The 113,836-nt window shown below is 54.5% G+C and carries 109 protein-coding genes and 1 other RNA gene (2 of these 110 only partly in view); 63 read left to right on the forward strand and 47 right to left on the reverse strand.

Annotation, left to right across the window (positions count from 1 at the left end):
- The 11 genes from DFO56_RS15765 to ampH all read right to left on the reverse strand — a co-directional run.
- Positions 1-91 carry the 5' end (the start) of a glycosyltransferase family 8 protein gene (locus DFO56_RS15765; protein ID WP_045509352.1) on the reverse strand. It extends 737 nt beyond the left edge of the window, so 91 of the gene's 828 nt are visible here — the first part of the coding sequence; the start codon lies at positions 89-91; its stop codon lies beyond the left edge, outside the window.
- Entirely contained in the window at positions 88-1,470 is a 1,383-nt protein-coding gene (locus DFO56_RS15770) for a D-arabinono-1,4-lactone oxidase (RefSeq protein WP_045509349.1), read from the reverse strand. The genes DFO56_RS15765 and DFO56_RS15770 overlap by 4 nt, the downstream gene beginning before the upstream one ends.
- A gap of 296 nt (positions 1,471-1,766) precedes the next feature.
- Positions 1,767-2,297, reverse strand: coding sequence for a 2-oxo-tetronate isomerase (locus tag DFO56_RS15775; protein WP_020456704.1), 531 nt, complete (start codon positions 2,295-2,297; stop codon positions 1,767-1,769).
- 58 nt (positions 2,298-2,355) lie between these two features.
- On the reverse strand, positions 2,356-2,805 hold the full coding sequence (locus DFO56_RS15780) for a DUF421 domain-containing protein (protein ID WP_017458803.1): 450 nt from the start codon (positions 2,803-2,805) through the stop codon (positions 2,356-2,358).
- A 10-nt stretch (positions 2,806-2,815) separates the two neighbouring features.
- Complete coding sequence (locus DFO56_RS15785) at positions 2,816-3,331, reverse strand: hypothetical protein (RefSeq protein WP_045509346.1); 516 nt, start codon at positions 3,329-3,331, stop codon at positions 2,816-2,818.
- Positions 3,332-3,423: 92 nt separating this feature from the next.
- Positions 3,424-4,197, reverse strand: a complete 774-nt coding sequence (eutC, locus tag DFO56_RS15790; protein ID WP_045509343.1) for an ethanolamine ammonia-lyase subunit EutC — start codon at positions 4,195-4,197, stop codon at positions 3,424-3,426.
- The gene (locus DFO56_RS15795) at positions 4,194-5,582 is read right to left on the reverse strand and encodes an ethanolamine ammonia-lyase subunit EutB (protein ID WP_045509340.1); all 1,389 of its coding nucleotides are present in this window, start codon (positions 5,580-5,582) and stop codon (positions 4,194-4,196) included. The genes eutC and DFO56_RS15795 overlap by 4 nt, the downstream gene beginning before the upstream one ends.
- A gap of 9 nt (positions 5,583-5,591) precedes the next feature.
- Positions 5,592-6,968, reverse strand: coding sequence for an ethanolamine permease (eat, locus tag DFO56_RS15800; protein WP_020456708.1), 1,377 nt, complete (start codon positions 6,966-6,968; stop codon positions 5,592-5,594).
- 697 nt (positions 6,969-7,665) lie between these two features.
- Entirely contained in the window at positions 7,666-9,390 is a 1,725-nt protein-coding gene (locus DFO56_RS15805; protein ID WP_045509336.1) for a lysophospholipid acyltransferase family protein, read from the reverse strand.
- 142 nt (positions 9,391-9,532) lie between these two features.
- Entirely contained in the window at positions 9,533-10,504 is a 972-nt protein-coding gene (gene hemB, locus DFO56_RS15810) for a porphobilinogen synthase (protein WP_045509333.1), read from the reverse strand.
- 120 nt (positions 10,505-10,624) lie between these two features.
- Positions 10,625-11,782: a D-alanyl-D-alanine-carboxypeptidase/endopeptidase AmpH gene (gene ampH, locus DFO56_RS15815; RefSeq protein ID WP_045509330.1), complete on the reverse strand. Its 1,158-nt coding sequence runs from the start codon at positions 11,780-11,782 to the stop codon at positions 10,625-10,627.
- Between the two features lie 192 nt (positions 11,783-11,974).
- Between ampH and DFO56_RS15820 the strand changes: the two genes are divergently transcribed.
- The 3 genes from DFO56_RS15820 (at position 11,975) to DFO56_RS15830 (ending at position 15,007) form a co-directional block, all read left to right on the forward strand.
- A complete protein-coding gene (locus DFO56_RS15820) occupies positions 11,975-12,508 on the forward strand; it encodes an isochorismatase family protein (RefSeq protein ID WP_045509327.1) in 534 nt (177 codons plus the stop codon).
- 137 nt (positions 12,509-12,645) lie between these two features.
- Positions 12,646-13,866 carry a peptide antibiotic transporter SbmA gene (gene sbmA / locus DFO56_RS15825; protein ID WP_045509324.1) on the forward strand — a complete coding sequence of 407 codons (1,221 nt, stop codon included), beginning with the start codon at positions 12,646-12,648 and terminating at the stop codon, positions 13,864-13,866.
- 13 nt (positions 13,867-13,879) lie between these two features.
- Entirely contained in the window at positions 13,880-15,007 is a 1,128-nt protein-coding gene (locus DFO56_RS15830) for a DUF1615 domain-containing protein (RefSeq protein ID WP_045509322.1), read from the forward strand.
- On the opposite strand, the gene DFO56_RS15835 is transcribed toward DFO56_RS15830, so the two are convergent.
- Positions 15,004-15,312: a DUF2755 family protein gene (locus DFO56_RS15835; RefSeq protein ID WP_017458815.1), complete on the reverse strand. Its 309-nt coding sequence runs from the start codon at positions 15,310-15,312 to the stop codon at positions 15,004-15,006. The genes DFO56_RS15830 and DFO56_RS15835 overlap by 4 nt on opposite strands.
- A gap of 266 nt (positions 15,313-15,578) precedes the next feature.
- On the opposite strand from DFO56_RS15835, the gene DFO56_RS15840 reads away from it, so the two are divergent.
- A complete protein-coding gene (locus DFO56_RS15840; RefSeq protein WP_017458816.1) occupies positions 15,579-15,800 on the forward strand; it encodes a DUF2754 domain-containing protein in 222 nt (73 codons plus the stop codon).
- Here the strand turns inward: DFO56_RS15840 and ddlA are convergent, their stop codons facing one another.
- Entirely contained in the window at positions 15,801-16,901 is a 1,101-nt protein-coding gene (gene ddlA / locus DFO56_RS15845; protein ID WP_020456716.1) for a D-alanine--D-alanine ligase, read from the reverse strand. It lies immediately after the preceding gene.
- A 108-nt stretch (positions 16,902-17,009) separates the two neighbouring features.
- Here ddlA and DFO56_RS15850 point away from each other — a divergent pair, with 108 nt between their 5' ends.
- The 6 genes from DFO56_RS15850 (at position 17,010) to DFO56_RS15875 (ending at position 23,209) form a co-directional block, all read left to right on the forward strand.
- The gene (locus DFO56_RS15850) at positions 17,010-17,693 is read left to right on the forward strand and encodes an extensin family protein (protein ID WP_020456717.1); all 684 of its coding nucleotides are present in this window, start codon (positions 17,010-17,012) and stop codon (positions 17,691-17,693) included.
- Between the two features lie 169 nt (positions 17,694-17,862).
- Entirely contained in the window at positions 17,863-19,053 is a 1,191-nt protein-coding gene (locus DFO56_RS15855) for a multidrug efflux MFS transporter (RefSeq protein ID WP_045509319.1), read from the forward strand.
- A 261-nt stretch (positions 19,054-19,314) separates the two neighbouring features.
- Positions 19,315-19,575, forward strand: a complete 261-nt coding sequence (gene iraP / locus DFO56_RS15860) for an anti-adapter protein IraP (RefSeq protein WP_017458820.1) — start codon at positions 19,315-19,317, stop codon at positions 19,573-19,575.
- A gap of 87 nt (positions 19,576-19,662) precedes the next feature.
- Complete coding sequence (gene phoA, locus DFO56_RS15865) at positions 19,663-21,093, forward strand: alkaline phosphatase (RefSeq protein ID WP_045509317.1); 1,431 nt, start codon at positions 19,663-19,665, stop codon at positions 21,091-21,093.
- A gap of 90 nt (positions 21,094-21,183) precedes the next feature.
- Positions 21,184-21,504 (forward strand): phosphate starvation-inducible protein PsiF, encoded by a 321-nt coding sequence (gene psiF, locus DFO56_RS15870; protein WP_020456720.1) that lies wholly within the window; start codon positions 21,184-21,186, stop codon positions 21,502-21,504.
- Between the two features lie 181 nt (positions 21,505-21,685).
- The gene (locus DFO56_RS15875; protein WP_045509315.1) at positions 21,686-23,209 is read left to right on the forward strand and encodes an FAD-dependent oxidoreductase; all 1,524 of its coding nucleotides are present in this window, start codon (positions 21,686-21,688) and stop codon (positions 23,207-23,209) included.
- A gap of 35 nt (positions 23,210-23,244) precedes the next feature.
- On the opposite strand, the gene proC is transcribed toward DFO56_RS15875, so the two are convergent.
- Positions 23,245-24,051 carry a pyrroline-5-carboxylate reductase gene (proC, locus tag DFO56_RS15880; RefSeq protein ID WP_045509311.1) on the reverse strand — a complete coding sequence of 269 codons (807 nt, stop codon included), beginning with the start codon at positions 24,049-24,051 and terminating at the stop codon, positions 23,245-23,247.
- Positions 24,052-24,184: 133 nt separating this feature from the next.
- Here proC and DFO56_RS15885 point away from each other — a divergent pair, with 133 nt between their 5' ends.
- The 5 genes from DFO56_RS15885 (at position 24,185) to ppnP (ending at position 26,952) form a co-directional block, all read left to right on the forward strand.
- A complete protein-coding gene (locus DFO56_RS15885) occupies positions 24,185-24,646 on the forward strand; it encodes a YaiI/YqxD family protein (RefSeq protein WP_020456723.1) in 462 nt (153 codons plus the stop codon).
- A 271-nt stretch (positions 24,647-24,917) separates the two neighbouring features.
- Positions 24,918-25,442 (forward strand): shikimate kinase AroL, encoded by a 525-nt coding sequence (gene aroL / locus DFO56_RS15890; RefSeq protein ID WP_045509308.1) that lies wholly within the window; start codon positions 24,918-24,920, stop codon positions 25,440-25,442.
- Between the two features lie 50 nt (positions 25,443-25,492).
- Positions 25,493-25,684, forward strand: coding sequence for a protein YaiA (gene yaiA / locus DFO56_RS15895; protein WP_017458827.1), 192 nt, complete (start codon positions 25,493-25,495; stop codon positions 25,682-25,684).
- A gap of 217 nt (positions 25,685-25,901) precedes the next feature.
- Positions 25,902-26,579, forward strand: coding sequence for an AroM family protein (locus DFO56_RS15900; RefSeq protein WP_020456725.1), 678 nt, complete (start codon positions 25,902-25,904; stop codon positions 26,577-26,579).
- Between the two features lie 88 nt (positions 26,580-26,667).
- Positions 26,668-26,952 (forward strand): pyrimidine/purine nucleoside phosphorylase, encoded by a 285-nt coding sequence (gene ppnP, locus DFO56_RS15905; protein ID WP_017458829.1) that lies wholly within the window; start codon positions 26,668-26,670, stop codon positions 26,950-26,952.
- A 45-nt stretch (positions 26,953-26,997) separates the two neighbouring features.
- On the opposite strand, the gene rdgC is transcribed toward ppnP, so the two are convergent.
- Positions 26,998-27,909, reverse strand: a complete 912-nt coding sequence (gene rdgC / locus DFO56_RS15910; protein WP_044489799.1) for a recombination-associated protein RdgC — start codon at positions 27,907-27,909, stop codon at positions 26,998-27,000.
- Between the two features lie 99 nt (positions 27,910-28,008).
- Between rdgC and mak the strand changes: the two genes are divergently transcribed.
- Positions 28,009-28,917 (forward strand): fructokinase, encoded by a 909-nt coding sequence (mak, locus tag DFO56_RS15915; RefSeq protein ID WP_045509305.1) that lies wholly within the window; start codon positions 28,009-28,011, stop codon positions 28,915-28,917.
- 33 nt (positions 28,918-28,950) lie between these two features.
- On the opposite strand, the gene sbcC is transcribed toward mak, so the two are convergent.
- Positions 28,951-32,091, reverse strand: a complete 3,141-nt coding sequence (gene sbcC / locus DFO56_RS15920; RefSeq protein ID WP_045509301.1) for an exonuclease subunit SbcC — start codon at positions 32,089-32,091, stop codon at positions 28,951-28,953.
- Positions 32,088-33,290, reverse strand: a complete 1,203-nt coding sequence (sbcD, locus tag DFO56_RS15925) for an exonuclease subunit SbcD (protein ID WP_045509298.1) — start codon at positions 33,288-33,290, stop codon at positions 32,088-32,090. The genes sbcC and sbcD overlap by 4 nt, the downstream gene beginning before the upstream one ends.
- A 198-nt stretch (positions 33,291-33,488) precedes the next feature.
- On the opposite strand from sbcD, the gene phoB reads away from it, so the two are divergent.
- The 7 genes from phoB to DFO56_RS15960 all read left to right on the forward strand — a co-directional run bounded on the left by phoB (position 33,489) and on the right by DFO56_RS15960 (position 45,047).
- A complete protein-coding gene (gene phoB, locus DFO56_RS15930) occupies positions 33,489-34,178 on the forward strand; it encodes a phosphate response regulator transcription factor PhoB (RefSeq protein ID WP_007373472.1) in 690 nt (229 codons plus the stop codon).
- 21 nt (positions 34,179-34,199) lie between these two features.
- Positions 34,200-35,498, forward strand: coding sequence for a phosphate regulon sensor histidine kinase PhoR (phoR, locus tag DFO56_RS15935; protein ID WP_020456730.1), 1,299 nt, complete (start codon positions 34,200-34,202; stop codon positions 35,496-35,498).
- 406 nt (positions 35,499-35,904) lie between these two features.
- On the forward strand, positions 35,905-37,224 hold the full coding sequence (gene brnQ / locus DFO56_RS15940; RefSeq protein ID WP_044489577.1) for a branched-chain amino acid transporter carrier protein BrnQ: 1,320 nt from the start codon (positions 35,905-35,907) through the stop codon (positions 37,222-37,224).
- A gap of 83 nt (positions 37,225-37,307) precedes the next feature.
- On the forward strand, positions 37,308-38,660 hold the full coding sequence (gene proY / locus DFO56_RS15945) for a proline-specific permease ProY (protein ID WP_045509295.1): 1,353 nt from the start codon (positions 37,308-37,310) through the stop codon (positions 38,658-38,660).
- A 427-nt stretch (positions 38,661-39,087) separates the two neighbouring features.
- Positions 39,088-40,905, forward strand: a complete 1,818-nt coding sequence (gene malZ / locus DFO56_RS15950) for a maltodextrin glucosidase (RefSeq protein WP_045509292.1) — start codon at positions 39,088-39,090, stop codon at positions 40,903-40,905.
- A 57-nt stretch (positions 40,906-40,962) separates the two neighbouring features.
- Positions 40,963-43,668: a DUF2339 domain-containing protein gene (locus DFO56_RS15955; RefSeq protein WP_045509288.1), complete on the forward strand. Its 2,706-nt coding sequence runs from the start codon at positions 40,963-40,965 to the stop codon at positions 43,666-43,668.
- Entirely contained in the window at positions 43,668-45,047 is a 1,380-nt protein-coding gene (locus DFO56_RS15960) for a DUF3999 family protein (RefSeq protein ID WP_045509285.1), read from the forward strand. The genes DFO56_RS15955 and DFO56_RS15960 overlap by 1 nt, the downstream gene beginning before the upstream one ends.
- A 203-nt stretch (positions 45,048-45,250) precedes the next feature.
- Here DFO56_RS15960 and DFO56_RS15965 read toward each other — a convergent pair whose 3' ends face one another.
- Together DFO56_RS15965 and acpH are read right to left on the reverse strand one after the other, a co-directional pair.
- The gene (locus tag DFO56_RS15965; protein WP_017458841.1) at positions 45,251-45,853 is read right to left on the reverse strand and encodes a peroxiredoxin C; all 603 of its coding nucleotides are present in this window, start codon (positions 45,851-45,853) and stop codon (positions 45,251-45,253) included.
- Between the two features lie 168 nt (positions 45,854-46,021).
- Positions 46,022-46,603, reverse strand: a complete 582-nt coding sequence (acpH, locus tag DFO56_RS15970) for an ACP phosphodiesterase (protein WP_045509283.1) — start codon at positions 46,601-46,603, stop codon at positions 46,022-46,024.
- 92 nt (positions 46,604-46,695) lie between these two features.
- On the opposite strand from acpH, the gene queA reads away from it, so the two are divergent.
- The 8 genes from queA (at position 46,696) to DFO56_RS16010 (ending at position 55,850) form a co-directional block, all read left to right on the forward strand.
- Positions 46,696-47,760 (forward strand): tRNA preQ1(34) S-adenosylmethionine ribosyltransferase-isomerase QueA, encoded by a 1,065-nt coding sequence (gene queA, locus DFO56_RS15975; protein WP_045509280.1) that lies wholly within the window; start codon positions 46,696-46,698, stop codon positions 47,758-47,760.
- A 164-nt stretch (positions 47,761-47,924) separates the two neighbouring features.
- A complete protein-coding gene (gene tgt / locus DFO56_RS15980) occupies positions 47,925-49,052 on the forward strand; it encodes a tRNA guanosine(34) transglycosylase Tgt (RefSeq protein WP_045509277.1) in 1,128 nt (375 codons plus the stop codon).
- Between the two features lie 21 nt (positions 49,053-49,073).
- The gene (yajC, locus tag DFO56_RS15985; protein ID WP_020456740.1) at positions 49,074-49,406 is read left to right on the forward strand and encodes a preprotein translocase subunit YajC; all 333 of its coding nucleotides are present in this window, start codon (positions 49,074-49,076) and stop codon (positions 49,404-49,406) included.
- A gap of 27 nt (positions 49,407-49,433) precedes the next feature.
- On the forward strand, positions 49,434-51,281 hold the full coding sequence (gene secD / locus DFO56_RS15990; RefSeq protein ID WP_071925261.1) for a protein translocase subunit SecD: 1,848 nt from the start codon (positions 49,434-49,436) through the stop codon (positions 51,279-51,281).
- 10 nt (positions 51,282-51,291) lie between these two features.
- Positions 51,292-52,263 (forward strand): protein translocase subunit SecF, encoded by a 972-nt coding sequence (gene secF / locus DFO56_RS15995; protein ID WP_020456742.1) that lies wholly within the window; start codon positions 51,292-51,294, stop codon positions 52,261-52,263.
- 232 nt (positions 52,264-52,495) lie between these two features.
- Positions 52,496-53,128: a response regulator gene (locus DFO56_RS16000; protein ID WP_045509274.1), complete on the forward strand. Its 633-nt coding sequence runs from the start codon at positions 52,496-52,498 to the stop codon at positions 53,126-53,128.
- A 16-nt stretch (positions 53,129-53,144) separates the two neighbouring features.
- Positions 53,145-53,870 carry an Hpt domain-containing protein gene (locus DFO56_RS16005; protein WP_045509271.1) on the forward strand — a complete coding sequence of 242 codons (726 nt, stop codon included), beginning with the start codon at positions 53,145-53,147 and terminating at the stop codon, positions 53,868-53,870.
- 81 nt (positions 53,871-53,951) lie between these two features.
- Complete coding sequence (locus DFO56_RS16010) at positions 53,952-55,850, forward strand: ATP-binding protein (RefSeq protein WP_233500407.1); 1,899 nt, start codon at positions 53,952-53,954, stop codon at positions 55,848-55,850.
- Between the two features lie 96 nt (positions 55,851-55,946).
- Here DFO56_RS16010 and DFO56_RS16015 read toward each other — a convergent pair whose 3' ends face one another.
- The 5 genes from DFO56_RS16015 to DFO56_RS16035 form a co-directional block, all read right to left on the reverse strand.
- Positions 55,947-56,630, reverse strand: coding sequence for a response regulator transcription factor (locus DFO56_RS16015; RefSeq protein WP_020456746.1), 684 nt, complete (start codon positions 56,628-56,630; stop codon positions 55,947-55,949).
- A gap of 280 nt (positions 56,631-56,910) precedes the next feature.
- Entirely contained in the window at positions 56,911-58,185 is a 1,275-nt protein-coding gene (locus DFO56_RS16020) for a hypothetical protein (protein ID WP_045509268.1), read from the reverse strand.
- Positions 58,182-58,973: an outer membrane lipoprotein-sorting protein gene (locus tag DFO56_RS16025; protein ID WP_020456748.1), complete on the reverse strand. Its 792-nt coding sequence runs from the start codon at positions 58,971-58,973 to the stop codon at positions 58,182-58,184. The genes DFO56_RS16020 and DFO56_RS16025 overlap by 4 nt, the downstream gene beginning before the upstream one ends.
- Positions 58,974-59,008: 35 nt before the next feature.
- On the reverse strand, positions 59,009-60,406 hold the full coding sequence (locus DFO56_RS16030; RefSeq protein ID WP_045509265.1) for an ABC transporter permease: 1,398 nt from the start codon (positions 60,404-60,406) through the stop codon (positions 59,009-59,011).
- A 12-nt stretch (positions 60,407-60,418) separates the two neighbouring features.
- On the reverse strand, positions 60,419-61,099 hold the full coding sequence (locus DFO56_RS16035) for an ABC transporter ATP-binding protein (protein WP_045509262.1): 681 nt from the start codon (positions 61,097-61,099) through the stop codon (positions 60,419-60,421).
- Between the two features lie 247 nt (positions 61,100-61,346).
- Between DFO56_RS16035 and DFO56_RS16040 the strand changes: the two genes are divergently transcribed.
- Positions 61,347-61,712: a VOC family protein gene (locus DFO56_RS16040; protein ID WP_020456751.1), complete on the forward strand. Its 366-nt coding sequence runs from the start codon at positions 61,347-61,349 to the stop codon at positions 61,710-61,712.
- A 51-nt stretch (positions 61,713-61,763) separates the two neighbouring features.
- On the forward strand, positions 61,764-62,453 hold the full coding sequence (locus DFO56_RS16045; protein WP_045509259.1) for a YafY family protein: 690 nt from the start codon (positions 61,764-61,766) through the stop codon (positions 62,451-62,453).
- 39 nt (positions 62,454-62,492) lie between these two features.
- Here the strand turns inward: DFO56_RS16045 and DFO56_RS16050 are convergent, their stop codons facing one another.
- Positions 62,493-63,362: a nucleoside-specific channel-forming protein Tsx gene (locus DFO56_RS16050; protein WP_045509255.1), complete on the reverse strand. Its 870-nt coding sequence runs from the start codon at positions 63,360-63,362 to the stop codon at positions 62,493-62,495.
- A 294-nt stretch (positions 63,363-63,656) separates the two neighbouring features.
- The gene (locus DFO56_RS16055; protein WP_045509252.1) at positions 63,657-64,199 is read right to left on the reverse strand and encodes a DUF3251 domain-containing protein; all 543 of its coding nucleotides are present in this window, start codon (positions 64,197-64,199) and stop codon (positions 63,657-63,659) included.
- 153 nt (positions 64,200-64,352) lie between these two features.
- Between DFO56_RS16055 and nrdR the strand changes: the two genes are divergently transcribed.
- The 6 genes from nrdR to pgpA all read left to right on the forward strand — a co-directional run bounded on the left by nrdR (position 64,353) and on the right by pgpA (position 68,453).
- Entirely contained in the window at positions 64,353-64,802 is a 450-nt protein-coding gene (nrdR, locus tag DFO56_RS16060) for a transcriptional regulator NrdR (RefSeq protein ID WP_017458860.1), read from the forward strand.
- A gap of 2 nt (positions 64,803-64,804) precedes the next feature.
- A complete protein-coding gene (gene ribD / locus DFO56_RS16065) occupies positions 64,805-65,908 on the forward strand; it encodes a bifunctional diaminohydroxyphosphoribosylaminopyrimidine deaminase/5-amino-6-(5-phosphoribosylamino)uracil reductase RibD (protein WP_045509249.1) in 1,104 nt (367 codons plus the stop codon).
- 89 nt (positions 65,909-65,997) lie between these two features.
- Positions 65,998-66,468: a 6,7-dimethyl-8-ribityllumazine synthase gene (ribE, locus tag DFO56_RS16070; protein ID WP_020456756.1), complete on the forward strand. Its 471-nt coding sequence runs from the start codon at positions 65,998-66,000 to the stop codon at positions 66,466-66,468.
- A gap of 19 nt (positions 66,469-66,487) precedes the next feature.
- Complete coding sequence (gene nusB / locus DFO56_RS16075) at positions 66,488-66,907, forward strand: transcription antitermination factor NusB (RefSeq protein WP_017458863.1); 420 nt, start codon at positions 66,488-66,490, stop codon at positions 66,905-66,907.
- 75 nt (positions 66,908-66,982) lie between these two features.
- Positions 66,983-67,960, forward strand: a complete 978-nt coding sequence (thiL, locus tag DFO56_RS16080) for a thiamine-phosphate kinase (RefSeq protein ID WP_045509246.1) — start codon at positions 66,983-66,985, stop codon at positions 67,958-67,960.
- Positions 67,938-68,453, forward strand: coding sequence for a phosphatidylglycerophosphatase A (gene pgpA, locus DFO56_RS16085; protein WP_045509243.1), 516 nt, complete (start codon positions 67,938-67,940; stop codon positions 68,451-68,453). Before thiL ends, pgpA begins: the two co-directional genes overlap by 23 nt.
- Before the next feature lie 37 nt (positions 68,454-68,490).
- Here the strand turns inward: pgpA and DFO56_RS16090 are convergent, their stop codons facing one another.
- The 4 genes from DFO56_RS16090 to xseB are packed head-to-tail and all read right to left on the reverse strand — an operon-like array spanning position 68,491 to position 72,555.
- The gene (locus DFO56_RS16090) at positions 68,491-69,465 is read right to left on the reverse strand and encodes an aldo/keto reductase (RefSeq protein ID WP_045509241.1); all 975 of its coding nucleotides are present in this window, start codon (positions 69,463-69,465) and stop codon (positions 68,491-68,493) included.
- Between the two features lie 60 nt (positions 69,466-69,525).
- Positions 69,526-71,388 (reverse strand): 1-deoxy-D-xylulose-5-phosphate synthase, encoded by a 1,863-nt coding sequence (gene dxs / locus DFO56_RS16095; protein WP_045509239.1) that lies wholly within the window; start codon positions 71,386-71,388, stop codon positions 69,526-69,528.
- Positions 71,389-71,412: 24 nt separating this feature from the next.
- Positions 71,413-72,312: a (2E,6E)-farnesyl diphosphate synthase gene (ispA, locus tag DFO56_RS16100; RefSeq protein ID WP_045509236.1), complete on the reverse strand. Its 900-nt coding sequence runs from the start codon at positions 72,310-72,312 to the stop codon at positions 71,413-71,415.
- On the reverse strand, positions 72,313-72,555 hold the full coding sequence (xseB, locus tag DFO56_RS16105) for an exodeoxyribonuclease VII small subunit (protein ID WP_017458869.1): 243 nt from the start codon (positions 72,553-72,555) through the stop codon (positions 72,313-72,315).
- 213 nt (positions 72,556-72,768) lie between these two features.
- Between xseB and thiI the strand changes: the two genes are divergently transcribed.
- On the forward strand, positions 72,769-74,217 hold the full coding sequence (gene thiI, locus DFO56_RS16110) for a tRNA uracil 4-sulfurtransferase ThiI (RefSeq protein WP_020456762.1): 1,449 nt from the start codon (positions 72,769-72,771) through the stop codon (positions 74,215-74,217).
- Positions 74,218-74,309: 92 nt separating this feature from the next.
- Here thiI and yajL read toward each other — a convergent pair whose 3' ends face one another.
- Together yajL and panE are read right to left on the reverse strand one after the other, a co-directional pair.
- On the reverse strand, positions 74,310-74,903 hold the full coding sequence (gene yajL, locus DFO56_RS16115) for a protein deglycase YajL (protein ID WP_045509234.1): 594 nt from the start codon (positions 74,901-74,903) through the stop codon (positions 74,310-74,312).
- Entirely contained in the window at positions 74,866-75,777 is a 912-nt protein-coding gene (gene panE / locus DFO56_RS16120) for a 2-dehydropantoate 2-reductase (RefSeq protein ID WP_020456764.1), read from the reverse strand. The genes yajL and panE overlap by 38 nt, the downstream gene beginning before the upstream one ends.
- Before the next feature lie 140 nt (positions 75,778-75,917).
- Here panE and DFO56_RS16125 point away from each other — a divergent pair, with 140 nt between their 5' ends.
- On the forward strand, positions 75,918-76,409 hold the full coding sequence (locus DFO56_RS16125) for a YajQ family cyclic di-GMP-binding protein (protein ID WP_045509232.1): 492 nt from the start codon (positions 75,918-75,920) through the stop codon (positions 76,407-76,409).
- 41 nt (positions 76,410-76,450) lie between these two features.
- Here DFO56_RS16125 and DFO56_RS16130 read toward each other — a convergent pair whose 3' ends face one another.
- From DFO56_RS16130 to DFO56_RS16165, 8 genes are all read right to left on the reverse strand, one after another.
- Entirely contained in the window at positions 76,451-77,812 is a 1,362-nt protein-coding gene (locus DFO56_RS16130; RefSeq protein WP_045509230.1) for an MFS transporter, read from the reverse strand.
- Between the two features lie 147 nt (positions 77,813-77,959).
- Positions 77,960-78,847: a heme o synthase gene (gene cyoE / locus DFO56_RS16135; protein WP_017458875.1), complete on the reverse strand. Its 888-nt coding sequence runs from the start codon at positions 78,845-78,847 to the stop codon at positions 77,960-77,962.
- A 12-nt stretch (positions 78,848-78,859) separates the two neighbouring features.
- A complete protein-coding gene (locus DFO56_RS16140; RefSeq protein ID WP_017458876.1) occupies positions 78,860-79,186 on the reverse strand; it encodes a cytochrome o ubiquinol oxidase subunit IV in 327 nt (108 codons plus the stop codon).
- Entirely contained in the window at positions 79,186-79,800 is a 615-nt protein-coding gene (locus tag DFO56_RS16145; RefSeq protein ID WP_017458877.1) for a cytochrome o ubiquinol oxidase subunit III, read from the reverse strand. The genes DFO56_RS16140 and DFO56_RS16145 overlap by 1 nt, the downstream gene beginning before the upstream one ends.
- Positions 79,790-81,781, reverse strand: coding sequence for a cytochrome o ubiquinol oxidase subunit I (gene cyoB, locus DFO56_RS16150; protein ID WP_020456767.1), 1,992 nt, complete (start codon positions 81,779-81,781; stop codon positions 79,790-79,792). Before cyoB ends, DFO56_RS16145 begins: the two co-directional genes overlap by 11 nt.
- A 19-nt stretch (positions 81,782-81,800) precedes the next feature.
- Positions 81,801-82,748, reverse strand: a complete 948-nt coding sequence (gene cyoA / locus DFO56_RS16155; protein WP_017458879.1) for a cytochrome o ubiquinol oxidase subunit II — start codon at positions 82,746-82,748, stop codon at positions 81,801-81,803.
- A gap of 631 nt (positions 82,749-83,379) precedes the next feature.
- Positions 83,380-84,855, reverse strand: coding sequence for a muropeptide MFS transporter AmpG (ampG, locus tag DFO56_RS16160; protein ID WP_020456769.1), 1,476 nt, complete (start codon positions 84,853-84,855; stop codon positions 83,380-83,382).
- Positions 84,856-84,894: 39 nt separating this feature from the next.
- The gene (locus tag DFO56_RS16165; RefSeq protein WP_017458882.1) at positions 84,895-85,473 is read right to left on the reverse strand and encodes a lipoprotein; all 579 of its coding nucleotides are present in this window, start codon (positions 85,471-85,473) and stop codon (positions 84,895-84,897) included.
- Between the two features lie 298 nt (positions 85,474-85,771).
- On the opposite strand from DFO56_RS16165, the gene bolA reads away from it, so the two are divergent.
- The 9 genes from bolA to DFO56_RS16215 all read left to right on the forward strand — a co-directional run bounded on the left by bolA (position 85,772) and on the right by DFO56_RS16215 (position 96,194).
- Entirely contained in the window at positions 85,772-86,089 is a 318-nt protein-coding gene (gene bolA, locus DFO56_RS16170) for a transcriptional regulator BolA (RefSeq protein WP_017458883.1), read from the forward strand.
- 349 nt (positions 86,090-86,438) lie between these two features.
- Positions 86,439-87,737, forward strand: a complete 1,299-nt coding sequence (gene tig, locus DFO56_RS16180; protein WP_020456770.1) for a trigger factor — start codon at positions 86,439-86,441, stop codon at positions 87,735-87,737.
- A 287-nt stretch (positions 87,738-88,024) separates the two neighbouring features.
- The gene (clpP, locus tag DFO56_RS16185) at positions 88,025-88,648 is read left to right on the forward strand and encodes an ATP-dependent Clp endopeptidase proteolytic subunit ClpP (RefSeq protein WP_017458886.1); all 624 of its coding nucleotides are present in this window, start codon (positions 88,025-88,027) and stop codon (positions 88,646-88,648) included.
- A 125-nt stretch (positions 88,649-88,773) separates the two neighbouring features.
- Positions 88,774-90,048 carry an ATP-dependent protease ATP-binding subunit ClpX gene (gene clpX / locus DFO56_RS16190; RefSeq protein ID WP_017458887.1) on the forward strand — a complete coding sequence of 425 codons (1,275 nt, stop codon included), beginning with the start codon at positions 88,774-88,776 and terminating at the stop codon, positions 90,046-90,048.
- 183 nt (positions 90,049-90,231) lie between these two features.
- On the forward strand, positions 90,232-92,586 hold the full coding sequence (gene lon / locus DFO56_RS16195) for an endopeptidase La (RefSeq protein WP_020456771.1): 2,355 nt from the start codon (positions 90,232-90,234) through the stop codon (positions 92,584-92,586).
- A 210-nt stretch (positions 92,587-92,796) separates the two neighbouring features.
- On the forward strand, positions 92,797-93,069 hold the full coding sequence (gene hupB, locus DFO56_RS16200; protein WP_017458889.1) for a nucleoid-associated protein HU-beta: 273 nt from the start codon (positions 92,797-92,799) through the stop codon (positions 93,067-93,069).
- Positions 93,070-93,278: 209 nt separating this feature from the next.
- Positions 93,279-95,156 (forward strand): peptidylprolyl isomerase, encoded by a 1,878-nt coding sequence (gene ppiD, locus DFO56_RS16205; RefSeq protein ID WP_045509226.1) that lies wholly within the window; start codon positions 93,279-93,281, stop codon positions 95,154-95,156.
- Between the two features lie 151 nt (positions 95,157-95,307).
- A complete protein-coding gene (locus DFO56_RS16210; protein ID WP_045509224.1) occupies positions 95,308-95,691 on the forward strand; it encodes a helix-hairpin-helix domain-containing protein in 384 nt (127 codons plus the stop codon).
- A gap of 95 nt (positions 95,692-95,786) precedes the next feature.
- Positions 95,787-96,194 (forward strand): YbgC/FadM family acyl-CoA thioesterase, encoded by a 408-nt coding sequence (locus tag DFO56_RS16215; RefSeq protein WP_020456774.1) that lies wholly within the window; start codon positions 95,787-95,789, stop codon positions 96,192-96,194.
- A 97-nt stretch (positions 96,195-96,291) separates the two neighbouring features.
- Here the strand turns inward: DFO56_RS16215 and queC are convergent, their stop codons facing one another.
- Both queC and DFO56_RS16225 read right to left on the reverse strand, forming a co-directional pair.
- Positions 96,292-96,987 carry a 7-cyano-7-deazaguanine synthase QueC gene (gene queC, locus DFO56_RS16220; RefSeq protein WP_045509222.1) on the reverse strand — a complete coding sequence of 232 codons (696 nt, stop codon included), beginning with the start codon at positions 96,985-96,987 and terminating at the stop codon, positions 96,292-96,294.
- 66 nt (positions 96,988-97,053) lie between these two features.
- Complete coding sequence (locus DFO56_RS16225; protein WP_045509220.1) at positions 97,054-98,751, reverse strand: SgrR family transcriptional regulator; 1,698 nt, start codon at positions 98,749-98,751, stop codon at positions 97,054-97,056.
- A gap of 110 nt (positions 98,752-98,861) precedes the next feature.
- Between DFO56_RS16225 and cof the strand changes: the two genes are divergently transcribed.
- Positions 98,862-99,680 carry an HMP-PP phosphatase gene (cof, locus tag DFO56_RS16230; RefSeq protein ID WP_045509218.1) on the forward strand — a complete coding sequence of 273 codons (819 nt, stop codon included), beginning with the start codon at positions 98,862-98,864 and terminating at the stop codon, positions 99,678-99,680.
- Positions 99,681-99,722: 42 nt separating this feature from the next.
- Here the strand turns inward: cof and DFO56_RS16235 are convergent, their stop codons facing one another.
- On the reverse strand, positions 99,723-100,769 hold the full coding sequence (locus DFO56_RS16235) for a PLP-dependent cysteine synthase family protein (RefSeq protein ID WP_045509216.1): 1,047 nt from the start codon (positions 100,767-100,769) through the stop codon (positions 99,723-99,725).
- 115 nt (positions 100,770-100,884) lie between these two features.
- Here DFO56_RS16235 and DFO56_RS16240 point away from each other — a divergent pair, with 115 nt between their 5' ends.
- The 5 genes from DFO56_RS16240 (at position 100,885) to amtB (ending at position 106,841) form a co-directional block, all read left to right on the forward strand.
- On the forward strand, positions 100,885-101,343 hold the full coding sequence (locus DFO56_RS16240; protein ID WP_045509214.1) for an Lrp/AsnC family transcriptional regulator: 459 nt from the start codon (positions 100,885-100,887) through the stop codon (positions 101,341-101,343).
- Between the two features lie 51 nt (positions 101,344-101,394).
- On the forward strand, positions 101,395-103,158 hold the full coding sequence (locus DFO56_RS16245; RefSeq protein WP_045509212.1) for a SmdA family multidrug ABC transporter permease/ATP-binding protein: 1,764 nt from the start codon (positions 101,395-101,397) through the stop codon (positions 103,156-103,158).
- Positions 103,151-104,929, forward strand: a complete 1,779-nt coding sequence (locus DFO56_RS16250) for a SmdB family multidrug efflux ABC transporter permease/ATP-binding protein (protein ID WP_045509210.1) — start codon at positions 103,151-103,153, stop codon at positions 104,927-104,929. The genes DFO56_RS16245 and DFO56_RS16250 overlap by 8 nt, the downstream gene beginning before the upstream one ends.
- A gap of 255 nt (positions 104,930-105,184) precedes the next feature.
- The gene (glnK, locus tag DFO56_RS16255) at positions 105,185-105,523 is read left to right on the forward strand and encodes a P-II family nitrogen regulator (protein ID WP_002891893.1); all 339 of its coding nucleotides are present in this window, start codon (positions 105,185-105,187) and stop codon (positions 105,521-105,523) included.
- Positions 105,524-105,554: 31 nt separating this feature from the next.
- A complete protein-coding gene (gene amtB / locus DFO56_RS16260) occupies positions 105,555-106,841 on the forward strand; it encodes an ammonium transporter AmtB (RefSeq protein WP_020456781.1) in 1,287 nt (428 codons plus the stop codon).
- Between the two features lie 84 nt (positions 106,842-106,925).
- Here amtB and tesB read toward each other — a convergent pair whose 3' ends face one another.
- Entirely contained in the window at positions 106,926-107,786 is an 861-nt protein-coding gene (tesB, locus tag DFO56_RS16265) for an acyl-CoA thioesterase II (RefSeq protein ID WP_045509206.1), read from the reverse strand.
- A 215-nt stretch (positions 107,787-108,001) separates the two neighbouring features.
- Between tesB and DFO56_RS16270 the strand changes: the two genes are divergently transcribed.
- The gene (locus DFO56_RS16270) at positions 108,002-108,571 is read left to right on the forward strand and encodes a YbaY family lipoprotein (protein ID WP_020456783.1); all 570 of its coding nucleotides are present in this window, start codon (positions 108,002-108,004) and stop codon (positions 108,569-108,571) included.
- Positions 108,572-108,603: 32 nt separating this feature from the next.
- Here DFO56_RS16270 and DFO56_RS16275 read toward each other — a convergent pair whose 3' ends face one another.
- The gene (locus DFO56_RS16275; protein ID WP_045509204.1) at positions 108,604-108,915 is read right to left on the reverse strand and encodes an MGMT family protein; all 312 of its coding nucleotides are present in this window, start codon (positions 108,913-108,915) and stop codon (positions 108,604-108,606) included.
- A 165-nt stretch (positions 108,916-109,080) separates the two neighbouring features.
- On the opposite strand from DFO56_RS16275, the gene ffs reads away from it, so the two are divergent.
- Positions 109,081-109,177: signal recognition particle sRNA small type (gene ffs, locus DFO56_RS16280), an RNA gene on the forward strand.
- Between the two features lie 31 nt (positions 109,178-109,208).
- On the opposite strand, the gene DFO56_RS16285 is transcribed toward ffs, so the two are convergent.
- Positions 109,209-109,619, reverse strand: a complete 411-nt coding sequence (locus DFO56_RS16285; RefSeq protein WP_045509202.1) for a GFA family protein — start codon at positions 109,617-109,619, stop codon at positions 109,209-109,211.
- Positions 109,620-109,774: 155 nt separating this feature from the next.
- On the opposite strand from DFO56_RS16285, the gene DFO56_RS16290 reads away from it, so the two are divergent.
- A complete protein-coding gene (locus tag DFO56_RS16290; RefSeq protein ID WP_045509200.1) occupies positions 109,775-110,368 on the forward strand; it encodes a hypothetical protein in 594 nt (197 codons plus the stop codon).
- Positions 110,369-110,371: 3 nt separating this feature from the next.
- Here DFO56_RS16290 and DFO56_RS16295 read toward each other — a convergent pair whose 3' ends face one another.
- Positions 110,372-111,793: a PLP-dependent aminotransferase family protein gene (locus DFO56_RS16295; protein ID WP_045509198.1), complete on the reverse strand. Its 1,422-nt coding sequence runs from the start codon at positions 111,791-111,793 to the stop codon at positions 110,372-110,374.
- A gap of 84 nt (positions 111,794-111,877) precedes the next feature.
- Between DFO56_RS16295 and DFO56_RS16300 the strand changes: the two genes are divergently transcribed.
- From DFO56_RS16300 to DFO56_RS16315, 4 genes are all read left to right on the forward strand, one after another.
- Positions 111,878-112,489, forward strand: a complete 612-nt coding sequence (locus tag DFO56_RS16300) for a YitT family protein (protein ID WP_045509196.1) — start codon at positions 111,878-111,880, stop codon at positions 112,487-112,489.
- Positions 112,490-112,623: 134 nt separating this feature from the next.
- Complete coding sequence (locus DFO56_RS16305) at positions 112,624-113,169, forward strand: GNAT family N-acetyltransferase (protein WP_045509194.1); 546 nt, start codon at positions 112,624-112,626, stop codon at positions 113,167-113,169.
- A 233-nt stretch (positions 113,170-113,402) separates the two neighbouring features.
- On the forward strand, positions 113,403-113,654 hold the full coding sequence (locus tag DFO56_RS16310; RefSeq protein WP_017459970.1) for a hypothetical protein: 252 nt from the start codon (positions 113,403-113,405) through the stop codon (positions 113,652-113,654).
- Positions 113,651-113,836, forward strand: the 5' portion of a protein-coding gene (locus tag DFO56_RS16315) for a hypothetical protein (protein WP_020456790.1). The gene runs 33 nt beyond the window's last position; 186 of the gene's 219 nt are visible here — the first part of the coding sequence; the start codon lies at positions 113,651-113,653; its stop codon lies off the right edge, out of view. Before DFO56_RS16310 ends, DFO56_RS16315 begins: the two co-directional genes overlap by 4 nt.

Genomic DNA, 113,836 nt, shown 5'->3' on the forward strand with positions numbered 1-113,836 from the left:
CGCTGGCGCGCAACGAACGGTGCAGTGTTTCTACACCCGGCAGGTAATCCGGCTGCGTCAGGAGAGTTACCCAGGCGAATGCGGCGCTCATGACAACAGCTCCGTCATAAAGGTGTTGAGAAATTTGCCCTGCGGATCAAAACGCTGGCGTATAGCCTGAAACGCTGTCCATTGCGGGTAGAGCGCGGGCCAGTCGTATAACGTCGGATCGAAGTATTTCCCCCAGTGCGGCTTCCCGCCTTCTTCTGCCAGCAACTGTTCGGCGGCGCGCAGAAACGCCAGCCCTTCTTCAGAGAGCGAGCCGTCTTCGGCGTAATAGACCACAAAGCCAAAAAAACAGGTCGCTTGCTGCCAGGCCGGGCTTAGCCATGCTCCGGAAGGCCCGGTACAGCGCAAAATAATCGGATAGTGCATATGCGGGTGCGATTGCTGATGCCACGCTTTAATGCGCGCAATCACCGCCGGGGCACGCGCCAGTGGAATACCGATCTCAATATTGATTTGCGGCGTGGCGATACCCCGGCAGAACACCTGGTAGATATCACCAATCACATCTGAAAAGTCTTTAAAGCGCGTTACGGTGCGAAACGGCTTGCCGTTTTCATCAACAATATTGGTGTCGTCATGCATCTGCTCCAGCGTTTTTTCCACCGTGTCGTTCATCTGCGTGTCGGTCTCTTCCCGTTCCACCAGATCACCATGATTATCGCGCCATAGCGCCATTTCATCGGCGGTGGATTCGCGCGCGTTCCAGGTATGAACTTTGTTTTCATCCGGGAACCACCACGTTTTGCTGAACGCCCACTGCTGGTTCCAGCTAAGCAAGTCTTGCGCAAGATTCCCGGCGCTGCTGGCGCTTTTAAAGCAGGTATACAGCGTTGCCGGGCGCGTGCGCAGGGTGACGGCGGTAATCGCCCCCAGCGTGCCGAGCGCCAGTTGCGCGGCGGCAAACGCGGGTTGCTGGCGGTCAAGCTCGTGGATCTGCCCGGCAGCATCCACCAGCCGGATACGCAGCGCTTCATCCGCCAGCGAGCTTTGTTGCATGCCCTGGCCGTGGGTCCCCGTTGAAATGGCACCTGCCAGCGTTTGTGAATCGATCACTCCCGGCGACGCGTACAGCATGCGGTTCATGACGGTGAGGAGTTCAAACACTTCGTGCAGCTGCGTCCCGGCGCCAAACGTTACGCTGTCGTCATCCACCGCCAGCACACCGCGCAGCGCAGAGATATCAATTAGCGTATCGCCCGGCTGGCTCAGTTTCAGCATGCGCCCAGGCGACATGCGACTGCCCATCACCCGCACGCGCCCGGCAGCGGCGGCAATAACTTGCTGCAACTGCGCTTCATTTTCCACATGGATGACGGCGTTTTTGCTGGCCAGTAACGCGTTTTTCGCCCAGTTGAAAAGGTGCGTATCTTGCGGGTCTGCATGCGGCTGTCGGCGTGGAAAAAGGGTCTGCGTGTCGTTCATGGGCGGCTCCTCGCTCAGATTTTTATTTATTAACCAAGCGTAGCGCATCACAGAAACGTGTGAGTGTTGGCGCGGCTTTTCAAGGCGCTTCGGCGTGGCGCAACAGAGGATGGGGGACTGTTAGCCTGGCGTAACACCAGGCAGGTGGAATACCAAATTAAGCTCCCTGCTTGCCACGGTATCGCGGACGTAACGCTGATAATCAGGCCATTTGTGGCCAGATGAGTGAGGATTTGCTACGTGGTGGTCGAGAAATGGGCCCGCGCGACATAACGACGCGCGGCGGAGTGAAAAGGTTAGCGGTTTAATAACGTTATTAATGTTGCCAGCGCATATTTTACCGACTGCTCAATCACGCTTTCGCAATCCCCGGCAAAGTGGCGCAGCGCCGTGATCGGCGCTTGTCCCGGTAGCGCCCAGGCAAACCACACGGTTCCGGCCGGCGTGCCATCTTCGCCGCCATCCGGGCCGGCATAACCAGTGACTGCAATCCCGACCGGTTCATGGCTGACCGCGCAAGCGCCTTGCACCATCTCGCTGGCCGTCTGCTCGCTCACCGCCGTCCAGCGCGCCAGCGTTTCTCGTTTGACATGCAACAGGGTACTTTTCGCTTCATCGGTAAACGAAACAAACCCGCAGCCAAAGAAGGCTGGCGTATCGCCTGCGGCGCACAGTGCGGTGGCGATTTGTCCGCCGGTACAGGATTCCGCCGTGGTAACGCGTAGCTGTTTTTGGGTAAGCAACTCACCCAGTTGCGCTGCCAGCATTGGGATAGGCAGGCAGAGCAGCGCATTCATGTTGTTCGTTAAGGTAATATCTTCATTCATAAGCTATTTTTCGTAAAGTCGGTTGTGACTCGGTAAGCAAAGTATAGCGAGCGAAAAGTCATGATGAGTTTTTGGGAATAATCGAGATATGGCCGTTGCGCTCAAGAATGGCGAATTTAATCTCCGCCAGATCGGCAATGCCCTGGTTATTTCGTGCTGACACCATAATGTCGTCGCGCGTGATATCGGCTTCGCGCATTTTGTTTTCCAGCATTTGACCATTCTCCACTAACACCACCGGCGTGCCGTCGATCAGGTTTTCCGCCCCTTTGACATACTTCTTCAGCGTGCCAAATAAGATATCCACCACCACCAGCGTGATAATGGTCAGCGCCGCGCCGGTCACGGAGAAGTCATTACCGAGTAGCGCTTGTTGCGTGGCTTCACTGATGATCAGCAGCAAAATCAGATCAAAAGAGGTCATCTGTAGCAGCGCCCGGCGCCCGGCGATTTTGAATACCACCATCAGTACCAGATAGATAGCTATCGCGCGTAATACCATGTCCATCGCGTTCTCCTCAGGGCCAGATAAACTGCGTCAGGGTGAGCGGGGGGGCATTATTCACTGCAATCCGCTGCGTGCTGTTACCGACGCCGAGCGGTGTCAGCCCCAGCCATACGGTCAGCGGTTTATCGGCGGCGGGACGGGCATATTCCAGCACCAGTTCGCCGCTGCGGCTGAACATGTTGAGCGGTTGTGGTTGCAGGGTGCGGATCTCAAAATCGTGCATGAAATCGCCGCCCAGGGTGAAAGTGATGTGGTTGTCGGCCGTAGCACTGGCGGTTATCTGCATATCCAGATCGCTTTGTAGCCGACCAAAGCGGTCGTACTCGACGGTGAGACGGTGATCGGCGCTGGTCGCCGTTTTTTTGCTCAGCCAGCCTTGTGAAAAGAGCCCGCACAGCCCGGCAATCACAATGGCGATAAGCGCTATCGCCCCCCATTTTTGCACCTGCATTTCAACATGCAGCCAGAAGGGGTTATCTTTCACGGGCCATGTTCGCTCTGCGTCAGCGCTGCTTTTTTTCTCCATACGCCCTCCACGGGTTCGCTGTAAATAACGTAAAGAGTGTAGATGACGGGGGGAGAAAGAGCGCTTCGTCACGCCAGCGCTCTGTGTTGAGGTCAGCTCGTAATACGGGGAGTCACGCGCCCGTGCAGCGCCGGGTTGTCGCTTTCGTCTTTCAGTTGCACACCGGTGAGACGGCGCAGAAATGCCTGTTCCAGCAACCAGGCGAGCTTAAACGCGGCGGCCTCGTAATTGAGCCCTTCCGGGCGAATGTTAGAGATGCAGTTGCGTTCGGATTCAATGCGCTGGCGCGCGGGTTTCCAGGTGAGGTAGACGCCGAGGCTATCCGGCGAGGATAACCCCGGACGCTCGCCAATCAGTATCGCCACCGCTTTACTGCCCAGCGTTTCGCCAATGTCATCGCCAAGCGCCACGCGCGACTGGTGCGCCAGCACGATGGGGCCGAGAGAAATGCCCAGCGTGTCCAGATAGGGCAGCAGGGCGGTGATAAGCCCGACAGACTGACGGTGTACGGCGTGGGAAGAGAGCCCGTCGCCAATCACCAGCAGCAGATCGTGCGCGGGCGGGCGGTGTGCGGCAAGGGTTTCGCGGCTCTCATCACTCAATCGGCGGCCCAGATCCGGGCGGTTCAGATAGATATGCCGGTCGGCAGCGGCACTGTGCGCATCCAGCGTTTTTAAGCCAAGCGCATGGAGTTGTTGCGCCAGGCTTTCGCTGTCGAACGGCTGATGAATGGCATCACGCGCCTGGGCGTGCGCGAGGCCAAAGTTGAGCACCTCCCGCGTCGGCAGGCTTGCGCCGCTGCGCCCTAGCGCAATGCGGGCATCGGTAAACTCACGCAGCAGTGTCCAGGCATCAGGTCCATTCATGCGTGCGCTCCTTGTGGCATAACGGTCAGCAGCGGGTGGTTAGCGCCGGTCAGGCGCAACTGGCCGTGGGTGTCGATAATTTGCATCTTCGTTAGCCACTCGGCGAACTCCGGCGCATGTTTCAGCCCCAGCAGGCGGCGGGCGTAGAGCGCATCGTGGAACGAGGTGCTCTGGTAATTGAGCATGATGTCATCCGCGCCCGGTACGCCAATCAGGAAGGTCAGCCCGGCGGTACACAGCAGCGTCAGCAGCGTGTCCATATCGTCCTGATCCGCTTCAGCGTGGTTGGTGTAGCAGACGTCGCAGCCAATCGGCAGTCCCATTAGTTTGCCGCAGAAGTGATCTTCCAGACCGGCGCGGATGATCTGCTTGCCATCGTAGAGGTATTCCGGGCCGATAAAACCAACCACGGTGTTGACCAACAGCGGGTTAAAATGTCGTGCCACCGCGTAAGCGCGCGCTTCGCAGGTTTGCTGATCGACGCCGTGATGCGCGTTAGCTGAGAGGCAACTGCCCTGGCCGGTTTCAAAATACATTACGTTGTTGCCCAGCGTGCCGCGCTTCAGGCTCAGCGCCGCTTCATGTGCCTCCTGCAATAGCGCCAGGTTGATGCCAAAGCCGCTGTTAGCGGCTTCCGTCCCCGCCACCGACTGGAACACTAAATCAACCGGCGCACCGCGTTCAATCAACTGGATGGTATTGGTGACATGCGTCAGCACGCAGGACTGGGTAGGGATGTCAAAACGCTCAATGATGTCTGCCATCATGTGGTTGAGCTTTTGCAGTACCGGCAGGCTGTCGCTGGCCGGGTTGATGCCTACCACCGCGTCGCCCGCACCATACAGCAGGCCATCGAGCATACTGGCGGCAATGCCTTTCAGATCGTCGGTCGGGTGATTGGGCTGCAAACGCACACTGAGATGGTCGGGCAGGCCAATGGTGTTGCGAAAACGGGTGATCACGCTGCATTTGCTGGCGGCGAGGATCAAATCCTGGTTACGCATAAGTTTACTGACGGCGGCGGCCATTTCCGGGGTGATCGCCGGGGCAACATGGCTAAGCGTGGCGGTATCGGTGCTGTCGGCCAGCAGCCAGTCGCGGAATTCGCCCACCGTCAGATGGGCAATCAGGGCAAACGCGCGGCTATCGTGGGTATCAATGATTAACCGCGTCACTTCATCATCTTCATACGGGATGAGCGGAGAGGCGAGGATCTCGCGCAGCGGCACATCCGCAAGGGCGATTTTCGCCGCCATCCGCTCTTCTGCCGACTGCGCCGCCACCCCGGCCAGCACATCCCCGGATCGCGCCGGGGAGGCTTTCGCCATCAACGTTTTCAGGCTGTCGAACTGATAAGTACGGTGAGCCAGCGTGGTTTTATACATTCAGTCTCCTCAGGAGAGCGCCCGCAGTTGCGGATCCATCTCGGCACGTTCACGCGCGTGCGCCGTTTTACGAAACCACATATAGCCGCCCAGCATCATCAGCGCGAAGATCAGTGCCAGCAGCGTGTTGTACCAGACCATCGCCACCAGGCAGAGCACCGCCATGCCCAGCGCAAACGCGGGGGCGTACGGGAACAGGGGCGCTTTAAACGGGCGCTCAAGTTCCGGTTCGCTGCGGCGCAGCTTAAACAGCGCGGCCATTGAGGTGATATACATAACGATAGCCCCGAAAACGGACATCGTCACAATACAGGCAGTGAGCGGCATGCCGCTGATGGTGACCAGCGAGTCGGAGAAAATCGCCGCAATCCCGACCACGCCCCCGGCGAGGATCGCCAGATGCGGCGTGCGGGTTTTGCGGTTGAGGTTTGCCAGGCTTGCCGGCAGATAGCCCGCGCGCGCCAGCGAATAGATCTGGCGTGAATAACCCATAATGATGCCGTGGAACGATGCCACCAGGCCAAACAAGCCGAGCCACACCAGCATATGCAGCCAGCCGCTGCTGTTGCCGACCACCACTTTCATCGCCTGCGGCAGCGGATCGTTAATATTCGACAGCGTGCGCCAGTCGCCAACGCCACCGGCAAAAATCATCACGCCAACCGCCAGCACGGTGAGGGTCAGAATACCGCCGCCGAGTGCACGCGGAATGGTGCGTTTCGGATCTTTGGCTTCTTCCGCTGCCATAGAAGCGCCTTCAATGGCGAGGAAGAACCAGATGGCGAAGGGGATCGCGGCGAACATGCCCGGCAGCGCCAGGCTGCTGAAGCTCTCGGCGCCTGCCCAGCCGTTGGCGGTAAAGTTGCCCCAGGAGAAGCCCGGTGCCACCACGCCCATAAACACCAGCAGTTCGAAAATTGCCAGCAGGGTGACAATCAGCTCAAACGTCGCGGCAATGCCGACGCCGAGAATGTTCAGCGCCATAAAGATCAGGTATGCGCCGCACGCCACCCATTTCGCATCCAGCGACGGGAACTGCACGTTCAGGTACGCGCCAATCGCCATTGCGATAGCCGGAGGTGCGAAAACAAACTCGATTAAGGTGGCAAAACCGGCAATAAACCCGCCCGTTGGCCCAAATGCGCGGTACGCGTAAGCGAAAGGGCCACCGGCATGAGGAATGGCAGTGGTTAGCTCGGTAAAACTAAAGATAAAGGCGCAATACATCGCGGCAATTAACAGTGCGACAATCAAGAAGCCGAGCGTGCCGGCCTGTGACCAGCCATAGCTCCAGCCAAAATACTCCCCTGAAATCACCAGCCCGACGGCAATGCCCCACAGACGGAAGCTGCCCAGTGTTCTTTTTAGTGTTGTTTGTGTGCTCATGCTTTACTGCCTCGCCATTGAATACAGTTAGCAGTAAAGGTGCAAAGGCGGTGCCAAAAGATATATTCCTTTATTAATTAATTGGTTAAATAATTATGGCTTTGAAATGATGCATGGCTTGCACCGTGGCAGATCGGATTCTGGTGCAGGCTGCCCTGCAATGGTGAAACTGGCGAATATGCTGCTTAAGGTGAAATTAATTGCCGACGGATTAATAAAAAAAGGCGATAGCCCGGTTTCTGGAAATGTTATAGGGAATAACTGGAAATTTAAATCCGACTATTCTTAACCCTTTTTTGTCATATCAGGCTTTAATTAAAGTGATGATATGTTATTTAAATGGCGTAATTCACAATAACTTAACATGTTGATTTTACAGTGTGATTTATTTCTTTTTTTGTGAGGTGCAACACATATCATTAGCGTAATAACCTGATGTTAAATCTAATCCGGAATAATGGGTTGACCTGAATTGTCTGGCACTTTAGTTTGACACAATAATTTTCAGCCAAACCCAGGATGATATTTAGCAAAGGAGGACGTCATGGCCTGGCGACCCATTTTATATGTCATTTTTACCGACAACCCTCGTTTAAATAGCCGACGAGCACAGTTGCGGCTGGTGCATGGCTGACAGGATCCGTTAAAAAGCCGTCACGCATAACGCGACGGCTTTTGTATTTTGTGCTGGTTTACGTCATGCCGTTTCTGTTTCCGGCTGCGGCAGATGCGCAGCAATATAACGCTCGTAGCGGTTTGCTTTCAGGTGCGTTAAATCCACCAGCACCAGGCCATCCACGCAGTTGTTGAAATCCGGGTCGCAGCCGAAATCAATAAATTGCACGCCGCCTGGCTCACACAGTTCGGAATATTGTTTATACAGGGGCGGAATGCCGCAGCCCAGGTTTCCCAGCAGCGATTTCAGCCGCGTCAGATCTTCGGTGTAGTCATCGCCGGTAAACTGCGCCAGCACTTCCGGCATGCTGGCAGGCCACGGGCGGCGCGATGACGCCAGCGGCCAGGTTGCCGGGAACCACAGGCGGTAGAACGCCACCAGCAGATCGCGCGCCGCGGGCGGCATGCCACCGGAAATAGAGACCGGGCCAAACAGGTAGCGATACTGCGGATAACGCGCCAGATAGGCACCAATACCCGACCACAGATAATCCAGCCCGCGACGTCCCCAGTAGCGCGGCTGAATAAAGCTGCGCCCCAGTTCGATGCCGTGGCGCAGCACATCTGCCATGCGATCGTCGTAATGGAACAGGCTGTAGCTGTATAACCCTTCGACGCCGCGCGCCGCCATTTGCTGCGCGGTTGGCATAAAACGGTAAGCGCCGACAATTTCCAGATCGGCCTCATCCCACAAAATCAGATGCAGGTAATCGTCGTCATATTTATCCGTATCACGACGTTTACCGCTGCCTTCGCCCACCGCGCGGAAGGCGATTTCACGCAGTCGCCCCAGTTCGCGCAGCAGCGGCGCATCTTCCTGCCCTTTACGCTGCCACAGATAGATGACCTTGCCATCAGCGGTGCGGCCGAGGCATTCGGCGTTGTTAAGCTCCCGGCGCAGCGTAATGCGCTCTTCCGGACGTGCGATGGCACACTCGGTTTTGAAGGGGCCGGGCAATCCCTTGCCAAGACGCAGGACATGTTTGCGACACTTATCGGCCAGCTCGCGCGGCGCGAGCTGCGGCGTGTGCCAGCTATCCCAGGGAATACGTTCACCGATTTTGATCGGCAGCGCGCTGTCGCGCCGGCGAAACATCTGCTGCATAAGCAGTAAAAAGGGCAGCGTTTCAGAGACCATCGCGCTGGCGTAGAACAGGGCGCTGTTGCGCGCGTCAATCCATACCGGCAGCAGCGGGGTGCGGAATTTGCTGGCCAGTTTAATAAACCCGGCGTGCCAGCCTTTGTCGCGAATGCCTTTGCGCGTCAGGCGCGAAACTTCCCCGGCCGGGAAGAAGATCAACACGCCGCCGCCTTGCAGATGGTTTTCCATTTGCTGCAATGAGGATTTACGCGTACGTCCACCCATGTTATCCACCGGAATAAACAGCGAGCTGAGCGGCTCAAGGTGCGACAGCATGCGGTTGGTGACCACTTTCACATCGCGGCGAACACGGGAAACCGCGTACATCAGCGCCAGCCCGTCGAGCGTGCCTGTCGGATGGTTGGAAATGATGACCAGCGGGCCATGTTCAGGGATTTGTTCGAGGCAGTGAGCGGGAACGGTGCAGCGGATTTGTAGATGTTCGAGTACTTGTTCCACCATATCCAGCCCTTTCAGGTGGGGGTGGCGCGCGGCGAACTGCTGAAACTCTTGCTCATAGAGCAGGCGTCTGAGCAGATTTTTTTGCCAGGGTGCTGGCCTGGCCTGTGGCCAGAGATCCTCAAGTACATTGTCGAGACTAAACATGGTGATTCCTCCTCCCGTCTTGCCGATGACAGTAAAGGGCGAAGATGACGCTTACATTTCATTACAATGAATAAATGACACTTTAAAGACGCGAGGAGAATCAGAAGCAAAGGCAAAAAAAAGCGGGCCAGGCCCGCTTCGTTCAGAGGATGCCGCGTTCGGCGAGATCGAGGGCGAAATAGCTGAAAATCAAATCCGCGCCGGCGCGTTTAATCGCACCCAGGCTTTCCAGTACCACTTTGTCTTCATCAATCGCGCCTGCCTGAGCGGCAAACTTGATCATCGCGTATTCCCCACTCACCTGATAAGCGCCCAGCGGCAGCTCGGTGCGCTCGCGGATATCACGCAGGATATCAAGATAAGCGCCAGCCGGTTTCACCATCAGGCAATCTGCGCCTTCGGCCTGATCGATTAGCGACTCGCGAATCGCTTCGCGGCGGTTCATTGGGTGCATCTGATAGGTTTTACGATCGCCTTTCAGCGCCGTGCCCGCTGCTTCGCGGAACGGGCCGTAGAAGGATGAGGCGAATTTAGTCGAATAGGACATGATCGCGGTATCGGTAAAGCCCGCCGCGTCCAGCGCCTGACGGATCGCCTGCACCTGGCCGTCCATCGCCGCCGATGGCGCGATGAAATCAGCGCCTGCCGCGGCGGCAATCACCGCTTGTTTACCGAGGTTAATCAGGGTGGCGTCGTTATCCACGCCGTGATCGCACAACACGCCGCAGTGACCGTGCGAGGTGTATTCGCAAAAACAGGTGTCGGACATCACCACCATTTCCGGCACTGTCTCTTTGCAGATGCGCGACATCCGCGCCACCAGGCCGTTTTCCTGCCAGGTATCGCTGCCGGTCGCATCGGTGTGATGCGAAATACCAAAGGTCATCACTGAGCGGATCCCGGCGTTGGCGATGCGTTCGATTTCGCGCGCCAGATACTTTTCCGGAATGCGCATCACGCCTGGCATAGCGGCGATGGCTTTGTAATCGTCGAGCTCTTCTTCAACAAAGATCGGCAACACCAGGTCGTTTTTGCTCAGTGTTGTCTCTTCAAACATGGCGCGCAGCGCAGGCGATTTGCGCAGGCGGCGGGGGCGAGTAATTAAATCGGTCATGGTATGCCTGATGTTTGTGGAACAGATGGCGGCATTGTAGCCGAAAAGGCGGCGGGCTGTTTTACCAAAATCGCTGTTAAAAGGGGAAGGCAGGCGGCAAACCGCCTGCCTTTTGCCGCATCAGGAGGCCGGAACCACCTGCGGCTTATTGTTGCTCAGCTCGCTGACCAGGTCGTTCGCGCCGTCGCTCATGCTGGTAAAGCGCGTCAGCGGTGAACGGGTCATCACCACAAAGACGCCGACGTTATGCTGCGGCACCATCGCTATATAGGTGATGAAACCGCCACCGCCGCCGGTTTTCTGGATGATGCCTGGGTGGCCGTCTTTCGGTGCCATATAGACCCAGCCAAGACCCAGCGCGTCGGCTTTGCCAGGAACATCCATGCCAATCACTTTGGTGAGCTGATTACGCGGATAGATCAGCGTTTGCATCCGATCGGCCTGGCTGTTGCGGGTATAGAAATCGGACGAGAGGAACTGCTGCATCCAGCGCATCATATCGCCCGGCGTGGAGTAAACGCCGCCGCTGCCAATCGCTGCCAGCGTGTTATCGCACGGGCTGGCGCCTTTTTCTGCCACCATCAGACGCTTGCACTGATCCGGCGACGGCGTAAAGGTGGTGTCTTTCATCCCCAGCGGGCGGGTTATCTGCTCTTCAAAGAGCTGCGGATAGGGTTTTCCGGCCGCCTGAGAAAGCGCATCGGCCAGCAGGTCAAAGGCCAGGTTGGAGTAAGACGCCTGCGCGCCCGGCGCGGTTTTTAACTTCGCGGTGGAGAGCCAGCTCCAGCGCTGTTCGCGCGTTGGCCAGACAAATACCGAGCGGTGCGCCGCGCCGCCAGGCTGCTCACGCGGCAGGGCGCTGGTATGGGTCGCGAGGTTAACCAGCTTGATCGGCGTGCCTTCGTAGGTCGGTACGCGCGCGCCAGGTGGCGCATATTTGCTTAATGGATCGTCAAGACGCACCCGGCCCTGATCGAGCAGTTTCACCAGCATTTCGCTGGTCATCAGCTTGGAGAGCGAAGCAATACGGATAACCGAATCCAGCTGTGGGCGCACATTATTGCCCGGACGGGTTTCACCAAAACTTCTGAACACGCGCTGGTTACCGTCGATGACCACCATTGCCATCCCGGTCGCACCGCTACCGTAATAGATGTGGTTGGCGTAACGATCGACAATGTCAGAGGCAAATACCGGATCGGGAGATTGTTGCGCCGCACGGGCGCTGGTCATACTCAGCGTGCAGAGCAACGCGGAGAAAAGCAGACAACGTTTCAACGAAGGGGATCCATATAAGAATGGGAACGATAGAGGATATTTATACTACCCGGCGATTCGATGCAAAGCACCAATAAGCGTGTTATTTCGCCCTAATACGTAACGATGGGTAAATATGAAATTTTTTCCCTATGACTCTGGTGTAAGGCGGCTGTGATAACCTCTTTCTTTCCCACACTCAGGAGTCAGGTAATGGCAAGTCAACGGGTAGTGATGGTGGTGGATATGCAAAACGGCGTGTTTGCCACAGAGCGTATTCAGCGCGAGCACTGCGTGGCGCGTATTAATCAACTGACCGCGGCAGCGGATACGGTGATTTTTATTCAACATGCCGAGGCTGGTGGGCTGGAAGAGGGTAGCGACGGGTTTGCGCTTCTGCCGGAGCTGACGCAACCGGCGAACGCGATGTATGTCACCAAAATCGCCTGCGACGCGTTTTATCACACCACACTCGAAAGCGTGCTGCATGAGCATGACATTCGCGCTTTTGTGATATGCGGGTGCGCCACCGATTACTGCGTGGATACCACGCTGAAAAACGGCGCCAGCCGTGGCTACGCCATTACCGTCGCGCAAGATGCGCACACCACGGCGAATCGCCCGGCGGCGCAGGCCACGGTGTTAATCGATCACTATAACGAGGTGTGGCGCACGTTAACGGTGCCGGGCAACCCGGTGTTAGTGAAACCCGTCGAAACAATTCTTCACGAATGGCAAACGAACTAAGGCGTTAAGCTCAGGTCAGATTTAACCAGACGGCGCCGCACTTCGCGGCGCTTTTTTTGTCGCGGCCCATTCAGGGGCTTACACACAGTGATGCACAGCATTTGTCGTAAATAATAAGAAGTGAGCAGGAGAGCATTATGTTTAAGTCCTTCTTTCCGAAACCGGCGTTGTTCTTTTTGTCGGTGTTCATCTGGACCGCGATTACCGTGGTTTTCTGGCAGGCCGGTGGTGAAGCGTGGTTGATGCGTCTCACCGGTGCGTCTGCGGATGTGCCGATTAGCGCCGCGCGTTTCTGGAGCCCTGGCTATCTGCTGTTTTATGCCTACTATCTGCTTTGTGTCGGCGTGTTTGCGCTGTTCTGGTTTACCCTCTCGCCGCATCGCTGGCAGCGCTGGTCGATTCTCGGCACCGCGTTAATTATCTTTGTGACCTGGTTTTTGGTGGAGGTGAATGTCGCCATTAACGCCTGGTATCAGCCGTTTTACGATCTTATCCAGACCGCACTCAGCGCGCCGAACAAAGTCAGCATTCATCAGTTGTACAGCGAGATTGGCGTGTTTTTGTGGATCGCACTGATTGCCGTAACGGTGGCGGTGCTCAATAACTTTTTCGTCAGCCACTATGTGTTCCGCTGGCGCACGGCGATGAACGAATACTATATGGCGCACTGGGAGCGTTTGCGCCATATCGAAGGCGCAGCGCAGCGCGTGCAGGAAGACACCATGCGTTTCGCCTCGACGCTTGAAGATATGGGCACCAGTTTTATTAACGCTATCATGACGTTGATCGCTTTTTTGCCGGTGCTGGTGGCGTTATCGCCGCATGTACAAGAGATACCGGTGGTCGGGCACATCGCTTATGGTCTGGTGATTGCCGCCGTGAGCTGGGCATTGCTCGGCACCGTGTTGCTGGCGTTTGTGGGCATCAAACTGCCGGGTCTGGCGTTTAAAAACCAGCGCGTGGAAGCGGCTTACCGTAAAGAGCTGGTCTACGGTGAAGATGATGCCGGTCGCGCCAGGCCGCATACCGTTGCAGAGCTGTTCGCCGCCGTGCGCCGTAACTATTTCCGGCTCTATTTCCACTATATGTATTTCAATATCGCCCGTATCCTGTACATGCAGGTTGATGTGGTGGTTGGCCTGATTGTGCTGTTCCCGACGATTGCCGCCGGGGCTATCACTTTCGGTCTGATGCGCCAGATAACCAACGTGTTCGAGCAGGTGCGCAGTTCGTTCCAGTATTTGATCTCTTCCTGGACGACGCTGGTGGAGCTGATGTCTATCTATAAACGTTTACGCAGTTTTGAGCGTGCGTTGGATGGGCAGGAGATCCAGCCTGTGCCCCATACTTTTGGTTAACACAAGGAACGTTATGGTTTACGTCCCCCGTTTTGGCTGGTTACTGGCGACGTTGATTCTCGCCGGGTGTAGTACGCAGGGCACGCTTTCGCAAAAAGAAGCCGAAGCTGAAAAAGAAAAAGCGCTGGAACAACAGCAGAACAAGCCGATGGATGTCGCAAGCGTGGTGCGGCGAACCATTCCCGCCAGCGTGAAAGATCGCGAAGGCTGGGCGCAGGATCTGGCGACAACCTTTAGCAGCCAGAAGCTGTCGCCGACGCTGGAGAACATCTGTTCGGTGCTGGCGGTGGCGCAGCAGGAATCCAATTACCAGTCTGATCCGGTGGTGCCGGGGCTGAATAAAATTGCCTGGAAAGAGATCGATAAGCGCGCCGAGCGGATGCACATCCCAACGATGCTGGTGCATACCGCGCTGAAAATCCCGTCGCCGAACGGTAAAAGCTACAGCGAACGGTTGGACAAAGTGCGCACGGAAAAAGAGCTCAGCGCCATTTTTGATGACTTCATTGGCATGGTGCCGATGGGGCAGAAACTGTTTGGTTCGCTCAACCCGGTGCGCACCGGCGGGCCGATGCAGATTAGCGTCGCCTTTGCCGAGCAACATACGGATGGTTATCCGTGGAAAATGGAAGGCACCGTGCGGCAGGAGGTCTTCAGCCGCCGCGGAGGATTATGGTTTGGCACCTATCATCTGCTCAATTACCCGGCCAGTTACACCGCACCCATCTACCGTTTCGCCGATTTCAACGCCGGGCTGTATGCCAGCCGTAACGCGGCGTTTCAGAACGCCATCAGCAAAGCGACCGGTGTGAAACTGGCGCTCGACGGCGATTTGATTTTGTACGGCAGCAGCGATGCGGGTAGCACGGAATTAGCCGTGCGCAAACTGGGCGCTTCGCTGGGCATGAGCGATCGTGATATCCGTCGGCAACTGGAGCGCGGAGACAGCGACAAGCTGGAAGAGACCAAACTCTATCGCGAAGTTTATCGGCTGGCCGAGAAGAAAAGCGGCAAACCATTGCCGAGAGAGGTACTGCCGGGGATCAAGCTGGAAAGCCCGAAGATCACGCGCAACCTGACAACAGCATGGTTTGCGAAGCGCGTCGACGATCGTCGGGCCGCCTGCATGGCGCAGAACTAGCGCGAATGGTGGTGTCGCCAGCGTAAGATAAGGAAGATGACGCCGAGCAGGGCGCTTCCCGCGAGGAAAGGCACAAGACCGAAAATCGTGCCGACGCCCATTCCCATTTCTACGTGCGGGCGGGTGGTGTCCTGCACTTGCATCAGATGCTCGAACACGCCCGGTGCATGCACCAGCAGGTTCAGCAGCTGCGCACCCGCCCAGAAGCAGAGTAGTACGAATACGGCGTAAGCAATATTACCCGGTCTGGAGGTGTCACGTTGTTTTGCGCCCTTAAAGGGTTTTGACATAGTAAAGTCAGCCATAAGACCTCCGGTACTCTTTACTTTTTAACGCTCGATGTAGTTGGCGTGTGGCCTCAACTGACGGTAATTTTGGCAGTTGTACCGCTTTGTCAACATCAGAATGGTGATAATTTCGCCCCGGGAATGATTCCAGTTGGATGATTTTTGCCGATGCTCACATTTCTGTAACGTTTTAATTACCTTGGTAACATTTCAGAATTTCCGCATACGCCACAGACGGTAAGCGGCGGTTGTGCGATGATGCCGTTTTGACTGCCGGAGTTGTCATGAAGCTGCCTGTAAAAATCCGCCGTGACTGGCACTATTACGCGTTTGCGATTGGGTTGATATTTATTCTGAATGGCGTGGTCGGGCTGCTGGGGTTTGAAGCCAAAGGCTGGCAAACCTACGCGGTGGGGCTGGTAACCTGGGTGATTGGTTTCTGGCTGGCCGGGTTAATTATCCGCCGCCGCCCGGAGGACGAGGAGACGGCGGATAAACCGCAGTGATTAGTTATTAACGGTAATTTTCAGCGCGCTGTTAGCCTGATGGCGCGCAATAGCCAGCTCAATCAGGCGCGTGATTAACTCGCTATAACCAATACCGCTCGCCTGCCACAGTTTCGGGTACATGCTGATATTGGTGAACCCTGGCAGCGTGTTGATTTCGTTGATGATTACGTCGTTTTCCGGCGTCAGGAACACATCCACGCGCGCCATCCCTTCACAACCCAGCGCCTGATAAGCCTGCACGGCAATGCCGCGGATTTTATCGTTGATTGCCGGATCAATGTCGGCGGGCACAACCACCTGAGCCCCGTTTTCATCGATGTATTTGGTGTCGTAGGCGTAAAACTCGCTATTAAGCACGATTTCGCCACAGGTACTGGCCTGCGGTGAGTCATTACCCAGCACGGCGCATTCAATCTCACGGCCTTTGATGCCGGTTTCAACAACCACTTTTTTATCGAATTCAAACGCCAGGTTGACCGCCGCCTGGTACTGCGCTTCATTCGTCACTTTGCTGACGCCCACGGAGGAACCCTGGTTGGCGGGTTTAACAAACAGCGGCAAACCGAGCCTGGCTTGCACATCGCTGAAGCTAATTTGCCCGCGATTGGCGCGAGTTAGCGTAATAAACGGGGCGATGGAAAGCCCGGCGTCGCGTAACAGGCGCTTGGTAACGTCTTTATCCATGCAGGCTGCAGAGGCGAGCACGTCGGAGCCGACAAACGGCAAGTTTGCCAGACGCAGCATGCCCTGTAATGAACCATCTTCGCCCAGCGTGCCGTGAACAATCGGGAAGATCACATCGACATTCGGAAGTGGTGTGCTGTTTTCTGCCTGGATCAGTTGTTGCTGTTGGATCCCCGGCACCAGCGCCACGCTATTTTCCGAGGGGTTTAAGGCGATACGCGCCGGATCGTTGGCGTTTAGCAGGTAATTATTCGCATCGCTGACATGCCACTGCCCCTGTTTATCGATCCCCAGCAGCACCACGTCAAAGCGTGATTTATCCATGGCGTCGACGATATTTTTCGCCGACTGTAACGACACTTCATGTTCCGCTGATTTGCCGCCAAAGACGACCCCTACCCGCAGTTTTGCCATTTCTCCGTTCACTCACACTGAATTCACAAAGCACATACCATAGCACGTCAAAACGCACGATTCGCGGCCTTCTGCCATAATGTTTTCTGGAAACCAGAAGGAGGCGACGTGAGCGGGAAAGGGCTGATTGTTTTGTGCATCCTTCTGGCGGTGATTTGGGTTGGCTACCGCGCGTTGCCGTCTTACTACAACCCGTTTGCGCCGTTGCAGCTTAGCGACCCGCCCGGGCGCATTACGCAGTTCAAACTGCGCCGCTTGCCGCCGCAAGCCTGTGCGGAATTATTGTCGCAGGCGAACCAGCAACGCCTGATCTCGTCGGCTCCGGTTGCCGACAGTGCCGGAGATTGCCCGTTAACCAATGTCGTACGGGTACGCGACTTTGGCGCGGTTAAACTGAGCAGCAGTTTTCTCGCCAGTTGCCCGCTGGCGCTCAGTTCCGCGCTGTTTGTCGAGCAACAGGCGCGGCCACTCACCGAACGCTTTATGGGCAGCCAGCTTACGCGTATCGATCATCTTGGCAGCTATGCGTGTCGCAATATCTACAACCGCGCCGATGCGCGACGTAGCGAGCATGCCAGCGCCGAAGCGCTTGATCTCAGCGGTTTTCGACTGGCGAATGGTCAGTCCGTGACGGTACTGAAGGGCTGGCGGCAGGCGCGAACGCAGCCGTGGCTGCGGGCAATGTTAAGCGCCAGTTGCGGCTATTACGGTAACGGCCTTGGGCCGGAGTACAACGCGGCTCACGCTAACCATTTTCATCTTGGCATGCGCGGCTTTGGCCTCTGTCGCTAAGCATAATCCACTGTCAATAATGGGGTTTCTCCTCCGGGCGGCGGCATGAAACGCAAGCTGACAGATAAAATACCGAAATCGCCGTCACCGCATCTCTGGTGACTCATTGCTGGCGCATTCTTGTTAACCTGTGCGCTGTTTGTCAAAATCTCAACAATTACGCGTACTTATGGAATCCTGGAAGGTCAATCTTATCTCGGTCTGGTTCGGTTGTTTTTTCACCGGTCTTGCCATCAGCCAAATTCTGCCGTTCTTGCCGTTATATGTTGCGCAACTGGGCGTGACGTCCCATGAAGCGCTGTCGATGTGGTCAGGCTTAACGTTCAGTATCACCTTTCTGGTTTCGGCGATTGTTTCGCCCATGTGGGGCAGCCTGGCGGACCGGAAAGGGCGCAAACTGATGCTATTGCGCGCCTCGTTAGGGATGGCGATCGCGATTCTGTTACAGGCGTTTGCCACCAATGTCTGGCAGTTGTTGATCCTGCGCGGTGTGATGGGGCTGACGTCTGGCTATATTCCCAATGCGATGGCGCTGGTGGCTTCGCAGGTGCCGCGCGAGCGCAGCGGCTGGGCGCTAAGTACGCTCTCCACGGCGCAGATAAGCGGCGTGATTGGCGGGCCGCTGATGGGTGGTTTTCTCGCCGACCATGTGGGGCTGCGCATGGTGTTCCTTATCACGGCGATATTGCTGATCGTGAGTTTCCTCGTCACGCTGTTTTTAATTAAAGAGGGCGTCAGACCAACGGTGAAAAAGGGCGATCGCCTGAGCGGCAAGGCGGTGTTCTCTACCTTGCCGTACCCGGCGCTGGTCATCAGTTTGTTTATCACCACCATGGTGATTCAGCTGTGCAACGGCTCTATCGGCCCGATCCTGGCGCTGTTTATTCAATCTTTGTCACCGCATACCACTAACATTGCTTTTCTCAGCGGGCTTATCGCCGCTGTGCCCGGTGTCTCGGCGCTGATTTCCGCCCCGCGCCTCGGCAAATTGGGGGATCGCATTGGTACATCGCGCATTTTAATGGCGACGATGGCGGTGGCCGTGGTGCTGTTTTTCGCCATGTCGTTTGTCACGTCGCCGCTCCAGCTTGGGATCTTGCGCTTTATGTTGGGTTTTGCCGATGGCGCCATGCTGCCCGCCGTGCAGACGTTGCTACTGAAATACTCCAGCGATCAGGTCACCGGGCGTATTTTCGGGTACAACCAATCGTTTATGTATCTGGGAAATGTTGCCGGGCCGCTGATGGGAGCCACCGTATCCGCGATGGCGGGTTTCCGTTGGGTATTTGCCGCCACGGCCGTGGTGGTGTTTATTAATCTCTGGCAATTACTGCTGGCGTTTCGCCGGGTAAAACGCTAACGCAACAGGGCCGAAATAATATAAGTCTGCTTCGGCCTTACTATCGTTTTTTCTTATGCAAATAAGCCAGGCGCTTTTTTTTATTTATCGCTAAGCCACTCAAAGGATTTGCCATCGAAGCGGGAGAAACGTTTCGTTACCCCTGTTTTTTAAATGACTATTAAGCCTTGTGAGAAAATCCGCAAAAATAATACATGTATCTACTTTGCAACATCAAAACTCAATGCTAACGTCTTTGAAATCTCGTAAGGAAATAGCGCTATGAAAAATCTCATTGCAGAGTTATTGGTCAAGCTGGCAGAAAAAGAAGAAGAGTCGAAAGAACTGGTCGCTCAGGTTGAAGCGCTGGAAATCGTGGTGACCGCGCTGCTGCGCCAGATGGCGACGACGGAACAACAGGCGTTAATTCAGAGTATTGAAGGCGCGCTGGAAGAAGCCCGGCCGGGAACGCACGTTACCCATCAGGACGCGGAGTTGCTGCAACAGTACGTAAAAAAGCTTTTAAGGCACCCGCGCAGCTAAACCTCTGACGCGCTGCCTGCACTGTCATATCACTGTCATCTGCGCTACCTATAGTCGCTCTGTTTTATTTTCTTTAAGTATTTGTACATGGAGAATATTAAAGTGAAACAGAGCGCATTATTTCTTGCATTATTACCTCTGATGTTTACCCCTGCTATTTATGCCGAAACGACCTCGGCACCGGTTCTTGATAATCGTACTGCTCACGGCGATATTTCCACGCCTGGCGGTGCGCGCCGTTTAAGTGGTGACCAAACCGCTGCTCTGCGTGATTCCCTCATGGATAAGCCCGCCAAAAATATTATTTTGCTGATTGGCGATGGCATGGGGGATTCCGAAATTACCGCCGCGCGAAATTACGCCGAAGGGGCCGGTGGATTTTTTAAAGGTATTGACGCACTGCCGCTGACCGGCCAGTACACACACTATTCGCTGGACAAAAAAACCGGCAAGCCGGATTACGTCACCGATTCCGCCGCATCCGCCACGGCCTGGAGCACCGGCGTGAAAACCTATAACGGTGCGCTCGGCGTCGACATTCACGATAAAGATCACACCACCATTCTGGAGATGGCCAAAGCCGCTGGTCTGGCGACGGGCAACGTTTCCACTGCGGAACTGCAAGACGCTACGCCCGCCGCGCTGGTTTCTCACGTTATCTCACGCCGCTGCTACGGCCCGACGGTGACCAGTGAGAAGTGTGCGCTTAACGCGCTGGAGAAAGGCGGGAAAGGGTCGATTACCGAACAACTGCTGAACGCCCGCGCGGATGTCACTTTGGGCGGCGGCGCGAAAACCTTTAGCGAAACCGCGACCGCTGGTGAGTGGAAAGGGAAAACGCTGCGTGAACAGGCGCAGGCTCGCGGCTACCAGCTGGTCGGTGATGCCTCTTCGCTGGCGGCGATCAGCGAAGCTAACCAGGATAAACCGCTGCTGGGGCTGTTCTCTGACGGCAACATGCCGGTGCGCTGGGAAGGGCCAAAAGCCTCGCTGCACGGCAATATTGATAAACCTGCCGTGACCTGTACGCCCAACGCGAAACGCACCGACAGCATACCAACACTGGCGGCGATGACGGAAAAAGCTATTGATTTGCTCAGCAAAAATGAGAAAGGCTTCTTCCTGCAAGTGGAAGGCGCGTCGATCGATAAACAGGATCACGCGGCGAACCCGTGCGGTCAGATCGGCGAAACGGTTGATCTCGACGAAGCTGTGCAGAAAGCGCTGGAATTTGCCAAAAAAGATGGCAATACGCTGGTGATTGTGACGGCGGATCATGCCCACGCCAGCCAGATCATTCCGGCAGATACCAAAGCGCCAGGCTTAAGCCAGGCACTGAACACCAAAGACGGCGCGGTAATGGCCATCACTTACGGCAACTCGGAAGAGGAGTCGATGGAACATACCGGAACGCAGGTTCGCATCGCGGCTTACGGCCCGCATGCGGGCAACGTGGTGGGGCTGACAGATCAGACCGATCTGTTCTACACCATGAAAGCAGCGCTGAATCTGAAGTAACAGCCTCCCGGCGGTAAATCTTTGCTGCCGGGTGGTTTTTTCACCAATTAGTACCATCCTTAAAAGGCACATTAAGAGAAGGATGGTGCTATGAAAATAACATTACTGGTTACCCTCGTTTTCGGTCTGCTGTTTGTCACGGCGTTAAGCGCCGCCGAAAAAACACTGACCCCGCAACAACAACGTATGACCCTCTGCAATCAACAGGCGACGGCGCAAACCCTGGCGGGAGACGCCCGTAAGAAATACATGAGTGATTGCCTGAAAAACACCAAAACTGAGCCCGGACAAAAAAGCCTGACGCCGCAGCAGCAGCGGATGCGCGAATGTAATGCCCAGGCGACGCAACAATCCCTGAAAGGCGAAGATCGCAGTAAATTTATGAGCGGTTGCCTGAAAAAACCGCAATAACGCATCGGGTGAGCATCGCGTTTTGCTCACCCTCTTTTCGGAATTTGCCCCGTCTTTTTGCCCGCCCGCTAATCTCTGCCAGGCTTACTTTGTGAGCTTCGTTTTATTTTCCCTTTTCCTCGTGGTTGTGCGCTGTCTGGCGTTACGCCCGTTTTCGCAACACTGACACGGGAGCAAAGTGATGAACTATCAATACGTTACTGAACTGAATGCCTTGCCGGAAAGCCAACCGGTCAAAGTGGATGTCGCGGGCACCTCAATGATCCTTATCCGCACCGGGGCGAAAGTTCGCGCCTTTCAGAGTAAATGCCCGCACGCAGGCGGGCCGCTGGAGAAGGGCGCCGTGTGCGATGGCAAACTGGTCTGCCCCTGGCATAAAGCCGCGTTTGATATCACCAATGGCGAATGGCGTGAACCGCTGGCGCTGCAAAACCTCAAGCAGTATCCGGTGATGCTTGAGCAAAATCGTGTACTGGTGAACCCGCGTCCACTTTCTCCCGCCAGCCATTCGCTTATCCGTGGCGAGCGCCCGCAAACCGCCGTGATCCTGGGAACAGGTGCCGCTGGCAGTGCGGCGGCGATAACGCTGCGTGACGCCGGGTTTAACGGTCACCTGGTGTTGATCGATAAAGAAGATGATGCGCCCTACGATCGCACTGCGCTGAGCAAATTCGTTCCGGCGGGAAAAATGAAAATTAGTGACGTTCCCCACTTGCTGGACAGCGCCTTTTACAGCCAGCCCGGCGTCGAAAGCCTGCGTGAAGAGGTGGCGAATATTGATTGCTACGCTCACCAGCTTACGCTTGCCGGTGGCCGACAGATCGCTTTCGACAAACTACTGCTGGCCACCGGTGGCCAGCCAGTATGGCCAGATATTCCCGGCAACCACCTGGCGGGTGTGCATGTGCTGCGTGGTATCCACCAGGCTGAGCGTCTGCTCAATGAAGTCGAACAGGAGCAGCAACTGGTAGTGATCGGTAATAGTTTTATCGCCATGGAACTGGCGGCGGCGCTGCGTAATCAGGATATCGACGTGACGGTGTTATCGCGCCATGCGCTGCCGTTTGTACCGCAGTTCGGTGAAGAGGTGGGGCGGTATTTTATGGATCTGCATAAACAGAACGGCGTGAAGTTTGTTACCGGCGAACCGGCGGCGCTGGAGGGGAACGGCCATGTGCAGAGCGTAACGTTAAAAGATGGCCGTTCCGTACCAGCACACGTAGTGGTATTTGCCACGGGTGTGCAGCCGGTGACCGATATGGCACACGATCTGCCTCATGAAAAAGATGGCAGCCTGACGGTGGATGAAACCTTGAGCGCGGCACCGGATGTCTGGGCGGTAGGGGATATCGCCAGCTACCCGGCCCCGGAAGGGCGTCGTCGCATTGAACACTGGCGTGTGGCGCAGCAGCAGGGACGCCTCGCCGCGCTGAATATGCTGGGTGAACGGCACACCTTTGATCGGGTGCCCTTTTTCTGGACGACCCACTTTGGTAACCGCTTTGAATATCTCGGTTACACCCGTGAGTGGGACAGTATGAAAATGCTGGGATCGTTTGATAATAAACGTTTTGCCGTGCTCTACGGCGAAGAAGGCGTACTGAAAGCGGTGCTGAGCTGCGGCGAGTACAGTGAAACGGCGGGCTTACTGCTGAAAATGCAGCAACCGATTAGCATGCATGCCGCCAGCGAAATGCTGGCCTGAGAAATCGCGCCACGCGACATCGCGTGGCGCATTAGTTAGCTACTCATTTTGTCAGACTTCGCCATACACGCGGCAATCGCTTCGATCACCGCAGAGCGGAATCCTTTCTCTTCCAGCACTTTTACCGCTTCAATGGTGGTGCCGCCAGGCGAACAGACCATATCTTTAAGCTCGCCCGGATGCTTGCCACTTTCCAGCACCATTTTTGCCGAGCCCATCACCGCCTGTGCGGCAAATTTATAGGCCTGCGCGCGCGGCATCCCGCCCAGCACAGCGGCATCGGCCATCGCTTCGATAAACATAAACACATATGCCGGTGCGGAGCCGCTGACGCCAACCACCGGGTGGATCATCGGTTCGGCAATCACTTCCGCTTCACCAAAGCAGCGGAAGATATTCAGCACATCGGCGGTATCTTCCGGCGTGACCAGCGCGTTAGGCGTCACAGAGGTCATGCCCGCATTCACCAGCGACGGGGTGTTGGGCATGGCGCGGACGATTTTTCGGTCGTGGCCGAGCGCGCGCGCTAACTGATCAAGCGTAACGCCGGCGGCGATGGAGACCACCAGCGTCTCTTTGTTCAGGCTGGAGGCGATATCGTTAAGCACTTTAGCCATAATGTTCGGTTTGACAGCGCCAAAGACGATATCGGCAATCTGCGCCACTTCCTGCGCGCTTTGCGCGGCGTTCACGCCAAACTGGTCATGCAGGGCAGCCACTTTCTCCGGCGACGGGGTATACACCCAGATTTGCCCCGGCAGCACCTGACCGCTGGCAAGCAGGCCGCCAACAATCGCTTTTCCCATGTTACCGCAGCCGATAAAACCGATTTTCTTCTCCATCACATCCGTCTCTCTGCTTGTAAATGTTTGTGCGATATAGCTTAACGTGGATTGGCGGCGAGGGCGAAAGGATCTCTCCTTTCCCCGACAGGAAATTAAAGCGACAATGCGCCAAAACCAGAAAGGAGTAACGATGGCGATTTGGGTTGATGCGGACGCCTGTCCGAACGTAATCAAAGAGATTTTATTCCGTGCCGCCGAGCGCACACAGACGCCGTTAACGCTGGTGGCGAACCAAAACCTGCGTGTGCCGCCGTCGCGGGTGATCCGCTCCATCAGAGTGCCTGCCGGTTTTGATGTCGCCGATAATGAAATTGTCCGGCTGTGCGAAGCCGGTGATTTGGTGATAACGGCGGATATTCCGCTGGCGGCGGAAGTGCTGGCAAAAGGCGCGGCGGCGCTGAACCCGCGCGGTGAACGCTATAGCGAGGCAACCATTCGCGAAAAGCTGACGATGCGCGATTTTATGGATACCCTGCGCAGCAGCGGTATTCAAACCGGTGGCCCGGACAGCCTGTCACAGCGGGATCGCCAGCAGTTCGCCGCCGAGCTGGATAAGTGGTTGCTGGCCGACAAGCGCCGCCAGAGCGAGTAAATTCTGCACATCCCCGTTTGATATGTTACTGTTTGCCGCCTTGCGGGCTTGCCAGCCTGTGTTACATTCAGTAAGGTTGCCGCGACACGTGATGCCATAGAATCTTTACAGATGAAACCCAGATTAACTCTGGTTTCGCTTGAAGTTTTTATCGGCGCGGACATAAAAGTGTAACGTTAATTTTACGATGAATTTCGTACTAGTTTGGTGATATCATCGCTGTCTTATTTTCCGTCCTGCACTGTGCAGGACCCGGAGGGAACACCTGCTCATGACGCTCCCCATTTTTCTTATCGGCGCACGTGGTTGCGGTAAAACGACAGTTGGTCGGACGCTGGCGCTGGCGCAGGGATGCCAGTTTATCGATACCGATTACTGGTTGCAGGAAAATGCCCAACAGACCATCGCAGCGATTGTTGAACAGGAAGGGTGGGACGGATTTCGCGCACGGGAAACCGCAGCGCTGGAAGCGGTTAGCGCGCCATCACGCGTGGTGGCGACCGGCGGCGGGATTATTCTTCGCGAATACAACCGCCGTTTTATGCGTGAACACGGCGTGGTGATTTATCTCTGCGCGCCGGTCGATGTGCTGGCTGACCGGCTGGAGGCTTTTCCCCAGGAGGGGCAACGCCCGACGCTAACCGGTAAGCCCATCAGCGAAGAGGTCAGTGAAGTGCTGGCGCAGCGCGATGCGTTGTACCGTGAAGCTGCGCATTATGTAGTGGATGCAGCGCAGTCGCCGGATAAGGTGGTGTCTGATATTGAAGCGGCATTGCAACTGGCGCGCGCCAGTTAGCGAAACGTTTGTCTATACTTATTGCTCGACCCGCAAAATGAGGAAGAGCTATGCCGACCAAACCGCCATATCCGCGTGAAGCCCGTGTTGTCGCCGTTGAAAAAGGTGCGAATGGCCCGACAGTGACCTGGTATGAACTGCGCGCCGACCATCCGAAACCGGATACCTTAATTAGTGAACACCCCACCGAGCAGGAAGCTCTGGACGCCAAACGGCGTTATGAAGATCCGGACAAAAGCTAAGCCGCATCTTGCAGGCTGGATGATTTCCTGAACATTACAAAAAAGGATCTATGTCACGTTTTTAAACTGGCTGAATAATAGCCAGCGGTTACTCTTTTATGGTTACTGGAATTTATATGAACACAGGAGTGGCATGTTCTCTTTACACAACAGCCGTCAAAACGGCGTGATCGAGAGCGAATAAGAACAAGCAGTGATGAAAGGCGGAAAGTAGAAAATGAGCGCGACCTTGGCGATCCTCACCATCGGTGTGGTGCCGGTAAAAGAGATTTTCCCGCTCCTCGCGGAGCACGTTTCAGAAGAGCAGATCACCCATCTCAGCCTGCTGGGTAAAATGGATCCGGATGAGGTGCGACGTGAATACGCCGTTGGTGCCGGGGAGCACGCCATTCCCACTCGATTAAGCGATGACAGCCTCGGGATGGTTTCCCGCGAGAAAGTGGAGCGCGATCTGCAAGGTATCATCGAGGTGCTGGATAACCAGGGTTACGATGTCATTTTGCTGATGAGTACCGCTGATATTCGCGGTTTTGTTGCGCGTAACGCGATTTTGCTTGAGCCGCAGCGCATTATTCCGCCGCTGGTCGCTTCCATTGTCGACGGGCATCAGGTGGGCGTGATGGTGCCCATTCCCGAACTGATGGCGCAGCAAAAGAAAAAATGGCAAGTACTGGAAAATGAACCTTACTACGTGCTGGCCCATCCTTACCTGGCGACAGAACAGGAATTAATTGCCGCGGGTAAAGAGCTTATTGAGCGCGGTGCGGATGTGCTGATGCTGGATTGTCTTGGTTTCCATCAATATCACCGCGATTTGCTGCAAAAAGCGCTGGATGTGCCCGTTTTATTATCGAACGTGCTGGCCGCGCGGCTGGCATCTGAACTGCTGGTTTAGGCCAGCAACCGTGTGAATTTCTCGTGACAGAAGCAAAGCCCGGCCTCTATAGTGTTTTTCCATACATTTTCTTTATAAGGGCCAGTTCATGCTTCAAAGTAACGAATACTTTTCCGGTAAAGTGAAATCCATTGGTTTTACCAGCAGCAGCACTGGCCGTGCCAGCGTTGGGGTCATGGCGGAAGGGGAATACACTTTCAGCACCGCGCAGCCGGAAGAGATGACGGTAGTAAGCGGCGCGCTGAATGTACTGCTGCCGGGCGAAACCGAATGGAAAGCTTACGCCGCGGGTGAAGTGTTCAACGTACCTGGCCATAGCGAATTTCATTTGCAGGTGGCGGAACCGAGTTCTTACCTCTGCCGTTACCTGTAATGCAAAACGCCCGGAAAACCCGGGCGTTTGTCTGTGGGGAAAAGGTTAGCGCTGCGCTTCGCCGCCTAAGCCTTCCACCAGGTTTTGAATCAGCGCCGCCAGCTCGCCGGTCATCAGAATAAAATCGGCATCGAAACGCTGGGCAAAATCTTCGCGATCGATATCTTCGTTCTGATCGCGCAGCTCATCGCAGAATTTCAGGCGTTTTACGGAACCGTCATCGCACATCAGGAACTGGATACGCTGCTGCCAGTCGAGCGCCAGCTTAGTGACCACTTTGCCCGCCTCAATGTGTACGGCGATTTCATCGCTCACCAGATCCTGTTTTTTCGCACGGATCACGCCGCCATCTTCCAGCATCGCTTTCAGCTCTGCTTCATCCAGCAACTGGAAACCCTGCGCTACCGTACCGGAACGCACCCATTCGGTCAGCGTCAGTTCGATAGGATTTTCCATCGCCAGCGGTACGACCGGCAGCGAACCGAGGCTTTTACGCAGCAGCGCCAGCGTGTCTTCCGCTTTTTTGGCGCTGGCGCAGTCGACCATAATCAGACCATTCACGGTGTCGATCCACATCATGGTCTGGCTGAAACGGCTGAACGCACGCGGCAGCAAGGAGTGCAGCACTTCGTCTTTCAGCGAATCTTTTTCGGTTTTTTTCAGCTTGCGACCCTGCTCGGCTTCAAGACGGGAAATTTTTGCTTCCAGCGCTTGTTTGACTACCGGCGTCGGCAGAATTTTTTCTTCTTTACGCGCACAGATAATAATCTGACCGTTGTTGCTATGGGTCAGCGCGTCGCTGTGTGAACCCATCGGTGGAACCCATCCGGTTTTCGCCATATCCTGACTACCGCATGGAGTAAACGATAGTGGGGCAAGCTGTTTTTCCATCTCTTCCGCACGCAGCGCAACATCGCGGCTGAGACGGTATACCATTAAATTTTTGAACCACAGCATGATTTTTTCCACGGCCTTGTCGTTAAATGCAGCGGGCATGATAGCGAATTGTCGCCGCCGTTGCATTGCTAATGCGTGGTCCACTATGAGGAGTTTGATGTGCGTATCGGTATCGACTTAGGTGGTACAAAAACAGAAATCATTGCGCTGGGCGAACAGGGCGAAGAGTTGTTTCGCCACCGCCAGGCCACGCCGCGTGACTATTGGCAAACCATTGAGCTAATCGCTTCGTTGGTGGATCTCACGGAAAAAGAGACCGGGCAGCGCGGCACGGTAGGCATGGGCATTCCCGGTTCGATTTCGCCCTACACCGGTGTGGTGAAAAATGCCAATTCAACCTGGTTGAACGGTAAACCGTTCGATAAGGATTTGAGCCAGCGGTTAAACCGCGAAGTGCGGCTGGCAAACGACGCCAACTGCCTGGCGGTTTCCGAGGCGGTGGACGGCGCGGCAGCCGGTGCGCAAACGGTGTTCGCGGTGATTATCGGCACCGGCTGCGGTTCCGGCGTCGCGCTTAACGGCCACGCACACATTGGCGGTAACGGCACCGCAGGCGAGTGGGGTCACAATCCGCTGCCGTGGATGGATGAGGATGAGCTACGCTACCGCACCGAAGTCCCCTGTTATTGCGGCAAGCAGGGCTGTATTGAAACCTTTATTTCCGGCACCGGCTTTGCCACGGATTATCAGCGGCTTAGCGGCAAGGCGCTCAAAGGTCATGAAATCATGCGGCTGGTAGACGAGCAGGACGCGGTGGCGGAACTGGCGATCGGCCGGTACGAGCTGCGGCTGGCAAAATCACTGGCGCATGTGGTGAACATTCTTGACCCGGATGTGATTGTGCTGGGCGGCGGCATGAGTAATGTCGAGCGGCTTTACCAGACCGTACCGGTTCTGCTGCGCAACTGGGTATTTGGCGGTGAGTGCGAAACGCCGATCCGCAAAGCGCTGCACGGCGATTCCAGCGGTGTACGCGGCGCGGCATGGCTGTGGCCGCAGGGCGAATAAACAACAAGGGCGCGGTTGAACGCGCCCTTGTTTTTAACTCACCGCGAATTTCCCGTCGAGTTTGCTGTAGCCCAGCCCGTTAATTTTCTTCACTTTGATCTGCACCGGGATGCGCTCTTTCATCGCTTCCACATGGCTAATCACGCCGATGGTTTTGCCGCTGGCGTTCAGCGCGTCAAGGGCATCCAGCGCCGTATCCAGCGTTTCACTGTCCAGCGTGCCAAAACCTTCATCGAGGAACAGCGAGTCGATGCGGGTTTTATGGCTCACCAAATCGGAGAGCGCCAGCGCCAGTGCCAGGCTGACCAGGAAGCTCTCGCCGCCGGAAAGGGTGCGCGTATCGCGTACCGCGTCCGCCTGCCAGGTGTCCACCACCTCCAGCTCCAGGGCGTCGCTCTCCTTGCGTTTCAGCAGATAACGACCATGCAGGCGATTAAGCTGGTTGTTCGCCAGCCAGACGAGGTTATCCAGCGTTAAACCTTGGGCGAATTTGCGGAATTTATCCCCCTCTCTGGAGCCGATAAGCGCGTTCAGATGTCCCCAGTCGTCATACAGCACGCTGGCATGCGCCATCTCCTGCAATACGTTTTGCTGGCGCTTGCGGTTATCTTCGTCCTGTTTCAGCTGTTGGCGGAATTCACCCTGACGAGTGGTGTTTTCCCGAAGCTGGCGCGAAATAGCCTCCAGCGCCAGGCCAATGCTTTCAACCGTGGCATCCGGAGCGAGTGCCACAGGCGGCTGTGCCTGGTGCGCATTTAGCGCCTGTTCAGCGCTGTTCGCTAGTGCCTGTTTCTGCTGGCATTCGCTGTCGAGCTTCTGGCGTAACTGCTCAAGGCGCTGGCGTTCAGGCTCGGTGAGCAGGGCGTCGAGAAAGGCCTGATGATCGGCGAAAACGCTTTTCCCCAGCGCATCGGCAAATTGTTGCTCCAGCGCGGCTGCGGTTTGCTCCTCTTGCGCCAGTTGCTGGTGCAGAGTTTGCCACTGGCTTTGCAGCGCAAGACAGGCATCGTGTACTTTCCGCCAGCCTTCCAGCGCTACTGTCTGCCCATCGCAGGCGGTGTCGCTTTCCGGTAGCGTCTCAAGGATCGGCGTGAGCTGCGCCATCTTTTCGTGCAGCGCACTGAGCTGCTGCTGTTGGTGTTGCCATTGTTCGGCTTCCTGCGTGCGCGCCGCCAGCCACGGCTCCTCTTCGCCTTCCGCTGGCAGGGTCAGATCCAGCTGCTGCAGTGTGGTCGCCAGTTTTTCACGGCGGGCAACCACAGCGTGTTGATACTGCTCGCTTTGTTGATGAAGTTCGCGGATTTGCAACTGCAGTGTCTGGCGCTGGTTTAGCAAGTAAAGCTGATGTTCATAAGCATCCTGCGCGCTTTGCCAACTGGTAAGCTCGCGATGCGGCTCCAGCGTGACGCTGAGCGCGGCACAGGCTTTTGCCCACTCCTGCAACCAGTTTTGCTCCTCTTGTTGCAGGTTTTTCACTTCGCGCTCATCTTTTTCGTAGCGTTCAGCCAACCCTTTCAGCCGCTCGCCAAGCGCAACGCCATCCTCTTTGACCTGGCGCACTTCCAGATCCAGCGCGCTGCGCCGTGCCTGATTGACGCCTGGCTCAAGGGTTTGATAATGCGCGATCGCCGGATGTTCGGTTGCGCCACACAGCGGGCAAGGGTGACCCGGTTGCAGACGCGCGCGCTCGCTTTCCAGATCTTTGATGCGGTTTTCCAGCTCGCAAATGGTTGTGACTTCCGTCAGCAGCTGGTTTTTCTCTTTATACAGCTCGCGTTTGCGCGCCAGTTCAGCGCTGATCTTTTCCTGCTCGGCGCGTAAATCAAGCAAGCTCTGCTGGCGCTGCGCCAGCTGTTTGCGCAGCGGAGCAAAACGGGCATGCAGGGCGGTAAGTTGCTGGCGCAGCGGGCGGTTTTGCGCGCACAACGCCATTGCCGCAGCCGTCTCTTCCGCGCTCATTGCCAGTGTCGATTCAGGCAAGGTGCGCAGTTTCGCCTCGTGAGTCTGCACACGCTGTTGCAGTCCGAGCCACTGTTTTTTCTCTTCTTCCAGCTGGTTGAACAACGCGCGCCAGCCGGTTAATTCGTTCTGCCAGCGCTCAAAACGGGCATTCTCAGCAAGCCAGCTTTCCAGCGTTTTCTGCGTTTTCTGCAATGTTGAATGCTGCTGCTGGGCGCTAAAACGAATGCGTGCGCGCTGTAACAGGCTGGCATGTAAGCGAGTATTTACTTCTTCGCTTTGTGCGCGGGTGCGAACCAGCGCTTTACGCTGCTCCTCAAGCCGATCCCATAGCGGGCGCAATTGCAGCGCCGGTTGCGCACGTTCCAGCGCCGCTAATTGCGGCTGGGCACCGGCCAGCGCTTGCTGAGCCTGTACCAGTGCGGCCTGCGCACGTCCGCGCGCGGCGCGTAACTCCGCGTCGCGGTTCAGCCAGTTGGCCTGCGCCTGTATGTCGCGCTGCCCTGCCAGCAAACGTTGCTCTTCGTCAGTAAGCGCCTGCAAACGTTGCGCAAGCTGCTGGCGCTGCTCATCACTAAGCAGTTCCACGCCTTTTGCCTGCGCCTGCAACTGCTCCAGCCGGGTTTTCGCCGCTTTGTGTTTTTCAAACACCATGGCGGAAATCTGGCCGTAAATCTCGGTGCCGGTCAGCTCTTCGAGCAACTCGGCGCGTTCGCGCGGTTTCGCATTGAGGAATGCGGCAAACTGCCCCTGCGACAGCAGCATAGAACGGGTAAAGCGGCCATAATCCAGCCCGGTCAGTGAGGCGGTAAGATCAAGCTTATCTTTCACTTTATCGGCAAGGATTTTGCCATCGGCGCAGGCCGCCAGCTCAACGCGCGGGGCTTGCAGGTTGCCATCCGGCAGCCCGCGGGCGCGGCTCTGGCTCCAGAACGCGCGGTAGGCGACGCCTTTCACTTCAAACTCCACCTCGGCCAGGCAGTCGGCCGTATCGCGGGTCATTAAATCGTTTTGCGATTGCGAAAGGGTGCTCAGGCGCGGTGTTTCGTGGTACAGCGCCAGGCAGATAGCGTCGAGCAGTGTGGTTTTCCCCGCGCCGGTCGCGCCGGTAATGGCGAATAAACCGTTACTGGCAAACGGCTCTTCGGTGAAGTCTATTTTCCATTCACCTTTCAGCGAGTTCAGGTTTTTTAGCCGCAGGCTCAGGATTTTCATGCTTCATTCTCCTCATCCAACGCCTGGCGCGCTTCGCTAAACAACGTGTGTAACCGTGCATTTTGTGTGTCGTCGAGTTCTGCCAGCGCAAGGCGGCGGGCGAACACCTCTTCCACTTTTAATTCGTTTAAGGTTTCGCGTAACTCGCCGGAAAGAATTCGTTCGCGCTGCTCGCGGCTGCGGCGCACCAGCAGCACTTCGACCGGCAAATCTTCGGTTACCAGCTGGATTTTGCGTTGCATATCCGCCAGATATTCATGGCTTTCGATTTCAATATCCAGCCAGACGGGTGGCTCTGCGGGGGCATTGCGCCACTGTTCTAACTGACGGCAGATTTCAGCGAAATCGCCTTTGATCACTGCTAACGGTTGGGTTGCCGGCACCTCCAGCGCCGTGACATCGGCGAGCTTACCTTCGGCGAATGTCACCAGATTGACGCTTTTGCTTTTCCCGGTTTCATCAAAGCTCAACGCAATGGGCGAACCGCAGTAGCGGATGTGCTCAAGGCCGCCAATCTTCTGCGCGCGATGAATATGGCCGAGCGCGAGGTAATCCACAGGGGGAAAATTTTGTGCAGGGAAGGCGTCTAACGTGCCGATATAAATATCACGCACCGCGTCACTTTTACTGGCACCCACCGTGGTTAAATGGCCACTGGCGATAATCGGCAGTGGGTTGTCACCGCGCAGTTCACAGGCCTCAGTAAATTGTTGTTGATAGTAATCGGTGATCGCCGCCAGTAAATGCTGCTGTTTTTGTTGCCCGGAAAGCCCCGCCTGGCTAACGGTAATGTCGCGCGGGCGTAAAAACGGCACCGGGCAAAATACCGCGCCGGGTTTGCCATCGCGGCGTTTTAGCAGGAATGGTCTGGTACCTGCACTGGCCACCACGGTGGTTTTCAGGTAGGCGAGGATCTCTTTTGATTCATTCAGCGTGGCCACGGAATCGTGGTTTCCTGCCAGCACGATAAGCTGGCAGCCCGTCTGCTGGAGTTTGACCACAAAGCGGTTGTAAAGCTCGCGGGCGTAGCTTGGCGGGGAACCGGTATCAAAAATATCGCCTGCGACAATAATGGCATCCACCTGATGCGTTTCGGCGGCGGCGAGCAGCCAGTCGAGAAAAGCGTCATGTTCGGCGGCGCGGTTTTTACTGTAGAAGTTTTGACCCAGATGCCAGTCTGAAGTGTGAATGATGCGCATAGCGGTTCCATGGCGAAAAAGCGTAAAGCAGATTATAAACATTAAGCAGATGAGGGACATAACCGAACGCAAATTTGCGTTGTCACACGGCCACCGGGCGGGTCATATAGCGGTCATCTTATTCATAAATCTGTCATAAAACTGACGCATAATGGCGCCGCTACATATACTGACGACTTAATTAAAACAGGGCGAATTATGGCGAGACGAATTCTGGTCGTAGAAGATGAAGCACCAATCCGTGAAATGGTGTGCTTCGTGCTCGAGCAAAATGGTTTTCAACCGGTGGAAGCTGAAGATTATGACAGCGCGGTGAACCAACTTAACGAACCCTGGCCCGACCTGGTTTTACTGGACTGGATGCTGCCTGGCGGTTCTGGCATTCAGTTTATTAAACATCTTAAACGTGAAGCGATGACCCGTGATATTCCGGTGATGATGCTGACCGCGCGCGGGGAGGAAGAGGATCGCGTTCGCGGTCTGGAAACGGGGGCGGACGATTACATTACCAAGCCATTTTCACCGAAAGAGCTGGTCGCGCGTATTAAAGCCGTGATGCGCCGTATTTCACCGATGGCGGTGGAAGAGGTGATTGAAATGCAGGGGCTGAGCCTCGATCCTTCCTCACACCGCGTGATGACCGGTGAAAATCCGCTGGATATGGGACCGACAGAGTTTAAACTCTTACACTTCTTTATGACTCACCCGGAACGTGTTTATAGCCGCGAACAGCTGCTGAACCACGTATGGGGAACCAACGTTTACGTTGAAGACAGAACCGTGGACGTGCATATTCGCCGTCTGCGCAAAGCGCTGGAACACAGCGGCCACGATCGTATGGTGCAAACAGTGCGCGGCACGGGATATCGTTTTTCGACCCGTTTCTGAAATTTGACAGGAGTGTGACGCGTGCTGGAACGGCTGTCATGGAAAAGGCTGGTGCTGGAGCTCCTCCTTTGTTGTATCCCCGCCTTTATTCTCGGCGCGATTTTCGGTTACCTGCCTTGGTTTTTGTTCGCCGCGGTAACCGGGTTGCTGATCTGGCATTTCTGGAATTTACTGCGTCTTTCCTGGTGGTTATGGGTCGATAAAAGCATGACGCCGCCGCCGGGAACCGGAAGCTGGGAGCCGCTACTTTACGGGCTACACCAGATGCAGATGCGTAACAAAAAGCGCCGCCGCGAACTGGGAAATTTGATCAAACGCTTTCGCAGCGGTGCGGAATCGCTGCCGGATGCGGTGATCCTCACCACGGAAGAAGGGGCGATTTTCTGGTGTAACGGTCTCGCGCAGCAGATGCTGGGGCTGCGCTGGCCGGACGATAATGGCCAGAATATCCTTAACTTGCTGCGCTACCCCGAATTTACGAAATACATCAGGAACCAGGAGTTTGGCCGACCTCTGCACCTGGTACTAAATAATGGGCGGCATCTTGAGATTCGCGTCATGCCCTACAGCGAGCAACAACTGCTGATGGTGGCGCGCGATGTGACGCAAATGCACCAGCTGGAAGGCGCGCGGCGTAACTTTTTCGCTAACGTCAGCCATGAACTGCGCACCCCGTTAACGGTGCTGCAGGGCTACCTGGAAATGATGCAGGAGCAAACGCTGGAAGGGGCGCCGCGCGAAAAAGCGTTGCACACCATGCGTGAACAAACGTCGCGGATGGAAGGGCTGGTGCGTCAGCTACTCACGCTGTCGAAAATCGAAGCCGCACCGACGCTACCCCCTAACGAGACCATTGATGTACCGATGATGCTGCGGGTTGTCGAACGGGAAGCGCAAACTCTCAGCCAGCAAAAACACACGTTCACGTTTGACGTGGATAACACGCTCAAAGTGCTCGGGAACGAGGAGCAGCTGCGTAGCGCAATCTCTAATCTGGTGTATAACGCCGTCAACCACACGCCAGCGGGCACACATGTTATTGTGCGCTGGCAGCATGTACCGCAGGGCGCCGAATTTAGCGTGGAAGATAACGGACCGGGCATTGCCGCAGAACATATTCCGCGCCTGACTGAACGTTTCTACCGGGTGGATAAAGCCCGCTCGCGGCAAACCGGCGGCAGCGGTCTTGGATTGGCGATTGTCAAACACGCGGTAAATCACCACGAAAGCCGCCTTGATATCGTCAGCGAGCCGGGCAAGGGCACTCGCTTTAGCTTTGTCCTGCCGGAACGTCTGGTTGCCAAAAAAGCCGCTTCCTGAAGGCGCTGTCAGCATATCTTTCCAGCGGCCTGCGAAAACAGGCCGCTTTCCCGCGCCGTCTACCACAGCTGAAACGTATTTTGTACGTCTGCTGCTTTTTTGTTCGCATGATCAGCCATGTGTTTTTCCTATAAATGGAGTATTTGACTGCCTGTTTTTTGCAATGCAGCATAACCATCTGGTTTTGCGATCCCACCTTGCCTTTAAACGTTATAAGCGTTTAAATTGCGCCCCATACATTGTCAGACCGACTGTGTTTACGTGGTAAATCGAAAAACTATTCTTCGCCACGTTGTACATAAAGCATTTCCCGCTGATTTTTCACGCAATTGGCGTTTTATTGTTCGGTCGGGAAAGGCCAATAATTCATCACTTTACGACACCACATCCACAGGCAGTAAAACTTATGACCCATCACTTAAAACCACGAGACATAGTCGCTCTGGGCTTTATGACCTTTGCCCTCTTCGTAGGCGCAGGTAACATCATTTTTCCTCCGATGGTCGGCTTACAGGCGGGTGAACACGTCTGGACGGCGGCGTTTGGCTTTCTGATTACCGCTGTGGGTTTGCCGGTGCTCACCGTTGTCGCGCTGGCGAAAGTGGGTGGTGGCGTCGATAGCCTGAGCACGCCGATTGGTAAAGTGGCGGGTGTTCTGCTGGCGACGGTTTGCTATCTGGCAGTTGGGCCACTGTTTGCGACGCCGCGTACGGCAACCGTCTCGTTTGAAGTCGGGATTGCACCGCTGACTGGCGAAGGCGCAATGCCGCTGCTGATTTACAGCGTGGTTTACTTCGCGCTGGTGATCCTGGTGTCGCTCTATCCGGGCAAACTGCTTGATACCGTGGGTAACTTCCTTGCCCCGTTGAAAATCATCGCGCTGACTATCCTCTCGATCGCCGCGATTGTCTGGCCGGCGGGTTCCATCAGCCATGCGCTGGACGCCTACCAGAACGCCTCTTTCTCCAACGGTTTCGTCAACGGCTACCTGACGATGGACACCCTGGGTGCGATGGTTTTCGGCATTGTGATTGTCAACGCGGCGCGTTCGCGCGGCGTGACCGAAGCGCGTCTGCTGACCCGTTACACCGTTTGGGCTGGCCTGATGGCGGGCGTGGGTCTGACGCTGCTTTATCTGGCGCTGTTCCACCTGGGTTCAGACAGCTCTTCGCTGGTTGATCAGTCTGCCAACGGTGCCGCCATTCTGCATGCTTACGTTCAGCACACTTTCGGCGGTGCGGGCAGCTTCCTGCTGGCGGCGCTGATTTTCATCGCCTGCCTGGTGACGGCGGTTGGCCTGACCTGCGCCTGTGCCGAGTTTTTCGCGCAGTATCTGCCGCTCTCTTATCGTGCGCTGGTGTTTATTCTGGGTATCTTCTCGATGGCGGTGTCCAACCTCGGGTTGAGCCACCTGATTCAGATTTCGATTCCGGTGCTGACGATGATCTACCCGCCCTGTATCGTACTGGTGGTGCTGAGTTTTACCCGCTCCTTCTGGAACAGTTCAACACGCGTTATCGCACCGACCATGTTTATCAGCCTGCTTTTTGGTATCCTTGACGGCGTGAAAGCCTCCGCGTTTGCTGAACACCTTCCTGCCTGGACACAGCGCTTGCCGCTGGCGGAGCAGGGACTGGCCTGGTTGATGCCGGGTCTGGTGATGGTGATTCTGGCCGCAATCTGGGATCGCGCCGCCGGACGGCAAGTGACTTCCAGCGCGCATTAACAGCAGCAAACACGGTTTGTTTAACCACGGGGTACGCGCTCCGTGGTTTTTTATTTTTGTGTTGAATAATGGCAGTGGAAACGATGGAAAGTACTAATAAGCTGAAGCGTGGGCTAAGCACCCGCCACATTCGCTTTATGGCGCTGGGTTCAGCGATTGGCACCGGGCTGTTTTACGGCTCCGCAGACGCCATCAAAATGGCCGGGCCAAGCGTGCTGCTGGCTTACATTATTGGCGGTGTCGCCGCGTATATCATTATGCGTGCGCTGGGCGAAATGTCCGTGCATAACCCTTCTGCCAGCTCCTTCTCTCGCTACGCGCAGGAAAACCTCGGCCCGCTGGCTGGTTATATCACCGGCTGGACCTACTGTTTTGAAATCCTGATTGTCGCCATTGCCGATGTGACCGCTTTCGGCATCTATATGGGCGTCTGGTTCCCGACGGTGCCGCACTGGATTTGGGTGTTGAGCGTGGTGCTGATTATCTGCGCCATTAACCTGATGAGCGTGAAGGTGTTCGGCGAACTGGAATTCTGGTTCTCGTTCTTCAAAGTCGCCACGATCATCATCATGATTGTCGCCGGTTTCGGCATCATCATCTGGGGCATTGGCAACGGTGGCGAACCGACCGGCATCAGCAACTTGTGGAGCCAAGGCGGCTTCTTCAGCAATGGCTGGCTCGGCACGGTGATGGCGCTGCAAATGGTGATGTTCGCCTACGGCGGTATTGAAATCATCGGTATCACCGCCGGTGAAGCGAAAGATCCGGAAAAGTCGATCCCGCGCGCCATTAATTCAGTGCCGCTGCGCATACTGGTGTTCTACGTCGGGACGCTGTTCGTGATTATGTCCATTTATCCGTGGAACCAGGTAGGAACAGACGGCAGCCCGTTTGTGCTGACCTTCCAGCATATGGGCATCACCTTTGCCGCCAGCATTCTTAACTTTGTGGTACTGACCGCCTCGCTTTCCGCTATCAACAGCGACGTGTTTGGTGTCGGGCGTATGCTGCACGGCATGGCCGAGCAGGGAAGCGCGCCGAAGATGTTCGCCAAAACCTCGCGCCGCGGTATTCCGTGGGTAACGGTAATGGTGATGACGGTCGCGCTGCTGCTGGCGGTCTATCTGAACTACATCATGCCGGAAAATGTCTTCCTGGTGATTGCTTCGCTGGCGACCTTCGCCACGGTGTGGGTGTGGATCATGATCCTGCTCTCGCAGATTGGTTTCCGTCGCCGCCTCTCCGCTGATGAAGTGAAAGCGCTGAAATTCAAAGTCCCGGGCGGTGTGGCCACTACCGTTGCCGGGCTGATTTTCCTCGTGTTTATTATCGCGCTGATTGGCTGGCACCCGGACACCCGCATCTCGCTGTATGTCGGTTTCGCGTGGATTGTGCTGCTGCTGATTGGCTGGATGTTTAAACGCCGCAAAGCCTGATAACCAACCGTGCCGGATAAGCGGTATGCTTATCCGGCAGCGCTTGTGCCGCTGGTGATGATGTTACTGGCGGCCGTTATTTTTCTCCCTGAAGCAGGATGGTTTGCGCCGGTATCAATGACGCAGCCGCGAATTCATTAGCCTCTCTGCGGTCTCCGCGCTCTTCTTTCAAACGCCATAAAAGGCCTTTCTCTCTCCCGGCTCAGCGTGGCTGTTCAGTTTAACTCACTTATTCATCTATAGTTTTTATCAAGATACAAGCGCGTCTGTCTGCGATTCCGGGCTGCCGCACGGTGAGGGCTGGCGACCCTCTCGCCAAATTCCATCTGCGCCCTCTCTCTCACCCCCGGAAAAAAGCGGAAAGAAGGAGGCAGGGCGAGAATCGCTGTGGAAGAGTGGCGTCATTTTGAGCAAAGGGGATTTTTTGATGTTGAATGCATGGCATTTGCCCGTCGCGCCGTTTGTGAAACAGAACCAGGATCAATTAGTTATTAGCCTTTGGCTAACCGGTACCTCGCTGCCGGAGCGGGTGACGCTGCGGACGGAAATCGATAACGAAGAGACGCCGGTGGTGATGCATCGCGCGCGCAAACCAACAGCCGATGGTGTGACTGTCTGGCGTGCCGCGATTGATGTGACGAGCGGGCAGCCGCGTCGTCGCTACAGCTTTAAGCTGCTATGGGAAAACCGCCAGCTCTGGTTTACCCCGCAGGGCTTTAGCCACTTTCCACCCGCGCGGCTTGAGCTGTTCGCCATTGATGTGCCGGACAGCGGGCCGCAATGGGTGGCGGATCAGGTGTTCTACCAGATTTTCCCGGATCGCTTTGCCCGCAGCCTGCCGCGCGGCGAAGATCAAGACAAAATCTATCATCACGATGCGGCCGGGCAGCCGATCGTCATGCGTGAATGGGACGATCCACTGACTGGCGAAGCGGGCGGTTCGACCTTTTATGGCGGCGATCTTGACGGCATCAGCGAGAAACTACCGTACCTGAAAAAGCTCGGCGTCACCGCGCTGTACCTTAACCCGGTATTTGTCGCCCCCAGCGTACATAAATATGACACCGAAGATTATCGCCATGTTGACCCGCAGTTTGGCGGTGATGAGGCGTTGCTGCGCCTGCGGCACAACACGCGCGAAGCAGGCATGAAGCTGATTCTGGATGGCGTCTTTAATCACACCGGTGATTCCCACGCCTGGTTCGACCGGCACAACCGTGCAACGGGCGGAGCCTGTCACAACCCGGACTCACGCTGGCGTAGCTGGTTCAGTTTTGATGAGAACGGCCACGCCCGCGACTGGCTGGGCTATGCGAGCCTGCCGAAACTCGATTACCAGTCGCCCGCGTTAGTTGATGAAATTTATCAGGGCGAAGAGAGCGTGGTGCGCCACTGGCTGAAAGCGCCGTGGCAGATGGATGGCTGGCGGCTGGATGTGGTGCATATGCTGGGCGAAGATGGCGGGGCGCGTAACAATTTGCGCCATGTCACGGGCATTACACAGGCGGCGAAAGAGACTCAGCAGCAGGCGTATGTCTTTGGCGAACATTTTGGCGATGCACGCCAGTGGTTGCAGGCAGATGCTGAAGACGCGGCAATGAACTATCGCGGTTTTACCCTGCCGGTGTGGGCTTTTCTGGCGAAGACCGATCTCTCTTATGATCCGCAAAAAATCGATGCGCAAACCTGTGCGGCATGGATGGATAACTACCGCGCGGGGCTGTCGCATCAGCAGCAATTACGCATGTTTAACCAGCTCGACAGCCACGATACGCCGCGCTTTAAAACCGTGCTCGGCAATGACATTGCGCGCTTACCGTTGGCGGTGGTCTGGCTGTTTAGCTGGCCGGGTACGCCGTGCATTTATTACGGCGACGAAGTGGGGCTGGATGGCGCTAACGATCCGTTTTGCCGCAAGCCGTTCCCGTGGGACAAAAAGCGCCAGGATGGCAAACTGCTGGCGCTTTATCAGCGTATGGCGAAGTTGCGTTCACGTTCACAAGCGTTGCGCTACGGCGGCTGTCTGGTGATTTACGCGCACGACAATGTGCTGGTATTTTTGCGCGTTTACCGTCAGCAACGGGTTATGGTCGCCATTAACCGCGGAGAAGCCTGTGAAGTTGTGCTGGAGGATTCACCGCTGTTACGGGGGAAAAGCTGGCGGCTTCAGGAAGGTACAGGTACGCTACAGGATGATGTGCTGACGCTTTCAGCCATTAGCGCATCTGTCTGGTCCGCCGCCTGAATCGCCACGCGAAAAGGGGCGGGCATTACGTCTCCCCTTTAGCGAAGGCGATAGTACATGGATGGTCTTTTACTCTTTGGCGTGGTGGTGCTGTTTCTGGCACTGGTGGTGGTGCCCATTGTGGCTATCACCGCCTGGCGGCGCAGCATTGCCACCCAGAATGAACTGCAACAACTGCGTCAGCGGCTGAGCATACTGGAACGGCAGTTTTCGGCGACGCCGGAAAGCCGTGAACCAACGCCAGTGGCGGCGGCTGAAATTGCGCATCCCATTGAACCGGTTGAAATCCCTCAACCCGTTACGCCGGTAGAAAACCCGTGGGGGCGAAAAGTCGAACCGACCGCGCCAGCGGAAAACCCGTGGGGACGCAAAACCGAAACACCTGCGCCGGTTATGTCCGCGCCTGCTATTGACGAACCTGCCGTAACGACAAAAACGCCGGAAACCGCATCGTGGGGAATGGTAACGTCGCTGGTGCGCTGGTTTATGCAGGGCAACCCGCTGGCAAAACTGGGCGTTATCCTGCTGTTTATCGGCCTCTCCTTCCTGCTGCGCTACACCGTGGAATATGCGTTGTTCCCGCTGGAACTGCGGCTGGCCGCTGTCGCGCTGGTGGCGATTGTGCTGCTCGGGCTTGGCTGGCGGCTGCGACATAAACAGACGGTCTTTGCCCTGATACTGCAAGGCGGCGCGGTTGGCGCACTCTATCTCACCGTCTTTGGCGCGTTTCGCTTATGGCAGATGCTGCCGATGACGCTGGCCTTTGTGCTGTTAATTGTTATCTGTACGGCGAGCGTTGGCCTGGCGGTACTGCAAAAAGCGCTGAGCCTGGCGTTGCTGGCAAGCCTTGGCGGCTATCTCGCGCCGATCCTGCTCTCTACCGGCGGCGGCAGCCATGTCGCGTTGTTCTCGTTTTACCTGCTGCTGTCGGTGGGCATTCTCGCCATCAGTATCTGGCAGCACTGGCGCGAATTGAACCTGCTCGGCATGGTCTTCACTTTCGGCGTTGCCGGGCTGTGGGGAATGGATAATTATCGCCCGGAATTCTACCTCAGTTGCCAGCTGTTCCTGATGGCTAACATTCTCATCTTCGGTGTACTCAGCGTGGCGCTTTCGCTGCGCGCACAGCGCCGGGGCGAGCGCATTATTGATGGCGTTTTACTCTTTGCCCCGCCGCTGGCAGGTTTTGGCATGCAGTACGCCATCACGCAACACTGGCATTATGGCCCGGCATTTAGCGCACTGGGCTTTGGTCTTTTCTACCTGGCGCTGGCGGTGCTGGCACTTAAACGCTTCCCGGCGACCGCAAAACCGCTGGTACTGGCGGCGCTGGCGCTCGGCGGCGCGTTTGCCACGCTCGCCATTCCGCTGGCGCTGTCGGCGCGCTGGACGGCGATGGCATGGGCGCTGGAAGGGCTGGGGATTTTGTGGCTCGGCGCGCAGCAAAATCTGCGCCGCATGAGCTACAGCGGCAGCGCCTTACTGCTGCTGGCGTTGTGCAGCGCGCTGTGGGCGGCGGCGGACGGCATTAACGCCGTGTCGACGTTGCTGATCTTCGCCGTGCTCAGCGCATGCTGGCTGGCAGCCTCCTGGTTGTGGCGTGGTCTGCGGCGAGAGGGAAGCTGGCTATTGCTGGTGGGCGGCATCGTGTTTTGGGTCGTTGCGCTCGGCGGGGCGTCTCAGGCTGCGCTGCCAACCTCTGTCGACAACGGGTTTGGCGTGCTGACATTGCTGGCGCTTTCCGTATGGTTATGGCGTGCGGGCAGCTTGCGCTGGTCGTGGCCGGAACTGGGTTACGCCCGCTGGCTGTTATGGCCAGGAATGGCAGTCATGCTGGTCTGGCAGATTATGACCCAAGGGCATCTGCTGGCAGCGGGCTGGCCGAATCTGGCCTGGTGTGTTGCGCTGCCTGCCGCGTTCCTGCTGCTTTATCGCGAGAAAGAAACGATACCCGCGCGGGTGTCGCAGGGGCTGCATATCGCGTTGTTATGGATGTTGCTACTGGCGGCAGGTACTGAGCTGTGGTGGTTCGTCGATGGGCTGGCGTGGGGGAACGAACCCTGGCAGCTCGGGCTGCCCATGGCGGCGGGTGGTGTGGTGATTGCGTTGGCACTGGCGGCTATTCGCCGTCAGTTCTGGCCGTGGCGCGTCTGGCCCGCGCTGTATGGCGCGCTGGGATTATTACCGCTGGTTCCTGTGCTGCTGTGTTTGCTGGTGTATGCCAATCTGAGCGACGGGGTGGTGATGGGCATGACCTATCTGCCAATTATTAACCCGCTGGAAGAGGGAGCGGCGTTTGCACTGCTCGGCGTCTGGCTGTACAGCCGCTTTGCCGAAGCGCACTATCCGGCCATTGCACCGCAACTCTGGCGTGCGCGCCCGTGGGTGCTGGCGGCGCTTGGTTTCTGGTGGCTAAACGGTGTGTTACTGCGCCTGCTGGCTTATTACGGCGACGTGGCTTGGGAGAGTGAAAGCCTGTGGCAGTCGCGATTGATTCAGACCAGCTTTGCGCTGTACTGGATGCTGATCGCGCTGGTGGTGATGATCCGCGCCACCCGTCAGCATACGCGCCAGCAGTGGTTGTGCGGCAGTGTGTTGCTGGGCGTGGTGCTGCTCAAATTAATGCTGGTTGACAGCGCCGGCGGCGGTGGGCTTTCGCGAGCAATTGCCTTTATTGGCGTGGCGGTTCTGGTGCTGATTGTGGGGTATTTTTCACCCCTGCCGCCAAAAGCCGTGCGGGAAGAGGACAAGGGAGAAGAGTAATGAAAAAGTGGCATGGATTACTACTGGCCGCACTGGTGACAACTGCAGGCGCGGCGATAAGCAGTGAAGCTGTTCCGGATTCACCGCAGGATTACGCGTTTGGCGCGACACTCGATCTACCGCAACCGGCATCCTGGTATCGCGTCGATCCGCCGCAGGAAACTTACGCGCAGAGCGTCTGGCCGGATCTGCGTGATGTGCGGGTGTTTAACCACGATGGCGAGCGTGTGCCGTTTACGCTGGAAACACAGCGTGCCACCGCGCGTGCGCCAGAGCCTGTTGCGCTGCGCGTGTTCCCGCTGGATACGTCGCCAGTTGACACTGGCACAGAAGGGCAGAATGTGGTGCGTTTGCACTCCTCCTCCGGCGTCGATATTCGTATTGAAGGCGAGCCCGACGAGGTGGTCGGGCAGAGCTATTTGCTGGCGTTCCCGGAAAATACGCCGGAAAACTTCACTCTCGCGCAACTGAAACTGGCCTGGTCGGAGCCCGTAAAAAACTGGCGTGGCAAAGTGACGCTCTTTTTCAGCAGCGATATGCGCAACTGGACGACATTGCAGCAAGACATACCGGTGATGGAGCTGGCGAGCGGCAGCGATCGGTTGACGCTCGATCAGATTAACCTCGACCAGCCGATGCCTGCCGATGGTGTACGTTATTTGCTGATGGTGTTTGATACTCCGAACCTGCCAGTGACGATTACGCAGGTCACCGCGCGGCCTGGTAGTGAGCCAACACCGCTGGAACAGGTGGAAATGGCAGGCCGCGAACAACGGATTTCCCCAACCGAAGCGCAGTATCAGTGGACGCAACCGCAGCCATTAAGCGCGCTATCGGTGAGGCTTGCTGAAGAGGGCGTGTTGCCGGTGGCGATTGACTGGCGTAGCAGCGCCAATGGCGAGTGGAAACCGTTAAGTAAAACGGTGCTGTGGGCGCTTAATGGGCGTGTTTCCGCGCCGCTCAGCCTGCCAGGAGATGTCGTGCAGGCGGTGCGCATCACCACGCTTGATGCCCGTTTACCCGAAGCATTGCCGCAGGTGACCGGCAGCCGCGACCGACAATCGCTGGTCTTTAATGCGCAGGGCAAGGGCCCGTTTATGCTGGCGTGGGGTAACCGTGCAGCGGCGCCTGCTGCGGTGACAATGGAAGGCCTGATCCCGGAAGCGTTGCGTAAACAGCTCGATCTTACGGCGATACCGGAAGTGCAGGTGCAGGATCGGGTGGCGCTTGGCGGCGAGGAACGGCTAACGGCAACATCACCAGCAGATCGCCAGCAGACGTGGAAAGCTTTGCTGGTGTGGGGTGTCTTACTGTTGGGGGTTGCGGTGCTGGTATGGATGGCTCTGCGTATCTGGCGTGAAGTAAAGACACGCGAATAGCGATCCGCTTGTTAAGGGGGGGTATTGGTTTCGCCCCTGAACGCTGTGCCGGAACTTAACAAGCAGCCGCGGCCCATAGGGCTGGTTTGCTATCCAAAGACAATAAGGCCGACCCAAACTTGTTGACGACGACGCCCACCGGGCGTTGTTTTCAGCTTTCCATAAAAAAGGCCCGCAGTGCGGGCCTTTATCAATGCAGCTAATTACAGGCTGGAGACGTTTTCGCTCAGGTATTTTGCCACGCCGTCCGGAGAGGCGTTCATCCCTTCTTTACCTTTTTCCCACTGAGCCGGGCACACTTCGCCGTGCTCTTCGTGGAACTGCAGCGCGTCAACCATGCGCAGCATTTCATCGATGTTACGGCCCAGCGGCAGGTCATTGACGACCTGGTGGCGCACGATGCCGTTTTTGTCGATCAGGAAAGAACCACGCAGGGCAACGCCCGCGTCCGGATGCTCGATACCGTAAGCCTGCTGAATTTCACGTTTGATGTCAGCGACCATCGCGTATTTCACCGCGCCGATACCGCCTTTCTCAACCGGCGTGTTACGCCATGCGTTGTGAACAAACTCGGAGTCGAAAGAGACACCAACCACTTCCACACCGCGGCTTTTGAACTCTTCGTAACGTTTGTCAAAAGCGATCAGTTCAGACGGGCAAACGAAGGTGAAGTCCATCGGCCAGAAGAACAGCACGGTCGCTTTACCGTTGGTGTGCTGTTTGAAGTTGAAATTTTCAACAATTTCACCGCTGCCCAGAACGGCTGCGGCAGTAAAATCCGGTGCCTGACGAGTAACCAGTACCATATGTACTCCTGTGATTTACAAGGTTAATAGAACGCAACGCGGGCCAGTATAGGGAGAGGGGTAGGGTAGCTCAAAGCGCCACTGACAATCGCTGGTATAGGTTTTATCTATCGATTGCTTCTGCAATAACGCTTTCCAAAATAGCGTAATGCCCACACAGTGCAAGCGTTAAAGCTGTTGATCTTTGGCCTGCGCCATCATGCGCGGATAGAACGCCCAGAATTGCGACTCCAGTGCGGCGTAGTTGGCGTCCAGATCCTGCCAGGAGTCACGCAGTGCGTCCAGCCGCGGGCGACGGTTCGCCATGCCGTTAAGCACATTCTGGATAAAGGCCATCTCGCGGTAGCGCTCCAGCCAGCGCTCTGACCAAAGGTAATTGTTCAAATTAACAAATCGCGGCGGAGAATCAGGCAGGATCGTCGCCACCTGCGCACGGGCGTAGCGAACAAAATCCTCCAGCGGGAAATCCGGCGAGATTTGCGCCCAGTGGCGGGAGAGGAAGTGATCCCACATCACATCCAGCGTGATCGGCGCAACCCGGCGGGTTTCCGGGCGGAACCACTCGCGGGCGGTTTTGACTTCCGGCAGGTTGTCGGTCATGACGTCGATACGGCGATGCATCTGGATCCCGTCAACGATCTCCATCGGGTAGAGGTCTTGTGGGTTGCCGCGAACAAAATCCGCCAGCAGGTTGCCGGGCAGGGAACTGTCGGCAAGATGGGCTAAGTGCAGGTGTGCTAAAAAATTCATGCTTATTGTTTGTCCAAAAGCGGCTAACGGTTGCAGCGAAGGGGCGTGGGCACTAGACTACCCGCCTCTTAAATATGTATCGAGTTAGTGTCATGCGCGTTGCCGATTTTTCCTTTGAATTGCCCGAATCCCTGATTGCCCACTATCCGCAGCCTGAGCGCAGCAGTTGCCGCTTGCTGTCGCTGGATGGCCCAACAGGCGCGCTGACGCACGGTACTTTCACCGATTTGCTCGACAAGCTCAACCCCGGCGATCTGCTGGTGTTTAATAACACCCGCGTAATTCCTGCACGCCTGTTCGGCCGTAAAGCCAGCGGCGGCAAGATTGAGGTACTGGTTGAGCGTATGCTCGACGATAAACGTATTCTGGCACATATTCGCGCATCCAAAGCGCCGAAACCGGGCGCGGAACTGCTGCTGGGTGATGCGGAAGATATTCAGGCGACGATGGTGGCGCGCCATGACGCGCTGTTCGAAGTCGAGTTTCACGACGAACGCCCGGTGCTGGATATCCTTAACGCAATCGGCCATATGCCGCTGCCGCCCTATATTGACCGCCCGGATGAAGACGCGGACCGTGAACTCTACCAGACCGTGTACAGCGAGAAGCCTGGCGCGGTGGCCGCACCGACGGCAGGGTTGCATTTTGATGAACCGCTTCTGGAACGTCTGCGTAATAAAGGCATCGAGATGGCGTTTGTGACGCTGCATGTGGGGGCGGGAACTTTCCAGCCGGTGCGCGTAGACAGCATTGAAGACCACATTATGCATTCCGAATACGCCGAAGTGCCGCAGGAGGTTGTTGATGCGGTGCTGGCGGCAAAAGCGCGCGGTAATCGGGTTGTCGCCGTGGGAACCACGTCCGTGCGTTCGCTGGAAAGCGCCGCGCAGGCAGCAAAAAAAGATCTGATCGAGCCGTTCTTCGGCGATACGCAGATTTTCATTTATCCGGGTTACCAGTACCGGGTGATTGATGCGCTGGTCACCAACTTCCATTTGCCGGAATCGACGCTGATCATGCTGGTTTCCGCCTTCGCCGGGTATCAACACACCATGAATGCGTACCGCGCCGCAGTTGCAGAGAAATATCGCTTTTTTAGTTACGGGGATGCGATGTTTATCACGTACAATCCGCAAGCCATTTTAGAGCGTCCTTAACAACGCGATACGTACTGCGTGTACGCTCCGGTTGCTGCACGCTGTGCGTGTCCAATCTGGCTGCGCCAATACGCCTTGAGTGCGTATTGGTTAATTCGAAGTTGTGGAGTGATTCCGCAACGGGATAGTTATCATCAGACTGTTTCTCTGATGCTGGAGAAGAAATGAAATTTGAACTGGATACCACTGACGGACGCGCCCGCCGCGGTCGTCTGGTGTTTGATCGCGGCGTGGTTGAAACGCCCGCGTTTATGCCTGTAGGCACTTACGGCACCGTAAAAGGGATAACGCCGGAAGAAGTTGAAGCCACCGGCGCGCAGATTATCCTTGGCAACACCTTCCACCTGTGGCTGCGCCCGGGTCAGGAGATCATGAAGCTGCACGGCGATCTGCACGACTTTATGCAGTGGAAAGGCCCAATCCTTACCGATTCCGGCGGTTTCCAGGTGTTCAGCCTTGGCGACATCCGCAAGATCACCGAAGCGGGCGTGCACTTCCGTAACCCGATCAACGGCGATCCTATTTTCCTCGATCCCGAAAAATCGATGGAGATTCAGTACGATCTCGGTTCCGATATCGTGATGATCTTCGACGAATGTACGCCGTATCCGGCGGACTGGGATTACGCGAAACGCTCTATGGAGATGTCCCTGCGCTGGGCGAAACGCAGCCGTGAGCGTTTTGATGGGCTGGGTAACAAAAACGCGCTGTTCGGTATTATTCAGGGCAGCGTTTACGAAGATTTACGCGATATCTCGGTCAAAGGTCTGGTAGAGATTGGCTTTGATGGCTACGCTGTCGGCGGTCTGGCTGTGGGCGAGCCGAAAGAAGATATGCACCGTATTCTGGAGCATGTCTGCCCGCAAATCCCCGCAGACAAACCACGATACCTGATGGGCGTCGGTAAACCAGAAGATTTGGTTGAAGGCGTGCGACGCGGCATTGATATGTTTGACTGCGTGATGCCGACGCGCAACGCCCGTAACGGTCACCTGTTTGTGACCAATGGCGTGGTGAAAATCCGTAACGCGAAATATAAAAGCGATACCGGCCCGCTTGATAGCGAGTGTGATTGCTATACCTGTCGCAATTATTCTCTTGCTTACTTGCATCATCTCGACCGTTGCAACGAAATATTGGGCGCGCGTCTCAATACCATTCATAACCTGCGGTATTATCAGCGTTTAATGGCTGGTTTACGCAAGGCTATCGAAGAGGGTAAATTAGAGAGCTTCGTCGCGGATTTTTACCAGCGTCAGGGGCGGTCTGTACCACCTTTGAACGTTGATTAATTTAATAATGAGGGAATTTGAATGAGCTTTTTTATTTCTGATGCGGTAGCAGCAGCAGGCGCACCGGCAGCCCAAAGCCAGTGGACGTTGATTCCGATGTTGGTGGTGTTCGGTCTGATTTTTTACTTCATGATCCTGCGCCCGCAGCAAAAACGCACGAAAGAGCATAAAAAGCTGATGGACTCCATCGCCAAAGGTGATGAAGTGCTGACCAATGGTGGTCTGATCGGCCGCGTGACCAAAGTAGCAGACACTGGCTACATTGCTATCGCACTGAACGACACCACTGAAGTGGTAATCAAACGTGACTTCGTAGCTGCCGTTCTGCCGAAAGGCACGATGAAGGCGCTGTAATCTATTGTTTTCCCAAAGGGAACTGCCGTGTTAAACCGTTATCCTTTGTGGAAGTACATTATGCTGGTCGTCGTCATTATCGTCGGCCTGCTTTACGCACTTCCCAACCTGTATGGTGAGGATCCGGCTGTTCAGATCACTGGCGTGCGCGGTGTCGCCGCCAGTGAGCAAACGCTGATCCAGGTCCAGAACGATCTACAAAAAGAAAAAATCAACGCGAAGTCTGTGGCACTGGAAGAGGGCGCGATTCTTGCTCGCTTCGATTCTACTGATACGCAGCTGCGCGCCCGTGAAGTGCTGGTCAGCGCATTAGGCGATCAGTATGTTGTCGCGCTTAACCTTGCTCCGGCAACACCACGCTGGTTGACCGCCATTAAAGCCGAACCGATGAAACTCGGTCTCGATCTGCGCGGCGGTGTGCACTTCCTGATGGAAGTGGATATGCAAACAGCGCTCAGTAAACTGCAGGAACAAAACATGGACAGCCTGCGCAGCGATCTGCGCGACAAAGGCATTCCTTACACCACCGTGCGTAAGGAAGATAACTATGGCCTGAGTATTCAGTTCCGCGACAGCGCGGCGCGCGATCAGGCGAATGCTTACCTGACAGCCCGCCACCGCGATCTCGTTATCTCCAATCAGGGCGACAACGTACTGCGCGCCGTGATGAGCGATGCTCGTCTGAGCGAAGCCCGCGAATATGCCGTTCAGCAGAACATCAATATCCTGCGTAACCGTGTAAACCAACTGGGCGTGGCTGAGCCACTGGTACAGCGCCAGGGCGCTGACCGTATCGTGGTTGAGCTGCCGGGGATTCAGGATACCGCGCGTGCGAAAGAGATTCTGGGCGCCACTGCGACGCTGGAATTCCGCCTCGTTAACAGCAGTGTGGATGCTTCCGCCGCCGCCGCTGGCCGCGTACCGGGTGACTCCGAAGTGAAACAGACGCGCGAAGGTCAGCCCGTTGTGCTGTACAAACGCGTGATCCTGACCGGTGACCATATCACCGACTCCACGTCCAGCCAGGATGAGTACAACCAACCGCAGGTTAACATTTCACTGGATAGCGCGGGTGGCAACATCATGTCTAACTTCACTAAGGACAATATCGGTAAACCGATGGCGACCTTGTTTGTGGAGTACAAAGACAGCGGTAAAAAAGATGCCAACGGACGTGCGGTGCTGGTGAAACAGGAAGAGGTGATTAACATCGCCAATATCCAGTCTCGCCTCGGCAACAGCTTCCGTATTACCGGTATCAGCAACCCGAACGAAGCGCGCCAGCTCTCCCTACTGCTGCGTGCCGGTGCGCTGATTGCGCCGATTCAGATTGTTGAAGAACGCACCATTGGCCCAACGCTTGGTTCGCAGAACATCACGCAGGGTCTGGAAGCGTGCCTGGCAGGTCTGGTGGTTTCGATCATCTTTATGATCTTCTTCTATAAGAAGTTTGGTCTGATCGCCACGTCCGCGCTGATTGCCAACCTGGTGTTAATTGTCGGCATTATGTCTCTGTTGCCTGGCGCAACGCTGACGATGCCCGGGATTGCGGGTATCGTGTTAACCCTTGCGGTGGCGGTGGATGCTAACGTCTTGATAAACGAACGTATTAAAGAAGAGCTGAGCAATGGCCGTTCGGTGCAGCAGGCGATTCATGAAGGTTATCAGGGCGCGTTTTCATCCATTTTCGATGCGAACGTCACCACGTTGATCAAAGTGCTTATCCTTTACGCGGTAGGTACTGGTTCAATTAAAGGGTTTGCGATCACTACCGGTATCGGTGTGGCGACCTCAATGTTCACCGCTATTGTCGGTACCCGTGCCATCGTCAACCTGTTGTACGGCGGCAAACGCATTAACAAGCTGTCTATCTGAGGAGTGCGTTGTGGCACAGGATTATACTGTTGAACAATTGAACCACGGCCGTAAAGTCTGGGACTTTATGCGCTGGGACAACTGGGCTTTTATCATTTCCGGCGCGCTGCTGATCCTCTCCATCGTTGTGATGGGCGTTCGCGGCTTTAACTGGGGCCTGGATTTTACCGGTGGTACGGTTATCGAAATCTCGCTGGAAAAACCAGCGGATATGGATTTGATGCGTGACGCGCTGGAGAAAGCGGGCTTCCAGGAGCCGCTGCTGCAAAACTTCGGTAGCAGCCGCGACATCATGGTACGTATGCCGCCTGCTCAGGGCGAAACCGGTGGCCAGGTGCTGGGAAGTAAAGTCGTTAGCGTGATTAACGAAGCGACCAGCCAGAATGCCGCTGTAAAACGTATTGAGTTTGTCGGTCCGAGCGTGGGCGCTGATCTGGCGCAGACCGGTGGGATGGCGCTGCTGGTCGCGTTGATCAGTATTCTGGTTTATGTCGGTTTCCGCTTTGAGTGGCGTCTGGCGGCGGGCGTGGTTATCGCGCTGGCGCACGACGTTATTATCACGATGGGCGTACTCTCGCTGTTCCAGATTGAGATTGACCTGACCATCGTGGCGTCGCTGATGTCGGTAATTGGTTACTCGCTTAACGACAGCATCGTGGTATCTGACCGTATTCGTGAGAACTTCCGCAAGATCCGCCGCGGTACGCCATACGAGATCTTTAACATCTCTCTGACGCAAACATTGCACCGTACGTTGATCACGTCCGGTACGACGTTAGTCGTGATTTTGATGCTTTATCTCTTTGGCGGCGCGATGCTGAAGGGCTTCTCACTGACTATGCTTATCGGTGTTTCCATCGGTACGGCTTCGTCTATCTATGTCGCGTCTGCTCTGGCGCTGAAAATGGGGATGAAGCGCGAGCATTTACTGCAGCAGAAAGTGGAAAAAGAAGGGGCGGATCAGCCGTCTATTCTGCCGTAATCATTCGTTGCACAGAACAAACCGCAGCCATGTGCTGCGGTTTTTTTTATCTGTAGTATTTTTTCTATTTATAATAAAAGAGTGTTTATTTATTAAAGATATTAATCTGCTTTTTTTATTTTTATAAAATGTGAGCGCCTTTCCTTTATTCAATATTCATTCTGCATTGCCATTTTTTTTGTTAAAGTGCGAGAACTCGTAATGCTATGGCTGTGACCAGAGATTTGTAAGCGTGTTGAAACCTAAAAAAGTGTTGATTGCTGATGATCACCCTATTTATTTAATGGGGATGCGAACGTTGCTCGCACCACTTTCCGCGCAATACCTCATTATTGATGAAGCCAGGACCGCCGATGAAGTTGTGGCAAAGCTGGAGCAGCACGCAACCGATATTCTGATAACCGATCTCAGCATGCCCGGAGAACGATACAACGATGGTCTGGCGCTCATTCAATTATTAAAAAGACGCTGGCCAGATTTGCTGATAATTGTCGTTTCGATGATCAATAACCCCGGAATTCAGCACTCGTTACTCCGTCTCGGAGTGCACAGAGTATTAAATAAAGCCAGTTTGTCGACAAAGCTATTACAGACATTGCAAGCGCTCACCTCGCCTGCTATTTCCCCAAAAACGAATACGCCGCAATTGGACGCTGTAGCGCAACTTGAGGTGAGGCTAACGCCAAAAGAGAATGAGGTGCTGCGCCTGTTACTGCGCGGTATGACAGTGAACGATATCAGTACCCGGCTTAACAGGACGAAACAAACCGTCAGCGCACAGAAAAAAAGTGCCATGCGTAAACTGGGTGTCACCTCCGAGTACGAACTCTATCAATACTTACAGCAAATTGGATTAACAAGTTAACAACACGGAGTTTGTTATGCATGGAATGCAGACACTACTTGCGACGTACAGTGCTGAACAGCAGCGCACTCTCGCCCAACAGCTGCGTTTTTGCAGTGATTTAAATATCGCTACTGTGAATATAAGCGATGCGCATGATGCGCTTTCCCGTCACGTCTGGCACGCGCTACTGGTCGATTTAAGCGAGAATGCAAATTCAGGTGTTACGTTAGTTGAGAAGCTACTCGCAGCGGAACTGGCAGGAGAATTAACACTACCTCCGTTATTACTGGCCTGCACAGACGATGAACAGGCGGAAACAGAATCAATGCTGCGTCTGAAAGGTTTCGATCATATTTTGTATTTTCCTTTATCTGAAGCGCGCTTACGCTGCGTATCTCAATCGAGGGATATGGCACAACCGGAACTGCATGAATTACATAAGCTGGCGAATCATCAGCAGACAGTCATTGATGCAATGCTCCCTAAACTTTTGCAAGCGTTGGCCAGTGATATTCAACAACTCGAAATCATCGCGCGGGCTGGAACACTTCTTCAGATCGCCAGGCTTGCCCACCGAATGAAATCTTCCTGGTATCTTTTGGGAATGCGCCGGGCGATACGCTGCTGCATTGTGATGGAACAATTGCCGAAGTTGATTAATGAGGGAGTTATAAATCAAGGGAGTATTTCTAAAATGCGTCAGCGTTTTATTTCGCTCATGTTTAAAGATTATAAGCAACTGGTTTTATTATTTGGTTGATTTACTGTGAGTATGCTCGCGTCGAATTATTAATAGGTTTTACATATTGCATCGACCAGCAATTGCAAACGGGAAAAGCGAATGTCTTCTTTTATTTTTCACCGTATTAAGTGGTGCATCTTTTTATTATCGCTCCTCTTTACTTGCTGCCTCGTAGTTAATGCTCGTCCGACAAATATCGCTTTTTATACAGCCGATATTTCCGGCAGCAGAGCGGCAGAAAAGCAAATAGCTCAAGCAACGCCTCCTGTCGGGTCGGCAGTCGTGAACACGTTTCCGGTGAATAATGCTGGGTTTGCTGCGCAAAAGAGCGTGTTCTGGCAGGGCGGGCGTCGTCATATCAAGGTCATTAGCCTGATGATGTTGGCGATTGTTGTCATCTCGATGCTGTGGATTATTTCGCTCAGACGCCAGGTCAACCAGCGCATACGTATGCAGCAGCGGCTTAAAGAGCAACTCTCCTGCATGAGCAATATGATGTTTTCCGTCCCCTGGCCGGTTGCGGTGCGTAATCTGCGCGGGGAGCTTGTCAGTTGTAATAGCCGCTATCTGGAAGAGATGAACGTCCCGCGCGAAGAGGTGTATGGGAAAACCGTCGATGTTTTGCCTTTGCCGGATTTCATGATCCGCGAGTTTCACCGGGACTATCAACGGGTGATTACCACAGGTGTCCCGCACATGCGTGACAGGTTGCTGATGTTTAACCACTCTGCGCAATCACGCACTGTTTTTTACTGGATCATTCCTTTTCACGGGAGCGATGGCAGAAACAATGGTGTTTTAAGTGGCTGGATAGACATGACCGAGCGGCAGGAATTTATTCAGCAATTGAATGAAGCGAGGGATGAAGCCGTAGCGGCAAACCGGGCGAAGACGAATTTTCTCTCGGTGATGAGTCATGAAATTCGCACGCCGTTAAACGCAATCCTGGGCATTCTGGAACTGCAAATTAAACAGAATGTGCTGGCGCAACAGTCACAGCCCATGCTGGAAGTTGCGCACGATGCCGCAAAAAATTTACTCGCTGTCGTGGGGGATATCCTGGATATTTCACGGATTGAATCGGGCCGTATGGCAATAGCGCCGCGAAAAGAGGAGCTGATTGCGTTGACACGCTCGGTGGCGCTGTTATTCAAAGAGGCGACCGATCAAAAACAGCTAACTATTAATATGCACGTCGAAGGTGGCGATCGGTGTCTGCTAAAAATTGACCCTCATCGTTATAAACAGATCCTTTCTAACTTGCTAAGTAATGCGGTTAAATTTACTCGCAAAGGTTCAATAGAGGTCATTCTAAAACATGAACCGGCTGTTGAGGGGATGATTGCGGTTTCGCTGACCGTTAAAGACACCGGCATCGGGATTACGCCCGAAGACCAAAAAAGACTTTTTAAACCCTTCACCCAGTTGGGTTCCGATAAAGACGCCTCGCGGCTCGGCTCAGGGCTGGGGCTGTTTATCTGCCGTACCCTGTGTGAACTGATGAAAGGCGAATTAACGCTGGAAAGTACTCCTGGCGTAGGTACTGCGGTCCATGTGCGCCTGCGCCTGCCTGCTGTGGCGATAAATCCCGCTGAGCTCGTGTCGATTGCGCCAGTAAGGCGCTCATCTTCTGGCGTTAAACGGGTACTCATTGTTGATGATTATCCGCCGAACCTTATGTTGTTGCGTCATCAACTCGAATTTCTCGGTCATCAGGTCAGCGAAGCAACGAATGGAGAAGAAGCGCTAACCCTTTGGCTGATGACCCGCAATTACGATTACATACTGATTGATTGCAACATGCCGGTGATGGATGGTTTCACGCTTGCAAAGCTGATACGCGCGGAAGAGCTGCGCTCCGCAGAGGCGCGTGCAACCCTGTTGGGGTTTACCGCCATTGCGCAAGCCGAGGTTGTTGAACAGTGCATCGCGGCAGGAATGGATGGCTGTTTGTTCAAGCCTTGCAGTCAGGAAGTTATCAATAAATGGATTAAATAACCGGTGATAATTTTAAAGTTCTACATAAAGGCCTGAGTGGGAATATACAGAGGCCTTTTCATTTACCGGGTAATAGATTAAATGCGGGACGGCGATTTACATGGCGATATCAAACATCCGCGTCTGAAATAATAAGCAGTAAAGCTGGCAATCCGTTCGCACATTTAATTTTCCCATGGCGCGGAGTTTATGTGCGCTGACTGTTTTAATACTGATATTCATGCGTTTGGAAATCGTTGTTAACGAAAGCCCGCGGCATAGTAAGCGTAAAACCTCACTTTCGCGCGTGGATAATTCCTGCGGTGCCAGCGCATCGCGGCGGAAAAGTGAATCCATTAGCCCTCGTTCAATATAGACTTCGTCCATCAGCACGGTAGTAATGGCACGCCAGAGCGTTCGTTCGCTGGTGTTACGGCTGATATAGCCTTTGGCACCCGCCTCCAGCGCAATACGAATAAGATTCGTATTGTTATAAGGGGATAAAACGATGGTTTTTGTATTGGGATAACGGCTTGAAATCCATTTCACCAGCGCAACGCCATCGAGCTCCGACACAGGGTTACCGGTTTTAATGGTGTGCAGGCCATAACCCAGAAAGAGAAGATCCACTTTTTTACTGGCGAGAATATCAAGAAGCTCTGTTTGCTCATTGGTATCACCGATAACGTCGATATCAAGTTTATCGGTATTAAGATTGCTGTTTTTTAGTGAGTTAATCATCGAGGTCATTCCCCGACGTATAATTGCATGCTCATCCACAATTAAAATATTAATGGACATAGATTAACCTCCTAAACCTGCCTGAGGAATGTAAGCGGGATAGAGAAGATACGATGTTCTATTCCTGTTTTCTATCTGACCAGTAAGAAAAATGACCATTATATTTAAGCCTGGTTTGTAAGATGTGATAAATAAACCGTCAACGTTATTTTCAGGGCTGCTCGTTATATTCCTGAAATGGATAGATTCCCATTCAACAATTGTTGAGGTGATGAGTCAGGTTATTCGTATTGTCATTGTGGGTAGGGGATTGATGATGCCCCCGGCAATATCACGCAGTTTAAAAATAGTAATCCACGGAGAGTTGCCAGCGCCTGTCTGGCTGCACGCTATAAGTCTTTTTCACCTCAGCGCGGTAGATTTTTTGCCACTGAAGGGCGATATCCACCGAATTCAGGTGACGCCTTAGCTCCACAAATCCCATATTTTTCTGGCGCTGCAAATCCCGCTGCCAAATCAGATTGAAATCATACTGGTCGGCGATGTCTTTCCAGTATGCCTGAAATAGTGCACCACGGCGTGGTGTCAGCCCGTCTTGTGCTAGCTGCGCTGTGCTGTCTGCGGGAGCGGCGGCACTCTGCGCGGCAATATAAGGGGGCGCGGCACGAAGTGCGGAGATGGCCTTTTTGCTGTCGGCACTGCCGTTATAGTGGCCCTCCAGGCGCAGAGTTAAATGGTTCTCGCCAGTCCAGGTTAAACCAACGGCTGCACGGTTACGCCACGACGTATCCCACTGGCTTTCGGGCAGCGCTTCCTGCCAGTTGAAGGGCTGGCGTCCTCCCGCCCATTCAGCATAGACCAGCGCGGAGCGCGACAGCACCCGCGAAAGATTTACGCCCAACTGTGCAGAGCGGTGTTCTTCCTGCAGCAGCAACAATTGCGGATTAAGGTTTTCGGCAAAACGATAGCTTCCCGCCAGCAAGACGCGTTCCCGGGGATTACTGGCATTCCAGTCCAGGCTGGCGCTGTTCTGCCGCCGGCTGGCACTGATTTTTGGCGACCAGATCACCGTTGCAGCCGCCTTGTCCCAAAACTTTTGCAAACGGATCATCGCATTGCCCAGACGGTTACTGCGCAACGACTCCGGATCGGCCGAAATGGCTGAACGCACCGTACCACGACCAAGAAAGTCGGTAGGGTTATAGCCCAGCGCAACGCCATAACGGGTGTTAATGCGCCCGACATCGATGGAAGCCTGAGAGGTCAGCGCATGGCTAAGCCAGGCTTCACGCAACGTATTGATATTGCGGTTTTGGCGCAAGTGGCTGGAGAAACGGCTGTCGAAGCGGTTCGAAAGTACAACCCGCCAGTTGCGTAACAGGTTTTTGTCCCAGCGCATATCCAGTGACACGCGTTGTTCTTTGGCGCTGTTTTCGTTCAGGCTACCGGCAATTTCGAGTAGTGCACTCAGCGCCTTGTTTTCCACGGCGGTAAACTCGGTTTTATCAGCCAGTTCTAGCGCCGCCATGGTGCTGTCCTGCTGTGCGCTGGCAGAGGCGTTGCACAGCGCGCCGAGTGCGATGAACCAGCTTAAGTGCGCGCGCGTTGCCTTCATTGATCTGTATCCTTAAAGTGCGCCAGATAATCGCGTTGTAGCCACGCTTCCGGAACATCCCGCCAGGCAAAATTCTGCTGGCGCAGAACAGTAACAAGCTGGGCGTTGACGCCATCTATGATCACCGCCTCGGTGGGACGCACACCGCCCAGCGCGGGTTCGTAGCGACGATACCAGGTCGTTTTCAGCAGGTTGCCATTAACGGCGTAAAACTCCGCTTTACGGCTTTTGAAATCGTTTTTATCGACCCAAAGATCCATCGAAGGGTACGGCGCGTCCGGATTGGTGGCGACCAAATGCAAGTGGTAGCAGTCGCGCATTTGCTTTTCACCATCCATGATCTGCTCTTCCGCCAGCAGGCTTGCCTTGTAATCTTCAGCCCAGTTTGCTGTTACGACATCGCCGTTAGACGCTTGCCCCAACAGGCGCTGTTGCGGGGAAATTGGCACACTCGCCTGGCTTGCCGGGTCATAAAGCCAGAGATCGCGACCGCTTTTCAGGGTCAATTTACCCGCATCGCGTTGCGGGCTGATAAAGCGCAGCAGGCTGCGGAATTGGCCGCCATTCGGCGATGCGCGCGAGTAAAGTACCAGTTTGCTGGTGTCGTTCTGCTTGCCGTTTTTATAGCTAATGAGCGTTGTGACCAGGCTAAAGGAGCGATCCGGGTTACGCACCTCGTCGCTTTTTTTCAGAATTTGTTGCGCATCAAGCGCGGCACTTGCTGGCATAGCGGCCAACAGGAGCCACACCAGGCACAATGGTGCCAGTGGTTTCTTTTGCAATTGCATGACGTTCTTCCTTGTTAATAGATGAAGGGCAGGAGTCAGATATGGCGCAGCGCCTCAACGATCGAGACATTCGCCGCGCGGCGTGCAGGCCACCACGATGAAATCACGGTTATTAGCAACAACACACCGACCACGCTGCTAATCATTGTCCACTCTCTCCACACACTGATATGGATCCTGATTGGCACTGTCACGCCAGGAGGCTGCCAGGTAAGCCCGGCGTGATTAATCAGAAACGCCAGCAATAAAGAGACGATGACCCCGATAATCGAGCCAAACATCCCCAGGAGCGAGCCTTCGCTGAGGAACAGGCGCTGGATATCACGCCGTTTCTGCCCGACAGCACGCAGCGTACCAATCTCCACCGTGCGCTCCATTACCGCCATTCCCATGGTGTTAGTTACGGTAAATAATGCGATGGCGAGGATAAGAACCAGCATGAAATTGAGCATATTGGCGAACATTTTCAGCACCTGGTTATACAACGGTTGTAGCTCGGTGAAGTCGTATACTGCCAGTGGGTAATCCGCGAGTTCGCTGGTAAAAAGCTGCTGGAGACGCGCTCGCGCTGCCGCCAGTTGCGAGGTGCTGTGCAGTTGCAGGATGATTGCCGTCACGCCTGGCGTCTCCTGACCAAACAGCAGTTGTTGCGCCTGGTGCAGGTGGATGCCGACGAAGCTATCATCCAGCTCGCGAGCGGGTTGCGGCTGAATCCCTTCCACTTTAACGCGCACAATATTTGGCGCACCGTTACCGGAAGCCGCCAGCAGTTCGATGTAATTATCACTGTCCGCAGCGTGTGCCTGCCGCGCTTGTTGTGACAGTTGCAAAAGATCGCTTGGGAGATCGGCGGCGTGGTTCTCTTTGGCTGGTGGAGCACTGCAAGGCTGGTTTCTGGCGAGGTTGCACAGTTGCAGCAAACGCGCCAGACCTCCGCCAATAAATGCCGAATCCGCTGCGGCACCAGAGTATATCTGGCGGTTTTGCAGGAAATCCCCGAGATGGTATTCGTCCCATTTGTTCAGTTGTACTTTTCCTGCGGCTTCACTGCCGTAAATAAGTGCCGGACGTGACGTCCCGACCGCGTAATGCCCGGCGATGCCTGTCAGCATGAGCACTGGTGTGCTGACGGTGAGCATTGGTTGCAGTACCGGATCGTGGGCAATGATATCCATCACTTTCTGGTAATGGCGGATGCTGTATTGCGCCGGGTTTCCCGTACCGTGCAGTAAATAATCCCGATGCTGGATTTGCAGATGACCGGTGCTACGCACAAAAGTCGTTTGCAAACTGTATTTGATCGAGTGGTTATAACCGCCAAACAGCAGAATACCGACGGCGCCAACCACGATGGCGCAAAGCGTTGATAAGGTACGGCGACGGTTACGCAGAAGGTTGCGCAGCGCGTGTTTCAGCGTTTTTAGTTTCAGCATGTTCTCTCCTTATCAAGCCCCCGGGCCGTTCACACTGCCATCGTGGACGACATACAGGTCATCGGCCTCGGCAATCACCTGCGGATCGTGGGAAGAGAACACCACCGTGACGGCATGCTCCTGCTGCAAACGCCGTAACAGCTGTAAAATGGATTTGCCGGTTTTGCTGTCAAGATTCGCCGTGGGTTCGTCGGCCACCACCAGCGCTGGGCGGTGAATAAGCGCCCGGGCGATGGCGACGCGCTGGCGCTGCCCGCCAGAGAGCTGGTTCGGCAATGAATCGGCTTTATCGCCAAGGCCGACGCTCTCGAGCATGTCGTTGACCGCCTGTTTGCGCCAGGCCGCCGTTCGATGCTGTGCGAGAAGTGGAATTTCGACATTTTCACGTGCGGTCAGCACCGGGATAAGATTGAAGTTCTGAAAGATAAATCCAAGGTTACGGGCGCGAAAAGCGCTGCACTGGTCGTCATTGAGGCTGTTCATTTCGCGATCGGCAATCACCAGACGGCCACTGTCGGGCGTATCGATGCCGCCGATTAAGTTCAGTAGCGTCGTTTTGCCACTGCCGGACTGACCGGATAATACGGTAAACCGTTTTGCTGCAATGTTGAGCGTCACCTCTTTTAATGCATCAACACGAACCTGTCCTAACAAATAACTTTTACTGACGGCCTGCATTTCAACTGCCCACATCGTTCCCTGTTCCTTAGCGTGTAATTCCTGTTTGGGTCGACTACCCATTACGGCAGGGGGCGGAGTTTATAGATATCATTTGGCTTTGAATATATAGCCTGCTCATTAATGCTTTGATTAATTATATTTTTCGGATAATTATCGCGGCGGAACGGAAAATAGTAAGACGATCCCTACTGACAATATGCTGTCAGTAGCCCTCTGGCAGACTCGCTGTGTTGATTTTTTTAACGCAGAGGAACAGAGCATGAACACATTAGTGAATTGGTTTGAATTGCCGGTACAGCAACTGGATCGTGCGGTAGCGTTTTATGAGCATGTATTGGGCGGTCAGTTTCGCCATGAGAGCGTAGCCGGTATCGAAATGGCGGTATTTCCCCATGTCAAACCTGCCACCGGCGGTGCGCTGGTAAAAGGACCAATGTTCCAGCCGGTAAGCGGTGGTACAGTGGTTTACCTGGCGACGGCAAACCTCGCGGCTGCGCTGGAGCGCGTGCGTGAAAAGGGCGGTGAATGCTGTTTTGGCCCGGAAGTATTGCCGCAGGGCATTGGTACTATTGCCCTGATTATTGACAGTGAGGGTAACCGGGTTGGACTGCATCAACCTGCATGAACCACTGATGCCCGCGCTGAAAGTGCGGGCTTTTCCTCAACCGGATAAGTTATGAGCCGCCGTGCTGATCGATTGTTTCAGATAGTTCAGGTTTTGCGTACCCGACGTCGCGTGACCGCGGCGCTACTGGCCGAGCGGCTGGAGGTTTCTGAACGCACCATCTACCGCGACATTCGCGATTTGTCGCTCTCCGGCGTACCGATTCAGGGCGAAGCGGGTAGTGGCTACCGTTTGCTGCCCGGTTTCGATTTGCCGCCGTTAATGTTTACCGGTCTGGAAGTTGAAGCATTAATTGCCGCTATCGGCATGTTACAAACCTGGAGCGGCGATACGCTGGCACAGGCTGCCGGTTCGGCGCAGGAAAAACTTTTGGCAGTGCTACCCTACGACAAGCGCATTACGGCTGAACGCAACCGCATCGTTTCACCCAATTTTGATAAATACCCGCAGGTACGCGTCTGGTTTGATGTGATGCACCAGGCGATGCGGCTGCATCAGGAGCTGCATCTGCATTATGAAGACGACAAAGGAAAAGCCTCGGAGCGGGTGATCCATCCGTTAGGGTTGTCGTTTATGGGAAGCGTGTGGGTACTGGTGTCGTGGTGTACGTTACGCGATGACTATCGTTGTTTTCGTCTCGATCGCTGCACGTCGGTCGCTTTTACAGGCAAGACATTTACGGAACGCGCGGACAGAACGATGCAGGATTTCGTTAACCTGCAGAAAGCGCGCTTTCAATAAAAAAGCCGACCATAGGTCGGCTTTTGCAATGCAGTGGGATTAGAAGTTGTAACCAACAACCAGGTAACCACCCCAACCGGTAGAACGCACATAGCTATCGCCCAAGGCTGCATCATCTTTGAACTGACCGCCATTGTGCCAGTAACGCGCAACCACAGAGTAGTGCCAGTGATCGTAGCCCAGAGAGAGGATATGGCTGGAGGCAATCGAGTTGTTGGTGCGGAACTGTTCGCCGTTAACATAGTAGCGACTGTCACCCAGTTTTGAGCCCCAGTCAAAGTTGGTAAAACCGATATAGCTCAGTTGGCCGCCCCACAGGCTGGTGATCGGCACGAAATATTTCACTTTGAAACGGTAGCCATCCCACTCGTTCTGGTTTGGCGCATCGTAGTTCTGCCACTGGTATTTCGCATAGACGTTCAGGGAGAGGCTCATCGGCAGACCGGTGTCGATGTCGGTACCCAGGCCCATGTACCAGGTGCTCTGGCGACCGGAGGCGTTGCGACCCATGTCGTAAATGTAGTTGTTGGCGAAGTACCACTCTTTGAACGGACCGAAACTCAGGTCGGTTCCAGTCAGCTTATCAATAGAGAAACGCGGCTCGATTTCCATAAACAGCGGCGAACCGTGGTTCCAGATCCCCTTCGCACCGGTGTTACCACCGAAGAAGACCGGCGCATCCAGGTAGCCGTAGAAATCAAACCAATCTTTCTTGGCGAACGCTTCATATTCCAGATAAGTATCGTTACGTGGAACAGGTCCGAAACGGGTGTGGTAGCTGCCCACCACGTTTACGCTCTGGTGCCACCAGCCGGAAACGTATTCAGGTTTGCTGTTTTCCGCTGCGTTAGCAGTAAAAGAAGCGGAAAGCGCCAGAGCAGCACCGGCTGCGAGAATTGTTTTTTTCATCATTACGCCACTGATTGAGATCCCAGACGGGAGTGAAAGAAAGCACGCATGGAGTTTCTAAATGTTTCATATTTCTGCGCGCCTATTATAAGTATCCGCGTTCACAAAAATATGTGTTGTTTCACATTATTGACACACACGTAATCGATTGCGTTCACGTTTGCGTGCAATAAACGACGGCGATTGTACTGGCATTTATCGATATTGCAAATTGGTGAATGTGATGAAGAGATGACAATAAAGAAGAAAATGCATAACAGAGAGTAAGTAAGGGCGACAGCGTCGCCCCGGATGTTACTGCAAATTGGCGGGCTGGATATCGTGAATGCGAACAAAGCCTAACTGTTCTGGCGTGATGCCGTTAAGTTGCAGCGGAATATCAACGTCGCTCGGTGCGAGTGTGCTGGCCGGTGCGTTAATCAGTTGGTTTTGTACATTCACTTCCTGATAGTTTTCGGTGGTACCCTGAATTTGTCCCCACTCAACGGTGCCGCTAAAAGCCGGTAACGGATCGTTGGATTCGCCCTGGATCCGCAACACGACGCGGGTTCCCGCTGCATTCGGCGCGATATTTTGCAACGACATTCGCAGCATACCGATTTGGCTATTCAAGCGGGCGGGCGTGTTCGCACCGGGCAGCAGGTAAACGCCGCTCCCGGATTTGGCATTCAGCGTGTTCTGCTGGGTGATTTTCACCGTCTCTTTGTTCAGCTTGCTCATTTCATTATTTAGCGTACTGACACTTTGATGAAGCTGGCGAACTTCGCTTTGCTGGGCGCAGGCACTGAGGGCAAAAAGGCTTCCCAGTAACATGGTTCTTAGGTAACGTCTTGTCATTGTGTCTGTTTCCTTGGATAGGATCTTCTCTGTAATGGTAGATCGCAACGGCCTCGTTGCCATCGATCCATTGTCTCAAAAACGGTCTGCCTTTGTTGTCATGCCAGTTCAGGGTAAAATAGATTTCAGTTAACTCTAACATCAGGACGCCGTATGCATTGCCCATTCTGTTTCGCCGTGGATACCAAAGTTATCGATTCTCGCCTGGTGGGTGAAGGTTCATCCGTTCGCCGTCGCCGGCAGTGCCTGGTCTGCAATGAGCGTTTCACCACCTTTGAAGTGGCGGAGCTTGTGATGCCGCGTGTCGTGAAAAGCAATGATGTGCGTGAACCTTTCAATGAAGAGAAGCTGCGTCGTGGCATGTTAAAAGCGCTCGAAAAGCGCCCGGTCAGCGCAGATGACGTCGAAATGGCGCTGAATCACATTAAATCGCAACTTCGCGCAACCGGCGAAAGGGAAGTGCCGAGTAAGATGATTGGCAATTTGGTGATGGAGCAGCTGAAAAAGCTCGATAAAGTGGCCTATGTCCGCTTTGCCTCCGTTTACCGTAGCTTTGAAGATATTCGCGAATTTGGCGAAGAGATCGCCCGTCTACAGGACTAATCATGCACGACGAAATGTACATGGCGCGGGCGCTGAAACTGGCGCAGCGCGGGCGTTTTACAACTCACCCGAACCCGCGTGTCGGCTGCGTAATTGTCAACAATGGCGACATTGTCGGCGAAGGTTTTCATTACCGCGCTGGCGAACCGCACGCGGAAGTTCATGCGTTGCGCATGGCGGGCGAACGGGCTCGCGGCGCGACGGCGTACGTCACGCTCGAACCGTGCAGCCATCACGGACGCACACCGCCATGCTGTGAAGCGCTGATTAATGCCGGCGTTGCGCGCGTGGTTGCCGCAATGCAGGATCCGAACCCACAGGTTGCCGGGCGCGGTTTGTATCGCTTGCAGCAGGAGGGCATTGAAGTCAGCCACGGGTTAATGATGAGTGAAGCCGAAGCGCTGAATAAAGGCTTTCTCAAACGCATGCGCACCGGGTTCCCTTACGTGCAACTCAAGCTTGGCGCGTCGCTTGATGGCCGTACCGCGATGGCCAGCGGCGAAAGTCAGTGGATCACCTCAGCGCAGGCGCGCCGTGATGTACAGCTTTTACGCGCGCAAAGCCACGCGATACTGACCAGCAGCGAAACGGTGCTGGCGGACAATCCGGCGCTGACCGTGCGCTGGGCAGAGTTAAATGCGGATACGCAGGCGCTTTACCCGCAGGAAAATTTGCGTCAACCGGTACGCATTGTTGTCGACAGCCAGAACCGGGTGACACCGCAGCATCAGTTAGTCGGCCTGCCGGGAGAAATCTGGTTTGCCCGCACGCGCGCCGATGCGCGCCAGTGGCCTGAAAATGTGCGTGAAATTATTGTGCCGGAACATAATGGCCACGCCGATCTGGTCACGCTGATGATGCTGCTCGGCAAACAGCAGATCAACAGTGTGTGGGTCGAAGCGGGTGCGCACCTTGCCGGCGCGTTACTGCAGGCAGGTCTGGTGGATGAGCTGATTGTCTATCTGGCACCTACACTGTTAGGCAGCGATGGCCGCGGTCTGTGCGTGCTGCCGGGGTTATCGGCGCTTGCGGACGCACCACACTTTAAATTCAATGAGATACGTCAGGTTGGCCCGGATGTCTGCCTGCATCTCACTCATGCGTGATGCCTGCTGTAAAAGGGAAGCAGCGCGTAAAATATTATGCTAAAATCCGCCCCCCTGCGGGGTCCGAACTGAACCTGTGAAGGAAGTGTATGAACATTATTGAAGCCAACGTTGCTGCTCCGGACGCTCGCGTCGCCATCACCATTGCGCGTTTCAACAACTTCATCAACGACAGCCTGCTGGAAGGCGCGGTTGATGCGCTGAAACGCATCGGTCAGGTGAAAGATAACAACATCACCGTTGTGTGGGTGCCTGGCGCTTACGAACTGCCGCTGGCGGCAGGTGCGCTGGCCAAAACCGGTAAATATGACGCGGTGATTGCACTTGGCACCGTGATCCGCGGCGGTACCGCGCACTTCGAATATGTTGCTGGCGGTGCAAGCAATGGCCTGGCGCATGTTGCCCAGGACAGTGAGATCCCGGTGGCTTTCGGCGTGCTGACCACTGAAAGTATTGAACAAGCCATCGAACGCGCTGGCACCAAAGCCGGTAATAAAGGTGCGGAAGCCGCGCTGACCGCGCTTGAAATGATTAATGTATTGAAAGCCATCAAGGCCTGATTTTTGTAAGGGGAATTCCGTGAAACCTGCTGCTCGTCGCCGCGCCCGTGAGTGTGCCGTCCAGGCGCTCTACTCCTGGCAGTTGTCCCAGAACGACATCTCTGATGTTGAATACCAGTTCCTGGCAGAGCAAGACGTGAAAGATGTTGACGTCCTGTATTTCCGCGAGCTGTTGACCGGGGTGGCGACTAATAGCGCATATCTCGATGGCTTAATGAAGCCTTACCTGTCCCGTTTGCTCGAAGAGCTGGGCCAGGTCGAGAAAGCGGTATTGCGTATCGCACTGTTCGAACTGTCCAAACGTGATGATGTGCCGTACAAAGTGGCAATCAACGAGGCTATCGAACTGGCAAAAACCTTCGGCGCTGAAGACAGCCACAAGTTTGTTAACGGCGTGCTGGATAAAGCCGCACCTGCGATCCGTCCCCACAAGAAGTGATCCGCAAGCCGGAAACTGGCGCTGCACGTTGCGCGTCGGTTCCGGCTTTTTCTTTTTTCTACAGAGGCATAACGTATGGCATGCGGCGAATTTTCCCTGATTGCCCGTTATTTTGACCGCGTACGAAATTCCCGTCGCGATGTAGAAACTGGCATCGGCGACGACTGCGCGCTACTCAATGTTCCCGAAAAACAGATGCTGGCGATAAGCGTCGATACGCTGGTGGCGGGCAACCATTTTCTGCCGGATATCGATCCGGCCGATCTGGCGTATAAAGCGATGGCATCGAATCTCAGCGATTTGGCGGCGATGGGTGCCGATCCGGCGTGGTTAACGCTGGCTCTGACGCTGCCCGAGGCGGATGAAGCCTGGCTGCAAGCCTTTAGTGATAGCCTGTTCGAACAGCTCAATTACTACGATATGCAACTGATTGGCGGCGACACCACGCGTGGCCCGCTGTCGATGACGATTGGCATTCATGGTTATGTGCCGGTTGGGCGGGCAATGAAACGTTCTGGTGCAAAGCCGGGTGACTGGATCTACGTCACCGGTACGCCGGGCGACAGCGCTGCCGGGCTGGCGATTTTGCAACAGCGTTTAGCCGTTAACGACAGTGCCGATGCACGGTATTTGCTCAAGCGCCATCTGCGACCAACGCCGCGCGTATTGCAGGGGCAGGCGCTGCGCAATCTCGCAAGTTCGGCGATTGATCTCTCCGATGGCCTGATTTCCGACCTCGCGCATGTGCTGAAAGCCAGCGGCTGCGGCGCGCGTATCGATCTGGATGCGTTGCCATTTTCCAACGCCGTTCGCCGCCATGTCATGCCGGATCAGGCGCTACGCTGGGCGCTTTCCGGCGGGGAAGATTATGAATTGTGCTTTACCGTGCCGGAGCTGAACCGCGGTGCGCTGGATGTCGCGATTGGTCAGTTGGGTGCGCCTTTTACCTGTATCGGGCAGATTAGTGCGGATATTGAAGGGTTGCATTTCACCCGTGACGGCAAAGCCGTGACGCTTGACTGGAAAGGATATGACCACTTTGCCGCGCACTAAAGATGTGGCTAAAAGCCGTCTCAACTTACGCAACCCCTGGCATCTGCTGGCTACCGGCTTTGGTAGCGGTTTAAGCCCCATCGTTCCGGGAACGATGGGATCGCTGGCGTCGATTCCCTTCTGGTGGGCGATGACTTTTTTGCCCTGGCAGCTCTACTCGCTGCTGGTGATGTTTGGGATCTCGCTTGGCGTTTACTTCTGCCACCAGACGGCAAAAGACATGGGTGTGCACGATCACGGTAGTATTGTCTGGGATGAGTTCATCGGTATGTGGATCACGCTGATGGCGCTCCCGACCAATGACTGGCAATGGGTCGCCGTGGGGTTTGTGCTGTTCCGTATTCTGGATATGTGGAAGCCGTGGCCGATCCGCTGGTTTGATCGCAACGTGCATGGCGGAATGGGGATCATGGTCGATGATATTGTCGCCGGGATCATCGCCGCCGGGCTGCTCTATCTGATTGGCCATCACTGGCCGCCTGGCCTTATCTGAGCTTTCCCTCTCCCGGCGGGAGAGGGAGGTTTCGCGTTTACTTAAAGCCCACCACAGGATGCGGTTTATATGGCGTTTCCAGCTCGGCTATCTGCTCCGGTTTCAGCGTTAAATCCACCGCGCCCAGCAAGTCGTCCAGTTGCTCTTCACGCGATGTACCGATAATCGGCGCGGCAACACCGGGTTTACTCAGCAGCCACGCCAGCGCGACCTGCGCGCGCGATGCGCCAATCTCTTCTGCCACACCCGCCAGCCGCTCGGCGATCTGCGCGTCGTTGTCATCCGTTTCGCTGTATAGTGTTTTGCCAAATTCATCCGACACCAGACGCGCAGTGGTTTCCCCCCACGGGCGCGTTAAACGACCGCGTGCCAGCGGGCTCCACGGAATAATCGCCACGCCCTCTTTGTAGCACAGCGGCAGCATCTCGCGCTCTTCTTCGCGGTAGATCAGATTGTAGTGATCCTGCATGGTGACAAAGCGCGCCCAGCCATTTTGCTCCTGCAACGCTAACGCCTGGGCAAACTGGCGGGCGTGCATTGATGATGCGCCGATATAGCGGGCCTTACCGGCTTTAACAACCTCGTCCAGCGCTTCAAGTGTCTCTTCGATAGGCGTGGTGTAATCCCAGCGATGAATTTGCAGTAAATCCACATAGTCCATGCCAAGACGCCGCAGGCTGTCGTCAATGGAGCGCAAAATTTGCGCGCGTGATAGGCCTTCGGGCAGGTCGCCAACCTGGTGATACACTTTGGTCGCGACGACCACATCTTCGCGGCGGGCGAAATCACGCAGCGCCCGGCCAACAATCTCTTCACTGCTGCCGTCTGAGTAGCTGTTTGCGGTATCGAAAAAGTTAATCCCGCCTTCCAGGGCGCGTTTGATGATGGGGCGGCTGCTCTCTTCGGGCAAAGTCCAGGCGTGTTTACCGCGATCCGGTTCGCCAAACGTCATGCAGCCCAGACAAAGGCGGGAAACCTTCAGGTCTGTTTTTCCTAATGTGTTGTATTGCATGGTTCCACTCCTGCTTGTCAAAACGTACGTTTAAGCATAGCAGGAGCGGATGGGGGAGGGTCAGGCAAGCCAGTTTCTGATGCGGGATTCAATGCCTGCGGCATCCAGGCCTATTTCAGCGCGGGCTTCATCCTGCGTGCCCTGCGGGATAAAGAAATCCGGCAGCCCAAGATTCAGCACCGGTACTGGTTTGCGGTGAGCCATCAGCACTTCATTCACGCCGCTACCTGCGCCACCGATAATGGCGTTTTCTTCCAGCGTTACCAGCGATTCATGGTGTGCGGCGGTTTCCAGAATCAGCGCCTCATCCAGCGGTTTGGCAAAACGCATATCGATAAGCGTGGCGTTCAGCGCTTCGGCGGCTTTTTCGGCCTCCGGCAATAGCGTGCCAAAATTAAGAATTGCCACTTTTTCGCCACGGCGTTTCACCACACCTTTGCCGATAGGCATTTTTTCCAGCGGTTGCAGCGGCACACCAACTGCATTACCGCGCGGGTAGCGCACCGCGCTTGGGCCATCTGCGTAGTGATAGCCGGTAAACAGCATCTGGCGACATTCGTTTTCATCGCTCGGTGTCATCACCACCATTCCCGGGATGCAGCGCAGATACGAAATATCAAACGCCCCCTGGTGAGTCTGACCGTCTGCGCCAACGATCCCGGCACGGTCGATAGCGAAGAGCACCGGCAGTTTCTGGATCGCCACATCATGAATAACCTGATCGTAGGCGCGTTGCAGGAAGGTGGAGTAAATCGCCACCACCGGCTTGTAGCCGCCAATCGCAAGACCTGCGGCAAATGTCACCGCGTGCTGTTCGGCAATCGCCACATCAAAGTATTGATCCGGGTATTTGCGTGAGAACTCGACCATGCCGGAACCTTCACGCATCGCCGGTGTGATCGCCATCAGCTTGCTGTCTTTCGCCGCGGTTTCGCACAGCCAGTCGCCGAAAATCTTCGAATAGCTCGGCATGCCGCCGCTGCTTTTTGGCAGCGTTCCGCTGGTCGGATCAAACTTCGGTACGGCGTGGAAAGTGATCGGATCTTTTTCGGCCGGTTCATAACCGCGCCCTTTTTTGGTCATGATATGCAGGAACTGCGGACCTTTCAGATCGCGCATATTGCGCAGCGTCTGCACTAACCCCAGCACATCGTGACCGTCGACCGGGCCGATATAATTAAAGCCCAGCTCTTCAAAGAGCGTACCCGGCACCACCATTCCTTTGATGTGCTCTTCGGTGCGCTTAATCAGCTCTTTAATCGGCGGTACGCCGGAAAGCACTTTTTTGCCACCTTCGCGCAGCGTGGAGTAGAGCTTGCCGGAGAGCAACTGCGCCAGGTGATTATTCAGCGCGCCGACATTCTCAGAAATCGACATCTCGTTGTCGTTTAACACCACCAGCATATCCGGGCGGATATCACCCGCGTGGTTCATGGCTTCAAATGCCATGCCAGCGGTGATCGCGCCATCGCCAATCACGCAGACGGTGCGGCGCTGTTTGCCTTCTTTTGCCGCCGCGACGGCGACACCAATACCGGCGCTAATGGACGTCGATGAATGGCCAACGCTCAGCACGTCGTATTCGCTTTCGCCGCGCCAGGGAAAAGGGTGCAACCCGTTCTTCTGGCGGATGGTGCCGATTTTGTCACGACGTCCGGTCAGAATTTTATGCGGATACGCCTGGTGGCCCACGTCCCAGATCAACTGATCAAACGGCGTGTTGTAGACGTAATGTAGCGCGACGGTCAATTCAACCGTGCCAAGCCCGGAGGCGAAGTGCCCGCTGGAGCGGCTCACGCTGTCGAGCAGATAGCGGCGCAGTTCGTCGCATAGCTTCGGCAGGCTCTCTTTCGGCAGCAGGCGCAACTCTTGCGTGGTATCAACCAGCGCCAGCGTCGGGTATTTGGCTATATCAAAACTCATCAGAGACTCATCGTGGTGTTTTCGTTATTTATCACGCTGGATTATGTAATTCGCCAGTGCTTCCAGTGCCGTCGTATCCAGCGACTGTGCCGCAAGCAGGCTTAAAGCTTGCCGGGCGTCGTCAATCAGGTCGCGGGCTTTTGTCCGGGCTTGCTCAAGGCCCAGTAGTGCGGGATAGGTGCTTTTCCCCAGTTGCTGGTCAGCGCCCTGGCGTTTGCCAAGCGTCGCAGTATCGCCGACAACATCCAGAATGTCATCCTGAACCTGGAACGCCAGACCAACGCATTCGGCATAGCGATCGAGCAATGGCAGGGCTTCGCGGCCTTTATCCCCAGCGCTTAGCGCGCCCATTCGCACCGCTGCGCGAATCAGCGCGCCGGTTTTGTGGCGATGGATCTGCTCCAGTTCAGCCAGCGAAACCCGCTTGCCTTCCGCTGCGAGATCCAGCGCCTGGCCGCCGCACATTCCTGCGACGCCGCTGGCGTGAGCCAGTTCCGAAACCATCGCCAGCCGGTCACGCGCATCGACTTCTGCCATTGGCGCATCTGCAAGAATGGAGAAAGCCAGAGTTTGTAACGCATCACCCGCGAGGATGGCGCTGGCTTCACCAAACTTAATATGGCAAGTCGGTAAACCCCGGCGGAGATCATCATCATCCATGGCGGGCAGATCGTCGTGGATCAGCGAGTAAGCGTGAATACACTCCACCGCCGCTGCAGGCGCATCCAGCGTTTGCTGGCTAACGCCGAACATGTTGCCTGTGGCATAAACCAAAAAAGGACGCAGACGTTTACCGCCTAATAATGCGCCATAGGAAATGGCCTCAACCAGAGGAGTGTTCTGAAAGGGCAGTGGCGCGATAAATCGGCGCAGCGCTTCATTGGCCTGAGAGACACAGGCCTGTAGCTGTTGATCGAAATCCATTTATTCAGCGTCCGGAGCAAAAGGCGTAAGGGGAGCCTCTTGTGAATCAGAGAGCAGGATCTGCACGCGTTGTTCCGCCTGCTGGAGTTTCACCTGTCCCTGGCGCGCCAGCTGCACGCCGCGTTCGAATTCATTGAGTGCCTCTTCAAGCGGTAGATCGCCGCTTTCAAGACGAGTGACAATCTGTTCCAGTTCGCTTAGCGCTGTTTCAAAACTGGCCGGTGCGTCGTTTTTCTTTGGCATAGTGAATGTCTGACTCTTCTATTGTTCTGGCTCAACGTAGCTATGGTAGCGAAGTCACGGCGCTTAGCAAATAACGCGCAATGGTAATGCAATGTGCGCAGCTTTATTGCGATGGTGGTATACTCCTGCGCCTGGATGCAGCCGCGGGTATGGGGCTGCTGTACTATTTTCCTATACAGGCCCAGCCGGGCTTGCCAACGAACCATTGCCGCCATGAAGTTTATCATTAAATTGTTCCCGGAAATCACCATCAAAAGCCAATCTGTGCGTTTGCGCTTTATTAAAATTTTGACCGGGAACATTCGTAACGTTCTGAAGCACTACGACGAGACCCTCGCCGTTGTCCGCCACTGGGATCATATCGAAGTGCGCGCCAAAGATGAAAATCAGCGCCTGGCTATCCGCGACGCGCTGACCCGTATTCCGGGCATCCACCATATTCTCGAAGTGGAAGATGTTCCTTTCACCTCGCTGCACGACATTTTTGAGAAAGCGCTGGTGCAGTACCGCGAGCAGATCGAAGGTAAAACCTTCTGCGTGCGCGTTAAACGCCGCGGCAAACATGAGTTTAGCTCGATTGAAGTTGAACGTTACGTCGGCGGCGGTCTGAACCAGCATGTCGACTCTGCGCGCGTCAAACTGACTCACCCGGATGTGACGGTGAATCTGGAGATCGAAGACGATCGCCTGCTGTTAGTGAAAGGCCGTTATGAAGGTATTGGCGGTTTCCCGATCGGCACTCAGGAAGATGTGCTGTCGCTCATCTCCGGCGGTTTCGACTCCGGCGTTTCCAGCTATATGCTGATGCGTCGCGGTTGCCGCGTACACTACTGCTTCTTTAACCTGGGCGGCGCCGCGCATGAAATTGGTGTTCGCCAGGTCGCGCACTACCTGTGGAACCGTTTTGGCAGTTCTCACCGTGTACGGTTTGTGGCGATCAACTTTGAGCCAGTGGTCGGTGAAATCCTCGAAAAAGTGGATGATGGCCAGATGGGCGTGGTGTTGAAACGCATGATGGTGCGCGCAGCGTCAAAAGTGGCTGAACGCTACGGCGTGCAGGCGCTGGTGACCGGTGAAGCACTGGGCCAGGTGTCCAGCCAGACGCTGACCAACCTGCGTTTAATCGACAACGTTTCTGACACGCTGATTTTGCGCCCGCTTATCTCTTACGATAAAGAGCACATCATCGATCTGGCGCGTGAAATCGGTACTGAAGATTTCGCCCGTACCATGCCGGAGTATTGTGGTGTGATCTCGAAAAGCCCAACTGTAAAAGCGGTGAAGGCGAAAATCGAAGCGGAAGAGGAACATTTCGACTTCTCCATCCTCGATAAAGTGGTTGCTGAAGCGAGCAATATCGATATCCGCGAAATCGCCCAGCAGACCCAGGAAACCGTGGTCGAAGTTGAAACGGTCAATGGTTTTGGCCCGAACGATGTGATCCTGGATATCCGCTCTATTGATGAACAGGATGACAAACCGCTGAAGCTGGAAGGGATCGACGTGGTTTCGCTGCCGTTCTATAAACTGAGCACCAAATTTGGCGACCTCGATCAGAACAAAACCTGGTTGCTGTGGTGCGAGCGCGGCGTGATGAGCCGCTTGCAGGCGCTCTATCTGCGCGAGCAGGGTTTTACCAACGTTAAAGTTTATCGCCCATAAAAAACTGCCGGAGAGGGTGACCTTTTCCGGCAGCTTTCGCGTTACTTTGCATTGAAAGCCCGGCAGGCATCGCACCGCCGGGCTTTTTGTTTTCAGGCTTCGTAGTAGTTATAAATTCCGGCAGCCATCACCAGTTGTGACGCCACTTCGTGCGCTTTTTCGCGCCCCACCAGTAAATCAATGATCTTCAAACCAAAATCGATGGCGGTACCCGGCCCCTGGCTGGTGAGCAGATTAACGCGCGGATCCCACACGACGCGTTTATCCTGCCACTGTTCGGCGGGAATAGTCTCTTTCAGGCCTGGAAAGCCGGTCATATTGCCCAGCGGGAAAATCTCATGCGGCACCAGCACGGTGCCCGCCGCAGCACAAATTGCGGCGACGATACGGCCCGAGAGGTGAAACTGGCGCACGGTTTCCACCAGTAACGGACTATCGCGAAAACACTCCGCCCCTTTCAGGCCGCCGGGCAGCACAATCACGTCGTAATCGCCATCGGCTACTTCTACTAACGGCGCATCCGCCAGCAGTTTTACGCCGCGTGAGCAAGTAACGACCAGGTTGCCATCACTGGCGACGCTGGCGGTAGTAACGGCAATTCCACCACGTACCAGCAGATCGATAGTGGTGACCGCTTCGGTTTCTTCACTACCAGGGGCGAGACATATCAGAGCCGATGCGCTCATACTCACTCTCCTTACGTTTAATCATTTCATACAGACGGGCGTTTTCCGGCACCGCAATACCGTGCGCGCGGGCGCGCCTGAGCAGGTAACCCGTAATATAATCACACTCGGTATGGCGCATCGCGCGTACGTCCTGCAGCATAGATGAGATATTTTCTGCCGTGTTTTCAATAATCTGATTCACGTAGCTCAGTAAATCATCGGCAGAAATATGGTGGCCTTCACGTTCAATCACCGCAGCAACTTCACGCGTCACCTTTTGGATCTCCTCCGGGAACGCTCGCAGATCGCCATTTTTACAGTCATGCAGCGCGGTTAACGGGTTGATGACGCAGTTCACCGCCAGCTTGCGCCACAGCGCCGGACGGATCGTGTTATGCCAGGCCACGTCCGGCAGCACATCCTGCAGGATGTCGGCCAGATAGCTGAACTCGCCATCCTGCTGTCGCGCCGGGCCAATGTGCGTGGTACCGCTGGCAACGTGCACGATAACGTTGCCATCACGGCGCGCAGCATGAGTAGTCGTACCGATCAGTAACGGATTCGCCAGTGCTTTCAACTCTTCGACAGTGCCCATGCCGTTGTGAATCAGTAGCACGGGGGTTGAAGGTGAGAGTGTTGCTGCCAGCCCTTTCACCGCATCGGAAACTTGCCACGCTTTTAACGTCACCAGCAATAAATCGCTACGCGCCAGGAATTCAGGATCGTTGGCCGTCAGGGATTCGTTAAATATTGAGCCGTCTTCATCAACGACATTCACACTGCAAAATGGCTGTGGCACGCGCAACCAACCCTGTACCTCATGTCCCTTTTTACACAACGCGGTTAACCACAATTGCCCTAAAGCACCGCATCCGAGTACGGTAATTCTCATTTATCCTCCTCACCTGCAACGTCGCCAGGTGTTGCTTTCACCATTATAGCGCTGTCGGCTAAGCTTCCCGTATTACAAGTTGAGTTATGCCTCGTTGCGGGTATTATGCAACGCAACAAATGCAGAGGGAGAAGAAAAAGATGCCATCTTTCGATATCGTTTCCGAAGTTGAAATGCGTGAAGTGCAAAACGGCGTTGAGAATGCGACCCGTGAAGTAGGGACTCGCTTTGATTTTCGCAACGTTGAAGCCACGTTTGAACTGAACGAAGAGAAACAGACTATTAAAGTTCTGAGCGAATCCGATTTCCAGGTTAACCAGCTTCTGGATATTTTACGCGCGAAATTGCTGAAACGCGGCATTGAAGGGGCGTCGCTGGACGTGCCGGAAGAGTTTGTGCACAGCGGCAAGACTTGGTTCGTGGAAGCAAAACTGAAGCAGGGCATTGATGCGCCGACAGCGAAGAAAATCATCAAACTGATTAAAGACAGCAAACTGAAAGTGCAGGCGCAGATTCAGGGCGAAGAAATTCGTGTGACCGGGAAATCTCGTGATGACTTGCAGTCTGTTATGACACTGGTACGCGGCGGTAATCTTGGCCAGCCGTTCCAGTTCAAAAACTTCCGCGATTAATGTACGCGCTCTCTCCCCGGCGGAGAGAGCGTGTCGCAGCGTTAACCCGCTACGGCTTGTTCAACCTCAAAGCGGTTAGTGACCTTACTGTCAATCTTGACGTAAGCGCTACGCTCTTCGGTAACCACTAATACTTCACTTACTCCCTTTGTTGCCAGCAAACGTTTTTGCAACGCTTCATTGATGATGACATTTTCCGGGATCGCGATGCGCAGGCTGCTGACATAGGGCGGTTCCTGCATGGTGCCTGCGACAAGCAGCCAGACCATCGCCAGCAATGCACCGGCAAGAAATACCGTTTGTGAATCAAACAGACCATCTACCCAGCCGCCGAGCGCGCCGCCAATTGCCACGCCGATAAACTGGCTGGTGGAGTAAATCCCCATCGCCGTGCCTTTATAGCCCGCGGGCGCTTCTTTGCTGATTAACGAGGGTAGTAATGCTTCCATAAGGTTAAAGGCGAGGAAAAAGATCTGTACACCAATGACAATTTCCCAGAAATGTGGCCCCGCGCCCCACAACACGATTTCCGCAATCAGCAACAGCGCCACGCAGAACACGAAAACGCGCTTCATGCGGCGCTTCACTTCGGCGTAGATAATAAATGGCACCACCGAAACGAAAGAGATAAGCATGGTGACCAGGTAGATTTTCCAGTGATCCGGTGCGAGAAAACCGGCGGCTTCGAGTTGGCCTGGCAGGGCAACAAACGTCGACATCAGCAGGATATGCAGGCACATAATGCCAAAGTTGAGTTTTAGCAGCTTCGGGTTGACCATCACCATCTGGAAACAGTCTTTCACCATGCCGGATTCGCGGTTACGCACATGTTGCTGACTGTCTGGCACGACCCAGATAGTCAACGCAATACCGGCAGTTGCCAGCCCGGCAATCATCCAGAACAGCGCATGCAAACCCAACTGATGCGTGATAATCGGGCCAAGAACCATGGCGATGGCGAAGGTGACGCCAAAACTAACGCCGATAAAGGCCATCGCTTTAGTGCGATTCTGTTCGCGAGTGAGATCGGAAAGAAGCGCCATAACAGCGGCGGCGATGGCACCGGAGCCTTGTAATGCGCGGCCAAGAATAATGCCCCAGATAGAATCGGAAAGGGCGGCAATCACGCTCCCGGCGACAAAAATCGCTAACCCGCCAACGATAAGCGGCTTGCGGCCGATGCGGTCAGAAAGCAAGCCAAAGGGAATTTGAAACACGGCTTGCGCGAGGCCATAAATACCAATCGCCAGACCGATGAGTGCTTCACTGGCGCCCTGCAGCGCCATACCGTACGTGGTCAGAACGGGCAGGACCATAAACATGCCGAGCATGCGCAGTGAGAATACAGTCCCTAAACCCCAGGTGGCGCGCAACTCGCCTGGCGTCATTTTATAATCGTTCATTACCACCTCAATTTGAAAACCGGACATAGTGTAGTGCGGGGGCAGGGCGGGGTAAATAACAGCTTAATTAACAAATATTACCTGTAGAGCGGGGCGTTTGGGCATGAAAAAAGGGTGCCGTAGCACCCTTTATAATGGCGGTTTGGATCACCAGACGTAGGTCAACAGGTTATGGGAATCCGGCACCATAAAATCGACCGACATCATCACGCTGAGCGAGGTGATAGCGACAATGGAGAAGACGAACAGTTTGCGCGCCCACACCTTGTCATCCTCAACTTTATAACCACGTAGCGCCATGCCCAGCCACCAGAGGCTTACCGCTGCGGCAACGACCAGGTATTTGTAACCGGCGTAGCCGCCAAGCGACAGCATCAAGGTGGCGATAGCGAACGCCAGGATGTAGAGCGTGATATGGTTTTTCGCCACGGAAATGCCTTTCACTACCGGCAGTACCGGGATATTCGCTGCCTGATAATCCTTAAAGCGGAAAATCGCGATGGCATACGAGTGAGGCATCTGCCACAGGCTGAAAATCGCCAGCAGGATCGCCGCGCCGCTGTCAAACTCGTTGGTGACGGCGCAGTAGCCAATCACCGGCGGCGCAGCGCCGGAGAGTGAACCAATCAGCGTACCGTAAACGGAGTGGCGTTTCATATACAGGCTGTAGACGCCCACATATACCACGAACCCCATTACCCCGAGCCAGCAGGCCAGCGGGTTGGCGCCAAACCACAGCAGCATGAAGCCAGCAATACCCAGCAAGGCGGCGTAAACCAGCGAGACTTTTGGCGAGATCAGCCCTCTGACCAGCACCCTGTTTTTCGTCCGTTCCATCTTTTTGTCGATGTCACGATCGATGTAGTTGTTAAAAACACAACCAGAGGCGACCACCAGCGACACACCAATCAGCGTGTAGATGAACAGGGGGTAATCAATGTGGCCTTTAGAGGCCAGCAGGAATCCCCCGATCACGGAGATCAAGTTGCCAAAAATAATGCCCGGTTTCGTGACTTGCAGGTATTGCTTAAACATACTTCGCCGCTCTTATCGAACCATCATGTTGTAGTTGAGGTTCCACATAATCCAGATGGAACCTACCACCACGATCGCGATGATCAGCACAGTAAAGACGAAAGCCGTCATGTTCCAGCCTTCATCAGACTTGGTGTTCATGTGCAGGAAGCACACCAGATGCACCAGAATCTGTACCACTGCTGTCACCAGCACAGTGCCGAGAATCGCCACGTGGGACGCAGTACCGCTCATCACCATCCAGAACGGGATCACCGTCAGGATGATCGACAGGATAAAACCTGTCATGTAGGTTTTTACGCTACCGTGGGAAGCGCCATGATCGGTTGAATGACTCATTACATCGCCCCCATCAGATAAACGACTGAGAATACACAAATCCATACGACGTCCAGGAAGTGCCAGAACAGGCTCAGGCACAGGATACGCGTACGGTTTGTACTGGTCAGGCCGCGACGGGAAATCTGGAACATCAGCACTGCCATCCAGATCAGACCCGAGGTCACGTGCAGACCGTGGGTGCCAACCAGCGCGAAGAACGCTGACAGGAAGCCGCTGCGATCCGGACCCATACCTTCAACAATCAGGTGATGGAATTCATAGAGTTCCATCCCGATGAAGCCTGCGCCGAACAGCCAGGTCAACGCCAGCCAGGAAACAACCTGGCTTTTGTTGTTCTTATACATGGCGATCGCCGCCATGCCATAGGTGATGGAGCTGAACAGCAGCAGGGCGGTTTCCACCAGAACGAACGGCAGTTCAAAGATGTCTTTACCCGACGGGCCACCCGCCGTGTTATTCACTAACACGGCATAGGTCGCGAACAGGATCGAGAACAGAATGCAGTCGCTCATCAGGTAGATCCAGAAACCGAAGACTTTGGTCGGTCCTGAATCATGGTGCCCATGTTCGTGCGCGTGGGCGTTCGCAGTCGTCAGAGTATCAGTTGCCATTTTTCAGCCCTGCCTTTTTGATCTCATCGAAATGCTGGTTTTCCAGTTTTTCGATTTCTGCAACCGGTACGTAGTAATCCACGTCCTCGTCAAAGCTTTTCACAATCCAGCTAATTACGATGCCGGCGAAACCGACGATCGCCATCCACCAGATGTGCCAGATCATGGCAAAGCCAAACACCGTTGCGAAAGCGGCAATAACAATGCCCGCACCGCTGTTTTTCGGCATATGAATTTCTTCATAATGCGCAGGTTGCTTGTACGCTTCGCCTTTTTCTTTCATTTCCCAGAATGCATCACGCTCATGAACGTGTGGCACTTCAGCGAAGTTGTAGAACGGCGGCGGAGAAGAGGTTGCCCACTCCAGCGTACGGCCGCCCCACGGGTCACCGGTCAGGTCACGGTTGAGGTGGCGGTCGCGGATGGAGACGTAGTACTGAATCAACTGGCACAGAATACCGCAGGCAATCAGCGCAGCGCCGCAAGCGGCAACCACCAGCATTGAGTGGAACTGCGGATCGATCTGCTGGCTCAGGCGACGGGTCATACCCATAAAGCCCAGCACATACAGTGGCATAAATGCTACGAAGAAGCCGATGATCCAGAACCAGAACGCGCGTTTACCCCAGGTTTCATTCAGGGTGAAACCAAACGCTTTCGGCCACCAGTAAGTGATACCCGCAAAGCAACCAAATACCACACCGCCGATGATGACGTTATGGAAGTGAGCAATCAGGAACAGACTGTTGTGCAGCACAAAGTCCGCGCCCGGTACCGCCAGCAGTACGCCGGTCATACCGCCCACAGAGAAGGTCACGATAAAGCCGATGGTCCACATCATTGCTGAATGGAACACGATACGGCCCTGGTACATGGTGAACAGCCAGTTGAAGATCTTCACCCCGGTCGGGATGGCGATAATCATGGTGGCGATACCGAAGAAGGCGTTAACGTTCGCGCCTGCACCCATGGTGAAGAAGTGGTGCAACCAAACGATGAACGACAGTACGGTAATACACACGGTCGCCCATACCAGCGAGGTGTAACCGAACAGACGCTTACGCGAGAAGGTCGCGGCGACTTCCGAGAACACACCGAATACCGGCAGAACCAGGATGTACACTTCCGGATGGCCCCAGGCCCAGATCAAGTTGATGTACATCATCATGTTGCCGCCCATTTCGTTGGTGAAGAAATGGGTACCCAGATAGCGGTCCAGGGTCAGCAGCGCGATGGTGACAGTCAGGATCGGGAACGAGGCGATGATCAGCACGTTGGCGCACAGTGATGCCCAGGTAAATACCGGCATCTTGAACATGGTCATGCCCGGCGCACGCATCTTCAGAATGGTCACGAAGAAGTTGATACCGGTCAGCGTCGTACCGATACCGGAGAGCTGAAGTGCCCAGATCCAGTAATCAACCCCGACACCAGGACTGTATTCAATTCCCGATAGCGGCGGATAAGCCAGCCAGCCAGTCTGCGCGAATTCACCCACGCCGAGAGACAGGTTAACCAGGATCACACCGACAACCGTGAACCAGAAGCTCAGGTTGTTGAGGAACGGGAACGCCACGTCGCGCGCGCCGATCTGCAGTGGGATCACCACGTTCATCAGACCGATAACCAGCGGCATTGCTACGAAGAAGATCATGATCACGCCATGGGCGGTGAAGATCTGATCGTAGTGGTGCGGCGGCAGGAAGCCTGCTTCACCGGCCGAGGCGAGTGCTTGCTGGCTACGCATCATGATGGCGTCAGCAAAGCCACGAATCAGCATCACGATACCGACGATGCAGTACATGATACCGAGCTTTTTGTGGTCAACCGAAGTCAGCCACTCTTTCCACAAGTAGTTCCACTTACCGAAGTAAGTAATCAGGGCCAGTAATGCCAGGCCACCGATGATAATGGCAGCCACCGTAACCACAATAATGGGTTCATGGTAGGGGACTGCATCCAGTGTCAATTTTCCGAACATCGTTTTCTTCCTCGACCCCTTAGTGAGAGGTTTCCGCGTGGCTCATGTCCATGCCTTCCATACCTTCGTGCTCGCTATGCTCGCCCTTCGGTTGGTTCATGTCCATGCTCATGCCGTGGCCCATAAATTTGTTGATAACGTCTTTAAACAAATCGGGTTTCACGCTGGAGAAGTATTCAACCTTGTTGTATTCGCTTGGCGCAGCAAGTTTGTCATACGCTGCCATATCCGGCAGGGTATTCGGAGCTTGTTTCGCTTTTGCGACCCACTGGTCGAATGCGGCACGGTCCGGCGTAGCAATTGCTTTAAACTTCATACCCGAGAAGCCCGGGCCGCTGTAGCTTGCGGAGATACCATCGTAGGTACCAGCTTCGTTGGCGATCAGATGCAGGTTAGTCTGCATACCGGCCATCGCATAAATCTGGCTACCCAGTTTCGGGATAAAGAACGAGTTCATCACGGAGTTGGAGGTCACTTTGAACTGAACCGGAACGTTAGCCGGGAAGGCGATTTCGTTCACGGTAGCAATGCCCTGCTCCGGATAGATGAAGAACCATTTCCAGTCCATAGAAACAACTTCAATGGTGATCGGTTGTTCGTCATGGGCTAATGGTTTGCTCGGTTCGAGCGCGTGGGTGGTTTTCCATGTCAATACGGCGAGGAACAGGATGATCAGAATAGGTACCGTCCAGACCACAGCTTCCACTTTATTGGAGTGTGACCAGTTAGGGCTATACTTCGCATCTTTATTGCTCGCACGATACTTCCAGGCGAAACCAACGGCCATCAAGATGGCGGGAATAACGACAATCAACATCAGGCCAAAAGCCGTCAGTATCAGCGAACGTTGCTCCAGTCCAATCTGTCCTTTGGGGTCAAGAAGTGCAGAATCGCAGCCACTGAGTAAAACAGTACCGGCGATTAATGACAACCATCCCAAACTTTTATTGTATTTCCTGAGTCTCATTTAACGACCTCAATTCCACGGGATCTGGTGGCGCTTAAAGTGTGCGGGCATTTTACGGAAAGGTTACGTTACTGTAAACATGATTGGCTCTGTGTCAGTAAGGTGTTACTGGCTTTTGCCGTTTATGTCACATCGAATGCAACAATCTGTAAAAAAAGCGATTCGCACTGCCAGAGAGTGAGATTATAACGGAAAAATTATATGACAATCAGTCCAGGGGGTAAATTGGTATAACCAATCAGTTAAATATACATTTATTTAACAAATATCCAGCAAATATCGAACATTATTGGAACGAACTTGAAACCCAACAATTAATAACCGTGCTGAATCGTTAAAGAGTAGCCTTTAATTTATAAGGCACAAAACAATTAAGATTTTTTTATTTGCTCAATTTGAATTAGGTGATTTGCTAAAAAGATGTGGTGTTTATTTATTGAACATAATAATAACTGCGGTGAATTGTTTTAGGCCGTTTTTATTTTTTGGTGGCCTGATTTTAATAGGAAAATAGCCAGTAAATATATTCTTAAGCGATTTTATTTGCCATTTTACTGTTTTTTAACATTTCGAGGCTTTGACGCCAAAAAAAGCGCCCGCAGGCGCTTTTTTATCACGTCGTTTTAACACGTTATAGCAACTCTGTTTTACGTAGCGCCAGTAGATCCAACACACCGCCAAACACAATGCCGATAAACGCTAACAGTGCGCCCCATTCCAGCAGCGTGGTGCCGAAAGACCAGTCGGTGAACCCTGTGGCGTTGATCATTAACACCAGCAGCCAGCATCCTAACAGTACGCAACCGGCGCTCAGTATGCGCAGCGCCAGCCGGTAGGCCGTAGCGTATTCCGTTCTGCAGAGAAAACTTTCACTCTGTTGCGTAAATGCCAGTGTTTTTTTGCACAGCATCAGCAATAACAGACCGGGAAGCGCGGCCACAATCGAAAAGAGATAGAACGTCGACCAGCTGTAACTTTCGACAAACCAGCCAGCCAGCGGGCCGACATAGACGCGTCCTACCGCCGATAGCGCCGAGAGCAGAGCAAACTGCGTTGCGGAGAAGGATTTGTTGCAGAGCGTCATTAATAGCGCAACAAACGCCGCAGTCCCCATGCCGCCACACAAGTTTTCTAAAAAGACGGCTGAACCCATCGTAAAAATGCTTTTCGCCGTTATCGAAAGCAGCCAGTAACCGGCATTCGAAATGGCCTGCAGTACGCCGAAAATTAACAGCGCACGGAACAGGGATAACCGCTGCATCAGTACGCCGCCAAACAACGCGCCGATAATCGTGGCGATAAGCCCCAGCGTTTTGTTCACCACTCCCACTTCTCCGGCGTCAAAACCAACGCCGCGGATGAGAAATGTTGTTGTCAGGCTCATGGCGAACGCATCGCCCAGTTTGTACAGCACTATTAATAGAAGAATAAGCCAGGCGTTGTTACGCCCAAAGAAATCACGCAGCGGCTCGACAACGGCGCGTTCCAGCGTTTTCGGCACCGGAATCACATCCTCTGGCTCCGGTGCGAGCAGGGTGGCGATAATGCACGGGACCAGTAGCACGGCCATCAACCAGTACATTCCCTGCCAGCCGAGCCAGCGATCCGCCAGCCATAAAGCCAGTCCTCCGGAAACCAACATTCCGAGTCGATAGCCCAGCACGCTTATTGCCGCACCTGCGCCTCGCTCTTCGAGCGGCAGTACATCCGTTTTCCAGGCGTCGAAAACAATATCCTGAGACGCAGAGCAGAAAGCGATAAGCACAGCCAGCGCCGCCATCCAGCGCAGATGGTTGGCCGGATCGAGGAAACCCATTGCGGCAATCGACACCAGCAGCAGAATTTGCGTGAGGAGCAGCCAGCCGCGACGACGCCCGAGTAAAGGCGGCGTGTAGCGATCCATCAGCGGCGACCACAAAAACTTAAACACGTAAGCCTGGCCGACCAGAGAGAAGAAACCGATGGTTTTTAAATCGATGTTTTCAACGGTCATCCACGCCTGGAGCGTGCCGCTGGTCAGGGCGAGAGGCAAACCGGAAGCAAAACCCAGAATCAGCAGGATGGCTGATTTCGGTTGGGTGAAGATACGTAAGTAGTGACTGGACATGAGTTAAAAACTGGCCCGGAAAACCGGGCCAGAAAAAGATTAACGAGCGTTTTGCTTGATGAAGTCGTGAATGCTGGTGTCCTGAGACATATCAGCGATGGTGTCAGTCAACACGCTGTTAACCGCACCGGCAATCTTGTCGTTGGTAGCCTGGAATGCGCCTTCGACGTTATAGCTTGCGCGGTAGTTTTTGGTCATCTTGTTGCCGTTCGCAGCAGTCGCGATGATTGCGATATCCGCTTTGGTCGCGATGTTGTAGCGGACGTTGCCCTGAGAGACATCCGCATATAGCTGGTTAACAATAATCTGCAGGTTTACCGCGCCGTTCGGCCCGATCATATAACCGCGCGCGGTCATCTGTTTTTCCAGCACTTCTTGCAGCAGGAAACGCAGATCGCGGGAGGCTGTCAGGGTAACCAGCTGGTTATCGCGTGTCACTTTGGCCAGCGCTTGATCCGGGCGCTGATCGGCACCGTTGATGCTCACGGTGACACCCATCAGGCTTGGATCCTGCTGCGGCAGAGTAATTTTTGGGGTGACATCAAGTGTTGTCGGTGGGGTTGCGCACCCGGCCAGCATAAATAAAGCGACCAACGGAAAGAGTAGTTTTTTAAACATGTTCAGGCTCTCAAGGATCTAAGCTTCTGGGGGAAAATTCTCGCCATCATAACATTGCCGCTGTTAAGAGGAAGTCCTCAATGCATGGAAATTCATCGTCTTGTGCTTTTTTTGCCGTCAAAAACCGTTTTATGGGCAATGCCACGCAAAAAAAGCTGCTTTCAGTAGAGTTCATCCCCTTGAGCGGGAAAATAGGACGAACGCTAATTTTTTGTTGTTTTATTGTTATAGAGACGGTAAAAGCGGCTAACATTTAAAGAGATGGCTGGCATCTCAGCGTTGTCGGAGGTGTAATATCATGATGATGCGTGAACAAATAGAAGCAAAGCTGAAGGCGGCGTTTGAGCCCCTCATTCTCGAGGTTGTTGACGAGAGCTATCGTCACAATGTCCCCGCAGGTTCTGAAAGTCACTTCAAAGTTGTACTGGTGAGCGACCGTTTTACCGGAGAGCGTTTTCTTAACCGTCATCGCATGATTTACGGCACGTTGGCAGATGAACTGTCTACGACGATTCATGCACTGGCTCTGCATACTTACACACTTAAGGAGTGGGAAGGTTTGCAGGATACCCTGCTGACCTCGCCAGCCTGTCGCGGTGCCGGAAGCATCGCGTAGAAAACCTGGTTGCAACAGCCCAAACTTTTCCAGTATGTTGCATGCAGATTATGTAAAAACGGCCTACGGGCCGTTTTGTTTTGTCTGAATTTTGAGCGAGAAACGCAGTTTTTTGAGCGAAATTGCTTCAGAAGTGTGAAAAATGACGCACCATTGCGACATTCCCGTTCTCGACTCATATCTGTGATGCCGCTATAATGCTGCGTCTTATTTTTCGGAATGTCTTCGGGATGATTCTGACGACAGGGAATGTATATCTGATTTGAGAGAACATCCCGGTTCTGCAAGCGAAACGGTTTGCTTCGCAGAGTAGAGTTGACCGAGCACTGTGATTTTTTGAGGTAACAAGATGCAAGTTTCAGTTGAAACCACTCAGGGCCTTGGGCGCCGTGTAACGATTACAATCGCTGCTGACAGCATCGAGACCGCTGTGAAGAGCGAGCTGGTCAACGTAGCGAAGAAAGTGCGTATTGACGGCTTCCGTAAGGGTAAAGTACCGATGACCGTTGTTGCTCAGCGTTATGGCGCGTCTGTTCGCCAGGACGTTCTGGGCGATCTGATGAGCCGCAACTTTATCGATGCGATCATTCAGGAAAAAATCAACCCAGCTGGCGCGCCGAACTATGTTCCGGGCGAATACAAACTGGGCGAAGACTTCACGTACTCTGTAGAGTTCGAAGTGTATCCGGAAGTTGAGCTGAAAGCGCTGGATACCATCGAAGTTGAAAAACCGGTTGTTGAAGTGACCGATGCTGACGTGGACACCATGCTGGAAACGCTGCGCAAGCAGCAGGCGACCTGGAAAGACAAAGACGGCGCTGCTGACGCTGAAGATCGCGTGACCGTTGATTTCACTGGTTCCGTTGATGGCGAAGAATTCGAAGGCGGCAAAGCCACTGATTTCGTACTGGCAATGGGCCAGGGTCGTATGATCCCGGGTTTCGAAGACGGTATTAAAGGCCACAAAGCGGGCGAAGAGTTCACCATCGACGTGACCTTCCCGGAAGAGTACCACGCAGAAAACCTGAAAGGTAAAGCGGCGAAATTCGTCATTAACCTGAAGAAAGTTGAAGAGCGTGAACTGCCGGAACTGACCGAAGAGTTCATCAAACGCTTTGGCGTGGAAGATGGCTCCGTTGCGGGTCTGCGCGCTGAAGTACGCAAAAACATGGAGCGTGAGCTGAAAGGCGCGGTGCGTAACCGTGTTAAATCTCAGGCGATTGAAGGCCTGGTGAAAGCGAACGAAATCGACGTTCCGGCCGCACTGATTGACAGCGAAATCGACGTTCTGCGCCGTCAGGCTGCACAGCGTTTCGGTGGCAACGAGAAACAAGCTCTGGAACTGCCGCGTGAGCTGTTCGAAGAGCAGGCAAAACGTCGTGTTGTGGTTGGTCTGCTGCTGGGCGAAGTTATTCGTACCCACGAGCTGAAAGCTGACGAAGAGCGCGTTAAAGGCCTGATCGAAGAGATGGCTTCTGCATATGAAGATCCGAAAGAAGTGATCGAATTCTACAGCAAAAACAAAGAGCTGATGGAAAACATGCGTAACGTTGCGCTGGAAGAACAAGCGGTTGAAGCGGTTCTGGAAAAAGCGAAAGTGACTGAAAAAGCCACTTCCTTTAACGAACTGATGAACCAACAGGCTTAATCGACTTCTGCGATAGCTAAAAGCAATAAGCCCGTCACCTGCTTGCTGGTGACGGGCTTTTTTTATCGCATCAGGACTATCAGATCTGTGCTAAAAGGGCGTTTCAGTGTTAGCGTAACAGCAAAAGATTGTTATGCTTGAAATCAGGTAATGTCATCCCCACTAAGGGAATAGCGACAGAAAAGACTCTGGCTGATAATCCGTCCGTGAGGCGTCGTAGTCAGACCCCACTCACTCAAGTACAATCAGTACAGCAGGTTTGTTAATTTTTTATCCAGGAGACGGAAATGTCATACAGCGGCGAACGAGACAACTTTGCACCCCATATGGCCCTGGTGCCAATGGTTATTGAACAGACCTCACGCGGTGAGCGCTCTTTCGATATCTACTCCCGTCTTCTCAAGGAACGCGTAATTTTTCTGACTGGTCAGGTTGAAGACCACATGGCGAACCTGATTGTGGCACAAATGCTGTTTCTGGAAGCGGAAAACCCGGAAAAGGACATTTACCTGTATATTAACTCGCCTGGCGGGGTAATTACCGCAGGGATGTCAATTTATGACACCATGCAATTTATTAAGCCGGACGTCAGCACAATTTGTATGGGCCAGGCTGCGTCAATGGGCGCATTCCTGCTGACGGCGGGTGCGAAAGGCAAGCGTTTCTGCCTGCCAAACTCACGTGTGATGATTCACCAGCCGCTGGGCGGCTATCAGGGCCAGGCGACGGATATTGAAATCCACGCGCGTGAGATTCTGAAAGTGAAAGGGCGCATGAATGAACTTATGGCGCATCATACGGGTCAATCTTTAGAACAAATTGAACGCGATACAGAACGTGACCGCTTCCTTGCCGCGCAAGAGGCTGTGGAATACGGGCTGGTTGATTCAATTTTAACCCATCGTAACTAAGCTCAGGCTGTAGGTGCCGCTATACTAATGAGTACAAGCGGCACACGCTTGAGTAACGTTTTGCGCCTGGAATGGCATATGCGTCGTCATGTGCGGCACAAAGAACAGATAAGAGGTTTTGACTCATGACAGATAAACGCAAAGATGGTTCGGGCAAACTGTTGTACTGCTCTTTTTGCGGCAAAAGCCAGCATGAAGTGCGTAAGCTGATCGCCGGGCCATCCGTGTATATCTGCGACGAATGTGTGGATCTGTGTAACGACATTATTCGCGAAGAGATTAAAGAGGTTGCGCCGCATCGCGAGCGCAGCGCGCTGCCGACCCCGCATGAAATTCGCCACCACCTTGATGATTATGTCATCGGTCAGGAGCAGGCGAAAAAAGTGCTGGCGGTCGCGGTATATAACCACTACAAACGTCTGCGCAATGGCGACACCAGCAACGGCGTTGAACTGGGTAAAAGTAACATCCTGCTTATCGGGCCAACGGGTTCCGGTAAAACGCTGTTGGCGGAAACGCTGGCGCGTCTGTTGGATGTCCCGTTCACCATGGCCGATGCTACGACGTTAACCGAAGCAGGTTACGTGGGTGAAGACGTAGAAAACATCATTCAGAAACTGTTGCAGAAGTGCGACTACGACGTGCAGAAAGCGCAGCGTGGGATTGTCTACATCGATGAAATCGACAAGATCTCCCGTAAGTCTGATAACCCGTCGATTACCCGTGATGTCTCCGGCGAAGGTGTACAGCAGGCGCTGCTGAAGCTGATCGAAGGCACCGTGGCTGCGGTTCCGCCACAGGGTGGACGTAAGCATCCGCAGCAGGAGTTTTTGCAGGTTGATACCTCTAAAATCCTGTTTATCTGTGGCGGTGCGTTCGCAGGCCTGGATAAAGTGATTTCTCACCGTGTTGAAACCGGCTCCGGCATTGGTTTTGGCGCAACGGTGAAAGGAAAATCTGAAAAAGCCAACGAAGGCGAACTGCTGGCGCAGGTTGAACCGGAAGATTTGATTAAATTTGGTCTGATCCCTGAATTCATCGGCCGTCTGCCAGTTGTTGCAACGCTGAGTGAATTGAGTGAAGAAGCGCTGATTCAGATCCTGAAAGAGCCTAAAAATGCCCTGACTAAGCAGTATCAGGCGCTGTTCAACCTGGAAGGCGTGGATCTCGAATTCCGCGACGAAGCGCTCGACGCTATCGCGAAGAAAGCAATGGTGCGCAAAACCGGCGCTCGCGGGCTGCGTTCTATCGTTGAAGCCGCGCTGCTGGACACCATGTATGATCTGCCATCACTTGAAGATGTCGAGAAAGTGGTGATTGATGAGTCGGTCATCGCGGGTCAAACCAAACCCTTGCTGATTTATGGCAAACCGGAAGCGCAGCAGGCGTCTGGCGAATAATTAGCCAAATCTTACAATCAGTTAATCGAAAAGGGGGGATTTTATCTCCCCTTTTATTTTTCCGTAAACACAGCGTTGAATGTGTGGGAAACATCCCCATATACTGCTTTACATGTTAATGGTGCGTGTTGCACAGTCACGTCACCTGATTACCTGGCGGACTTTAAACTAAGAGAGAGCTCTATGAATCCTGAGCGTTCTGAACGCATTGAAATCCCCGTATTGCCGTTGCGCGATGTGGTGGTTTATCCGCACATGGTCATTCCGTTATTTGTGGGACGGGAAAAATCTATCCGTTGTCTGGAAGCGGCCATGGACCATGATAAAAAAATCATGCTGGTTGCACAGAAGGAAGCCTCAACGGATGAGCCGGGTGTAAACGATCTATTCACCGTCGGGACCGTGGCGTCTATTTTGCAAATGTTGAAACTGCCCGATGGCACGGTAAAAGTGCTGGTCGAGGGGCTTCAGCGCGCGCGCATTACCACGCTTGCTGACGATGGTGAGCATTTCTCAGCGAAAGCAGAATACCTTGACTCGCCGGCTATCGATGAGCGCGAGCAGGAAGTGTTGGTGCGCACTGCGATCAGCCAGTTTGAAGGCTATATCAAGCTCAACAAAAAAATCCCGCCAGAAGTGCTGACGTCGCTCAATAGCATCGACGATCCTGCGCGTCTGGCTGACACCATCGCTGCACACATGCCGCTGAAGCTGGCGGATAAGCAGTCCGTGCTGGAGATGTCCGACGTCAACGAACGTCTGGAATATCTGATGGCGATGATGGAGTCTGAAATCGATCTGCTGCAGGTTGAGAAACGCATCCGCAATCGCGTGAAAAAGCAGATGGAGAAATCCCAGCGTGAGTACTATCTGAATGAACAGATGAAAGCCATTCAGAAAGAGCTGGGCGAAATGGATGACGCGCCGGACGAAAACGAAGCGCTGAAGCGTAAAATCGACGCTTCGAAAATGCCGAAAGAGGCAAAAGAAAAAGCCGAATCGGAGCTGCAAAAGCTGAAAATGATGTCGCCGATGTCTGCGGAAGCAACCGTGGTGCGCGGCTATATCGAATGGATGGTGCAGGTACCGTGGAACGCGCGTAGCAAGGTCAAAAAAGATCTGCGCCAGGCGCAGGAAATCCTTGATACCGACCATTACGGCCTCGAACGAGTCAAAGATCGCATCCTTGAATATCTTGCGGTTCAGAGCCGTATGAACAAACTGAAAGGGCCGATTCTGTGCCTGGTTGGACCGCCGGGGGTAGGTAAAACCTCTCTGGGTCAGTCGATAGCGAAAGCTACCGGGCGCAAATACATCCGTATGGCGCTGGGCGGCGTGCGTGATGAAGCAGAAATCCGCGGTCACCGCCGTACTTACATCGGTTCTATGCCGGGTAAGTTGATTCAGAAGATGGCAAAAGTGGGCGTGAAAAACCCGCTGTTCCTGCTCGATGAGATCGACAAAATGTCGTCCGATATGCGCGGCGATCCGGCTTCAGCGCTGCTGGAAGTGCTGGATCCGGAACAGAACGTGGCATTTAGCGATCACTATCTGGAAGTGGACTACGATCTCAGCGACGTTATGTTCGTTGCGACCTCCAACTCTATGAATATTCCGGCGCCGCTGCTGGACCGTATGGAAGTGATCCGTCTTTCTGGTTACACCGAAGACGAAAAACTGAACATTGCCAAACGTCACCTGTTGACCAAACAGATTGAGCGTAACGCACTGAAACCGGGTGAGTTGACCGTTGATGACAGCGCGATCATTGGCATTATCCGTTACTACACCCGCGAAGCGGGTGTGCGTGGTCTGGAACGCGAAATTTCGAAACTGTGCCGGAAAGCGGTGAAACAGCTGCTGCTGGATCCGTCTCTGAAGCATATCGAAATCAACGGTGAAAACCTGCATGACTACCTTGGTGTGCAGCGCTTTGATTACGGTCGAGCGGACGATGAAAACCGTGTGGGTCAGGTCACCGGCCTGGCCTGGACGGAAGTGGGCGGCGACTTGCTGACCATTGAAACCGCCTGTGTCCCAGGCAAAGGTAAGCTGACTTATACCGGTTCTCTGGGGGAAGTGATGCAGGAGTCTATCCAGGCGGCGCTGACGGTTGTGCGTGCCCGCGCGGAAAAACTCGGTATCAACGGCGATTTCTATGAAAAACGTGATATTCACGTTCACGTGCCGGAAGGTGCGACGCCAAAAGATGGCCCAAGCGCAGGTATTGCGATGTGCACCGCGCTGGTTTCTTGTCTGACCGGTAATCCGGTTCGTGCAGACGTGGCGATGACAGGGGAAATCACCCTGCGTGGACAGGTTCTGCCGATTGGCGGACTGAAGGAAAAACTGTTGGCGGCGCATCGTGGGGGCATTAAGACTGTTCTGATTCCTTACGAAAACAAGCGCGATCTGGAAGAGATCCCGGACAACGTTGTAGCCGATCTGGATATCCATCCGGTCAAGCGTATCGAAGAAGTTCTCGCCCTCGCGCTGCAGAATGAACCCTTTGGTATGCAAGTCGTAACGGCAAAATAGTGACCTTGCGCAAAGTGCGTTAATAAAAACAAGGCTGGTGAGTGATTTCGGACTTGCCAGCCTTTTTTTGTATAGCTAATTTAGATTGCTGGTTGGGTGTGTCATCATCAACTGGTGTTGTAAGGGCATGACAGGCCTGATATAACTGCTGCGCGGTCGCGCTGTGAAGGATTCGGGTGCGATATAAATTATAAAGAGAGGAAGAGTAGAGTGAATAAATCTCAACTGGTAGACAAGATTGCCGCAGATGCTGACATCTCTAAAGCTGCGGCTGGACGTGTGTTAGATGCTTTTATTGCTGCCGTTACTGATTCTTTGAAATCCGGGGACGACGTAGCGCTGGTAGGTTTTGGCTCTTTTGTTGTTAAAGAGCGTGCTGCCCGTACAGGCCGCAACCCTCAGACCGGCAAAGAAATCACCATTGCTGCGGCTAAAGTTCCTGGTTTCCGCGCAGGCAAAGCACTGAAAGACGCAGTAAACTGATCGCCTTCCCCTTGAAGGGATAGCGACAAACTACAAGGGCGCATCGCGAGATGTGCCTTTTTTATTTGTGCAAACGCACTTTCTGCGAGTTAATACGCGATGCGGGCTAACAATTGCCCCGTTTTCTTGTCAAAATACGCGTTTACACGCAGCGGGCAACTTGAGCTGCCTGAGATCTACAGTCACCTACAGCGGAGTGTTGTTACACCATGATGGACAATTTACGCGCGGCGGCAAATCACGTCGTGCTCAAGATCATTCTGGGTTTGATTATCGTGTCATTCATTTTGACTGGCGTAGGTAACTACCTGATTGGCGGTAACAATAATTACGCCGCAAAAGTAAATGGTCAGGAAATCGGCCGTTCACAGTTTGAAAATGCGGTGAATAGCGAGCGCAACCGCATGGCGCAACAGCTGGGCGATCAGTTCTCGGAGTTGGCGGCCAACGAAAACTACATGAAATCTGTGCGCCAGCAAGTGCTTAACCGTTTAATTGATGAAGCGCTGCTGGACCAGTACGCAAAAAGCCTGGGTCTTGGCATTAGCGATGATCAGGTGAAAAAAGCGATTTTCGCTACTCAGGCATTTCAGGCTAACGGTAAATTTGATAACAATCGCTTCAGCGCCATCGTAAACCAGATGGGGATGAGCACCGATCAATATGCTCAGGCGCTGCGCAACCAGTTAACCTCGCAGCAGCTGGTTAACGCCGTTGCCGGTACTGATTTCATGCTCAAAGGTGAGACTGACGAGCTGGCTGCACTGGTCGCTCAACAGCGTGTTGTGCGCCAGGCAGTGATTGATGTCAACGCGCTGGCGGCGAAGCAGACCGCAAGCGATGAAGAAGTTGCCAGTTATTACGATCAGAACAAGAGCCGCTTTGTTTCACCGGAGCAATTCCGCGTAAGCTATATCAAGCTGGATGCTGCATCGATGCAGGAAAACGTCACCGACGAGCAAATCCAGGCCTATTACGATCAGCATCAGGATCAGTTCACGCAGCCGCAGCGTAATCGCTACAGCATTATCCAGACCAAAACGGAAGATGAAGCGAAAACGGTGCTGGATGAGCTGAAAAAAGGCGCGGACTTTGCGGCTCTGGCAAAAACGAAATCTGCGGACATTATCTCTGCGCGTAACGGCGGTGATATGGGCTGGCTTGAAGACGCCACCACGCCGGAAGAGCTTAAAAACGCCGGTTTGAAAGAGAAAGGCCAGCTGTCTGGCGTCATTAAATCTTCTGTGGGTTACCTGGTTGCACGTCTGGATGATATCCAGCCTGCGCAGGTGAAACCGCTGAACGATGTGCGTGATGAACTGGCAGCAAAAGTGAAGCAGGAAAAAGCGCTGGATGCATGGTACGCGCTGCAGCAGAAAGTGAGCGAAGCGGCGAGCAACGATAACGAATCGCTGGCAGGTGCGGAGCAGGCTGCTGGTGCCAAAGCAGTACAGACCGGCTGGTTCGGTCGCGATAACCTGCCGGAAGAGCTGAATTTCAAACCGGTAAGCGATGCCATTTTCAATGGTGGTCTGGTAGGGCAGAACGGCACGCCGGGCAGCAACTCCGACATCATCACCGTTGATGGTGACCGCGCATTTGTGCTGCGTATCTCCGATCACAAAGCCGAAGCGATCAAGCCGCTGGACCAAGTAAAAACTCAGGTCAGTGATATCGTGAAGCACAACAAAGCGGAGCAACAAGCAAAACTCAATGCGGATAAACTGCTGGGTGAGCTGAAAGCCGGTAAAGGTGATGATGCGCTGAAAGCGGCGGGGCTGAGTTTTGGTGAGGCGAAAACGCTGGCACGTACTGGCCAGGATCCGGTAAGCCAGGCGGCGTTTAATCTGCCGCTGCCAGCAAAAGATAAACCTTCCTTCGGTACCGCTAACGATCAGCAAGGCAATGTCGTTATCATGGCGCTGGACGAAGTGAAAGCAGGCACGATGCCGGATGCGCAGAAGAAAGCGATGGTGCAGGGCATCACGCAGAACAATGCGCAAATCGCTTTTGAAGCGTTGATGAGCAACTTGCGTAAAGAAGCGAAGATCAAACTGGGTGACATCGTCGCTGAGCCACAGCAATAAAAAGGCTCGATGCGCCTCGCAAAAGAAGAGTAATACTCTGCAAACCTTAAAGGCCGCTTTCGCGGCCTTTTCCATTTTGAATGTTTGTGTTTTGTCTGCGTCCTTTGTTGTGGTTATTGTTGCCTGGCGTTGAAAACAAAGGAGAAACACAATGAAACATGGAATCAAAGCACTCTTAATTTCGCTGTCCTTCGCTTGCGCGACGCTGAGCCACAGTGCGCTGGCAGCGCCTTCTGCTGCGGCTAAGCCACCCGCTGCGCAGCAAAGTAAAAGCGATACCGCCACATCAGCGCAAACCAAAGCACAGGATGCGGCGAAAAGCGCGGATGATGAAGGTGGTACCCGGGTGAGTATCAATAGCGCAACGGCGGAAGAGCTGTCGCGGGTCATGAATGGCGTGGGTATCAAGAAAGCCCAGGCGATTGTCAGCTATCGGGAAGAGTACGGCCCGTTTAAATCTGTAGACGATCTTAAGCAGGTGCCAGGCATAGGAGGGACGCTGGTTGAGCGTAATTTGTCGAATCTGAAGCTGTAAGCCGCTTGCGTAGTCGCTAATCTTTGCCAGAATAGAGAGGTCATACCAGTATGACCTCTGTCTCTATAACTATAAACAGTGAAGGTTAAAGCGCTATGCAGACGCAAATCAAAGTTCGTGGTTTTCATCTTGATGTCTACCAACATGTGAATAATGCCCGCTATCTTGAGTTCCTTGAAGAGGCGCGCTGGGATGGGCTGGAAAACAACGAGAGCTTTAAATGGATGACTGCCAACAACATCGCTTTCGTGGTGGTCAATATCAATATCAACTATCGCCGTCCGGCCGTATTGGGCGATGTGCTTACAGTGACCAGCCATGTGCAGCAGATTAATGGCAAAAGCGGTGTACTGAGCCAGGCGGTGACATTGAACCCTGAGGGGCAAATGGTTGCTGATGCGCTGGTGACGTTCGTCTGTATCGATCTCAAAACGCAAAAAGCGCTGGCGCTGGAAGGTGAATTAAGAGAAAGGCTTGAGAAGATGATCCGCGAAGGCGATTAATTCATCCTTTTCGCGTCGTTTCGTCGTTCGGATAAAGCAATGCCGCCATCAGGCTAAAGCCCGGTGGCGAGCATACTCATCGGGCCATGTATTGTGCTTACTTCAACCCGGTTTTTTGTTTCATTGCCGCCATCACGGCGGGTTTGTCCGCCAGGTAGTGCTGTAAACCGTTGGCGCGCAGGTTACAGGCTGCGCAATGCCCGCAGCCATCGCCTTTGATGCCGTTATAGCAGGTCAGTGTCTCGCTGCGTACCAGATCCAGCTTGCCCCAGTAATCAGCGAGCGCCCAGGTTTCGGCTTTATCAATCCACATCAGCGGCGTTTCGAAACGAATCTCTTTTGCCAGGCCCAGGTTAACCGCATGATTCAGCGCCTTAACAAACTCATCGCGGCAGTCGGGATAACCAGAAAAATCAGTTTCGCATACGCCGGTGATCACCGCTTCCGCCTGTACCTGATAGGCATACACGGCGGCCAGCGTCAGAAACAGAATATTACGCCCCGGTACGAAGGTGTTCGGAATGCCGGTAGCGTCGGGTTCATAATCCGGAACCGGGATGCTGTCGCGCGTCAGGCTACTCACCGCCAGTTCATTCAGCAGCGTTACATCCAGCACTTTATGCGCGCGTGCGCCCAGCGTTAGCGCCAGTTCTCGTGCCACATCAATTTCAGCACGATGGCGCTGGCCGTAATCAAAGGTTACGCAATGCACTTCATCGTACTGCTGTAACGCCTGGACCAGGCAGGTTGTGGAGTCTTGTCCGCCACTAAACACAACAACGGCACGTTTCATAATTCTTCCTGACAATGACAAATAAAGCGCTATGGTAGCGCGAGCGACTGGCAGCGACCAGCTTCTTCACAGCAATGGGGCAGGGAGCCAGGCTTCGGCAAAATCAAACCAGCCGCGCGTATTTAAGTGGATCCCTTCCACGCCCGGCGGCGCACTGATACGGTACTGATAATTAAACATCGGCGTGAGAATGGCGTTGTCCATCAAGTGATAAAAAACATCCTGTAGTGCGCGGTTGCGCTGCTGTTCGTCGGGCTGGCGCTGAACCGCATCCAGTGTGGCTTGCAGATGCGCAAATTGTTGCGTACTCAGCAGGTTTGGCCACAGCGGATCGCAGCGCAACCACTGTTCCAGCGTGCATTCTGGCGCTTCGCCGATCAGCCTGTCACCCATCATCAAATCGGCGCTGGCGAGATGAGTACAACCTTCCCAGTTTTTGCCGTCATGGAAAATCACCGTCAACTCGCAGCCAAGTGTCTGCAAATGCCGCTTAAACTGTTCCGCCATGGTGTGTAACTCCACGGGTAAGTGATAAACCAGCGTAAGTCTGCCCGGTAGCGAAACCTGTTCGGCGGGCCAGTCAGGCATTTGCCAGCCGGGTAATAGCTCCTGGCTTGGCGTGATGAGATTCTCATCCAGCGGCAGCGTTTGCAGCAGCGAAGAGTGATGAATAATCTGCACCAACCTGCGTAACTGGGCGTCATTCAACCGTGAACCCGGGCGCAGAGTAAGGTAGCAGAACCCCAGGCTGATACTGTTACTCACCGGCTGCAAGTGTTGCAACTCATCGGCCTCGCCAATGGCAATCTGTACCGGGTGTCGACAACTGGTGCCGAGATCTTGCTCAAAGAGTTGCGGGGTTATCCAGAATTCCACCGCTTTAAGCAGCGGGTGGCCCAGGTGGTAATAGTCGTGGCTTTCCAGGCGAACCAGTTCCCGGCTGAATGTCACCAGCCGAAAAGGCCCGGTGCCCAGCATCGGCTGCTGCGGGTGCGCCAGACGGCTGCCATAGCTAGCTAGCCTGTGCGCCAGCCAGTAATCCGGGTGATGCAGCTTGAAGGTCAAACACCAGGGATGCGTTATGTCGATGCGTTCGACACTGGCAAATAGCTTTTGCAAGGCGGGCAGCGTCAGCAGCTTGTGCAGTTGCGCCTGCAACTGTTCAGCCGTCACGGCGTCGCCGTTATGCCAGTGCAACGTTGAGTGCAGATGAAAATGCCAGCACAAGCCATCCGGGCTGATATCCCAGTGATGCGCCAGGTCGCCCTGCGGCTGGAAACTGCGCGTGACGAAACGCGTTAAGCCGCTAAAAATCTGCCCGGCTAAATGCTGCTCCGCACGGCCGGGGAGAAAGCCCGGTACCAGCGGATCCAGCGGGCGATAATAGGGAATACGCAGCGTCGGCGTTTCGTTTTGCCATAAGCCACCCAGAAAGGGATTGAGCAACGCGCGCAGATCGTCAGGATCGAGCTGCGCTAACGCCAGTGCGTTCTGCTGTTGCCCGGCGTTTAACGCGAATTCCAGCATTTCGCTACGCAGGGATTCAGGTGTGGCGAGAAAATGAAGCTCGCCGCGCTTGCCGCGCCCGGATTGCGACTGCCAGCTTAACCAACCTGCTTCCTGCATCTGGCGCAGCAGCGTGCGCATATGCCTCTCGCTGCAAAAACAGCGCGCCGCCAGTTCACCAATGCTGACGGATTGCGCCTCACCGGCGGATGCCTGCCACAGACGCTGGTATTGATTAAGCCGATTAAGTTGTCGCATAAACCCGGAACAATAATTTTTATCTATTCACTATTACTTCCGTATATCCCACGCAATACTGGAACACAACACTGAACTTCACAAAAACGCACTACAAGCGGAGAAAAATCATGGCACGTCTGGCCGCTTTTGACATGGATGGCACCCTGTTAATGCCCGACCATCGTTTGGGCGACCAAACCTTAGCAACCCTCCGGCGCTTGCATGAGCGGGAGGTGACGCTCGCTTTTGCCACCGGGCGTCACGCGCTGGAGATGCGCCGTATTCTTAGCGCTATCGCGATCGACGCTTTTTTAATTACCGGCAACGGTACGCGGATCCATTCTCGTGAAGGTGACGTATTGTATCGCCAGGATCTCAGCCCGGAAGTGGCCGATCTGGTGCTGCACAGCCGCTGGGAAACCGAGGCCACTGTCCATGTTTTCAATGATTCGGGGTGGTTGACCGACAAAGCGCTGCCAGAGACATTGCAGGCGCACCTTTACAGCGGGTTTACCTACCAGCTCACCGATCTCAAACGCCTGTCCGCGCATGACGTGACCAAAATCTGCTTTGTTGGCGATCACGACGATCTTTGCCGTTTGCGCATTCAGTTAAATGAGGTGCTGGGCGCACGCGCACACTTGTGTTTCTCCGCGATGGACTGCCTGGAAATCCTGCCGGTGGGGTGCAATAAAGGCTCGGCGCTGGCGGTGCTCAGCACAACGCTGGGTTATTCGTTGCAGGATTGCATGGCATTCGGCGATGCGATGAATGACAGAGAGATGCTCGAAAGCGTCGGAAAAGGAATGATCATGGGCAATGCCATGCCGCAACTGCGTGCGGCGCTGCCCCATTTACCGGTAATTGGACACTGCCGGGATCAGGCGGTATCACACTTTTTGATACACTGGCTGGACACACCCAATCTTCCTTATTCCCCCGAATGAAAAGATCTTTCCAGCAAGCCAGGCGCTACTGCCTGGCTTTTTTTATGCCGTAAGGCGGGCGATTTCGGCTTTCCACTGCTCAATATCACCAAAGTTCGCCGCTACCCATTGCGGGTTGTAGTAGGTGTCCAGATAGCGTTCACCGCTGTCGCACAGCAGCGTCACGATTGAGCCGCTGCGGCCTTCTTCACGCATTCGTGCGGCAAGCTGCAACACGCCCCACATATTGGTACCGGTGGATGCACCCACTTTGCGCCCCAGTTGCGTTTCCAGCCATTGCGCGGTGGCAATGCTTGCCGCATCCGGCACGCGCAGCATCTCATCAACAACGTCGGCGATGAACGAGGGTTCCACACGCGGGCGGCCAATGCCTTCGATTTTACTGCCTACCGCGCTTCGCAGACTGGCGTCGCGATGCTGCCAGTAGTCGAGGAACACGGAATTTTCAGGATCGACCACCATCAACTGGGTGTCATACCCCTGGCTGCGAATATAGCGGCCAATGGTGGCGGAAGTCCCGCCAGTACCCGCGCTCATCACAATATAGTCGGGTTTCGGATGCGGTTCATTTTTCATCTGGCGGAAAATACTGTCGGCAATGTTGTTATTGCCACGCCAGTCGGTTGCGCGCTCGGCAAAAGTGAATTGATCCATATAGTGACCGTTCAGTTCTTTCGCCAGCCGTTCGGACTCGGCGTAAATCTCGCAGGCGCTATCGACAAAGTGGCAGCGACCGCCGTAGAACTCAATCTGCTCAATCTTGCGTTTCGCCGTACAGTGCGGCATCACGGCAATAAACGGTAAACCTAAAAGCCGTGCGAACCACGCCTCTGAAACCGCCGTGGAACCGGAGGAGGCTTCAATAATCGTGGTGCCCTCTTTGATCCAGCCGTTGCATAAGCCGTAAAGAAACAGCGAGCGCGCCAGACGGTGCTTCAGGCTGCCGGTCGGGTGAGTGCTTTCATCTTTTAAATAGAGGTTGATGCCTGCAAAACCCGGCAACGCCAGGCGGATCAAATGGGTATCTGCTGAGCGCTGTGCGTCCGCATTAATTTCGTTGATAGCGTATTTAACCCAGTTGCTATTCATGGTGGTTATCCGTTTGTCATTTTGTGCCCAGTCTAGCGAAAGAGAAAGAAAAAAGGGTTGTCATTTCGCCTTTGTATTAGACTGTTAAGAGAAAAATATTCTCCTGAGGTGGGTAATGTTAGATAAAATTGACCGCAAACTGCTTTCGCTGCTGCAACAGGATTGTTCGCTCTCTTTGCAGGCGCTGGCAGATGCCGTTAATCTGACCACCACACCGTGCTGGAAACGTCTGAAGCGGCTGGAAGATGACGGCATTTTACTCGGTCGGGTGGCGGTGCTGGATGCCGAAAAACTGGGGTTAAATTTAACGGCATTTGTGCTGATCAAAACCCAGCATCACAGCAGCGACTGGTACTGCCGTTTCGTTAGCGAAGTCACGCAGATGCCGGAAGTGCTCGGTTTCTGGCGCATGGCGGGAGAATACGACTATCTTCTGCGTGTGCAGGTGGCAGATATGAAACGCTATGACGACTTTTACAAGAAGCTGGTGAACAGCGTTCCGGGGCTGTCAGATGTCACTTCTAGCTTCGCCATGGAACAGATAAAATACACCACGGCTTTGCCCATTGAATAACCCTCGCGGCAGTAATTCACTGCCGGAAAATCACGTTCAGGATGTAACCGCGTGCGATTATTTGCTCAGTTAGGCTGGTACTTTCGCCGGGAATGGCAACGCTATCTCGGGGCTGTCGCCTTACTTATTATCATTGCTATCTTGCAGCTTATCCCGCCCAAAGTGGTGGGGATCGTGGTGGATGGCGTTACCGAACAGCATTTCACCACGCAACAAGTGTGGATGTGGGTAGGTGTTTTAGTCGCTGTGGCTATCGTCACCTACTTGCTGCGCTACGTCTGGCGCGTCTGGCTGTTCGGCGCATCCTATCAACTGGCCGTTGAGTTGCGGGAAGATTTTTACCGTCAGTTGAGCCGACAACACCCGGAATTTTATCTCCGCCACCGCACCGGTGATTTGATGGCCCGCGCGACCAACGATGTCGATCGCGTCGTTTTTGCCGCGGGTGAAGGGGTGCTGACGCTGGTGGATTCGCTGGTGATGGGCTGCGTGGTGCTCGTAGTGATGTCAACGCAAATCAGCTGGCAGCTCACGCTGCTGTCGCTATTACCTATGCCGATTATGGCGCTGGTTATCAAGCGTTACGGCGATCAATTGCATCAGCGCTTTAAGCTGGCGCAGGCGGCGTTTTCCGCGTTAAACGATCGAACCCAGGAGAGCATGACCAGCATTCGCATGATCAAAGCGTTTGGTCTGGAGGATCGCCAGTCGGCGTTGTTCAGCCGTGAGGCGGCAGATACCGGTGCAAAAAACATGCGCGTGGCGCGCGTTGATGCCCGTTTTGATCCCACTATTTATATCGCCATTGGTATGGCAAATATGCTGGCGATTGGCGGCGGTAGCTGGATGGTGGTACACGGTTCCTTAACGCTCGGCCAGTTAACCAGCTTCGCTATGTATCTGGGGCTGATGATTTGGCCGATGCTGGCGCTGGCGTGGATGTTTAATATCGTCGAGCGCGGCAGCGCGGCTTATAGCCGTATCCGCGATATGCTGGCGGAAGCACCGGTAGTGAATGACGGCACCGAACCGGTGCCGGAAGGGCGCGGTAACCTGAATATCGCCATCCGTGAATTTCGTTACCCGCAGACCGGGAGCGCGGTGCTTAACAACGTGGCAGCGACGCTGGCGCCAGGCCAGATGTTGGGCATTTGCGGCCCGACAGGCGCCGGGAAAACCACATTGCTTTCTCTGATTCAGCGCCATTTCGATGTTGAGCAGGGCGATATCCGTTTTCATGATATCCCCCTGACGCGCCTGCAACTGGACGCCTGGCGCAGCCGGCTGGCGGTGGTCAACCAGACGCCATTCCTCTTTTCCGATACCGTGGGCAACAATATTGCGCTGGGTAAACCTGGCGCGACGCAGGAGGAGATCGAGCATGTGGCGAAACTTGCCAGCGTGCACGACGATATTCTGCGTTTGCCGCAGGGGTATGACACCGAAGTGGGTGAGCGCGGCGTGATGCTTTCCGGCGGGCAAAAACAGCGGATCTCAATTGCCCGTGCGCTGCTGCTGAATGCGGAGATTTTAATCCTTGATGATGCGCTCTCCGCCGTGGATGGCCGTACTGAACACCAGATTTTGCACAACCTGCGCCAGTGGGGCGAAGGACGCACCGTTATTATCAGCGCGCATCGCCTGTCGGCGCTGACCGAGGCCAGTGAGATTATTGTCATGCAGCATGGGCACATCGCACAACGCGGCCAGCACGAGCAACTGGCGCGCCAGCCGGGCTGGTATCGCGATATGTATCGCTATCAGCAACTTGAGGCGGCGCTGAATGATGTTCCGCAGGAGGCGGTTGATGCGTAATTTCACCAAACAGTGGCCAACGCTGAAACGCTTGCTGAAATACGGCTCGCCGTGGCGCAAACCGTTGGCTAAAGCGGTGCTGATGCTGTGGGTCGCGGCGATTGCCGAAGTCTCCGGCCCGGCGCTGATCAGCTACTTTATCGATAATATGGTGGCGAAAAACTATCTGCCGCTCGGCGTGGTTGCCGGGATGGCGGCGGTGTATGTCGGCCTGCAATTACTTGCGGCCCTGCTGCATTATGCGCAAGCGCTGCTGTTTAACCAGGCGGCGGTCGGCGTGGTGCAACAGTTGCGTACCGATGTGATGGATGCCGCCCTGCGTCAGCCGCTCAGCGCGTTTGACACCCAGCCTGTCGGGCAGATTATTTCGCGCGTGACCAATGATACTGAAGTGATCCGCGATCTCTACGTCACGGTGGTGGCAACGGTGTTGCGCAGCGCGGCGCTGATTGGCGCGATGCTGGTAGCGATGTTTAGCCTCGACTGGCGCATGGCGCTGGTAGCGATGGCGATTTTCCCGGCGGTGCTGATAGTGATGCTGCTTTACCAGCGTTACAGCACGCCGATTGTGCGGCGTATGCGTGCTTATCTGGCGGATATCAATGATGGTTTCAACGAAATCATCAACGGGATGAGCGTTATTCAGCAGTTTCGCCAGCAGGCGCGTTTTGGGGAACGCATGAGCGAATCCAGCCGTTCGCACTATATCGCCCGCATGCAAACCCTGCGGCTGGACGGCTTTTTGCTGCGTCCGCTGTTGAGCCTTTTCTCCGCGCTGGTGCTGTGTGGCTTGCTGATGCTATTCGGTTTCTCGTCCGTAGGCACGGTAGAGGTTGGGGTGCTGTATGCCTTCATCAGCTATCTCGGGCGTCTTAACGAGCCGTTGATTGAACTGACAACGCAGCAGTCAATGCTGCAGCAGGCGGTAGTCGCTGGTGAGCGCGTGTTCGAGCTGATGGACAGGCCGCGCCAGACTTACGGCTACGATGACGCGCCGCTGCAAAGCGGGTCTATCGATATCGACAATCTCTCTTTTGCTTACCGCGACGATCAACTGGTGCTGCAGGATATCTCCTTGCACGTGGAGACGCGCAGTTTTGTCGCGCTGGTCGGGCACACCGGCAGTGGCAAAAGTACGCTGGCCAGCCTGTTAATGGGCTATTACCCGCTGACGAAAGGGGAGATCCGTCTGGACGGGCGTCCTCTGTCTGCATTAGGGCATGCGCCGCTGCGCAAAGGTGTGGCGATGGTGCAGCAGGATCCGGTAGTGCTGGCGGACAGCTTCTACGCTAACGTGACGCTGGGGCGTGAAATCAGCGAAGAACAGGTGTGGAAAGCGCTGGAAACGGTGCAGTTAGCTGAGCTGGCGCGCACGATGAGCGACGGTATTTACACACGATTGGGCGAGCAGGGTAATAACCTCTCGGTGGGGCAAAAACAGCTGCTGGCGCTGGCGCGCGTGCTGGTTGATACGCCGCAGATCCTGATTCTGGATGAAGCGACAGCGAACATCGATTCCGGCACCGAACAGGCAATTCAGCACGCGCTGGCGGCCGTGCGTGAGCATACGACGCTGGTGGTGATCGCCCACCGTTTATCGACCATTGTTGAGGCAGAAACGATTCTGGTGCTGCATCGCGGCCAGGCGGTTGAGCGCGGTAATCATCAGCAACTGCTTGAAGCGAAGGGCCGTTACTGGCAGATGTATCAGTTGCAGCTTGCCGGTGAGGAGCTGGCTGCCAGCGCGCGCGAAGAGTCGCTTATCGCCTGATGCACCAAAATTAAGCACGCACCTTCACGGACTCTCTGTTGGTGCAAAAAAGTAACGCACCATGCACTGTCATGGTGCGTTTTTCTTTGCGCTTAACCTGCCGAATCATAAGCAAAGTTTTTCCCCTTTCTTGCTCTGCCCGTCCGGGCGCACTAACAACCTGAAATCTTCCCTGTTTTCATTCCTGGCACAACGATTGCAATGTCTATTGCGTGTTAGCTGCGGCCATTATCGAATTCGACTGGAGGGGGATCTATGAAGCTGGTTACCGTGGTGATTAAGCCATTCAAACTTGAAGACGTGCGTGAAGCGCTTTCTTCTATTGGTATTCAAGGGCTGACCGTAACTGAAGTGAAAGGCTTTGGCCGTCAGAAGGGTCACGCTGAGCTGTACCGCGGTGCGGAATATAGCGTCAATTTCCTGCCAAAAGTGAAAATTGATGTGGCGATCGCTGACGATCAACTCGATGAAGTGATCGATGTGATCAGCAAAGCGGCCTACACCGGAAAAATTGGCGACGGCAAAATCTTCGTTGCCGAGCTGCAACGCGTCATTCGTATTCGTACCGGCGAAGCCGACGAAGCGGCACTGTAATACAAGACACACAGTGATGGGGATCGGAACAATGAAAAACACAACATTAAAAACAGCTCTTGCTTCGCTGGCGTTGCTGCCAGGCCTGGCGATGGCGGCTCCCGCTGTGGCGGATAAAGCCGACAACGGCTTTATGATGATTTGCACCGCGCTGGTGCTGTTTATGACCATTCCGGGCATTGCGCTTTTTTACGGCGGTTTGATCCGCGGTAAAAACGTACTGTCGATGCTGACGCAGGTTGCCGTCACCTTCGCTCTGGTGTGCATCCTGTGGGTGGTGTATGGCTACTCGCTGGCATTTGGCGAGGGCAACAGCTTCTTCGGCAGCTTCAACTGGGCAATGTTGAAAAACATCGAACTGAAAGCCGTGATGGGCAGCATTTATCAGTACATCCACGTGGCGTTCCAGGGTTCCTTCGCTTGTATCACCGTTGGCCTGATTGTCGGCGCGCTGGCTGAGCGTATTCGCTTCTCTGCGGTGCTGATTTTTGTGGTGGTATGGCTGACGCTCTCTTACGTGCCGATTGCACACATGGTCTGGGGCGGCGGTCTGCTGGCAACCCACGGCGCGCTGGATTTCGCGGGCGGTACGGTTGTTCACATCAACGCCGCGATTGCAGGTCTGGTGGGTGCTTACCTGATTGGTAAACGCGTGGGCTTTGGCAAAGAAGCATTCAAACCGCATAACCTGCCGATGGTCTTCACCGGTACCGCTATCCTCTATGTTGGTTGGTTTGGCTTCAACGCTGGCTCTGCAAGCTCGGCGAACGAAATCGCGGCGCTGGCCTTTGTGAACACTGTCGTTGCTACTGCGGCCGCTATTCTGGCGTGGGTATTTGGCGAATGGGCAATGCGCGGCAAGCCGTCTCTGCTCGGTGCTTGTTCTGGTGCCATCGCGGGTCTGGTTGGTATCACCCCGGCCTGTGGTTATGTGGGTGTCGGCGGCGCACTGATTGTGGGTCTGATTGCCGGTCTGGCTGGTCTGTGGGGCGTTACTGCGCTGAAACGTATGTTGCGTGTAGATGACCCGTGCGATGTCTTCGGTGTGCACGGTGTGTGCGGCATCGTCGGTTGTATCCTGACGGGTATCTTCGCGTCTACGTCGCTGGGCGGTGTCGGTTTCGCTGAAGGTGTGACCATGGGCCATCAGGTGCTGGTACAGCTGGAAAGCGTTGCCATCACTATCGTGTGGTCTGGCGTGGTGGCCTTTATCGGCTACAAACTGGCGGACATGACGGTAGGTCTGCGCGTACCGGAAGAGCAAGAGCGTGAAGGGCTGGATGTGAACAGCCACGGCGAAAACGCCTATAACGCCTGATTACGTTGAGTTATCTCCTGAGCATAAAAAAGCCTCCGATCGGAGGCTTTTCTTTTTAAAGCATTTAAAGCGTTTAAAGCGCAGTTAGTTGCGATTGCGCATAACGCCTTCCTGCACGCTGGAGGCCACCAGCACACCCTCTTGCGTATAGAACTCACCGCGCACAAAACCGCGAGCGCTGGAAGCTGACGTACTTTCCACACTGTAGAGCAACCACTCGTTCATATTAAACGGGCGATGGAACCACATGGAGTGGTCAATGGTGGCAACCTGCATACCGCGCTCAAGAAAGCCCACGCCGTGCGGCTGAAGCGCAACCGGCAGGAAGTTAAAGTCCGAAGCATATCCAAGCAGATATTGATGCACGCGGAAATCGTCCGGCACGGTGCCGTTTGCGCGGATCCATACCTGGCGGGTGGGATCGGCAACGTGGCCTTTTAGCGGGTTATGAAACTCAACCGGGCGGATCTCCAGAGGCTTGTCACTGAGAAACTTCTCTTTGGCCTGCGGAGGCAACAAGTGGGCAAGCGCGTGGGCAATATCCGTTTCGGATTGCAGTGAATCCGGCGACGGTGCCGACGGCATCGTTTTTTGGTGCTCGTAGCCGGTTTCCGGTGCCTGGAACGACGCGGTCATATAGAAAATAGGTTTGCCGTTCTGGATGGCCGCAACGCGTCGGGCGCTGAAACTGTTGCCATCACGCAGCACTTCCACATCATAAACAATCGGTTTTTCGCTATCACCCGGACGTAAAAAGTAACTATGGAACGAATGCACCAGGCGCTCGGCAGGAACGGTCTCTTTGGCGGCATACAAAGCCTGGCCTACGACCTGGCCGCCAAAAACCTGGCGCAAGCCGAGATCTTCGCTCTGCCCGCGAAACAAGCCCTCTTCAATTTTTTCCAGGTTCAGTAATGCCAGCAGATTGGATAACGCCTGACTCATAGATTTCCTCAAATTAATAACGGCTGACGGAGCGAATTATCCGAATAGTATAACCTGGAAAAATTGCTGGTCCGATGGGTTCAATAATCTGAATAGATGGCAGTTTGCAGGAATATATCCCGCACGTGTGCCACACTTGTTCAGGTTACGATGGTTTGACCACACATCCTGGCGGGCGAAACGCCTGCCGGTGCATTGAAGATAAGGAGAAATCAATGAAACTCGTGCACATGTTAAGTGGTTTAGCAGTCGCGGTCGCGCTGTCTGCCTGCGCCCAAAAGGGCGGCGATATTCCGACACCTGCACCTAACCCAAATGCACCTGCGGCAACAAATAAACCGGCGATCACGCAACCGAATGTTTCGGGTACGGTTTGGATCCGTCAGAAAGTGGCGTTGCCGCCAAACGCGGTACTCACCGTGACGGTTTCTGATGCTTCGCAGGCAGATGCGCCGTCGAAGGTACTGGCGCAGAAAGCTGTCCGTACTGAAGGTAAACAGTCACCGTTTAGCTTTGTGCTGCCATTTAACCCGGCGGATATTCAGCCCAACGCCCGCATCCTGCTGAGCGCGGCGATTACCATTGACAACAAAATCGTCTTTATTACCGATACGGTTAAGCCGGTTATCAACCAGGGCGGTACAAAAGTTGACCTGACGCTGGTGCCGGTACAGCAAACCGCTGTGCCGCTGCAACAAAGTGGTGGGGCGGCAACAACAGTGCCTTCCACTTCTCCCACTCAGGTAAACCCGTCGGAAGCGACACCTGCGCCGACGCAGTACTAATCTGATTGTGCTCCTCCCGGTTGGGAGGAGCCTTAATAGATCCAGCGATAATGCTGTAAATTGATTTGCCCATTTCCCGACACCACCACGCCTTCCGCCAGCAGCGCCTGACGCTGACGCTGTAAATCCGGCCCGGTCAGCGAGATACAACCATGACGATTCACCACCCGATGCCACGGTAATGTGCTGCCTTCCGGTAAGCGTTTCAGCACACCGCCCACCTGGCGTGCCGCGCGCGGTGAACCGGCCAGCTTCGCCACATCACCATAGGTCGTGACATAGCCTTCGGGGATGGCGGCAACGATTTGCCACACTCGCTGCGGGAAAGAGTCCTGTGTATCCATTGTGATGTCCTGAAGGAAGAAGAGGCAGCATAAACAGCCAATCGTGTGCTGTGAAGAGGGGATTGCGCAAGAAACCAGCATCCGCCCCGGCGCGGCTTGCAATTGCCATCCCGGATAGGGATAATGCGCCAGCGCGTTGGTTAACAACGCTCTCAATGGGGGCTCTGTTGGTTCTCCCGCAACGCTACTCTGTTCACCAGGTCAGGTCCGGAAGGAAGCAGCCAGGGCAGATGACGTGTGTGCCGGGATGTAGCTGGCAGGGCCCCCACCCAATTCTGCTTCCTTTGTTTTTCTCACTCGCGTGAATAACGCAAATACCCCGCAATGCCATCGTTTCCTCCATCCGAAGGGTGATTAACACCTTCTGAAACCGGAACTTGCGCAAAATCGAAGGGCGAAACGCCAGCAATACAGGCCACATTGACACCATACTGATCCGGGTTTGAGCGCCGCTGATGGAAGGTGTAGATGCCGCAAATCGAGCAAAAATAGTGCACAGCTGTTCCGGTGTTAAAGCGATATTCGGTCAATTTATCCTTGCCTTTAATCACCTCAATGCCCGAGAGCGGGGCCGACACGGTAACTGCGCCGCGCATTCGGCAAAAAGAGCAATTACAGCGCCGCACAGTGTTAAAACCATCCGAAAGCTGCACAGAAAACGCCACCGCGCCGCAGTGACACTGCGCCATTAATTTTTCCGCCATCGCTTTCCTCATCAAGACAAATCAAACGGGTCTTTCAACCTTAGCCTTTTTTACCTTTTTTGGTGGGGGAAACGCGTGGGTTCACTGGTGATGTTTTTATACAGAAACGGTACGCTGTAGCCGCAAAAAATAATTCTGATAAAAGGGCAGGGAGTATGCGCAACATCGTATTGGCATTGACGTTATCGGTATCGACGGCATCTTTTGCCGCTACGTTGCAGTCAGGGGTTTATGAAGGGCTGCAACTGGCGGTATCACCCTTCGGGCAGGTTATGGGCTACTACTCTGAAACCATGGGTGTTGGCATGACGCGAAACTGCTCCTTTGCGCTGGCGGGTAACGTCTCTCCGGCCGGGGAGGCGGAAATTTCCAGCTGGTCTTCCGATGTGCTGCCGGGGCATCTTTCCGCTACGGCGGACGGCGTGACATTGAAGATTGCGAACGGGCAAAACCATGACGGCTGCATGAATGTGATGGTGCCGCAGATCAACGAGGGGATTGTGTTGAGTAAAACCCAGTCGACACAATGGGTTTCTCTCGCCGAAGTGGTTGATGAGCGGGTTTATCTCAGCAGCACACCGGATACCAGCACGCGGCGCAAGGCGTGGATTGTCAAAGATGATGTGGTGGGGGTGCTGAAAACCGGGCAGGGCTGGACGCAGATCCAGTTTATTAGCGAGTCAGGGAAAAGCACCACTGGCTGGGTTAACAGCCAGTCGATAAAGCCGCTGACAGCGCCTGCGGCCTGAGTTTTACACCACGCTACGTTTTAATGGCGCTTGCGTTTCGCGAAGCGCCAGCCACAAGGGTTTAAGTCGCAGTAGCGCGTTTTCCAGCTCATTTGAATCCAGCGCGAAAGGGATACGCAGATAACGCTCAAACGCCCCTGTCAGCCCGAAACGCGGGCCAGCGCCGAGGTGGATACCAATCGTTTCTGCACGGGCGGCAAACTGTGTTGCCAGCATATCGGGCAGCTCTATCCAGAAAGAGAGGCCGCCTTCCGGCAGTGAGAAACGCCAGTCGGGGAAGTGTTCCCGCAGCAGCGCTGCACAGCGATCGCGTCGTGCTTTGAGCATATCGCGACGCGCGGGCAGGAAGTTTTCGCCATTTTCCATCAGCCATAGCGTTGCCAGTTGTTCCAGCAGCGGTGAGCCGAGTTCCAGCGTATCGCGCGTCTGCACCAGCGTAGCAATGGTTCGCGATGAGGCGCGGATCCACCCTAAACGCAGCCCACCCCAGAACGTTTTCCCCGCCGAACCGAGCGTAATTACCGTGCTGCTACTATCAAACGCCGCCATTGGCGGTGGTGGCGGAGATTCGTACCACAAATCTACCATCGTTTCGTCAACCACCAGGGTGGTGCGCGCTTGCGCGGCAACGCTGACGATGGCCCTGCGCGTGGCGATATCCATACAGCGGCCGGTTGGATTGTGATAATCAGGCATTAAATAAGCCAGCCGTGGCGCGGTCTGCGCCAGCGTCGCGGCGAAACCGTCGATGTCCCAGCCCGTTTGTGGTAAAGAAACGCCAACCGGCCTGCACGACGCTCCCTGAATGGCGGCAATCGCCAGCGGGTAGGTTGGATGATCGACCACCACGCGATCGCCGGGCCCGGTCAGCATGCGCAGAATCAGCGCCAGACCGCTGAGCGCGCCATTGACTACCATCACTTCATCAGCATGCGTGGGTAAACCGCGGGCGGTGTATCGTGTGGCAATCGCTTCGCGCAATGCCTGCACACCTAATTGCCCGTAACCGGTGCGGGAAAGATAGGGCGGAATGGCCGCCAGCGCGTGGGTATAAGCCTGGTGAATTTCCGGGCCAGCGCTGAGCGCGGCAGTGGAGAGATCGAGTGCTGTGCCCGCCGTGCTTAGCGTGGGTATCGCGCGGCTATCGGGCAGGATCACGCGCGAGCCACTGCCGTGGCGGCTTTCCAGATAACCTTCATCACGCAAGTGTGCGAGTGCGCTGGCAACGGTTGTGCGGCTAATCTCGAGCATTGAGGCAAGTTCACGCTCTCCGGGAAGGCGTGTCTCCATTGCCAGCCTGCCATCAAGGATCAGCAGGCGCAGCGCGTCGGCAAGTTGTCGCCATAACGGCGTACGCGAAGCGGGTTGTTGCCAGTGGCCCAACAGACGGTGTAACGAGTGGCTACCCAGACGGCGTGATGACATATACAGTCCACTATTTGAAAACTGGACATTAATAATAAGTCCATTTCCGGTAAAGATGAAAGCCTGAACAACCGGAGAAAAATAATGCTACGTCGACTAATTCAACTGTATACAGGTCTGGCTCTGTACGGCGTTTCTACCGCCATGTTTGTACGCGCGGATCTGGGCGCGGACCCATGGAACGTCTTTCATTTAGGCATAATGAAATTGTTATCACTGGATATTGGTACGGTGATGATCGTGACCGGTGCGCTGGTGCTGCTACTGTGGATCCCGCTGCGCCAGCGGCCCGGATTGGGAACGCTCAGTAATGTGATTGTATTAGGTCTGGCCGCCGATGCTGCGTTGTCGCTGATGCCGGTGCTGAATTCGCTGGTGGCTCGCGGCACCTTACTGGTTTGCGCCGTGGTAGTGAATGCCATCGCGACCGGAATGTATATTGGCGCGGGGTTTGGTGCCGGGCCGCGTGATGGGCTAATGACCGGTATTCATGCGCGCACCGGCTGGTCGGTGCGGACTATCCGCACGGCGATTGAAGTTTCTGTGCTGTTTATCGGCTGGCTGCTGGGGGGAACCGTTGGCGTGGGCACGGTGGTTTACGCACTGGCGATTGGCCCGCTGATCCAGCTTTGCCTGCCGTGGTTTCGTCAGAAACCAACGAGAAAGCCTGAGCCACAAAGCGAGCCAGCCTTATAAATGTGTATTCACTGCAATGCGCTGCGCCATTCACCCCCCTCAATTTTGGAGTTGAGCGGGCGGTTTACTTTATAAAACGACCAGGGGATTCTGGTGTAACAACATCCGTTGGCGTTGAAAAGGAGTGATGGTCAATGGCAACACCCGAGCTCGAAACCGCAAGACTTCTTCTCAAGCCGCTGGCATCGGAAGATGCCACGCAAATTCAGCGTATTTTCCCGCGCTGGGAAATCGTGCGCTACCTGATAGCCAGTGTGCCCTGGCCCTACCCGGAAGGTGCCGCGCAGCATTATGTAGATAATGTTGCGCTGGCGGCAAACCGCGCAGGGGAAGGCTGGTTTTGGACGCTGCGTCGCAAAGCAGACCCGACAGAATTGATGGGGGTTATTTGCTTAATGAATACGCCAGATAATAACCGGGGTTTCTGGCTGGCACCGGAGTGGCAAGGGCAGGGCTATATGACGGAAGCTTGCCATGCTGTGAATGATTACTGGTTCAATGTGCTCGATCGCGATGTTCTGCGCGCACCGAAAGCCGTGGCGAATGCGCGTTCGAAAAAGATTTCTGAACGTAGCGGAATGCGGCTGGTTCGCTGCGAGAAAGGGCAATACGTCTCCGGAGAACTGGACACCGAGCTTTGGGAGATAACGCGCGACGAATGGAATAATTTTCACCGCTGAAACCTGTCAGCCGCAGGAGGCTGACAGGTTATTTAAATTTCATTGTCGATATATTTATTTACGCAGGTTTATTTGTCATTTAAATGACATATTAATTTAATATTTTTGTCATAATTCTTAGGCAGATTAATCTAGGGTTTTTTAAGTTGTTATAATTCTGAAATATATTTCTGGATCACTTCCATAAGTTCGTGTATTAATTAGCATGTTTATTCACACAAGAAGGGATAATCATGGCCAGTGCTGTATTAAACGTCAAAATTGATGAAGCGCTAAAAGAGAAACTTCGTCATTACGCAGAAGTAAATAGTGAAAATCTCGGCACCGCGACAGAAAAACTGTTGCTGCTGGCTTTTCAGGCTGCGGAAGAGGCGGGAGTATCGGAAGACGACATTGATAACCAGCATACCGAAGAAGAGAGTTCTACTCCGTTAACTCCTAAAGAAATTAAAGCGTTACGTAAACTTCTGAAGAAGAAAAAATGAACCAACAACTGCTATCAACCGCCAGCAACTATGGCGAAGCCTGTGAGTTGCTGCGCTCAGGTTTTGTTAAACAAGTTCGTCTGGACTGGAATATCGGAAGTGATGAGTTTTTTCGCATCGCATCAGACTGGTGCGACGCTGGAGCGAAAATTAAAAAAGAAGGGCACAGCTTTATTATTTCG

This window comes from Kosakonia sp. AG348 (assembly GCF_003337365.1).
Taxonomy (GTDB): Bacteria; Pseudomonadota; Gammaproteobacteria; order Enterobacterales; family Enterobacteriaceae; genus Kosakonia.

Bases quoted from the DNA above. Each gene is read 5' to 3' on its own strand.
- proY (WP_045509295.1), top strand. From the start codon at position 37,308: ATGGAAAGTACTAATAAGCTGAAGCGTGGGCTAAGCACCCGCCACATT.
- DFO56_RS16215 (WP_020456774.1), top strand. From the start codon at position 95,787: ATGCAGACGCAAATCAAAGTTCGTGGTTTTCATCTTGATGTCTACCAA.
- yajC (WP_020456740.1), top strand. From the start codon at position 49,074: ATGAGCTTTTTTATTTCTGATGCGGTAGCAGCAGCAGGCGCACCGGCA.
- ppiD (WP_045509226.1), top strand. From the start codon at position 93,279: ATGATGGACAATTTACGCGCGGCGGCAAATCACGTCGTGCTCAAGATC.
- pgpA (WP_045509243.1), top strand. From the start codon at position 67,938: ATGACCACTTTGCCGCGCACTAAAGATGTGGCTAAAAGCCGTCTCAAC.
- DFO56_RS16025 (WP_020456748.1), bottom strand. From the start codon at position 58,973: ATGCAATTGCAAAAGAAACCACTGGCACCATTGTGCCTGGTGTGGCTC.
- DFO56_RS15820 (WP_045509327.1), top strand. From the start codon at position 11,975: ATGGCAAGTCAACGGGTAGTGATGGTGGTGGATATGCAAAACGGCGTG.
- DFO56_RS15835 (WP_017458815.1), bottom strand. From the start codon at position 15,312: ATGGCTGACTTTACTATGTCAAAACCCTTTAAGGGCGCAAAACAACGT.
- queA (WP_045509280.1), top strand. From the start codon at position 46,696: ATGCGCGTTGCCGATTTTTCCTTTGAATTGCCCGAATCCCTGATTGCC.
- acpH (WP_045509283.1), bottom strand. From the start codon at position 46,603: ATGAATTTTTTAGCACACCTGCACTTAGCCCATCTTGCCGACAGTTCC.
- clpP (WP_017458886.1), top strand. From the start codon at position 88,025: ATGTCATACAGCGGCGAACGAGACAACTTTGCACCCCATATGGCCCTG.
- DFO56_RS15955 (WP_045509288.1), top strand. From the start codon at position 40,963: ATGGATGGTCTTTTACTCTTTGGCGTGGTGGTGCTGTTTCTGGCACTG.
- aroL (WP_045509308.1), top strand. From the start codon at position 24,918: ATGACGCTCCCCATTTTTCTTATCGGCGCACGTGGTTGCGGTAAAACG.
- DFO56_RS16240 (WP_045509214.1), top strand. From the start codon at position 100,885: ATGTTAGATAAAATTGACCGCAAACTGCTTTCGCTGCTGCAACAGGAT.
- glnK (WP_002891893.1), top strand. From the start codon at position 105,185: ATGAAGCTGGTTACCGTGGTGATTAAGCCATTCAAACTTGAAGACGTG.
- DFO56_RS16225 (WP_045509220.1), bottom strand. From the start codon at position 98,751: ATGCGACAACTTAATCGGCTTAATCAATACCAGCGTCTGTGGCAGGCA.
- DFO56_RS16005 (WP_045509271.1), top strand. From the start codon at position 53,145: ATGCATGGAATGCAGACACTACTTGCGACGTACAGTGCTGAACAGCAG.
- thiL (WP_045509246.1), top strand. From the start codon at position 66,983: ATGGCATGCGGCGAATTTTCCCTGATTGCCCGTTATTTTGACCGCGTA.
- DFO56_RS15775 (WP_020456704.1), bottom strand. From the start codon at position 2,297: ATGAATGAAGATATTACCTTAACGAACAACATGAATGCGCTGCTCTGC.
- bolA (WP_017458883.1), top strand. From the start codon at position 85,772: ATGATGATGCGTGAACAAATAGAAGCAAAGCTGAAGGCGGCGTTTGAG.
- panE (WP_020456764.1), bottom strand. From the start codon at position 75,777: ATGAGAATTACCGTACTCGGATGCGGTGCTTTAGGGCAATTGTGGTTA.
- cyoA (WP_017458879.1), bottom strand. From the start codon at position 82,748: ATGAGACTCAGGAAATACAATAAAAGTTTGGGATGGTTGTCATTAATC.
- DFO56_RS15855 (WP_045509319.1), top strand. From the start codon at position 17,863: ATGGAATCCTGGAAGGTCAATCTTATCTCGGTCTGGTTCGGTTGTTTT.
- eat (WP_020456708.1), bottom strand. From the start codon at position 6,968: ATGAGCACACAAACAACACTAAAAAGAACACTGGGCAGCTTCCGTCTG.
- hemB (WP_045509333.1), bottom strand. From the start codon at position 10,504: ATGACCGATTTAATTACTCGCCCCCGCCGCCTGCGCAAATCGCCTGCG.
- psiF (WP_020456720.1), top strand. From the start codon at position 21,184: ATGAAAATAACATTACTGGTTACCCTCGTTTTCGGTCTGCTGTTTGTC.
- ddlA (WP_020456716.1), bottom strand. From the start codon at position 16,901: ATGGCAAAACTGCGGGTAGGGGTCGTCTTTGGCGGCAAATCAGCGGAA.
- phoB (WP_007373472.1), top strand. From the start codon at position 33,489: ATGGCGAGACGAATTCTGGTCGTAGAAGATGAAGCACCAATCCGTGAA.
- DFO56_RS16010 (WP_233500407.1), top strand. From the start codon at position 53,952: ATGTCTTCTTTTATTTTTCACCGTATTAAGTGGTGCATCTTTTTATTA.
- dxs (WP_045509239.1), bottom strand. From the start codon at position 71,388: ATGAGTTTTGATATAGCCAAATACCCGACGCTGGCGCTGGTTGATACC.
- DFO56_RS16250 (WP_045509210.1), top strand. From the start codon at position 103,151: ATGCGTAATTTCACCAAACAGTGGCCAACGCTGAAACGCTTGCTGAAA.
- DFO56_RS15785 (WP_045509346.1), bottom strand. From the start codon at position 3,331: ATGGAGAAAAAAAGCAGCGCTGACGCAGAGCGAACATGGCCCGTGAAA.
- tgt (WP_045509277.1), top strand. From the start codon at position 47,925: ATGAAATTTGAACTGGATACCACTGACGGACGCGCCCGCCGCGGTCGT.
- ispA (WP_045509236.1), bottom strand. From the start codon at position 72,312: ATGGATTTCGATCAACAGCTACAGGCCTGTGTCTCTCAGGCCAATGAA.
- cyoE (WP_017458875.1), bottom strand. From the start codon at position 78,847: ATGTTTAAGCAATACCTGCAAGTCACGAAACCGGGCATTATTTTTGGC.
- DFO56_RS15805 (WP_045509336.1), bottom strand. From the start codon at position 9,390: ATGTTTAGTCTCGACAATGTACTTGAGGATCTCTGGCCACAGGCCAGG.
- DFO56_RS15900 (WP_020456725.1), top strand. From the start codon at position 25,902: ATGAGCGCGACCTTGGCGATCCTCACCATCGGTGTGGTGCCGGTAAAA.
- DFO56_RS15795 (WP_045509340.1), bottom strand. From the start codon at position 5,582: ATGTATAAAACCACGCTGGCTCACCGTACTTATCAGTTCGACAGCCTG.
- queC (WP_045509222.1), bottom strand. From the start codon at position 96,987: ATGAAACGTGCCGTTGTTGTGTTTAGTGGCGGACAAGACTCCACAACC.
- DFO56_RS15770 (WP_045509349.1), bottom strand. From the start codon at position 1,470: ATGAACGACACGCAGACCCTTTTTCCACGCCGACAGCCGCATGCAGAC.
- DFO56_RS15960 (WP_045509285.1), top strand. From the start codon at position 43,668: ATGAAAAAGTGGCATGGATTACTACTGGCCGCACTGGTGACAACTGCA.
- DFO56_RS16165 (WP_017458882.1), bottom strand. From the start codon at position 85,473: ATGTTTAAAAAACTACTCTTTCCGTTGGTCGCTTTATTTATGCTGGCC.
- DFO56_RS16210 (WP_045509224.1), top strand. From the start codon at position 95,308: ATGAAACATGGAATCAAAGCACTCTTAATTTCGCTGTCCTTCGCTTGC.
- ppnP (WP_017458829.1), top strand. From the start codon at position 26,668: ATGCTTCAAAGTAACGAATACTTTTCCGGTAAAGTGAAATCCATTGGT.
- DFO56_RS16030 (WP_045509265.1), bottom strand. From the start codon at position 60,406: ATGCTGAAACTAAAAACGCTGAAACACGCGCTGCGCAACCTTCTGCGT.
- DFO56_RS16015 (WP_020456746.1), bottom strand. From the start codon at position 56,630: ATGTCCATTAATATTTTAATTGTGGATGAGCATGCAATTATACGTCGG.
- DFO56_RS16020 (WP_045509268.1), bottom strand. From the start codon at position 58,185: ATGAAGGCAACGCGCGCGCACTTAAGCTGGTTCATCGCACTCGGCGCG.
- sbcD (WP_045509298.1), bottom strand. From the start codon at position 33,290: ATGCGCATCATTCACACTTCAGACTGGCATCTGGGTCAAAACTTCTAC.
- DFO56_RS16305 (WP_045509194.1), top strand. From the start codon at position 112,624: ATGGCAACACCCGAGCTCGAAACCGCAAGACTTCTTCTCAAGCCGCTG.
- DFO56_RS16045 (WP_045509259.1), top strand. From the start codon at position 61,764: ATGAGCCGCCGTGCTGATCGATTGTTTCAGATAGTTCAGGTTTTGCGT.
- DFO56_RS16035 (WP_045509262.1), bottom strand. From the start codon at position 61,099: ATGTGGGCAGTTGAAATGCAGGCCGTCAGTAAAAGTTATTTGTTAGGA.
- ribE (WP_020456756.1), top strand. From the start codon at position 65,998: ATGAACATTATTGAAGCCAACGTTGCTGCTCCGGACGCTCGCGTCGCC.
- DFO56_RS16270 (WP_020456783.1), top strand. From the start codon at position 108,002: ATGAAACTCGTGCACATGTTAAGTGGTTTAGCAGTCGCGGTCGCGCTG.
- malZ (WP_045509292.1), top strand. From the start codon at position 39,088: ATGTTGAATGCATGGCATTTGCCCGTCGCGCCGTTTGTGAAACAGAAC.
- DFO56_RS16290 (WP_045509200.1), top strand. From the start codon at position 109,775: ATGCGCAACATCGTATTGGCATTGACGTTATCGGTATCGACGGCATCT.
- proC (WP_045509311.1), bottom strand. From the start codon at position 24,051: ATGGAGAAGAAAATCGGTTTTATCGGCTGCGGTAACATGGGAAAAGCG.
- ribD (WP_045509249.1), top strand. From the start codon at position 64,805: ATGCACGACGAAATGTACATGGCGCGGGCGCTGAAACTGGCGCAGCGC.
- DFO56_RS16125 (WP_045509232.1), top strand. From the start codon at position 75,918: ATGCCATCTTTCGATATCGTTTCCGAAGTTGAAATGCGTGAAGTGCAA.
- sbcC (WP_045509301.1), bottom strand. From the start codon at position 32,091: ATGAAAATCCTGAGCCTGCGGCTAAAAAACCTGAACTCGCTGAAAGGT.
- lon (WP_020456771.1), top strand. From the start codon at position 90,232: ATGAATCCTGAGCGTTCTGAACGCATTGAAATCCCCGTATTGCCGTTG.
- DFO56_RS16235 (WP_045509216.1), bottom strand. From the start codon at position 100,769: ATGAATAGCAACTGGGTTAAATACGCTATCAACGAAATTAATGCGGAC.
- cyoB (WP_020456767.1), bottom strand. From the start codon at position 81,781: ATGTTCGGAAAATTGACACTGGATGCAGTCCCCTACCATGAACCCATT.
- DFO56_RS16130 (WP_045509230.1), bottom strand. From the start codon at position 77,812: ATGAACGATTATAAAATGACGCCAGGCGAGTTGCGCGCCACCTGGGGT.
- clpX (WP_017458887.1), top strand. From the start codon at position 88,774: ATGACAGATAAACGCAAAGATGGTTCGGGCAAACTGTTGTACTGCTCT.
- cof (WP_045509218.1), top strand. From the start codon at position 98,862: ATGGCACGTCTGGCCGCTTTTGACATGGATGGCACCCTGTTAATGCCC.
- DFO56_RS16300 (WP_045509196.1), top strand. From the start codon at position 111,878: ATGCTACGTCGACTAATTCAACTGTATACAGGTCTGGCTCTGTACGGC.
- DFO56_RS15840 (WP_017458816.1), top strand. From the start codon at position 15,579: ATGAAGCTGCCTGTAAAAATCCGCCGTGACTGGCACTATTACGCGTTT.
- yaiA (WP_017458827.1), top strand. From the start codon at position 25,493: ATGCCGACCAAACCGCCATATCCGCGTGAAGCCCGTGTTGTCGCCGTT.
- eutC (WP_045509343.1), bottom strand. From the start codon at position 4,197: ATGAATGGACCTGATGCCTGGACACTGCTGCGTGAGTTTACCGATGCC.
- tesB (WP_045509206.1), bottom strand. From the start codon at position 107,786: ATGAGTCAGGCGTTATCCAATCTGCTGGCATTACTGAACCTGGAAAAA.
- phoA (WP_045509317.1), top strand. From the start codon at position 19,663: ATGGAGAATATTAAAGTGAAACAGAGCGCATTATTTCTTGCATTATTA.
- tig (WP_020456770.1), top strand. From the start codon at position 86,439: ATGCAAGTTTCAGTTGAAACCACTCAGGGCCTTGGGCGCCGTGTAACG.
- xseB (WP_017458869.1), bottom strand. From the start codon at position 72,555: ATGCCAAAGAAAAACGACGCACCGGCCAGTTTTGAAACAGCGCTAAGC.
- DFO56_RS16040 (WP_020456751.1), top strand. From the start codon at position 61,347: ATGAACACATTAGTGAATTGGTTTGAATTGCCGGTACAGCAACTGGAT.
- DFO56_RS15965 (WP_017458841.1), bottom strand. From the start codon at position 45,853: ATGGTACTGGTTACTCGTCAGGCACCGGATTTTACTGCCGCAGCCGTT.
- DFO56_RS16145 (WP_017458877.1), bottom strand. From the start codon at position 79,800: ATGGCAACTGATACTCTGACGACTGCGAACGCCCACGCGCACGAACAT.
- DFO56_RS15885 (WP_020456723.1), top strand. From the start codon at position 24,185: ATGGCGATTTGGGTTGATGCGGACGCCTGTCCGAACGTAATCAAAGAG.
- DFO56_RS15875 (WP_045509315.1), top strand. From the start codon at position 21,686: ATGAACTATCAATACGTTACTGAACTGAATGCCTTGCCGGAAAGCCAA.
- nrdR (WP_017458860.1), top strand. From the start codon at position 64,353: ATGCATTGCCCATTCTGTTTCGCCGTGGATACCAAAGTTATCGATTCT.
- DFO56_RS16285 (WP_045509202.1), bottom strand. From the start codon at position 109,619: ATGGCGGAAAAATTAATGGCGCAGTGTCACTGCGGCGCGGTGGCGTTT.
- DFO56_RS16140 (WP_017458876.1), bottom strand. From the start codon at position 79,186: ATGAGTCATTCAACCGATCATGGCGCTTCCCACGGTAGCGTAAAAACC.
- thiI (WP_020456762.1), top strand. From the start codon at position 72,769: ATGAAGTTTATCATTAAATTGTTCCCGGAAATCACCATCAAAAGCCAA.
- sbmA (WP_045509324.1), top strand. From the start codon at position 12,646: ATGTTTAAGTCCTTCTTTCCGAAACCGGCGTTGTTCTTTTTGTCGGTG.
- DFO56_RS16090 (WP_045509241.1), bottom strand. From the start codon at position 69,465: ATGCAATACAACACATTAGGAAAAACAGACCTGAAGGTTTCCCGCCTT.
- iraP (WP_017458820.1), top strand. From the start codon at position 19,315: ATGAAAAATCTCATTGCAGAGTTATTGGTCAAGCTGGCAGAAAAAGAA.
- rdgC (WP_044489799.1), bottom strand. From the start codon at position 27,909: ATGCTGTGGTTCAAAAATTTAATGGTATACCGTCTCAGCCGCGATGTT.
- DFO56_RS15780 (WP_017458803.1), bottom strand. From the start codon at position 2,805: ATGGACATGGTATTACGCGCGATAGCTATCTATCTGGTACTGATGGTG.
- yajL (WP_045509234.1), bottom strand. From the start codon at position 74,903: ATGAGCGCATCGGCTCTGATATGTCTCGCCCCTGGTAGTGAAGAAACC.
- DFO56_RS16295 (WP_045509198.1), bottom strand. From the start codon at position 111,793: ATGTCATCACGCCGTCTGGGTAGCCACTCGTTACACCGTCTGTTGGGC.
- brnQ (WP_044489577.1), top strand. From the start codon at position 35,905: ATGACCCATCACTTAAAACCACGAGACATAGTCGCTCTGGGCTTTATG.
- DFO56_RS16055 (WP_045509252.1), bottom strand. From the start codon at position 64,199: ATGACAAGACGTTACCTAAGAACCATGTTACTGGGAAGCCTTTTTGCC.
- DFO56_RS16050 (WP_045509255.1), bottom strand. From the start codon at position 63,362: ATGAAAAAAACAATTCTCGCAGCCGGTGCTGCTCTGGCGCTTTCCGCT.
- DFO56_RS16310 (WP_017459970.1), top strand. From the start codon at position 113,403: ATGGCCAGTGCTGTATTAAACGTCAAAATTGATGAAGCGCTAAAAGAG.
- DFO56_RS16275 (WP_045509204.1), bottom strand. From the start codon at position 108,915: ATGGATACACAGGACTCTTTCCCGCAGCGAGTGTGGCAAATCGTTGCC.
- DFO56_RS15830 (WP_045509322.1), top strand. From the start codon at position 13,880: ATGGTTTACGTCCCCCGTTTTGGCTGGTTACTGGCGACGTTGATTCTC.
- ampG (WP_020456769.1), bottom strand. From the start codon at position 84,855: ATGTCCAGTCACTACTTACGTATCTTCACCCAACCGAAATCAGCCATC.
- amtB (WP_020456781.1), top strand. From the start codon at position 105,555: ATGAAAAACACAACATTAAAAACAGCTCTTGCTTCGCTGGCGTTGCTG.